Here is a 115,343-nt window from a genome sequence, read left to right as displayed (position 1 = left end):
GTCGGTGCCGTCGTAGCGGAGCTGGGCGCGGCGGGTGACCTCGATGCGGTCCTCGGGGATGTCCTCCGCGAGGAGTTCGGCGCGGGCCGCGGCCTCCAGGTCGTCCGCCGTCTTGGTGACGCCGGGCATGGAAGCGGGCTCAAGGGGTGCTTCGACGGACTGTTCCCGCATGGCGGTGGTGTCGGCGAGTCCGATGCCGAGCGCGGAGAGGACGCCGGCCATGGGGGGTACGAGGACGGTTCGGATGCCGAGCAGGTCGGCCACCATGCACGCGTGCTGCCCGCCGGCGCCGCCGAAGGTGGTCAGGGCGTAGCGGGTGACGTCGTGGCCCTTCTGGACGGAGATCCGCTTGACCGCGTTGGCGATGTTGGCGACGGCGATCTGCAGGTAGCCCTCGGCGACCTGTTCGGGGGTGCGGTCGTCGCCGGTCCGGTCGCGGATCTCGTGCGTGAGGGCGGTGAAGCGGTCACGGACGAGTGGTGCGTCGAGGGGCTGGTCGCCGTCGGGACCGAACACATGAGGGAAGTGGTCGGGTTGGATACGCCCGAGCATGACGTTGGCGTCGGTGACGGCGAGGGGGCCGCCCGCGCGGTAGCAGGCGGGCCCCGGGTCCGCGCCCGCCGAGTCCGGCCCTACGCGGTAGCGGGAGCCGTCGAAGTGGAGGATCGAGCCGCCCCCTGCCGCGACGGTGTGGATGTCCAGCATGGGCGCGCGCAGCCGGACACCCGCGATCTGAGTGGTGAAGACGCGTTCGTACTCGCCGGCGAAGTGGGAGACGTCGGTGGAGGTGCCGCCCATGTCGAAGCCGATGACGCGGTCGAAGCCGGCGAGCTGCGACATCCGGGCCATGCCGACGATGCCGCCCGCGGGCCCGGACAGGATCGCGTCCTTGCCGCGGAACTGCCCGGCTTCGGCGAGCCCTCCGTTGGACTGCATGAACATCAGCCGCACGCCTTCGAGCTGGTCGGCGACGCGCTGCACGTAACGGCGCAGCACCGGCGACAGGTAGGCGTCGACGACGGCGGTGTCCCCGCGCGGGACGAGTTTCATCAGTGGGCTGACCTCGCTGGACAGCGAGATCTGCGGGAAGCCGATGCCGGCGGCCAGCTCGCCGACGGCCTGCTCGTGGGCGGGGTGAAGATGGCTGTGCATGCAGACCACGGCGACGGCGCGGATTCCGTCGTCGTAGGCCTGACGGAGCGGCTCGGCCAGGGCGTCCAGGTCGGGTGGGGTGAGGACGGTGCCGTCGGGGGCGATGCGCTCTTCGACCTCGATGACCCGCTCGTAGAGGAGCTCGGGGAGTTCGACGCGTCGGGCGAAGATGCGGGGGCGGTTCTGGTAGGCGATGCGCAGGGCGTCACGGAACCCTCGCGTGATGATCAGCAGGGTGCGTTCGCCCTTGCGTTCCAGGAGGGCGTTGGTGGCGACCGTGGTCCCCATGCGCACCGCTTCGATGGGGTCCTCGGAGCCGGACAGGAGTGCGCGCACGCCCGCGACGGCCGCGTCGGAGATGGGGGTCCCCTCGCTCGTGCGCAGCCGAGAGTGGGACAGGGCCGGGTTGTCGGACAGCAGCTTGTGGATCAGCAGCCGTCCGTCCGGGCGCCGCGCGACGATGTCGGTGAAGGTGCCGCCCCGGTCGACCCAGAACTGCCATCCTGTCACGTCTCCACCTCGCTTCCGCGCTGCTCACAGCGCCCGGAGGCCGTTGATCACGTCGCGCAGAATACTCTCGTCCGGCAGCTCGGCCGGGGGTACGGGCCGTGTCACATGGACCAGCTCCGCGTCGGTCAGGTCCCCGACAAGGACTCGTACCACTCCGATGGGCAGGTCGAGTTCGGCTGCGAGTTCGGCGACCGACTGTGGGGCGTCACGGCACAGATCGACGATGTCCACGTGTTCCGGGGACAGGGTCGGGTCCGCTTCCGGGTCGTCCACATGGGGTTCCGTGACCACCACCGCGATCAGATCGAGGCGGTGCTGGGCCGCATGGCTGGTGCGGCCCCGCGTCATGGCGTAGGGGCGGACGACCGGTCCTGCTTCGTCGTCGAACCAGTGGCTTCTTGCCTCACCGTCTGCGCTCATGCCATCCCACTACCCGCCCGAGGGCAGATCGGTGCGCGGAGCGGCGCCCAGATGCGCGCCGACCCGCTTCACGAGGAGCGTCATCTCGTAGGCGACCTGGCCGACGTCCGAGTCGGCGTCCGACAGGACGGCGAGGCAGCTGCCGTCGCCGGCGGCCGTGACGAACAGGAAGGCGTCGTCCAGTTCGACGACCGTCTGACGGACGCTGCCCGCGTCGAAGTGTCGGCCCACGCCCTTGGCGAGGCTGTGGAACCCGGAGGCGACGGCGGCCAGGTGCTCGCCGTCCTCCCGGGTGAGGTCCTTCGAGACGCCCGTCGCAAGGCCGTCGCTGGACAGCACGACGGCCTTACGGATGCTCGCGACGCGGTCCACGAGGTCGTCGAGGAGCCAGTTGAGCTCCCCGGACTTTCCGTGCTCGGTCTGGCCGGTCGCCTTCGGTGCGGTCATCGACCGTCCCCCTTAGTCGTTCCTTGTGGTGCTGTGCCGCGTTGGGCGTCGTCGCCCGCGGCGTTCTCCTGGCGGCCGCGCTGCCAGCCGCGCTGGAGCGAGGCCATACGGCTGCGGACCTCGTCGGCGTCCCGTTCGACGGGCACTGTTCGGTCCACGGTACGGCCGCCGGGGTCCTGCCTCAGCTGCGGCGCCAGGTTGGCCTGGCGGACGCGGCGTGGCAGGGCGCCGGTGCCGGACGCCTCGGAGCCGGGCTCGTCGGGGCGCGGGCGCCGGGAGGTCTCGTCCGGGTCGAGGGCAGGGACCCGGGGCTCGGCGCGATCGCCGAGGTGGGGAAGTGGAGGCTGGGCGCCGTCGCTGAGGCGGCCAAGCGGGGGCTCGCCCTCGCCGACGCGGCCGAGCGCGGGGGCGGAGCCGTCGTCCGGCTGGCCGAGCGGAGGCTCGGAGCTGTCGCCGACGCGGCCGAGCGGAGGCTTGGAGCCGTCGCTGAGGCGGCCAAGCGGGGGCTCGGCGCCCTCGCCGACGCGGCCGAGCGGAGGCTCGAAGCCATTGCCGACGCGGCCAAGCGGAGGCTCGGCGCCCTCGCTGTGGCGGGACCCGGCAAGCGGGGCGTGCTGGCCGGTGTCATCGGGCAAGGAGCCGGGCTGCCCCTCGGCGTCCCTTTCCTTGGAGACGTCGCCCAAGGCCCTGCCCGGGTGCTCCGAAGGCTCGTTCCCGTCGCGGTTCGTGGGCTCGCTCGGGTCGTTGAGGCGGCCTGGGCCAGGTGTTCGGCCGAGTGCGGAGCTGCCGCGGCGGCGGGTCGGGAGAGGGGGCGTGCGGTCCCGGTCCGGGCGGCGCGAGGCGGGGCCGGTCGAGTTCTCCTCGTCGGTGTCCGCTCGCCGGGACCGCTGGTCGGTGACCGGGCGGCCGTGCGAGCTGACCAGTTTGGGTGTGCGGCGTTGGGGCAGCGGCACTGGGGGGTTGACATGATCGTCCGTTTCGGAACGAGCAGGTCCGGCGCCGCGGGCGTCGGCCCGGGTGGTCGTGTCCTCGTCGGCGCGGGTAAGGGCGCGGCGCGGGCGGAACAGCCCGCCCCGTTCGCTCGCCTCCTCGTCGAGTGCGCCGGGGAATTCGTCGATGGCGTCGAGGTCGACGGGGCCCTCCAGTTCGACCGGCCCGTCCAACAACCCGGCGGGCAGGCCGGGCAGTTGCACCGGCACGTGGGAGAGCGCGGTTCGGCGGCTCTCCTCGAGCTCAGCCTCCTTGGACGGGCGCGGGCGGTCCAGGCGGAAGCCGACGCCGTTGGTGTCGGGCACCTCGTCCGTCAGCAGCGAGTCGGGAACGAAGACGACGGCGGTGGTGCCGCCGTACGGGGACGGCTGCAGCGAGACCCGTACGTTCTGCCGCTGGGCGAGCCGGCTGACCACGAACAGCCCGAGTCGGTCGGTGTCGGAGAGCTCGAACTCCGGCGTCTCGGCGAGCCGGAGGTTGGCGTCCAGCAGGGCTTCGGCGGCCATGCCGAGGCCGCGGTCGTGGATCTCCAGGGTGAAGCCGTTGGCCACCCGCTCGCCGAGCACCTGGACGGCCGTGTGCGGCGGAGAGAACACGGTGGCGTTCTCCAGGAGTTCGGCCACGAGATGGGTGAGGTCCGCGACCGCCGGACCGGTGACGGCGGTCCGGGGCAGGCGGCGGACCTCGATGCGTTCGTAGTCCTCGACCTCGGCGACGGCGGCCCGGACGATGTCCATCAGCTGGATGGGCTTCCGCCACTGCCGGGAGGGCGCGGCGCCGGAGAGGATCACCAGGCCCTCGGCGTGCCGTCGCATACGCGTGGTGAGGTGGTCGAGGCGGAAGAGGTCGGCGAGTTCCTCGGTGTCCTCGGTCCTGCGCTCCATGGTGTCAAGCAGCGTGAGTTGTTTGTGGAGCAGGACCTGGCTGCGGCGAGCGAGGTTCACGAAGACCTCGGACACGCCGGCACGGAGTTCGGCCTGCTTGACGGCTGCTTCGACGGCGGCACGCTGCAAGGTGTTGAGGGCCTGGCCGACCTCGCCGATCTCGTTCCTGTCGAACTCCAGGCGCGGGACCTCGGTCTCCACGTCGACCTGCTCGCCCACGGAAAGGCGGCGCATCACGCTGGGCAGCCGGACGCCGGAGGCCTCGTGGGCCTCCAGGCGCAGTTGCCGCAGGTCGCGGACGAGCCCGCGGCCGATGCGTATGGAGACGACGAGCGAGAGCAGGACAGCGATCAGACCGAGGACACCGGCCACGACGGCCTTGACGATGATGCCGGTGGCAATCGGGCGAACGCGGTCCTGATAGCGGTCCGCCGCCTCGTCGTCGAGGGTGCCGAGTTCGTCGAGCACGTTGCCGGCTGTGGTGTCCCAAGTCTGCGCGGAGACTCCGCCGGCGTCACCCGAGGCTGCGGACACGGCGGATTCCTCGGCCACGCGCAGCGGAGCGGTGGCGGCGTTCTTCCAGAAGCGCTCGTACCGCTCACGTTCCGAACTGGGCAGCAGCGGCAGGTTGGTGTCGTACAGGACGTTCCGCTGGGCCACGAGATCGGAGATGTCACGGATCTCGGCGCGGGAGAGCTCGCCGACGACCAGGGCGGAGCCGAGGAGGGCGTCCTCGCGGGAGAGGAGTTCGCGGGCACGGACCACGTTGACGAGGGCGCGGTACTGGGTGTCCATCTCCACGTTGTCGACGACGTGGAAGTCACCGAGGAGGACGAAGCAGGGGTCGACCAGGCGGTTGTAGAGATCGAGCGCCTGGGAGCGGTTGACGGTGCCGTCCTCCACACTCTGGCGCAGGGATTCGATGCCGTCGAACGCGTCGAGAACGGCGATCAGCCGTTCGCCCGAGGTCTCGCCGAGGGCGTCGCGCACTTCCGGACTGTCGGCGTTCCTACGGACCTTGGCGATGGCCTCGTCCGTGGCGGCGCGGCTGCGGCCGAGAGCGGCGAGGCCGTCGGAGGCACGGGGGTCGGCGAGATGGACCAGGGTCTGGCGGCGTTCCTGCTGAAGGACCCGGACGACGTCCTCGGTGGGGTAGCCGATCTTCTCGACGACGGACGACGCGCTGAACAACTGGGCTGCCTCGCGTCCCGTGAGTGCCGTGGCGAAGGCCCAGATCGCGGTCAGGGACAGCAACGGCACGAGAAGCAGCGCCACGATCTTCCGGCGGATGGACTTCCCGCGAAAGCGCATGGCCTCCCCCAGCTCGACCCCCCACCGGCAGGGGGTACACATGTGCGTCAACAAACGGCGCGAGCCTACTACCGACGCACCCGTAACTCGAAGGGTGTTCCGGAAGGAGTGCTTCCATACGCGTTGTGATCATGGGGAGTTGTCCGGTCATTGCGGGAGATTGCCGCCTTGAATCTGGCGGCACCCGTGAAGCCGGATCCGGTCAGCAAGTCTGGGTGTTTGGCCGGAATTTTTCGCCCGGTGGGAATCTTCGGGGCGCACCGTTCGTCCTTCTCTACAGGAAATGGGGGCGGAATCGGCCACAGGAGCCGCATCCTGCACCCGGGCGGCGTAAAACAGCGCAAGCCGGGCAGCCAATGGGGAGTCGGTCTTCGGACTGGGGCGATCGGTCTGCTGGCGGTGGGGAGTGACACAGTGATGGGCACGGCGGAGCGGCATGAGGCGCCCGGCACAGGTGTGGTCGCACACATGACGGCGCGGCGGGGCGCCGAGGCGCCGGATCGCGACATTCGGGTGGGCGGACTGACGGTGCCGGACGGGGACCTGACGACGGAGGCGAGCGAAGGGGAAACTGGGGCCCGAGGGGCGCAGGCTTACGAGGGCGCCTCGCGGTCCCCTGAGCCAGAGGCATCCCAAGAGCGACCGCATTATCGGCCGTTGTGGGTCGAGGAGCCCGCGAAGCGGCGTCGGCTGCCGGATCCGGTGCGGACGGCCGCGGTGCGGGCGGTGCTCATCATGGCCGTGACGTTGATACAGGCGATGGTGGCGTTCCTGTGCACCCTTGCCGGGTCCTGGCTCGCGTTCCCCATGGTGCTCAGCAGTATCGCCAGCACCGTGGTGGCCACCTGGAGTGTGCTCGACGTGTGGGTGACACGTCAGGTGTGGAGCCAGCGCAATGGTGTGGTGTCGACACCGAGCAGCACGGCCCGGGCGCTGCGCCGCGAACGCCGCCAGGCCCGACGACAGGCCCGTGCCGCCGAGCGGGCGCAGGAGCGGATACGTCGGCGGGGCGGGGCGGGGCAGTTGTCGCATCCCTGAGGCGGTCGGGTGGTCGGACGGTTGGGGTGGGCCCGGTTGGGCGAGTGAGCCGGCTCGGGCCGGCTGGGCAGGCGGCGGCACGGGCGTGCGCTCCAGGGGCCTTCCGAAGCGGGGCGCGGAGCCAAGGACCCCTGGCAGGGCCTACGCTCCAGAGCGTTCCGAAGCGGGGTGGGAGCCCACGAACACCCCCGGCGGGCCTACGCTCACGGCTTCGAAGCGGGGCGAGCCCACGAACCCCCGGCCCGCTTACGCTCCAGAGCTTCGAAGCGGGGCGCGGGCCCAAGGACCCTGCGGGGCCTACGCTCCAGAGCGTCCCGGAGCGGGGCGAGCCCACGAACCCCCGGCGGGCCTACGCTCACGGCTTCGAAGCGGGGCGCGGGCCCAAGAGACTCCAGTCGGCCTGCGTTCCAGAGCCTTGCGAGGTGGTGCACCACCCCACCCACTAGCTCCCGCCCGGGCGCCTTCTGAGACAGGGCATGCACCCAAGCAAACTCCCTGCGGCGTGCGTCCAAGAGCTTTCCGAAACGAGGGTTTGCGCCTGCGAGTCTCTGCGGAGCACACGCTCAAGAGCTCTGTGAGGGAGCTCGCACGTTCCCCACCCCGCGCGCGAGTTCGCGTCGTACGCGCAGGAACGGCCGTGGACGGTCCACCGCGAGTACGGCGGTAGTACACCCCTCCCGCTCGTACAGCGCGAGGAAGCCGCCGCCGTCCGGTGCGGTGGCGTCGCCCTCGACGATGCGGACCGTGTCGCCGTCCTGGCGGCGGCCGGCGAACTGGATGCGTGCGCCGTACTGGTCGGACCAGAAGTACGGCACGGAGCACACGGTCTCGACTGTGCGTCCGGCGAGCAGGTTGGCCACGGCGACGCGGGGTTGCTCGGTCGCGGAGGTCCAGTGTTCCGCACGGGAGCCACCGACCCGGGCGACGTCGCCGACGGCGACCACCTGCGGCAGTGATGTCACGCAGCCGTCGTCGCACAGGACGCCGTCGTGCAGGGCGAGCGTCGAGCCTGTCAGCCAGCCGGTGTTGGGGGTGGCGCCGATGCCGATGATCACGATGTCGGCGGGAAGCGTGCGACCGTCGGTGAGAGCCACGCCGGTGACGGTGCCGCTGCCGCGCGGCCCGGCCGATCCGGCGACCGCGCTACTGCCAGGCGGTCCGGCCGCTCCGGTGACGGCACCCCAACCATGCGACCCAGCCACGCCGGTGACGACGCCCTCACCATACGGCTCGGCTACTCCAGTCACGGCGCCCGCACCAAGCGCCCCTGCTACTCCGGTCACGGCGCCCGCAGCACCACACGCCCCTGCCACTCCGGTCATGGCGCCCGCAGCACCACACGCCCCTGCCACTCCGGTCACGGCGCCCTCACCAAGCGCCCCTGTCACTGCCATGACGGCGCCCGTACCGCGCAGCGCAGCCACTCCCGTCCCGGTGATCAGCTCCACTCCACCCCGCCGGTGGAGTTCGGCGCAGACGGCGGCCATCTCGGGGCCGAGTTGGGGCAGGAGCGGGAGCGGGGCGGCCTCGATGACGGTGACGCGGTGACCGAGGGCGGCGCACGAGGACGCTGTCTCGGCGCCGATGAATCCGGCGCCGATGACGACGACGCGGCGGGGGCCACGGGTGAGTTCCTCGCGCAGGGCGCGGGCGTCGTCGAGGGTGCGGAGGGTGTGGATGCCTGTGAGGTGGTCGCCGGGAAGGCGGCGGGCCGAGGCGCCGGTGGCGATGACGAGGCCGTCGGTGGGGACGGCGCGGCCGTCGTCCAGTAGGACGGTGCGGGTGCGGGGATCGAGGCCGCGGGCGCGGATGCCGAGGAGCCACTCGGCCTGGAGGTCGGCGGTTTCCTCGGGGTCGGTGAGGGCGAGTTGGGTCTCGTCGGTGCGGCCGGTGAGGAAGTCCTTCGACAGGGGCGGGCGGTCGTACGGACGGTGGGCTTCGTCGCCGACGATCACCAGCCGGCCCTCGAAGCCTTGGGCGCGCAGCTCGCGGGCGGCGTACAGACCGGAGAGCGAGGCGCCGACGATGGTCACGGTCCTCATGCGGCGCGGGTCCTTTCTGGGGCGGGGGTTGGATGGAGCAGAGACACGCCAGAGCGGAACAGCGAAACAGGCGAAGGGAGGGCGAATGCACCGGAGCCACGCAGCCAGCGGGACTGACAGTGCCGGCGACTTGCGTGGAGTACGCCGCCGGGCGAGGGCAATTACAGGCCCCGGGCCCCCTCAGCCCCCTCACGTCACGCGGCACTACCCTCCTCCGCCGCCAGGTGGACGTGGATGATCCCGTCGTCCACGGTCACCCGATGGGTCCGCACGGCGCGGCGAGCGGGCAGGCAGGTCGGTCGGCCCGTGCGCAGGTCGAATGACGCCGCGTGGAGTGGGCATTCGATCAGGCAGCCTTCCAGCCACCCCTCGGAGAGGGAGGCGTCCTGGTGGGTGCAGGTGTCGTCGATGGCGTACAGCTCGCCGTCCTCGGTGTGGAACACCCCGACGGGCGGAGTGGTCTCGACGCGGACGGACTCGCCCTCGGGGAGGTCTTCAAGGCGGCAGACGGGAATCACGGGCCCCCCTCTCAGTCCTGGACACTCGGTCCGGACGTGTGTGGTCCAGGCGTAACGGATGGATCGGACAGGGCAGCCCGATCAGGGAGTGCGGATCTTCGTTGGTCCGGCAGAACTGCGGCGTGCACTGCCTAGCAAGGGAGTTCGAGAGACTTCACGAGCACGGAGCACGGAGCACGGAGCACGGAGCACGGAGCAGCGCCGACCCAACGCCGGGACCAGCGTCAGTCCGCAGCCGGACCAGCAGCGGCCTAAGGCTCGGACCAGCGACAGCCCACGCTCGGACCCGCGACGACCCACGCTCGGACCCGCGACAGCCCGAACTCGGACCCGCGACAGCCCGAACTCGGACCCGCGACGACCCAAGACCGGCCCCCCGTCGGTTCGGACAGTTCGGCCCCCTTCCGGGTGCCCGACGCTTCGGTAACATGATGTTTCGTATGGCGCACGAGTCGGCGCTATGCGCAACAGAATCCGGGCGGGGCGACCGTCGCGTCAAGGGTTTCCCGCAGATGCGGCCCAAACAGGGCCGTCAGGTGGTGAGAGTTGAGCTATGGCCCGCACGCAGAAGCAGTCCGACCACGGCGAGGAGACCGTCGACAAGAGCGCGAGGCAGGGCGGCAGGGGCGCGGCCAGCGCCGTGCAGTCGGTGGACCGTGCGGTGAGCGTGCTGGAGATCCTCGCCCGGCACGGTGAGGCGGGCGTCACCGAGATCGCCGACGAGCTGGACGTGCACAAGTCCACGGCGTTCCGGCTGCTCGGCGTCCTGGAGAACCGCGGCCTGGTGGCCCAGGCGAAGGACCGCGGCAAGTACTACCTGGGCGCCGGCGTACTACGCCTGGCGGGGGCGGCGGCGGTGCGGCTGGACATCTCGCAGGAGGGCGTCCCGGTCTGCCGGGAACTCGCCGACGAGCTCGGCGAGACGGTGAACATCGCGGTCCTCGACGACGACGCGGCCGTCAACATCATGCAGGCCCGCGGCACCGCGTCCGTCACCGCGCAGAACTGGCTCGGCCGGCGCACCCCCCTGCACGCGACCTCCAGCGGCAAGGTGCTGCTGGCGCACATGCCGCCCACGCTGCGCGAAGGTCTGCTCGCGCGGTCGCTGCCCCGGTTCACCGAGCGCACCATCACCGGCGCGACCATGTTGCGCGGCGAGTTGGAGGCCGTGATCGAGCAGGGGTACGGCGTGACCATCGAGGAGCTGGAGCTGGGGCTCGCCGCCGTGGCCGCGCCGATCCGGGCGCACGACGGCAAGGTGCTCGCCGCGATCAGTGTCTCCGGGCCGGTGTACCGGCTGAACAGCGACCGGCTGCCCGAGCTGACCAAGCGCACGGTGGCGGCGGGCGCCGAGCTGTCCCGGCGTATGGGATACGGCTTCTGACCGAGGGTCGGGCAGACTCCCGACGCAGCACGAACCGCAGTGCGGGACCGGGAACTTCCTGGTCCCGCACTGCTGTGTGTCCAGCACGTTTCGGCCCCTGCGGCTGCTTTTGCCGAGGGTTAACCCGCGCCCCTTGACGGCCCCGTGACGGCGTTCTCACTATGTTCCCTATCGCGCAACCCATCTTGTATTGCGCAACAGCAGAGGAGCTAGGTCGTGCCACATGAGGTCCGTGCCGTAGTTGCTGTCAAGAAGGGCGCACCCGTCGAGGTGCGGACGATCGTCGTGCCCGATCCGGGGCCCGGAGAGGTCCTTGTGGCCGTGCAGGCCTGCGGGGTCTGTCACACGGATCTGCACTACCGGGAGGGCGCGATCACGGACGACTTCCCGTTTCTGCTGGGCCATGAGGCGGCCGGCACGATCGAGGCGGTCGGCGAGGGTGTCACCGACCTCCGCCCGGGCGACTATGTGGTGCTGGCGTGGCGGGCTCCGTGCGGTTCCTGTCGTTCCTGTCGGCGGGGCCGGCCCTGGTACTGCTTCGACTCCCGCAACGCCACCCGGCCGATGACGCTGCTGGACGGCACCCCGCTGAGCAACGCGCTCGGCATCGGCGCGTTCGCCGAGAAGACGCTGGTCGCGGCCGGTCAGGCGGTGAGGATCGACCCGGCCGCCCGTCCCGAGGCCGCGGGTCTCATCGGCTGCGGTGTGATGGCGGGGTACGGTGCCGCGGTCAACACCGGGAACGTCGGCCGGGGCGACTCGGTCGCCGTCATCGGCTGCGGCGGCGTCGGCAACGCGGCCATCGCGGGCGCCTGCCTCAACGGCGCCATGAAGGTGATCGCCGTCGACATCGACGACAAGAAGCTGGACCAGGCCGAGAAGTTCGGTGCCACGCACACCGTCAACTCCCGAGGCACGGACCCGGTGGCGGCGGTCCGCGAGCTCACCGACGGTTTCGGCGTCGACATCGCCATCGACGCGGTCGGTCACCCGGAGACCTTCAAACAGGCCTTCTACATGCGCGACCACGCGGGCCTGCTGGTCCAGGTCGGCGTCCCGGCACCGGAGATGAAGGTCGAACTGCCGCTGATCGACGTGTTCTCACGGGGCGGCGCGATCAAGTCCTCCTGGTACGGCGACTGTCTGCCGAGCCGCGACTTCCCGTTCCTGATCGACCAGTACCTGTACGGGCTGCTCGACCTCAACGCCTTCGTGACCGAGACGGTCGCGCTGGACCAGGTGGAGGAGGCGTTCGCCAAGATGCACCGGGGCGAAGTGCTGCGTTCGGTGGTGGTGCTGTGAGCGCCCACCGGACCGTAGGAGCAGAACGCGTCGTCGCCTCCGGCGCGAACAGCGAGCTTTCCGACGGCCACACCCTCACGCCCGAAATTCGCCCGCAGCAGCCGCGCGTGGTCATCGTCGGTGGCGGCATCGTCGGCTGCTCGCTCGCCGACGAGCTCACCGCCCTCGGCTGGTCCGACGTCACCGTCCTGGAGCAGGGCCCGCTGCCCGCACCCGGCGGATCCACCTCCCACGCGCCCGGCCTGGTCTTCCAGACCAACCCGTCCAAGACGCTCACGGAGTTCGCGCGGTACACGGTCGAGAAGTTCTCCGCCCTCGAAGCGGACGGCCTCTCCTGCTTCGACCAGGTCGGTGGTCTGGAACTCGCCACGACACCCGAGCGCCTGGCCGACCTGCACCGCAAGGCCGGCTGGGCCGCGGCCTGGGGTGTCCGCGGCGAGGTGGTGAGCGCTGCCCGCTGCAAGGAACTCTGGCCGCTGATCGACGAGTCGATCGTCCTCGGCGGTTTCCACACACTCGACGACGGACTGGCCCGCGCGGTGCTCGCCGCCCGGGTCCAGATGGAGCGGGCCACCGGGCGGGGCGCCCGGTTCCTGGACCGCCACACGGTCACCGGAATCGAAAGCCAGGACGGCCACGTCACCGCAGTCGTCACCGACCGGGGCTCTTTCCCCGCCGACCACGTCGTCTCGGCGGCCGGATTCTGGGGTCCGGTCGTCGGCCGGATGGCCGGTGTCGACGTCCCCCTGCAACCCCTCGCACACCAGTACGTCAGGACGATGCCGCTCCCCGAGCTCGGCGCCGCCACGACGGAGGCCTCGAAGCCCATCCTCCGCTTCCAGGACCGCGACCTCTACTTCCGTGAACACGCCGACCGCCTCGGCATCGGTTCCTACGCCCACCGACCACTGCCGGTCGACCCGTTCACGATCCCGCCGTACGACGAGGCCCGGGCCCGGGGCATGGACATGCCGTCCTCGTATCCGTTCACGCCGGACGACTGGGCCGCGAGCTGGGACGACTGCCGTCGGCTGATGCCCGCGCTCCGCGACACCGCCATCGACATCGACCTCGGCACGGCTTTCAACGGCGTCTTCTCCTTCACCCCGGACGGCATGCCGCTGCTCGGCGAGTCGCGCACCGTCAGGGGCTTCTGGCTGGCGGAGGCGGTCTGGGTGACCCATTCCGCGGGGGTCGCCAAGGCCGTCGCCGAGTGGATGGTGAACGGGCGTCCGGCCATCGACGTGCACGAATGCGACGTCACGCGTTTCGAGGAAGCGCAGCGTTCACCGTCGTATGTCCGTGAACGCGGTTCACAGCAGTTCGTCGAGGTGTACGACGTCATCCACCCCCTCCAGCCCCTGGAGCACCCCCGCCCCCTCCGCGTCAGCCCCTTCCACACCCGCCAGCAGCAACTCGGCGCCTACTTCCTCGAAGGCGGCGGCTGGGAACGCCCCCACTGGTACGAGGCCAACGCGCCCCTCGCCGACGCCCCCCTCGCCAACTCCTCTCTCTCCGACGGCATCGAGCCCCCCTCCCGCGACGCCTGGTCCGCCCGCCACTGGTCCCCCATCGCGGCGGCCGAGGCGAAGGCGACCCGCGAGCGAGTCGCCCTCTACGACATGACACCCCTGCGCCGCCTCAAGGTCGAGGGCCCCGGCGCCCTGGACTTCCTCGACCGCATGACCACCAACAACCTCCGCAAGAAACCCGGCGCGGTCACCTACACCCTCCTCCTCGACGACACCGGCGGCATCCGCTCCGACCTCACCGTCGCCCGACTCGCCCCCGACCGCTTCCAGGTCGGCGCCAACTCCCCCGCCGACCTCGACTGGCTCCTGCGCCACGCCCCCACGAACGTGCACATCGAGGACATCACCTCCGGCACCTGCTGCATCGGCGTCTGGGGCCCCCTCGCCCGCGACCTCGTCCAGCCCCTCACTCCCGACGACTTCTCACACGAGGCCTTCGGCTATTTCCGCGCCCGGCAGACGTACATCGGCCATGTCCCTGTCACGGCCATGCGCCTGTCGTACGTCGGTGAGCTCGGTTGGGAGTTGTACACCACCGCCGACCTGGGCCTGCGCCTCTGGGACACCCTGTGGCAGGCCGGGCAGCACCTCGGCGTCGTCGCGGCCGGCCGCTCCGCCTTCAACTCCCTGCGGCTCGAAAAGGGTTACCGGGCCTGGGGCGTCGACATGACCGACGAGCACAACCCCTTCGAGGCGGGCCTCGGCTTCGCGGTGCGCATGGACAAGCAGCACTTCACCGGCAAGGCGGCACTTGAAGCGGCCCAGTCACCGCAACAGGCCCGGTCACCGCAACAGGCCCAGTCACCGCAACAGGCCCAGTCACCGCAACAGGCCCGGTCACCGCAACAGGCCCAGTCACCGCAACAGGCCCGGTCGGCGGCGTCACCGCCCCGCCGCCTCACCCCCCTCCTCCTCGACGACCCGGCCTCCGTGGTCCTCGGCAAGGAGCCCGTATATGTCGACGGCTCCCCCGCCGGTTACGTGACCAGCGCGTCGTACGGCTACACCCTCGGCCGCTGCATCGCCTACGCCTGGCTGCCCGCGGCCCTCACCACCGGGACCGCCGTACACATCGACTACTTCGGCGGGAAAGTCGCGGCGACCGTCGCCGACGAGCCGCTCTTCGACCCGAAGATGACCCGCATCCGCCGTTAGGAGAGCCGTATGTCCCCCACGTACGACGTGATCGTCATCGGTCTCGGCGGTATGGGCAGCGCCGCCGCCCACCACCTCTCGGCGCGCGGCGCGCGCGTCCTCGGCCTGGAGAAGTTCGGCCCCGTCCACAACCGGGGCTCCAGCCACGGCGGTTCCCGGATCACCCGGCAGTCGTACTTCGAGGATCCGGCCTACGTCCCACTGCTGCTGCGCGCCTACGAGCTGTACGACGAGTTGGAGCGGGCCACCGGACGTCGGATCGCGATCCTCAGCGGCGGCGTGATGGTCGGCCGCCCCGACTCGCGGACCGTCTCCGGCTCGCTCCGCTCGGCCCGGCAGTGGGGTTTGCCGCACGAGGTGCTGGACGCACGGGAGATCCGCCGCCGGTTCCCGACCCTCACGCCCCGGGACGACGAAGTCGCCCTCTACGAGCGGAAGGCGGGCCTGCTGCGTCCGGAGAACACCGTCGCCGCACACCTGCAGCTGGCCGGCCGCCAGGGCGCCGAGCTGCACTTCGACGAGCCGATGACCCGCTGGGAGCCGTACCGGGACGGGGTTCGGGTGCACACCGCGGAGAACACGTACACGGCCGGGCAGTTGGTGATCTGCCCGGGCGCGTGGGCGCCGCGGCTGCTCACCGACGTCGGGGTGCCGTTCACGATCGAGCGGCAGGTCATGTACTGGTTCGAGCCGAAGGGCGGTATCGGGCCCTTCCTCCCGGAGCGTCACCCCATCTACATCTGGGAGGACACCGAGGGCGTCCAGGTGTACGGCTTCCCGGCCATCGACGGCCCCGGCCTCGGCGCCAAGGTCGCCTTCTTCCGCAAGGGCGAGGTCACCACCGCCGAGACCATCGACCGGACGGTGTACGACCACGAGGTCCAGGCCATGGCGGACCACATGGCGGACCGCATCCCGGAGCTGCCGGGCACCTTCCTCAAGGCCGCCACCTGCATGTACTCGAACACTCCGGACGAGCACTTCGTCATCGCCCGCCACCCGGCGCACCCCGGGTCGGTCACCGTGGCCTGCGGTTTCTCCGGGCACGGCTTCAAGTTCGTGCCCGTGGTCGGGGAGATCCTCGCCGATCTGGCCCTGACCGGCACGACCGGCCACCCCATCGGCCTGTTCGACCCCGCCCGCCTCGCCGCCGCGCCCGCCTGAGGAGCCCCGCCGTGTCGACGACCCCGCTCTCCCCGAGTCTGATCGCCACCCTCCCCGGTGCCTACTACACCGACCCGGGGATCTTCCGGCAGGAACAGGAACTCCTCTTCGAGTCGATGTGGTTCTGCGCGGTCCGCAGCGCCGACCTCGCCGCCCCCGGCGCCTTCCGCACCGTCCAGGTCGGCCGCGAGAACGTCCTCGTCACCCGCACCCGCAAGGGCGAACTGCGCGCCTTCCTCAACGTCTGCCGCCACCGAGGCGCCCGGCTCTGCCTGGAACAGGAGGGCCTGATCCGGCGCAACCTCCAGTGCCGTACCACGCGTGGACGTACGACCTCGACGGCACGTTGATCGCTGCACCCAACTTGATCAAGATGCCTGACATTGATCGTGTCGCGTACGGGTTGATCAAGGTCCAGCTGCGCGAGTGGCTCGGCTACGTCTGGGTGTGCCTGGCCGACGAACCGCCCTCCTTCGAGGAGACGGTGATGGGCGCGGCCGTCGAACGGCTGGGCGACGCGGCCGCGATCGAGCACTACGGCACGGAGAACCTCGCCCTCGGCAAACGCATCTCCTACGACGTGAAGGCGAACTGGAAGCTGATCGTCGAGAACTTCATGGAGTGCTACCACTGCGCCACGATCCACCCCGAACTGACCGACGTCCTGCCGGAGTTCGCGGACGGCTACGCGGCCCAGTACTACGTGGGACACGGCGCGGAGTTCGGGGAGGAGATCCGCGGCTTCACGGTGGACGGCAGCGAGGGCTTCCGCCCCCTCCCCGACCTCACCGAGGATCAGGACCGCCGCTACTACGCGATCACCGTCAAGCCGACGGTCTTCGTCAACCTCGTACCGGACCACGTCATCCTGCACCGGATGTTCCCGCTCGCCCACGACCGCACGGTCGTCGAGTGCGACTGGCTGTACTCGCCGGAGGTGGTGGCGTCGGGCGCGGACGTGTCGAAGTCGGTGGAGCTGTTCCACCGTGTGAACGTGCAGGACTTCGACGCCTGTGAAAGGACTCAGCCGGCCATGGGGTCCCGCGCGTACCGAAAGGGCGGTGTGCTGGTTCCCAACGAGCACCACATCGGCCTCTTCCACGCGTGGCTGACCGAGAAGCTGGGAGGCGGGCATGCGGGATCTGCTCATTGACGGCGAGTGGCGCGGTGCCCTCGACGGAGGCACCCGCGAGATCCGCTGCCCGGCCGACGGCTCGCTGGTCGGGGTGGTGGACGAGGCGGGCGGCAAGGACACCGCCGAGGCCGTCGCCGCGGCCCGCCGCGCCTTCGACGCCGGCCCCTGGCCGCACACGGCCCCGCAGGAACGCGGTGACCTGCTGCTGCGCGTCGCCGACCTCCTCGTACGGGACCGGGCAGCGCTCGCCCGCGCCGAGTCGCTGGACACGGGGAAACGGCTGGTCGAGAGCGAGTACGACATCGATGACGTCGTTGGCTGCTTCCGCTACTACGGGCGGCTGGTCGCCACCGAGACCGGGCGGGTCGTCGACACCGGCCGCGCGGGCGTCGACAGCCGGGTGGTGTACGAGCCGGTCGGCGTCTGCGCGCTGATCACCCCCTGGAACTACCCGCTCCTCCAGACCTCCTGGAAGGTCGCCCCCGCCCTGGCCGCCGGCAACACCTTCGTCCTCAAGCCCAGCGAGCTCACCCCGCACACCGCGATCCACCTCGTGCGGCTACTCGCGGAGGCGGGGCTGCCGGCCGGGGTGGCCAACCTGGTCCTCGGCGCCGGTCCACAGGCGGGCGCCCCGCTCGCCGACCACCCGGACGTGGACCTCGTCTCCTTCACCGGCGGTCTGGAGACCGGCCGGCGGCTGATGGCGGCCGCCGCCAGGACGGTGAAGAAGGTCGCCCTGGAACTCGGCGGCAAAAACCCCAACATCATCTTCGCCGAAGCCGACTTCGACACCGCCGTCGACATGGCCCTGACCTCCGTGTTCCTGCACTCCGGTCAGGTGTGTTCGGCGGGCGCGCGGCTGCTGGTGGAGGACGCGCTGCACGACCGGTTCGTCGACGAGGTCGTACGGCGGGCGAACGGGATCCGGCTCGGGGGACCGTTCGACGAGCGGACACAGAGCGGGCCGCTGATCTCGGCGGCCCACCGTGCCAAGGTCGAGGCGTACGTCGCTCAAGGGCTGGCGGAGGGCGCGGTGCTGCGCTGCGGCGGGAAACGCCCCTCGGGACCAGGCCTCGACGACGGCTTCTACTACCTGCCGACCGTGCTGGACGAGTGCACCGCCGCCATGTCCGTGGTCCAGGAGGAGTCCTTCGGCCCGGTCCTCACCGTTGAACGCTTCACCGGTGAGGACGAGGCGGTGCGCCTCGCCAACGACACGATCTACGGGCTGGCGGGCGCCGTGTGGACCAGCGACGAGGCCCGGGCCGCGCGGGTCGCGGCGCGGCTGCGCCTGGGCACGGTGTGGATCAACGACTACCACCCGTACGTCCCGCAGGCCGAGTGGGGCGGCGTCAAGCAGTCCGGGACCGGGCGCGAGCTCGGGCCGTCCGGGCTCGCCGAGTACCGCGAGACGAAGCACATCTGGCGCAACACCGCGCCGTCGCCCCAGGGCTGATTCGCGACATAGTCCTGCAAAACCACCCCGCCGACCAGGAGTCCGCCGATGGCGACAACGCAGCAACCATCCGGCCCGCACCAGGACGACGTCGAGCTCGCCGAGTTCGGCTACCGCCCCGAACTCAAACGCACCCTCGGCAACTTCCACACCTTCGCCGCCGGGATCAGCTACATCTCGATCCTGACCGGCACCTTCCAACTGTTCTACTTCGGCTACGGCAGCGGCGGCCCGGCCTACTGGTGGTCGTGGCCGCTGGTCTTCGCCGGGCAGTTCATGGTGGCCCTGTGCTTCGCGGAGCTGGCGGCCCGCTATCCGGTCGCGGGCTCGGTCTACAACTGGTCGAAGAGGATAGGCAATCCGCATCTGGGCTGGCTCGCGGGCTGGATGATGCTGGTCGCCTCGATCGTGTCGATCGCCGCCGTGGCCCTGGCATACCAGCTGACGCTTCCGCAGATCTCCTCGTTCTTCCAGTTCGTCGGGGACGGCACCGGCACCTACGACGTGGCGACCAACGCGGTGATCCTGGCCGCGGTGCTGATCCTGTTCACCACCGTGGTGAACGCCTTCGGCGTCAAGCTGATGGCCCGGATCAACACGGCGGGCGTGTTCATCGAGCTGATCGCCACCGTCGTACTGATCGCGCTGCTCGCGGCGAACATCACGCGCGGCCCCCAGGTCGTCACGGACACCGCCGGGACCGGGGCGGGCCACTCGGCCGGGTACCTGGGGGCGTTCCTGGTGGCCTCGCTGGCGTCGGCGTACGTCATGTACGGCTTCGACACGGCCGCCTCGCTCGGCGAGGAGTCGCTGGACCCGTCCCGGAACGCGCCGCGCGCCATCATCCGCGCGATCGTCGCGTCCTTCGTGCTCGGCGGGCTCGTGCTGCTCCTGGCGCTGATGAGCGTCTCGGCCCTGAACGGGGAGAAGCTGTCGACTCAGGGCCTGCAGTACATCGTGCTCGACGTGCTCGGTCCGACGGCCGGCAAGGCGATGCTGTGGTGCGTGCTGATCGCGGTGACCGTGTGCGCGCTGGCCGTGCACACGGCGGCGATCCGGCTGGCGTTCGCCATGGCCCGGGACAACAACCTGCCGGCGTCCGCCCTGCTGGCCCGGGTCAGCCCGCGCTTCCAGACACCGGTACTGCCCGCCGTGATCATCGGGGTCCTGGCGCTGGCGATCCTCGTGGTCAACATCCGCCAGCCGCAGATCTTCACCGTCGTCACCAGCATCGGCATCATCATGATCTACCTGGCCTATCTCGGCGTCACCGTGCCCATGCTGGTGGCCCGGCTGCGCGGCAGGTGGCAGCCGGCCGAGGGCAGGTTCTCGCTGGGCCGCTGGGGGCTGCCCGTGAACATCGCCGCGGTGCTGTGGGGCGCCGCCATGACCATCAACCTGATCTGGCCACGGGCCTCGGTCTACAACGCGACGGCCCCCTTCCACTGGTACCTGCGGTGGGGTGCCGTGCTGTTCGTCGCGATCATCGCGGGCGGCGGGTTCGCCTACTACTGGTTCGTGCAGCGGCACCGGACGGGCGTCCTGGCCGAACACCGTCTTCAGACCCAGCCGACCGCTCCGCTCGCCGCTCCCGCCGCCGACTGAAGGAGGCCAACAGCTCATGCGCTTCGACGAGTTCGACTATGTGGTGGTCGGCGGCGGCACCGCGGGCAACGTCGTCGCGACCCGGCACTCCGAGGATCCGTCGGTCACCGTGTGCGTGCTGGAGGCCGGACCGAGCGACGTCGGCGACGACGACGTACTGAGACTGGAACGCTGGATGGGCCTGCTGGAGTCCGGCTACGACTGGGACTACCCCGTGGAACCGCAGGCCCGCGGCAACAGCTTTCTGCGCCACGCCCGGGCCAAGGTCCTCGGCGGCTGCTCCTCGCACAACTCCTGCATCGCCTTCTGGGCACCGGCCGAGGACCTCGACGACTGGGCCGCCCAGGGCTGTACGGGGTGGAGCGCGGCCGACCTGTTCCCGCTGTTCCGGCGGCTGGAGAACAACGACGCGCACGGCGACCACCACGGCCGCTCCGGCCCGGTGAGGCTGCGCACGCTCAAGGGCGGCGACCCGTGCGGCACCGCTCTGCTGAAGGCCTGCGAGCAGGCGGGCATCCCGACGGTCCCCTTCAACACGGGACGGACGGTGATCCGGGGCGCCAACTGGTTCCAGATCAACGCCGACGAGAACAACGTCCGCCAGTCGTCCTCCGTGGCGTATCTGCACCCGGTCCTGGGCAAGCGGCCCAACCTGGAGGTACGGACCGGCGTGCGCGCCAAGCGGCTGGTGCTGGACGGGCGGCGGTGTGTGGGCGCCGAGTACCTGGACCCCGACCTCGCGCACACGCGGACGGTACGGGCCCGGCGCGAGGTGATCGTGTCGTGCGGGGCGATCGACTCGCCCAAGCTGCTGATGCTGTCCGGCATCGGGCCCGCCGCGCATCTGCGCGAGGTCGGCGTCGAGGTCGTGGTGGACGCCCCGGGCGTGGGCGAGAACCTCCAGGACCACCCCGAGGGCGTCATCATGTGGGAGGCGCGGCAGCCGATGCCCACGACGTCCAGTCAGTGGTGGGAGGCGGGCATCTTCTACGACACCGAACCGGGCCTGGACCGGCCGGATCTGATGTTCCACTACGGGTCGGTGCCGTTCGACATGAACACGGTTCGATGGGGATATCCGACGGCGGAGAACGCCTTCTGTCTCACCCCGAACGTCACGCGCGCGAAGTCGCGGGGCACGGTACGGCTGCGCACGCGGGACCACCGGGACAAGCCCAAGGTGGATCCGCGGTACTTCACGCACGAGCACGACGTGCGCGTGATGACGTACGGGCTGCGGCTGGCGCGGAGGATCGTCGAACAACCCGCGTTGAGCGGCTGGGCGGGCGCCGAACTCGCGCCCGGGCCGGACGCCAGGACGGATGACGAGCTGCTCGACTACATCCACAAGACGCACAACACCGTCTACCACCCGTCCTGCACGGTGCGGATGGGCGCCGACGACGACCCGTCGGCCCCGCTCGACGCGCGGCTGCGGGTCAAGGGGGTCGAGGGGCTGCGGGTGGCGGACGGGTCGGTGATGCCGGATCTGGTGACCGTCAATCCGTGCATCACGACGATGGTGATCGGCGAGAAGTGCGCGCAGCTGTTGAGCCCCCGCCGCTTCAGGGCGTTGCCGGGGCCGGGCGTTTGAACATTCTCGTCGCCGTGATCTCGCTGTGCACCGACTCTCCCGCCTGGGGCTGCTGCGGCAGCCCCGGACGGAGATGTTCCTCCACGCTGATGTACTTCAGGCCCGCCCGCAGGTCGGCGTCGTTGCGCAGGCGGATGACCAGGGGGAACTCGGCCAGAGCGGTCGTGTCGAACAGGCCCGTGGTGTACAGGAGCTGCACACCCAGCGCGTCCGACACCGCCCGCTGGAGTTCCAGCAGATACGTCGCGTTGGCGCGGCCGATGGGGTTGTCGAGGAAGAGGGTGCCGGCGTGCCGGTGCTTGGCGCGGCCCCGGTCGTTGGAGCGCAGGGCGGCCATCGTGCAGTACAGGGCGATGGCCGCGGTGAGCAGCTGGCCGCCGGAGAACACGTCGCCCATCTGCCCGACGGGCACGCGCTCGGCGCGCAGCACGGCGTCCGGCTTGAGGATCTCGACTGCGACGCCCTTGGGCTGCAGGGCGGCGGCCACGCCTCGCAGCAGCAGGGACATGCCGTCGCGGCGCAGGTCGGAGTTCTTCTTGACGGCGGCCCGGGTCGCCTCGTCGATGACCTCGCCGAGCCGTTCGGTGAGGGTGGCCTGGTCGGGTTCCTCGAAGCGGATCCGCAGGAACTCCTGACCGGACCACTCGCCGAGCCCTTCCGGCAGACGGGAGAGCCGCTGGGCGGACCTGAGCGTGGCCAGCGCCGACTCGACCAACCCGCGCAGTCGGTCCACGATCGAGTCCCGGTTGCGCTCCAGCTGCGCCAACTCGTCGGTGAGGACGCGCAATCGGGGCGCGAAGGCGTCGGCCCACTTCTGCGCGTGCTCGGGCAGCGCGGACGCGGGCAGCTCACGGATCTGCTGGCGGGCGGGGGTGCGGACCTGCTCGTAGCGGGTGGAGTTGGCATGCCGTACGAGGATGTCGCTCGCCTCGCGCACGGCGGCCTCGGCGGCGGACAGGTCGGCGGCGCAGCCGCGCAGCGACCGGCGGGCCTCGGCGGCGGAGTGCCGGGCGTCCTCCGGGCTGCCCGGGTACGGCTCCGGCGCCTCCTGCTCGTCCTCCCCGGCGTGCTCGCGCAGCAGGTCCCGCAGCAGTGCGGCGATCTCGTCGAAGCCGCCGGCCGCGTCCTCGGCGGCGCGGTGCGCGTCGAGCAGCTCGGTGTGTGCCTCGCGGGCCTGGGTCAACGCCTCGGAGCGGGAGGCGAGTTCGGCGGTCGCCGTGCGCAGCAGCGCCTGCGCGTGCTCGGCGTCGCGCGGCTGGAGCTCCTCGGGCAGCTCGGTGTGCGCGTCGCCGTCCTCGGGCGCGTGCCGCTCGGCCTCGCCGCGCAGCCGGCCGAGCTGCTCGCTCGCGCTGGACATCCGGGTCTCCAACAGCTGCACCAGCTCCTCCGCGCGGGCGGCGGCGGCCTGCCGGGACGGGCCGTCGGACCCGTCGGGGGACTGCAGCAGCTGCTCCGCGCGCGTACGGACCTTGTTGCTCAGCCGGTCCAGCTCCGCGCGCGCCGCGCTCTCGTCGCTCTCCGCCCGCGCCTGCTCGGCCCGCAGATCGGCGCCGACGCCGACCTTCTCGTACACCTGGGATGCCGCCCGGTACGCCTCCCGCAGGGCGGGCAGCGACGCCTTGGGCGCGTCCGCGTCGTCTTCGGGTACGTCGTCGGGGGCGCCGGCGATCTCGGAGCGCTCGGCGCGCAGCGCACGCGCGGTGCGGCGGGCGTCGTCGGCGGCGCGCTGGGCGGCGCGCCGGTCCTCGTCGGCGGCGCGGGCCCGCTCCAGGCAGGCCTGGGCGCGGGCCTCGGACTCGGTGGCCTCGTCGGCGAGTTCACGCAGGCGGACCTGCCAGCCGGACCGCTCCCGCAGCCGGAACGCGAGCCCGGCGAGGGCGTCGGCGGAGCGGCGGGCCTTCTGCGCGGCCTCCTGCCGCTCCTCGCGCGCCTGCGCGGCCTCCGCGGCTGCCTCCTCGGCCTCGGCCCGGACGGTCCGCGCCTCGGCCAGCTCGGCCTCGGCCTCCTCGGCGAACGCGCGAGTCTCCCGCGCGGTGCGCGCCAGCTCCACCAGCCGCCCGGCCGGACAGCCCGTACGCCACGAGGCGAGCCGCGCGGCCAGCTCGCGGTCCTTGCCGAGCCGGGCCGCGAGCCTGCGGATCTCCTCGTCCCGCTCGGTCGCCCGCGCGCGCAACGCCTGCCGTTCCTCGTCGGCGGCGTGCTCGTCGTGCATGGCGGGGTTCGGCGGTACGAGGAAGACGTCGCCGTCGCTCTCGGCGTCCGGGGCGGGGGTGGGTGCGAGCAGGGCGGCGGCCGTACCGACCGCGACGGCGGAGCGGGGCAGCAGCGCGGCGTCGCTGAGCGCCTCCCGGGCGCGTGCGTGCGAGGCCGGGTCGGTGATGATCACACCGTCCACGAGTTCGGGCCGGGCGGCCAGTACGCGCGCGTGGTCGGCGGGGTCGACGGCCTGCGCGAGGTAGCGCCAGCCGGGCAGGGCGGGGATGCCGTGCTCGCCGAGGAACTCCACGGTGGCCAGCACGTCCGGGCCAGGCGGCAGCAGGCCTCCGTCGCCGAGCGCGCCCAGGATGCGGGCGTCGTCGGCGGCGACGGTCCGCAGCTCGAACAGCTGGCGCTCGGCCGAGGAGACGGCGCCGTCGAGCAGCTCGCGCAACTCGTCTGCGAAGCGGTCGAGGTCCTCGGGGGTGAGGGGGCTCTCGGTGCGGGGGCGCGCGGCCCGCGCGCGGGTGTCGGCCGCGCCGGTGGCGTGGTCTGCGGCGCGCTCTTGCCCGGCCTGGCCGTCGGCGGGGGCCGCCGTGTTCTCCGGGCCCCGACGCCCCGCTGTGCCGTCGTCCGCAGCGTCGACGCCCGTGCGGGGCGCCGGCACACCGGCGCCTGCCATGCCACCGGGACCGGTGCCGACGCCGGAGCCGGTGCCCATGCCGGAGCCAGAGCCGGAGCCAGAGCCGACCCCGGAGCCGGAGCTGACGCCCGAGCCGGTGCCCATGCCGGAGCCAGAGCCGACCCCGAAGCCCGAGCCGACGCCCATGCCGGAGCCAGAGCCGACCCCGAAGCCCGAGCCGGTGCCCATGCCGGAGCCAGAGCCGACCCCGAAGCCCGAGCCGACGCCCGAGCCGGTGCCGGTTCCGACGCCAGAGCCAGAGCCGACGCCCATGGCGGAGCCGGTGCCGACGCCAGAGCCGGTGCCCATGCCCGAGCCGGTGGGCAGGCTGAGCAGTTCCGCCAGGCGCTCCTCCGCCGCCAGTGCCTCGGCCGTCCGCCGCTCGCCGTCGTACGCCCGCTCCGCCGCGGTCGCCGCGTCCGCCGCGCGGGCGGCCGTCAGCTCGGCCCGGGACTCGGCGGACGCCGCCTCGCGCGCGTGCTCGCTTGCCCGGCGGGACGCCTCCCGGGCCGTGTCCCAGGCGGCCACCGCCGACTTCTCCGCGTCGCTCGCCGCGAGGGCGGCACGGGCCGGGTCGGCGTCGGGCGCGCTGTCGTCGAGCCAGCCCGCGCGCACCGCCTCGGCGGTCTCCTGCTCGACCTCGGTGAGGCGCTGCCGCAGGTGCCCGGCCTCGCTGCGGGCCCGCTGCGCCTCCGTGGCGGCGGTGGTGGAGTCCCGGTACGCGCAGTCGCTGACCTCCTGGAGTGCGGCGGACCGCTCCTCCCCCTCGTTCGCGAGCGCCTCGGCGCTCTCCGCCGCCGCGTGCAGGGCTCGTACGAGATCCACGGCGGCCCTGGTCCGGGCCGCGAGCGCGGGAGCCGCGTCCCGTTCGGCCTCCTGGATCGCGGCGGCCACGCGCGCGACCCGGTCGGCGGCGGCGCGGTGGCGGAGCACCGCCTCGGCGGCCTGCCAGGCCGAGTGCAGGGTGCGCGCGTCGGCGAGCTCACGCTTCTGCGCGGCCGCCGACTTCTCGGCCGCGGCGAGCGCCAACGAGGCGTGCCGGTAGGCGAGTTCCGCGGTGATCAGGGCGCTGCGCTCCCGGGCCGACTCGGCGTGGGTCACGGCGTAGGCGGCGGCCGTGACCCGCTGCGCGAGGTCGGCGGCCCGCACCCGCTCCTGGGCGCCCCGCGCGGACAGCCGCCGGGCCAGCGTGCGCGTCCGCCGCTCGGCCCCGGCGTGGATGTCACGCGCGCGTGCACGGGCCTCGGCGGCCTCCACGATCCGCCCGAGCAGGTCGACCGACCCGGCGGTGAAGTCCCGCTCGGCGATCAGCTCGGCGCGCCTGCCCAGCTTGTTGCCGAAGCCGCTGACGAGATCGGCGAGCCCGTCGGTGTCCCGCGTGTCGGTGACGGCGCGCAGCAGCAGGTCGGTGAAGTCGGAGTCCTTCTTGACCGCGAAGAGACCGGCTGCCTCACCCTCGTCGGCGTTCATCTCCCGCTGATAGCGGAAGAGTTCGGGGTCGAGGCCGAGGTCGCCGAGGTGCTCGGTCCACCGTTCGTGGATCTCCTCCCAGTGCACTTCGAGGTGCGGGTACGCCTTGCCCGCCTCGGTCAGCGCGTCCCGGAACCCCTTCATGGTGCGCCGCCGCCCCTGCGCCCCCGACTGGCCCTCCACGGGCGGCCGTACGACGGTGGACTCGGCGACGGGCAGGTTGTCCAGGGTCAGCCCGGGGCCGGGCCGGAAGGAGTACCAGGCCTCGGCGAACTTCCGTGGGTCGTTGGAGACCTGACGTCCGCGCCACTCGCTCACCTTGCCGACGACGACACACTCGCCGGTCAGGACGTGCTGCCATTCCAGCGCGACGTGCCCGCAGTCGTCCGCGAGCAGGAACTTGCGCAGCACACCGGAGCTGGCGCCGCCCAGCGTGTTCCGGTGTCCCGGCAGCATCACCGAGAAGATCAGCTTGAGCAGTACGGACTTGCCGCCGCCGTTCTCCAGGAAGAGCACCCCGGCGGGCGCGGGCCGGCGCGGCGGGCCGACCGGCTCCTCCTCGAAGAACTCCGCCTGCGTCGGCGCGGGGTCGGGCACGGGCTCGCCCACACCGCGCAGGTCAAGCACGGTGTCGGCGTAGCGCGCACCGGCGGGCCCGATGGAGTAGAGGCGGACCCGGGACAGCTCGTACATGGCGGACTCTCGTAAGTCTTGGGCAGATCGGGGACGTTCAGGCGGAGGACAGGGAAGCTCAGGCGGAGTGGAACGGCAGTCCGGCGTCGGCCACCAGCTCCAGGTCGTCGCCGTCCTCCGGGGGCAGCAGCGTCGGCGTGCCGTCGGTCACCGGGACGACCCCCAGCTCCAGCAGTTCGGCCATGGCCGCGCTGCCGGCCATGTCACGGACCTGGAGCTGGTAGCGGGCGGTCGTGCGATAGGTGCCGCCGTTGTCGTCGCCCGTGCGCTGCAGGAACCCTGAGTCGGTGAGGAAGGCCACGGCCTTGCCGACGATGCCGGTCGTGGACCCGGCGAGTCGGCGCGCGTCCTTCGTGGCACCGGTGGCGCTGCGTCTCACCCAGATCCGCCAGGCGGCCTCCAGCCCGGGCGCGTCGGTCGCGGGGTCGGTGTTCTCCCCCTGCTCGGCGGCCCGCTCCTCCAGCCGCCGGCAGGCCTGCCGGACGAAGGCGTCGACGCCGTTGACCGTCACACGGCCGATGTACCCGTCGTCGGCGAGGTCCTCGGGGCGCGGGAACGCCATGGCGGCGACGGCGAGATGGGCGAGCCCGTGCAGGAACCGGTCGCCGGAGTCGGCGGCCGTTCGCCGCGCGTAGTCGCCCATCCGCACGGCGAACACGGAGTCCTCGGCGGCGGTCACCGCCATCCCCGCGCGCGGGGACACCTCCAGTACGACCAGGCCCAGCCCGGCGGCCACGGCGTCCGCGAGCCGCGCGAACGCCGGGTCCTCCCGGTACCGCCGCAGCAGGTCGGCGTACTCCTGGTCGCGCGCGGGGAGCAGCTTCGGCTGCAACCCGAACGCGACGAGCCGGGCCGCGTCGGCGGCGTCTGCGGGGGTGACGGCCGCACTGCCCGGCGTCCCGGCGCCCTCCGGCTCAACGTGCTCGCTCACGACTGCAACTCCTCCGAGATCATCACGCGGCCTCCGTCCGGTCCGCTGTCATCCCCGCCGCGTCCAGCAGGGCCGTGCCGACGATCAGGTCGGCCCCGCCGAACTCGGGATCGTCCAGCTCCGTCCCGTCGTCCACGGAGAACAACAACTTCTCCTCCCCCTGCCGATAGGCCGTCCCCACCGGCGGACTGGCCGCGTGGACCGCCATCAACGCCACCAGGTACGGCAGGTCGGGGTCGATCCGGCGGGCCTGGGCCAGCAGCCCCGACAGCCGTCTCGGTGCGTCCGCCGGCAGGTCCAGCAGCGCGTTCGCCGCGGCCAACTGCTCCTCGCTGAAGCGGCTGTCGTCCGGCGTGGCGATCAGGTCCGGCTCGGGCATCTCCGCCCCGAGGTGCTCGCGCTCCACCGGCGGAGTCAGCAGTATGTCGACCAGGTCCCCGACCCGGACGGACACCGGCGTGCGCAGTCCGGTCCCCCGGGCGAAGAAGGCGTCCGTGACGCGGATCGCCTGCTCCAGCGGCAGCGGAAGCACCGGCGCGACCAGATGCCCGTACAGGTCTGTCCCGGCCGTGGTCATCGGCGTCGCGAAGGCCTGCCGGTCCTGCTCGGCCCGGAACAGCGGTCCGGCTTCCAGCAGTCGCGACTGCAACTGTGTGTGCCGGCGGATGCAGTCCTTGACGATGTCGACCAGTTCGGCGGCCCGCCGCTTGTGCTCGGGGTCCTCGGACTCGTCCCGGGCCTTGCGGATGTTGGTGAGGATGGCGTTCTCGTGCCGGTACCGGTCGGCGACGTGGTCGAGCGCCTCGGCGATCATGTCGGGCACGGTGCTGAGCCAGTCCACCGCGCGGACGTTGCGCCGGGTCGCCTCCAGTGCCCGGCGGAGCGTCTCCGAGTACTGCACGGTCCGGTAGCGCGCCTGCTCGGCCGCCAGTTGGGCGTCCGCGAGCCGGCCGCGGTTGATCAGCACCTCCAGCTTGACCTCGGCCGCGATCTGGGCGCTGGTGACATCGGTGTCGAGGGCGCCGACGAGGACGTTCACCGCCTCGTCGGTCGTCCGGAGGTAGACGCTGCCGCCGGGGCCGGGCACCTCCTCGATCAGCTTGAAGTCGTAGTCCCGCCGGACATATGCGCCATCCGGGGCGAATGTGCCGTAAACCGCTCGGAATCCGCGGTCCACGCTCCCGACGTTGATGAGGTTCTCCAGCACCCAGCGCGCGACGCGCTCGTGCTCGGCGGCCGGTCGCCGCGGCGCCTGCGCCGCGATGCGCGGGACGAGCCGGGCCACTACCTGGTCGTGGTCGGCGCCGGTGTCGAAGTCCATGTTCAGCGTGACCAGGTCGATCGCGGCCAGGGCGACCTCGGCCATGCCGTACACCGAGTACTCGCCCGCGAGGTTGGCCTTGCGCGCGTCGAGGTCGTGCAGCGGCGCCGTGCAGGCGAGCGCGCGCAGCCGCCGCGCCAGTCCCTCGTCGGCGGCCGGGCCCGGGGCAGGGCGCGGCCCCGCGCTGAACTGGGGCGGAACACTGTCCGTCGATGCAGGCGAAGTCACGGTGCACAGATTAGGTCCTCGGTCTGACAACGACCCAAACGACGCAGATGCCGCCCCACGTCACGACGGTCGCACCGAGCCCGAGGAAGCCCTACGCGTCGTCGCCCACCCGCCGCCGGTAGACCTCCACGACACGCTTCAGGGAGTCGTCGAGGTACACCTCCAGCAGCCGCTCCGCCTCGCCCCTGTCGCCCGCCTCAAGGGCTTGGAGGATCTGGCGGTTGCGTGTGAGATACGGCTCGTGCAGCCGGTGCGGGTCGTCCACGACGTGGAAGGCGAGCCGAAGTTCGGCGAAGACGCTGCGCATCAGCTCGTCGGTGCGTTCACTGCCGGCAAGGGCGACGAGCTCGCGATGGAAGTGGATGTTGGCTGTGCCCAGGCCCTTCCAGTCCTGCTCGACGGCCGCCCGCTGCCCTTCCGTCACGGCCGACGCGAGCGCGTCGAGCGCGTACGGCGGCTCGCCGAGCCCTCGCACGACGGCGCACTCGACCAGGCGGCGGGTGCGGTAGATGTCCTCGACGTCCTCCACGGCCAGAACCCGGACGAAGACACCCCGGTTCAGCTCGTGCACCAGCAGGCGTTCATGAGTGAGCAGCCGGAACGCCTCGCGCAACGTGTTGCGGGAAACGCCGAGCGCCCCGCCGATGCTGTCCTCCGACAGCCGCGTCCCGGGCGGGAAGTACCCCTCGGCGATCCGGCTCCTGAGGATGTCCGAGACCCGCTCGGCGGTGCTGGTGCGCCCCAGGAGGGCCCGGTCGTCCGCCAGTCCCGTCAGCTGCTCTGCCATGCCCGGAATTCAATCGCAGATACAAGAACGAAACAACATGAGTATTGAGGGATCGTTCAACGATCCTCTACCTTGCTACGAACGGCGCCGCCCCCCTCACCGCGGCGCCGCCCAGCTTCCGCACGGCACGGCTCAGTCCGCAGCACCCTCCGTCCTCCCACTGCGAGGTGCACATGAGCACGACCCCTCCACCGCAGGCCCTGACCACCGACGCCCGCCCGGGAAATGGTGAACAAGCCGACGGCGACGGCGCGTTCGGCTGGCTGCGCGCCCTCGGCCCGCGCGGCCGCCGCGCCTTCGCGGGCGCGTTCGGCGGCTATGCGCTGGACTCGTACGACTACTTCACGCTCCCGCTGAGCATGGTCGCGCTGGCCGCGTACTTCGGCCTGGACAGCGGCCAGACCGGCCTGTTCACCACCGTCACGCTCGTCGTGTCCGCGATCGGCGGCGCCCTCGCGGGCGTGCTGGCGGACCGGATCGGCCGGGTGAAGGCGCTGATGATCACGGTCATCACGTACGCCGTCTTCACCGTGGCCTGCGGTTTCGCACCAAACTACGAGACACTTCTGGTCTTCCGGGCCCTTCAGGGCCTGGGCTTCGGCGGCGAGTGGGCGGTCGGCGCGATCCTGGTCGCCGAGTACGCGAGCGCCAAGCACCGGGGCCGCACCCTCGGGGTGATCCAGAGTTCGTGGGCCGTCGGCTGGGCCCTCGCCGCGATCGTGTACACGCTGGTGTTCTCGTTCCTCGACGAGGGCCTGGCCTGGCGGGTGATGTTCTGGACCGGCGCGCTGCCCGCGCTGCTGGTCATCTGGATGCGGCGCCGCGTGCACGACGCTCCCGAAGCGGCCGCGGCACGGGAGAAGAGCTCCCAAAAGGGTTCATTCGCCGCCATCTTCAAGCGGGGCACCGCCGAGGCGCCGGGCCTGCTGCGCACCACGCTCTTCGCCGTGCTGCTCTCGACCGGCGTCCAGGGCGGCTACTACACGCTGGCGACCTGGGTGCCGACGTACCTGAAGACGGAGCGTGGACTGTCCGTCGTCGGCACCGGCGGCTATCTGACCTTCCTGATCTCCGGCGCCTTCATCGGCTACCTGACGGGCGGTTACCTCACCGACCGGCTGGGCCGGCGGCGCAACATCTGGCTGTTCGCCCTGCTGTCGGCGGTCTGCATCCTGGCGTACGCCAACATTCCCAGCGGCGCCAACACCCTCGTGCTCGTGCTGGGTTTCCCGCTCGGCTTCTGCATGTCGGCCATCTTCAGCGGCTTCGGGTCGTTCCTGAGCGAGCTGTACCCGACCGCCGTGCGCGGTACGGGGCAGGGCTTCACCTACAACACCGGTCGTGCCGTCGGCGCGGTCTTCCCGACCACCGTCGGCTTCCTGGCGGACAGTTGGGGTGTGGGCGGCGCGCTGGTCTTCGGCGCCATCGGCTACGGTCTCGCCGCGCTGGCGCTGCTGGGCCTGCCGGAGACCCGGGGGAAGGAGCTGGTGTGAACCGCATCGACGACCATCCCCTGACCCTCGTCGACGAGCACGCGCACGCGTGGACCCCGTCAGCGGCCCGGTCCCGTTTCCGCGCGGGACTGACCGGCCCCACGGCCGGGGTCGCGGCGGGCCACACCCAGGTGAACCTGATCGCGGTGCCCGCCGACTGGGCCTACGACATGCTGCTGTTCTGCCAGCGCAACCCCAAGCCCTGCCCGGTGCTCGACGTGACGGACGCCGGTTCCTGGACCACCGTGCTCGCGCCCGGCGCCGACCTGCGCACCGATCTGCCGCGCTACCGGGTGTGGCGGGACGGCGAGTTGGTGGACGAGCCGACGGATGTGCTCGGGCACTGGCGGGACGACCTGGTGTCGTTCCTGATCGGCTGCAGCTTCACCTTCGAGTGGGCGCTGGCCGACGCGGGTGTACCGCTGCGCCATGTCGAGCAGGGACGGAACGTGCCGATGTACGTCACGAGCCGTCAGTGCCGTCCGGCGGGGCGACTGCACGGGCCGATGGTGGTGTCCATGCGCCCGGTGCCGCCGGCGCGTCTGGCGGCGGCGATCCGGGAGAGCAGTCTGCTCCCGGCGGTGCACGGCAGCCCGGTGCACTGCGGTGACCCGTCCGCGCTCGGCATCGACGACCTCGCCCGGCCCGACTTCGGCGATCCGGTTTCCGCCGAACCGGACGACATCCCGGTGTTCTGGGCCTGCGGAGTGACCCCGCAGGCGGCGGTGATGGCCTCCCGCCCGCCGTTCGCCCTCACCCACGCACCGGGCCAGATGTTCCTCACCGACGCCCGCGACGAGCAGTACCGCGTGGCCTGAGCAGCGAAGGGGACCCATGACCGCGATCGATCTGAACGCCGACCTCGGCGAGGGCTTCGGCCGCTGGCAGCTGACCGACGACGAGCAACTGCTGTCCGTCGTCACCAGCGCCAACGTGGCCTGCGGCTTCCACGCCGGGGACGCGGCCACCATGCGGCGGGTGTGCGAGCTGGCTGCCGCGCGCGGGGTGACGATCGGCGCGCAGGTCTCCTACCGCGACCTGGCCGGTTTCGGGCGGCGCGCGATGGACGTGCCGCCCGCCGAACTGGCGGCCGAGGTGGCCTACCAGATCGGTGCCCTGGAGGTGTTCGCGCGCGCGGCCGGGGCCCGGGTGGCGTACGTCAAGCCGCACGGCGCCCTCTACAACCGCGTGGTGCACGACGAGGAGCAGGCCGGTGCGGTCGTCGACGGTGTGCTCCTCGCCGACGGCGCGCTGCCCGTGCTGGGGCTGCCCGGCTCACGGCTGCTTGCACTGGCCGCCGAAGCGGGGCTCCCGGCCGTCCCGGAGGCGTTCGCCGACCGCGCGTACAGCGACGAGGGCACCCTGGTGCCGCGCGGGCGGGAGGGCGCCGTCGTGACCGATCCCGAGGCCGTCGTGGAACGGTCCGTGAGCCTGGCCCGATCCGGGACAGTCGTGTCCCACACCGGGGCCCGGATCGACGTACGCGCGCGTTCCCTCTGTCTGCACGGGGACACGCCCGGCGCGGTGGAGCTGGCCCGGCGGGTGCGGCGGCGGCTCGAGGTGGCCGGTGTCCGGGTGGAGGCCTTCGCATGAGGGTGCTGCCGGTCGGCGACAGCGCCCTGCTCGTTGAGGTGTCCTCCGGCGACGAGGCTCAGGCGCTGCACGCGGAGTTGCTGCGCCGCCGCGCCGAGGGGTCGATCGCGGTCCGCGAGATCGTGCCCGCGGCCCGAACCGTCCTCCTCGACGGCCTGACCGACCCGGTCCGTCTGGCATCCGAACTGACCGCCACCGATGTGCCACCCGCTCCCCCGCGCGCGGGTGAGGTCGTCGAACTCCCCGTGCGCTACGACGGCCCCGACCTGGCGGACGTCGCCGCCCTGTGGGGCGTGACCGAGCAGGAGGTGGCCCGCGTCCACGCGGGCACCGAGTTCCGCGTCGCCTTCTGCGGGTTCGCCCCCGGCTTCGGCTACCTCACCGGCCTGCCGCCGCGCTACGACGTCCCCCGCAGGGCCACACCGCGCACCGCCGTCCCGGCCGGCTCGGTGGCGCTGGCCGGCCCGTACACCGGCGTGTACCCGCACACGTCGCCCGGCGGCTGGCAGCTGATCGGCACCACGGACGCCGTGCTGTGGGACCACACGCGCGCGCCCGCCGCCCTGCTGTCGCCGGGCACACGCGTGCGGTTCGTTCCGGTGGACGCCGACCCCCGGGACCCGGCAGGCACCGACCCCCAGGACCCGGCGGGCACCGACCTCCAGGACCCGGCGGGCACCGCTCCCCGGGACCCGGCGGGCACCGCTCCCCGGGACCTGGTGGACGCCGATCGCCAGGACCTGGCAGGCGTCGATCCCCAGGACCCGGCAGGCACCGACCCTCGGGGCCCGGCAGGCACCGACCCCCAGGACCTGGCAGGCGTCGATCCCCAGGACCCGGCAGGCACCGACCCCCAGGACCCGGTGGACGCCGATCCCCGCCGCCCGGTGGGGCGCTCATGACGGACCGTGCGCTCGCCGTCGTCCGGGCCGGGGCGCTGACCACCGTGCAGGACCGGGGCCGCCCCGGGCACGCCCATCTCGGCGTGCCACGCTCCGGGGCGCTCGACGCTCCTGCGGCGGCACTCGTCAACCGGCTGGTCGGCAATCAGCCCGAAGCGGCCGTGCTGGAGACCACTCTCAACGGCTGCGCGGTGCGGCCCCGTTCCACGGTCACCGCGGCCGTCGCGGGCGCGCCCTGCCGGGTCACGGTCGACGGCCGCCCGGTCGCCTGGGGCGCGCCGGTGCGGGTGCCCGCGGGGGCGGTCCTGGACGTCGGCGCGGCGGTCCGCGGGGCGCGGAGCTATGTGGCCGTCTCCGGCGGCATCGCCGTGGAGCCGGTGCTCGGCAGCCGCTCCACCGACCTGCTGTCGGGGCTCGGCCCGGCGCCGCTCACGGACGGCGCGGTGCTCCCCTTGGGGCGAGTCGTCGGCCCCCACGCGCGCGTGGACGTCGCCCCGCAGCCGGCGCCGCCGGCCGAGCTGGTGCTGCGGGTGACGCTCGGGCCCCGCGACGACTGGTTCACGCGGGAGGCCGTACGGACGTTCACGTCCCGCACGTACCGCGTGTCCGCCGCGAGCAACCGCATCGGGCTGCGCACCGAAGGACCCGCCCTGGAGCGGGCCCGCCCGGGCGAACTCCCCAGCGAGGGCGTGGTCCTGGGCGCGGTCCAGGTCCCGCCCGACGGCCGGCCGGTCGTCTTCCTCGCCGACCATCCGACCACCGGCGGCTACCCGGTCCTCGCGGTCGTCCGGGAGACCGACCTTCCGGCGGCCGCACAGGCGGTGCCGGGGACACCGGTCCGTTTCGTGGCGGTACGTCGTCGTTGACGCACCGTGGTGTCCCCGTCGAGCACGTCAGCCCTACGCCGCCTCCGGCTCCGGCTGCGGCTCGGCCAGTGAACGCTGCTCCACCACCGAACACTGCTCCGCCACTGACCGCTGCTCCGCCACTGACCGCTGCTCAGCCACCGACCGCTGGCCCGGCATCGACAGCCCCTCCGGCAGAACGAGCCTGCCCGCCTCCGGGCGCTGCCCGGGCTTCGGCTCCGGCACCGACAGCGCCGCCAGCGCCATCGACACGGCGCTCGCAGCCCGCAGGTCGAGCCGGGCGCTGGTGCCGCGCGCGCGGTGCCGTATCTCCACGGCGGCGAGGCGCATCAGCTGGGGCAGCAGGTCGTTGCACCGGCGCACCACCCAGGCGGTGCCCGCGGTGGCCAGCCACAGCAGGCTCGCCGACCTGGTGGGGGGCGGGAACTCGGGCTCGGCGACGGGCGCTGTGCCCGTGGCGATCCCGGCGTCCGTCAGCAGCTCGTGGAACCGGATCGCCAACTGCCGGTGCCCCCGCTCCCCGGGGTGCAGCCGGTCCGAGCTCCACATGGCCCGGTCGTCGACCCAGTCACCCTCGGCGGCGTGCAGGTGCACGGCCCCGTACCGCTCGGAGAGCGCGTGGACCACGGTGTTCACCGCGCGCTGCCGCCGGGCCAGCGGGTTGGCCAGCACGCCCGGCAGCCCGAGCATCGAGCCCGGGTCGGGCAGGCAGGCGGTGAGCACGGCCGTGCCCTGCCGGGTGAAGGCCGCGTACACCCTGTCGAGGCGTTCGGCGATGTGGTGGATGTCGAACGTGCGGCGCAGCGTGTCGTTGACGCCGACCAGGACGGACGCGACGTCCGGTCGCAGGGCCAGCGCGGCGGGCAGCTGGGTCTCCAGCACATCGCGGGTCTGGGCCCCGCTGACCGCGAGGTTGGTGAACGCGGCGGGCGGTTCGGACAGGCCGCCGGCGAGCAGCGCGGCCCAGCCGCGCCACCCATTCCCCACGGGATCGCCCACCCCCTCGGTGAGCGAATCCCCGAGGGCCACGTATCGGACGGCTCTCATGCCGCGCCCTCCGCACGGACGAAGGGGCGCTTGGGAACCGCCGCGTCGTGCGCGGTGAGGAAGGCGTCCACCGCCGTACCCCAGCCGAAGCACTCCGCACGCGCGCGTGCGGCCTCCCGGCGCTCGCGCTCGGGACGGTCGAGGAGCATCTCCACGGCGTCCGCGAAGGCGTCCCCGTTGTCCGCGGCGGTGGCCCCGGCGGATCCGATCACCTCCGGCAGCGCGGAGGAGGCGCTCGCGACGACGGGCGTGCCGCAGGCCATGGCCTCCAGCGCGGCGAGCCCGAACGTCTCGGCCGGCCCGGGGGCCAGGCACACGTCGGCGGTGGCCTGGAGCGCGCCGAGCAGGCTGCGGTCGGCGACATGCCCGAGGAAGGTCACCGGCAGGTCGCGCTCCTGCGCCCGCTTCTCCAGGCCCGCGCGCAGCGGCCCGTTTCCGGCGACGACGAGCACCGCGCGCACGCCGCGCTGGCGCAGCGACTCCAGGGCGTCCAGGGCGGTGCCGGGCCGCTTCTCCACGGACAGCCGGGAGCACATCACGAGTAGCTTCTCGTCCGCCCGCGCGTGGGTGTCGCGCAGTGCCGCGTCGCGCAGGGTGGGGCGCCGGTTCATCAGGTCGACGCCCAGGGGCGCCCGTACGACGTTGCGGGCGCCGATCCGGACGAACTCCCGCTCGGCGAACTCGGTGGTGCACAGGACCTTGGAGTAGGTGTGGGCCGTGCGGACGTTGAGGGCGTCGGCGGCGCGCCGGGAGAGGTTCTCCGACAGGCCCCAGGTGCGCAGCACGCCGTCGGCGGTCTCGTGGGAGACCATCACGGCGGGCACCCGGTGGCGCCGCGCCCACTTGCCCGTCCACCTCAGGGTCGTACGGTCGGAGACCTCCAGGCGGTCCGGGCCCAGCTCCTCCAGGAGGGCGGCGACGCGGCGCTTGTCGATGAGCACGCGGTAGCCGCCGGTGCCGGGCAGCACCGGTCCGGGCAGGGTGATCACCCGGCCCTGCTCGGTGTCCCGGTCGCTGTACTTCTCGCCCGGCACGATCAGGACGGGGTCGTGGCCCGCGACCTTGAAACCCTTGCCCAACTCGCGCAGCGCGGTGCGCAGGCCGCCGGATGCGGGGGCGACGAAGTTCGCGAGCCGGACGATGCGCAGGGAGGTGTTCATGCCGCCACCGCCGGCTTGCGCGCGTCGAGGACGGCCTCGTAGTGCGCGATGAGCTGGTCGCCGACGGCGGCCCAGGTGCGGCCCTCCACGGTGGCGCGGGCGGTGGCCCCGAAGGCGGTGCGCAGCGCGGGGTCGGCGGCCAGGGCCGCGACGGCGTCCCGGACGGCGTCCGCGTCGCGCGGCGGCACGAGGAACCCGGTGCGGCCGTGGTCGACCAGGTCCATGGGACCGCCGGCGGCGGGCGCGACCACGGGGACTCCGCTGGCCATGGCCTCCTGCACGGTCTGGCAGAAGGTCTCGAAGGGGCCGGTGTGCGCGAAGACGTCCAGCGAGGCGAAGATCCGGGCGAGTTCGTCGCCGGTGCGGCGGCCCAGGAAGACCGCGCCTGGCAGCGCCTCGACCAGGCCGGGCTGGCTCGGCCCGTCGCCGACGACCACCACGCGCACGCCGGGCATGGCGCAGACGCCGGAGAGCAGCTCGACGTGCTTCTCGGGCGCGAGCCGCCCGACATAGCCGACGATCAGCTCGCCGTTCGGGGCGAGTTCCCGGCGCAGCGCGTCGTCCCGCAGCTCGGGGCGGAAGCGCACGGTGTCGACACCGCGCTGCCACAGGTGCACCCGGGGCACGCCGTGTGCCTCCAGGTCACCCTGGGAGGCGCTGGACGGGGCCAGGGTGCGGTCGGCGGCGGCGTGCACGGAGCGGATACGCCGCCAGGCCGCGGCCTCACCGGCGCCGACGTAGGTGCGGGCGTATCCGGCCAGGTCGGTCTGGTACACGGCGATGGCCGGGATGCCGAGCCGGGCGGCGGCGGCCATGCCGCGGACGCCGAGGATGAAGGGGCTGGCCAGGTGCACGATGTCGGGCTGGTGCGAGAGCAGCGCGGCGGCGAGGCGCCGACTGGGCAGGGCGACACGGACCTGGGGATAGCCCGGGAGCGGGAGGGACGGGATGTGGACGACGGGGCACGGCGCGAGGGCGCCCGCCTTGTTGCCCGGAGCGGGAGCCGGTGCGACGACGAGGGGCGCGTGACCGCGATCGACGAGGTGTCGGGCGGTCTGGAGCGCGCAGTGGGCCACGCCGTTCACATCGGGGGGAAAGGATTCGGTCACGATGACGACACGCATAGGGCTGTTGTCGCCACGCTGGACGTGGCCGCGTCAACGTCGATCTTTCCGAACGGGGAACGATCCATGAGCGTTGCGCTGCGCACCCGGGTATGTCGGTCCACGGCCATGCACCTCTGACCCCGGAGTCACCCAATGTTCACCCAACGGGTACTCCGGCCCCCTGTCACCCGGCGGGTGGGTGAGGGTGGCGTTCACATGGCGTCGGGCCCGATCCGGCTGCGTACCGCCGTCTGGACCTCCGCCTCCTCGGCGGGGTCGGAGGCGAGCCGGCGCAGTTGCTCGACGACGCGGGCGTCGCCGGTCTCGGCGTGCCGGGCGGCGAGCTCCCGAGTGGTCTCCTCGCAGTCCCAGAGGCACTCGACGGCGAACCCGGAGGGGAACGAGGGATCGGTGGCGGCGAGGGCACGGGCTGCCCTGCCGCGCAGATGGGACGAGGCGGTCTCGCGGTAGACGTGGCGCAAAACCGGTGCGGCGCAGCCGATGCCGAGCCGTCCGGCGCCGTCGACGAGGGTCCACAGGGTCGCCGCGTCGGGTCCTTCGCCCCGCACGACCTCTCGGAGCGCGCCGAGCACCAGGTCGCTGTCCTTGGCGCCGCCCCGGCAGGCCAGCATGCGCCCCGCGGCGGCGCCCAGCGGATCGGGGCGGCGGGCCCAGCCGCGCGCCCGCTCCACGGCTGCCACACTGCGCATCCGTTCGAAGGCGTCGACGGCGGCCTCCACGACCGGCGCCGGGCCGGTGACGACGGCCGCCTCGATCAGGTCGAGGGCGGCGGGATCGTTGCTGTCGGCGAGATAGCGCAGCGCGGTGCAGCGGGCGCCCTCGGTGCCGTCCTGGGCGGCCTGGACGATTTCGGGCCGGTCCTCGGGACCTGCGACGGCGATGAGACAACGGGCGGCGGGGACATGCAGCGCCGCACCGCGTTCGACGCCCTGCTGGGCCCACTCGAACACGGCCTGCACGCTCCACCCCGGACGGGGCCCGGTTGGTCGCATCTGCCGCTGCCAGCGGTCGAAGCAGCCGGCCTCCTGGGCGGCACGCACGCGCGTGCCGATCGATTGGCGCGGGTCCTCGGCCCACAGCCGCCAGGGCCTCGGTTCGAAGGCGTCCCGCACGGCGGCGGCCAGCTCGGCCTCGCCCTCGGCGTCGGCCGGGAAACGGGCCAGCACGGGCGCGGCCAGGGCGCGCAGCCCGGCGTCGTCGTCGCGGAGGGCGAGTTCGTCCAGGGCCCAGGCCCAGTTGGAGCCGTGGGCGGCGTACCTGCGCAGCAGTTCGAGCGCGTCGCGCCTGCCGTAGGAGGCGAGGTGGCCGAGGACGGCGAGGGCGAGCCCGGTGCGGGACTCGTCGGTGTCGACGAGGTCCTCGGGGTCGAAGAGGTGCGCCTCGATCGCGTCCAGCTCGCCGTTCAGGTCGAGGTAGAGGCGGGCGTAGTACAGGGAGCGGTTCTCCACCTGCCAGTCGTGGCGGGGGTCGCGCAGCACACAGTGGTTCAGGGCCGCGAGCGCCTCGGGGCGGGGGGCGGTGAGCGCGTGCAGCGTACCGTCGCCGCGGCCCCGCTGAAGCAGGCCGAGCAGCGTACCGCTGGGCGCTATGACCGGATCGAACATGGGAAACAGCCTCACATCAAGCGTCGACGCAACCGGGAAACGTGCTCTACCTGGCCGCGTGACAACACGTCGGGGCGCCCGCCGTCTTCTGCTTGCTGTAGACCATCTTCCTCTGCCTCTCGTCGGTGGCCCATGCGGGCCGCATCACGGCCCGCGCGGTGCGGCAACACCTGCCCAGCCATCGCGTCCGTGAATCACGACGTCATGATGACCCGGCACTTCTCGATGCCGCGACCGAAATTTCCGGCGGCCTCTTACCGCCTCCCCCGTTTTCCGTGTCGTACCTGACCAGCAAGCCGTTTCTACCTGATCAGGGCATTCGGATCAGTGTGCGCCGAACAGTTCCAGCAGTTCCGTTTTGCCGAACATCCGAGCGGTGTCGACGGCCGACGGGGTGCCCGCGGCCGGGTCGGCGCCGCCTTCCAGCAGGGCCTTGATCACTTCTTCCTCACCCTTGAAGACCGCCCCTGCGAGGGGCGTCTGACCTCGGTCGTTGACCCGGTCCGCCGCGGCACCCCGGGCGAGCAGCGCCCGCACCGTCTCGGCGTGCCCGTGATAGGCGGCGAGCATCACGAGGGAGTCGCCGCGGTCGTTGGTGAGGTTGGCCGGAACGCCCGCGTCCACGTACGCCACGAGCGCCTCGGTCTGCCCCTGCCGGGCCAGATCGAAGATCTTGGTCGCGAGCTCCACGACCTCGGGGTCAGGGGCTTCAGTCATCGGCCGGACCGCCTCTCACTACACACGAGTACGAACTACACCTAACCGCACTGCTGGGCCCTATGGGTGAATCGCCAGCGTACTGGCTGCGCGGGGACATGACGGGCCACAGCCGAGGCAAAGATCACCAATGCGGCCGCCGGGCGCAAGCTCCGCGCGCCCCGAGACATCCGCGACTCAGCCGTCCGGACGAAATCCACCGGATTTCACCCAGTTGCACCTTTTATCGTATGGATACATCCTGTGAGCCTGGAAGTACTCATGGTGACTGTCCCCCTCGACACCAGGAGACCTCATGATTCTGTCCATCTCAGGCGTCGTCCTGCTCGGCATCGTCGTCCTCATCTTCTGCCGCAAGGACGGACTCAAGTCGTCCCACGCGCTGATCGCGGCCCTGTTCGGCTTCTACCTGGCGAGCACGGCCGTCGCCCCGAGCATCAAGGCCGGCGGCGAGAGCCTGGCGAGCCTGCTGGGCGGTCTGAAGTTCTGACGCCGCAGCCGCCCGGACCCACCACCCCGCCCACCCGCACCTTCAGGAGACACCCGTGGCCCGGCGCCCCCTCCCCCGCATTCTGAGCAACGGCGGCGCACAGCTCGCCCGGAGCCGGGATCTGGCCCGGACGGCGGCCGACAGCGCCACCGACGTCCTCCAACCGCTGATCACGATCATGCGAGGCCTGCGCCGACTGGCGGCGGCCGGGCGGCGCAGGTGGGCGGACACCCCCAAGGACAAGCGTGGTCCACTGCTGTTCCTGGTGGCCTCGGTGCTCCTCGTCGTGGCGCTCGCGCCGTACGGACCGCTGCTCGCCGTCATCGCGCTGATGGCGGCGGCGGCCTGGCAGGGCCGCGACCGCACCCCGCCGACCCCCGAGGGCCCCGACGAGACCCAGACGCAGCGCCTGCAGTCGCTGTACGAGGCGCTGGTCCCGTTCTTCTCCACCACCGAGGACCCGGCACCGCTGTACACCCACGGCGGGGAGTGGGAGAAGGCCTTCCCGGAGTACGAGTTCGACGCCACGGGCCGGTTCGCGCACCTGGTGATCCGGTACCCGGCGTACTTCCCGGACGGCGAGCCGGAGGCACGCGCGCGTGTCGAGCATCTGCTGACGGCCAAGGCGGGCCGTGGCCGCGAGTACCACTTCGCGTGGGACGAGGAGGGCAACCAGCTCACGGTCACGGTCCTCGCGGCACTGCCCACCGACATCGCCGCCCAGCGCTTCGTGACGGCACCCGGTGAGACGGTCCTGGGCTTCACCGACGCGAGCGCGGTCCAGCGCACGCTGCCGGTCACCCACGGCGAGCAGGAGCGCGACGTACCGCCCGTCGTGTGGCGCACGGGCGTCCGCTCCACCGAGCCGCACCTGCTGGCCGTCGGCCAGCCGGGCAGCGGGACGTCGACCCTGCTGCGCTCGGTGGCGCTCCAGGCCCTGCAGTACGGCGACGTCCTCATCGTCGAGGGCGGCGGCACCGGCGAGTACGCCTGTTTGACCGGGCGGGACGGTGTCCTTGCCGTCGAGTGCGCGCTGGCCGGGGCGCTGGCGAGCCTGGAGTGGGCCGCGACCGAGACGGAGCGCCGGCTGATCGCCGTCAACCGCGCCCGGCAGGCGGGTCATCCGCCGCCGGAGGACACCCAGCGGCCGCTGTGGATCCTGCTGGACCGCCCGACAGCGCTGGCCCACGTGGCCGCCGCCGACGGCCACAAGGACCCTCAGTCCCTCCTCCAGGTACCGCTCCGGCACGGCCGCGCGGCGAACGTGACGGTGGTGGTGGCCGAACAGTTCGACAGCCTGGACGTCCTGAGCGACCCCGTACGCCAGCACACCCGCGCGCGGGTGGTCCTCGGCCCGGCCACGGGCGAACAGCTCACGACGATCCTCGGCGCACCCCCGCACACCACGCCGGTCGCGCACGTCCCACCCGGCCGCGGCTACGCCCGCCTGGGCACCGGCCCGGTCCTGCGCCTCCAGGTCCCGGCGACCCCGGACCCGTACGACGAAGCCACCAGCGACGCCCACCGCCAGGCGGTACTCGATCTGCTCCCGCCCCGCACGACCCCGGCGGACGCGGACCCGGACCGGGTCCCGGCGGCAGCCGAACCGGAGCCGGTCCCGGCGGAGGCAGCGGTGGCGGAGAGTTCCTGAAGCGGCGGCGAGGCTCCTGAGACGGCAGCGAGAGCCCCTGAAGCGGCGGCGAGGCTCCCGGAGGCGGCAGCGATAGCCCCTGAAGAGAGCTCCCGTAGCGATAGCGGGAGCTCGCGCCCGGAGTCGCCGCTACGCCACGAACGTCCGCGGCGCCTCCGCCCCCACCGTCCCCCCGCTCCTCACCAACCGCGCCGCCGCGGCCAGCCGTACCGCGGCCTCCTCCGCCACCGCGCCCCCCACGGTGAACGGCAGCCGCACGTACCCCTCGAAGGCGCCGTCGACACCGAAGCGCGGGCCGGACGGGACCCGCACCCCCACCCGCTCCCCCGCCTCCGCGAGCCGCGAGCCCGACAGTCCCCCGGTCCGCACCCACAGCGTGAGCCCGCCGCGCGGTACCTCGAACTCCCAGTCCGGCAGCTCCCGGCGCACCGCGGCGACCAGCGCGTCCCGGTTGTCCCGCGCCTGCCCGCGCCGCAGGTCCACGGCCTGCTCCCAGCCCCCGGTGCCGAACAGCCAGTGCACGGCGAGCTGCTCCAGCACCGGCGTGCCCAGGTCGGCGTACGCGCGCGCGGCGACCAGGCTGCGGATGACGTCCGGCGCGGCCCGCACCCAGCCGATGCGCATCCCGGCCCAGAAGGCCTTGCTGGCGGAACCGACGGTGATGACGGTGGACCCGGCCGGGTCGAAGGCGGACACCGGACGCGGCATCTCCACATCCGGGTCCAGCCACAGCTCGTTCATCGTCTCGTCGGCGACGATCACGGTCCCCGCCGACCGGGCCGCCTCGACCAGCCGCCGGCGCTGGTCGTCGTCGGCGAGCGCGCCGGTCGGGTTGTGGAAGTCGGCGACGACGTAGGCGATGCGCGGCGCGGCGTCCCGCAGCACCTGCCGCCAGCGGTCCATGTCCCACCCGGCGAGCCCGTCGGCCATCGCCACGGGCACCAGCCGGGCGCCCGCCTCCCGCATCAACTGCAGGATGTTGGCGTACGACGGCGACTCGACGGCGATGCGCTCGCCACGGCCCGCGAAGAGGTGACAGATGGCGTCGATGGCGCCCATCGCACCGGTCGTCACCATGATCTGTTCCGGCATGGTGGGGATCCCGCGCGCGGTGTAGCGCTCGGCGAGCATCGAGCGCAGGGCGGGCAGTCCGGCCGGGTAGTCGCCGTGCGTGTGCGCGTACGGCGCCAGCTCCTCCAGGGCGCCCTGGACCGCGCGGGTGAGCCAGGGCTCGGGCGCGGGCAGCGCCGCGCAACCGAGGTCGATCATCGAGCCGAGTGCCTCGGGCGGCAGCGGCTCCAGCCCGCGCGCGGGGAGCGGGTTTCCGGCCGGTACGGCGGTCCAACTGCCCGCGCCGCGCCGGGACTCCAGGAATCCCTCGGTGCGCAGCGCCTCGTACGCGGCCGCGACCGTCGTACGGCTGACGGACAGGGCGAGCGCGAGCTCCCGCTCGGCGGGCAGCCGCGCGGCCACCGGCACCCGCCCTTCGAGGACCAGCAGCCGGATGCCGTCGGCGAGCGCGCGATAGGCGGGCGGGCGGCGCGAACCCGGGCCCGCCGGGCGGTCCTGCTGCGACTTGAGCTGCCGGGCCAGCTGTGCCGCACCCACCGCCGAGGTCCACTGCCCCATTTCGATCAGTCCACCTTCCCCGAATTGGCCATGGAGGGCTTTGCTTCCCAAGCCACAGAGTGTCATGCATCAGGCCACTACCACCACCAGGGGGGCACGTCTTGTCCATGCAGGGGCATCTCATACGCCGGTTGATCCAGCTCTACGCCGGCCTCTCGCTGTACGGCGCGAGCTCGGCGCTCCTGGTGAAGTCGGGACTCGGCCTGGAGCCCTGGAACGTGCTGCACCAGGGACTGGCCGAGCGCACGGGCCTGAGCATCGGCACGGTGCTGATCATCGTGGGGGCGGCCGTGCTCCTGCTGTGGATCCCGCTGCGCCAGCGCCCCGGCCTCGGGACGGTCTCCAACGTCATCGTGATCGGCGTCGTGATGGACGGCGCGCTGGCGGTGCTGCCCGAGGCGCACACCCTGCCCGTGCAGGTCCCGCTGATGCTGGCGGGCGTCGTTCTCAACGGCGTCGCCACCGGCCTCTACATCGCCGCGCGGTTCGGTCCCGGTCCGCGCGACGGGCTGATGACGGGGCTGCACCGGCGCACCGGCCGCTCGATCCGGCTGATCCGGACCGCCGTCGAGGTCGCGGTCGTCGTGACCGGCTTCCTGCTGGGCGGCACCATCGGCGTCGGCACCCTGCTGTACGCGGTGTCGATCGGCCCGCTCGCCCAGCTGTTCCTGCGGGTGTTCGCCGTCCCCACGGCATCCGGCGTCAGTACCGTCGTTGCCACCGGTCAACCCCGGCGCGCGATACTGCGTCCGTGAGCACGCGCATACGCCATCCGTATCTGGACCACCCCGGCCCGATCGCCTTCGCCCACCGAGGCGGTGCGGCGGACGGTCTGGAGAACACCGTGCTGCAGTTCCGGCGCGCGGTGGAGATGGGCTACCGATACATCGAGACGGACGTCCACGCCACGCGGGACGGACGGATCGTCGCCTTCCACGACGCGACCCTGGACCGGGTGACCGACGGGGCGGGCCGGATCGCCGACCTGCCCTGGGACGACGTACGGCACGCGCGCGTGGCGGGCATCGAGCCGGTGCCGCTCTTCGAGGAGCTCCTCGAGACCTTCCCCGACGTGCGCTGGAACGTCGATCTGAAGGCCGAGCCGGCCCTCCACCCCTTCCTGGAGCTGATCGAACGCACCGACACCTGGGACCGGATCTGCGTCGGCTCCTTCTCCGAGGCCCGGGTCATCCGCGCCCAGCGCCTGGCGGGGCCTCGCCTGGCGACGTCGTACGGCACACGGGGCGTGCTCAACCTGCGGCTGCGCTCCTGGGGCGTGCCGGCCGCGCTGCGCCGCTCCGCGGTCGCCGCGCAGGTGCCCGAGACGCAGTCCGGCATCCAGGTGGTGGACCGGCGCTTCGTGCGGGCCGCCCACGCGCGCGGGTTGCAGGTGCATGTGTGGACGATCAACGAGGCGGAGAAGATGCACCGGCTCCTGGACCTGGGCGTCGATGGCATCATGACCGATCACATCGACACGCTGCGCAAGGTCATGGAGGACCGGGGCGTCTGGGTCTGACGCCCCGGGCAGCGCCCCGCGCACGGCACTTCACGGGGAAGCGAGGGCACGGGTGGGCACCGAGACCGTGCGGACACCGGCGGACGACGACGCGGCCGGGCGGCGGCGCGAGCAGCGCGGCTGGTACTTCTACGACTGGGCGTGCTCCGTCTACTCGACGAGCGTGCTCACGGTGTTCCTGGGCCCCTACCTGACGTCGGTGGCCGAGTCGGCGGCGGACGCGGACGGCTTCGTCCATCCCCTGGGGATCCCGGTCCGCGCCGGTTCCTTCTTCGCGTACTCGGTGTCCCTGTCGGTGATCGTGGCCGTGCTGGTGATGCCCCTGGTGGGCGCCGCCGCCGACCGCACCGGACGCAAGAAGCCCCTCCTGGGCGCCGCCGCCTATCTCGGGGCCGCGGCCACGGCGGGCATGTTCCTGCTGGACGGCGACCGCTATCTGCTCGGCGGCGTCCTGCTGGTCGTCGCGAACGCCGCGCAGTCCGTGGCGATGATGCTCTACAACTCATACCTGCCGCAGATCGCCCCGCCCGAGGAGCGCGACGCGGTCTCCTCGCGCGGGTGGGCCTTCGGCTACACGGCGGGCGCGCTGGTCCTGGTGGCCAACCTGGTCCTCTACCTCGCCCACGACACCTTCGGCGTCTCGGAGAGCATGGCCGTGCGCATCTGCCTGGCCTCGGCCGGCCTGTGGTGGGGCGCGTTCGCACTGATTCCGCTACGACGTCTGCGCGACCGCCGCTCCCCCGCGCGCGGGACGACGGTCACCGGTTGGCGGCAGCTCGCGGCGACGGTCCGCGACATGCGCCGCCACCCGCTCACGCTGGCCTTCCTGCTGGCCTATCTCGTCTACAACGACGGCATCCAGACGGTGATCACCCAGGCGTCGGTCTACGGCTCGAAGGAGCTGGGCCTGGGCCAGTCCACGCTCATCGGCGCGGTGCTGCTCGTGCAGGTTCTCGCGGTGTTCGGCGCGCTGGCGCTGGGCCGGCTGGCCCGGCGGTACGGCGCCAAGCGCACGATCCTCGGCTCGCTGGTCGCCTGGACGGTCATCCTGGCCGCCGGGTACTTCCTGCCCGCCGGGGCGCCGGTGTGGTTCTTCGTGCTGGCGGCCGGGATCGGGCTCGTCCTCGGCGGCAGCCAGGCCCTGTCCCGCTCGCTGTTCTCCCACCTGGTCCCGCCCGGCAAGGAGGCCGAGTACTTCTCGGCGTACGAGCTGAGCGACCGCGGGATGAGCTGGCTGGGCCCGCTGCTGTTCGGGCTCACCTACCAGCTGACCGGGAGCTACCGGGACGCGATCATCTCGCTGGTGGCGTTCTTCGTGCTCGGGTTCGTGCTGCTGGCGCGGGTTCCGGTGCGGCGTGCCATCGCGGATGCGGGGAACCCGGTTCCGGAACGGATTTAGCACTCACGGCGAAAGGGCTGTAGTGTACGCGTTTGGCCTGCCAGGCGTACCGTTACTGCGCGTCAAAGATGCCGAAACGCTGGGTGACATCTGCTGTCAGATGTGACAAACCGGGCGCTGGTGGGTACAACATGGGCGGCTACGACGGCGACGCACGACCCGGAACGGGACTCCGAACGGGAATCTTTACCGCCGACCGGACGTTGACCGGATGACGACGACAGCGACACCTGTCCTGTGGGCGACAAGCCCGGGAGGCACGATTCATGAGTGAGCGAGCTCTTCGCGGCACGCGCCTCGTGGTGACCAGCTACGAGACGGACCGCGGCATCGACCTGGCCCCGCGCCAGGCCGTGGAGTACGCATGCGAGAAGGGGCACCGGTTCGAGATGCCCTTCTCGGTCGAGGCGGAGATCCCGCCGGAGTGGGAGTGCAAGGTCTGCGGGGCCCAGGCACTCCTGGTGGATGGCGACGGCCCGGAGGAGAAGAAGGCCAAGCCGGCGCGTACGCATTGGGACATGCTGATGGAGCGGCGCACACGTGAGGAGCTCGAAGAGGTCCTCGAAGAGCGTCTCGCCGTTCTGCGCTCCGGCGCGATGAACATCGCGGTGCACCCCCGAGACAGCCGCAAGTCCGCCTAGTTCCGACAGGGCTTGGGGCGGGGGTTTCACAGCGCACGCAACATGACCGCGGGCGCCGTACGTGAGTGTGACGTACGGCGCCCGCGGTCGTTTCGGTGTGTCGTGGACGCTGGGTGGGGTGTGCGGCAGGTGGCCGAGGTCATCGGTCCGCCGGGGCGCTCAGCGGTTCAGCCTGTCCCGGCAGCTCGGCCAGGCCCGGCGCATCGGCCAGGCCCGGCGCATCAAGCCGGGCTCAGCGGTTCAGCGGCGGGCGCGGCTCCTGTGGGGCGTCGCCCGGCTCCTCCCTGATGACCTCACCCTGCACGACCTTGCCGTCGGGGCGGTGAATGCGGGCCTGCTGAAAGGCGTCGCCGAGGCTACCGGGGGTGGCGCGGCGGAGCCCCCGGTCCACCGTGCGCTCCGCGTAGCGGCCGACGGCCTTCTGCACCGGCGGGAGCAGCAGGAGCAGGCCGGCCGCGTCCGAGATCAGGCCGGGCAGCATCAGGAGCAGGCCGCCCAGCATCATCAGGCCGCTGCCCCCACCGCTGGACGGCGCCACGCCGCGCTGCAGCGCCTCGTTCAGGTTCTGGAAGGCGCGTCGGCCCGCGCGCTTGATGACCACCGCGCCGAGCACGAACCCGGCGATCAGCAGCAGGAACACCGTCAGCCCGCCTGCCGCGCCCGCGACCACGGTCAGCAGCCAGATCTCCAGCACCAGCCACGCGGCGATACCCAGCGGCAGAAAAGTACGCAGCCGCGACCGCCGGGGCCGCGAGGAGGAGGGAGGGGTCGAGGCGCCAGTCATCATGCCCCCAGTGTGCCTGCCAACCGCTCAGCACGACATAAGAGCGCCGGTCAAGCACGCCGGGCGGCGTGCCAGCCACCGAGAACGTCCGGCGGCCAGCGGCCAGCGAGCAGCAAACAGCGACCAGCGACCAGCGACCAGCGACCAGCGACCAGCGACCAGCGACCAGCGAGCCGATGGTGCCCTGTGTTCTCGTGCGCCTGCGCGGGACTACGGCCGCGAAGGGCCGCCCTTGCCCAAGATCTTGCCCACCCTCTCGCCCACGCCCCACGACGTGACCCGCCACAGGGCCTCGACCAGGATGTCGCGGCTCATCTTGGAGTCGCCGAGTTCGCGTTCGACGAAGGTGATGGGGACCTCGACGACGTGGTAGCCGGCCTTGATGGCGCGGCGGGCGAGGTCGACCTGGAAGCAGTAGCCCTGGGAGGCGACCTCTTCGAGGCCGAGGCCCTCCAGGGTCTCCCGGCGGAAGGCGCGGTAGCCGCCGGTCACGTCATGGATCGGGACGTCCAGCAGCACGCGCGAGTAGAGGCTGCCGCCGCGGGAGATGAACTCGCGCGACTTGGGCCAGTTCACGACCCGGCCACCGGGCACCCAGCGGGAGCCGAGTACCAGGTCGGCGCCCTTGAGCGCGGTCAGCAGCCGGGGCAGCTCCTCGGGCTGGTGAGACCCGTCGGCATCCATCTCGATCAGTACGCCGAAGTCGTGTTCCATCCCCCACCGGAAGCCCGCGAGATAGGCCGCCCCGAGCCCCTCCTTGCCCTTGCGGTGCAGCACATGGACCTGCTCGTCACCGGCGGCCAGCTCGTCGGCGAGCTTGCCGGTGCCGTCGGGGCTGTTGTCGTCGGCCACGAGCACGTGGGCCTCGGGAACCGCCTTCCGCACCCGGCCGACGATGGCCTGGATGTTCTCCGCCTCGTTGTAGGTCGGAATGATCACCAAGGCCGTGCCGAGCGGGCCGAAGCGCCTCCCCTGGGCCTCTGCCGCGCGGGTCCCCTCGCCGTCGTTCACTGCTGCCCCTTCGTGTCCGTACGCAGAGGTCCACCATAGTGGCCGCCGCCTGCGCCGACGCGATAGGACGTTCGGATAGTGGTGTCGATTCCGGAAACGCGGGGTAAGGATCAGCGTTTGACCCTCTGCGGATGGGGGCCCGGCGCCCTTCGGGCCGACCTGGGACCCGCTGGCTGCGGATCGACCTGAAGCCGTTGTCTACTGAGCGCCCGGGCCCCATCCGGGTCACACCGTGCCGACCTGGCCGAACGTTCCCCCGCCGTGGCGCGGTCGCTGTGCCTGGCTCCCAGTGACGGTGCCCCGGTGCGGTACACCGTCCCTGACCCAGCGGCGCCGCGACGAGTGTGCGAGCGTTGCCCGGTCGGGCGTCCCGTGGTGGACTCGGCCGAACCTACCGGCCCCGGGCAGCCGCCTGTCAACAGCCGTGTCACCTGCGGATCTTCCGGCCGAGCGCAGGTCGGCCCGGTGGATACGCAGGTTGTGAGACACCGTTTCGGACGTCGATCTCTGTCGCGCCACCCCGGGAGATCACTCGCTCGGCCGCACGAACACGGTCCGGCCGCCCACGACGGTGCGCAGGCAGACGGGCAGGTCGGAGCCGGGGGTCAGGTCGGGCAGGCCGGGGGTGCCGGAGCGCGGGTCGGTCGACCAGCGCGCGACCCGGTCGTCGGGCGCCTGCACGACGAGCTCGCCGGTGCGCCACACGGCGTAGTCCGCGGGCGCGCCCGGCACGAGGACGCCCGCGTCGTCCCGTCCGACGGCCCGCCAGCCGCCCCGTGTGTGCGCGGTGAAGGCGGCGCGTACGGAGACCCGGTGCTCGGGCGTGCGGTGGAAGGCGGCGGCCCGGACGGTGCCCCACGGGTCGAGGGGCGTGACCGGGCTGTCGGAGCCGAGCGCGAGCGGGACACCCGCGCGCAGCAGTGCCGCGAAGGGGTTGAGCAGGCGCGCGCGTTCGGTGCCGAGGCGCTGGGCGTACATGCCGTCCTCCCCGCCCCACAGCGCGTCGAAGGCCGGCTGGACGGACGCGGTGAGGCCGAGCTCGGCGAAGGCCGCGATGGTGTCGGGCGTGAGCATCTCGGCGTGTTCGACGCGGTGACGGGCGGCGCGGACGCGGGCGAGGCCGACCTTCTCGGCGGCGGCGCGCACGCCCTCGACGACGGTGCTCACGGCGGCGTCACCGATCGCGTGGAAGCCCGCCTGGAGGCCCGCCTCGGTGCAGGCGGCGACGTGCGCCGCCACGGCGTCGGCGTCCAGGTAGGCGGTGCCGGTGTGGCCCGCGTCGGCGTACGGCTCGTGCAGGCAGGCGGTGTGCGAGCCGAGGGCGCCGTCGACGAACAGGTCCCCGGCGGCGCCGATCGCGCCGAGCTCGCGTGCCTTGTCGACATCGCGCTCGGCCCAGTAGCCGACGACGCGCGGGCCGGGCTCCTCGGCGGCGAGCCGCAGCAGGCCGGTGAAGTCGTCCTCGCAGGAGATGTCCGGCCCGGCGCACTCGTGGACCGAGCCGATGCCGAGCGAGGCGGCGTGCGCGAGAGCGGCACGCTGGGCCTCGGTGCGCTGCCGCGGCGTGACGGCGGCGAACGCGGCGGCGCGTACGGCGTGATGGGCGTCGCGCGTGAGGGGGGAGTCGTCCTGCCGCTCCAGGGCGGGCAGGAGGTCGAGCAGGGCCGTGCTGACGACCGCCGAGTGGACGTCGATGCGGCTGAGGTACAGGGGACGGTTGCCGACGGCCTCGTCCAGTTCGGCACGTGTCGGGGGGCGGCCGCCGGGCCAGCGTGCGGCGTCCCAGCCGTGGCCGAGCAGGACCCGGTCGTCGGGGCGGGCGGCCGCGAACTCCCGGACGCGGGCCAGCGCCTCGTCCAGGGAGCCGGCGCCGGACAGGTCGAGGCCGGTCAGGGCCAGGCCGGTGGAGGTGGTGTGCACGTGCGCGTCGGTGAACGCCGGGGTGACCAGGGCCCCGTCCAGGTCGACCACCTCGTCCACGCCGTCCACGAAGGCGTCGGCCGCGCCCTCGGAGCCGACCCAGGCGACCTGGCCGCGCTCGACGACCATCGCGGTCGCGAACGGGTCGGCGGGGCTGTGGACCTCTCCGCGGCGGAGCAGGACGGTCTTGGTCGGGGCGGTGCGTTCACTCATGAGGGACAGTCTCGCGCCTCCCGCGGGCCCCGGTGCACGCAGGTGCCCCGGATGCGACGGGCCGGGGCTGGAACGCGGGTGGCCTCAGATCCTGGGCGGCCGAGCCTCGTACGGCGTGGACAGCACCACCGTCGTCCGCGTCGACACCCCCGCGAGCGACCGCAGCCGCGCCAGCAGTTCCTCCAGCTCGTGCGGCGTGGCGACGCGCACCTTGAGGATGTAGTTCTCGTCGCCCGCGACACTGTGGCAGGCCTCGATCTCGGGGACGTCGGCGAGGCGTTCCGCGATGTCGTCGGGGGCACTGGGATCGAACGGTTTCACCGAGATGAAGGCGGTCATCGGCAGCCCCACCGCCTCCGGGTCGACGACCGCGGCGTACCCGCGGATGACGCCGCGCTGCTCCAGCCGGCGCACCCGCTGGTGCACGGCCGACGTGGACAGCCCCGTGGCCTTGCCCAGGTCGGTGTAGCTCATCCGCCCGTCTTTGACGAGCAGCTGCACGATCTGTCGGTCCAGCTCCTCCATGGCGCAAGAACCTACAGTGCGCCTGACCTCCCGGGATACCTGAGCGGCGCAGGTCATGCCCGCTTCGTGATGTCCCCGAGAGCAGGCTGTGAGCCACCCGGGGGACGGACGCGCCGCGCGTGGCACCTGCGAGCGGCATGTGACCAACGCCACAGGCCTCGAACAGTCTCCGTAATGAAGTCGTGATTACCCCCCAGAGCGGTTGGGAAGTGCTTGCTGTGGTCGAGGCCGCAGCGCCTTCACGGCCCAGCCCGAGGGGGAGAATCCCATGCAGAGTCTTAAGCGCCCTGGTCGTACCGCACCCAAGCGGCAGCAGCCGGTCGTCGAGCCCGAGCCGGAGGGTGTCGAACCCGACGCCTTCGACGCCGAGGAAGTCGACGAACTCGACGCGTACGACACCTTCGAGATGTACCGGGTGATCTGCCCGGACTGCGCACAGCCCATCGCCCTGCTCGCGGACGAGGAGTTCCTCCCGGAGCACGCGCTGTGCGCCTCACCGTGGAACCCGTTCGGACTCACGGTCTGTGCCGGTACGGGCCGCCGGGCCGTCGACGCGCGCCCCGCGGACGAGTCCTTCGAGCCCCAGGAGCAGGACACCGCCCTGCTGTTGACGCTCCCTCAGGGGCTGGACTGGCGGATGCAGCCCTTCTCGCACGTGGGCGGCCCGGGCTCGCGCCCCATGAGGGTCCCCGTCATGCGGCGTCACGCCGCCTGAGCGAGTTCGCTCCAGCGCCTCAACCCCAGTAACTGCCCTGCACCATGGCACGCAGGCTGCCGTGGTGCAGGATCAGTGTGTCCGGGTCGGCCGGGGCGGCGACTTCACCGAAGTACACCTGACGGTAGGCGACGCGCAGCATCACGATCGCGTGCCGCAGGGCGGCGTACAGCGTGTAGAAGTCCATGTCCTGCGGTGTGTGGCCGGTGAGTTGGGCGTAGCGTGCCTCGATCCGGTCGCGGCGCAGGAACTCCGGCAGCCCGCGCTGTCCCGAGGCGACCGTGAGGTCGTGGAAGAAGCGGTGCAGGTAGACGGTCCAGCCGAGGTCCACCTCGCGCGGGGCGACGGCCGCCATCTCCCAGTCGAGGACGGCGACGGGCTGGAAATCCTCGTAGAGGACGTTCCCGATCCGGGCGTCACCCCAGTTGAGCACGGGTGTGCCCGGATCGCGCGGCCACAGCTCCGTCAACCGGTCGAAGGCGGCCTCGATCAGCGGTGAGCGGGCGAGTCCGTCAACCACCCATTCGTAGTAGGCGCGTTGGGCCGCGACATGGCGGCGCAGCGCGTCACCCGTACCGGGGAGGTCGAGGAACTCGGCCTCGGGCAGCGGCACTTGGTCGTGCAGCCGGGCCAGCAGTCCGATCGTGGCGGCCTCCAGTCGCGCGCGTTCGGCGTCGCTCGCGGCGTGCAGCCAGTTGCCCTCGTAGGTGTACGGCATCACGTCCGGCGGCACGCGGCCCGCGACGCGCTCCATCACGAAGAAGGGCGCGCCCAGCGGGCCGGGGTCCTGCTCCAGCCACAGCACGCGCGGCACAGGCACGTCCGTGCGCTCGGCCACCAGGCGCAGGGTGCGGTACTGGCGGGCCATGTCGTAGACCGGGAACACGGTGTACGCCGCCGGATCCGCCGCGAGCCGCAACGCGCAGGCACGCAGGGGAGGTTCGGGGTGCTCGATGTCGAAGAGCAGGGTCTCGCTGGACATGCCGTTCGACGCGGGGACGGTGACGCCGACCGCCTTGGCGCCGGGCAGCCGGGCATCCAGCCAGGCCGTGAGGCGGCGCGCGAGGTCCTCGGGGTCACGGGTGGTGGTACGGGGGCGCGGTGCCATGGGGTCCTCCCGTCCTGAGCTACGGCGCGGCGTCACGGGCTCCTCCCGTCCTGGACTACGGCGCGCGTCACGGGCTCCTCCCGTCCTGGACTACGGCGCGAGGCCATTGGGTCCCTCCCTTCCTGGACTGCGGCACGGTGCGCCACGGGCCCTCCCGTACAGGACCACAGCGCGGTGCGCCACGGGCCCTCCCGTCCCGCACTACGGCGCGACCGAGTCGAACCCCGTGAACCCGCTCGGGTCGTGCCGCCCGAACGAGCCGTGCTCGAAGATGCCGTACCCGGTCTCGCCGTCCAGCCGGAAGCGGGCCGCGTGGTCGGTGACGCCGTACGCGGCGAGGGGGTGCGCGGCCGGATCGGCGAGGTCGTAGGTGCGACGGTCGGTCCAGTCACGACCGTGCCAGGTGCCGTGCTGCCAGTCGCCGGCCGGCGGATAGCCTGCGCCCACGGCGAGCGGTGACGACGTCAGGATCTCCACGTCCAGCTCCAGCGGCTTGCGGGGGTCGCCGAGGTGGATCAGGGCGCGTTCGGGGTGCCGGGTGCCGGGGCGGTACGTGATCTCCGGTTGGGGCCAGCCGAGTTGGCGGTCGCGGCGGCCCGGGTGTACGACGGTCGCGTCGTTCAGCGTGCGGTAGCCGTCGGCGTCCTCCTGCACGATCACCATCAGGAACCGGTCGTCGAAACGCACCGGGCACCACACCCAGTGGAACCCCTCGGTCGGGTACTCCTCGGCGAACCGCCCGCCGTCCTCACCGGGAATCGGCCGCACCCCCCAGCTGCGGTCGCGGGTGCCGGTCCACTCGCCGGCCTTGAGGCGGATCTCCCGGCCGCCGACCCGGATCCAGCCGACGCACCGGCCCGCCTGCACGAACCGTCTCCCCTCCAGCGTGAGCCGACTGCCGCGCCGCTGCTGGTGGTGCGGCTCCCACAGCGCCGGGAAGTCCGCCAACCAGTGGATCTCGTACGACAGTCCGTCCGGGTCGGCCGGATCGGCGGCGCAGCTCAGCACGTACTCGCGCAGCGGGTGCTCGACGTGGGTGCGCAGCGGGCCGACCGCCAGGCGCATCCGGTCGTCGCCGAGGGCGTCGGACGCGCGGACGGCGTGCAGGGTGTCGCCCGAGCGAAAGGTGGCGTACGCGTCGATCACGCCGGCGTTGGGGTAGACGCCGAGTCCGGTGATCAGCAGGGCGCGGCCCTGGTGGTCGAGGACGTGGAAGATGCTGCGGTCGTAGGCGTTCCGGTCCCCCGTCGCGACGTGCTTCATCGACAGGGGCACCTGGTGGACCGGGTAGTCGTCGAGCGGCACCGGACGGTCGTCGGCCACGGCAAACCTCCCTGGACACGGTGCAGTTGACGGTACGTCAGGCTCGCGTCGACGACCAGACACGGAACAGGACCCGTCCGAGGCGCCGAACCAGGACGGGCTACGAACTCACGCTCGACCCCATGGGTGGGTGACCTGTCCGCATACCGTCGCGTTGCCCAGGTATGACCCCCACTTCCTCCACGACCGGGCGTCAGTACTTCGCATCAGCTCCCCGGTACGCAGAATCGCTTCCGCGGACCCAGCGCCCCACGCACGCCCCAGCGCCGTCCCCGTCCCCGCAGCCGCTCCCCGACCCGCCCATCTACCGCGACCTGATGCGCACCTGGGCGCACCGCGGCCGCACTCTGCCGGGGCGCCACGACCCGGAGTGGATCCGGCTGGTGGCGCCCCTGGTCAGGCGGGGTCAGTTCAGCGCGTCTCCGGACCCGCGAGGTGACGGGCGATGACCATCCGCTGGATCTGGTTGGTGCCCTCGACGATCTGGAGGACCTTGGCCTCGCGCATGTAGCGCTCGGCCGGGAAGTCGGCGGTGTAGCCGTAGCCGCCGAGGATCTGGACGGCGTCCGTGGTGACCTTCATGGCGGCGTCGGTGCAGTGCAGCTTGGCCATCGCCGCCTGCCGGGCGAAGGGCCGCCCGGCGTCGCGCAGCCGTGCCGCCGCGAGGTACAGCGCGCGGCCCGCCTCGATCTGCGTCGCCATGTCGGCGAGCATGAAGCGCAGCCCCTGGAAGTCGGCGATCGGCCGGCCGAACTGCCTGCGCTGGGTGGCGTACGCGACCGCCTCGTCGAGCGCCGCCTGGGCCAGGCCGATCGCACAGGCCGCGATGCCCAGTCGCCCGGAGTCCAGCGCGGACAGGGCGATCGCGAAGCCCTGGCCCTCCTCGCCGAGGCGCCGGGCGTCGGGGACGCGTACGCCGTCGAGGTGGATCTGGGCGGTGGGCGAGCCCTTCATGCCCATCTTCTTCTCCGGCGCCGCGGCGCTCAGCCCCTCGGCGTCGCCGGGCACCAGGAACGCGGTGATGCCGCGCGGGCCCTCCTCGCCGGTGCGGGCCATGACGGTGTAGAAGTCGGCGACGCCGCCGTGCGTGATCCAGGCCTTGGTGCCGGTGATCACCCAGTCGTCGCCGTCCCGGACCGCCTTGGTGCGCAGGGAGGCCGCGTCGGAGCCGGACGCCGGTTCGGACAGGCAGTACGCACCGAGCAGGCCGCCGGCGAGGATCGCGGGCAGGTGTTCGACCTGCTGTTCCTTGGTGCCGTAGGCGGCGAGGGCGTAGGAGGCGAGGGTGTGCACGCTGACGCCGAGGCCGACGGTCAGCCGGGCCATGGCGAGCTCTTCGAGGACCTGGAGGTAGACCTCGTACGGCTGGTCGCCGCCGCCGTACTCGGAGTCGTAGGGCAGGCCGAGCAGCCCCGACCGGGAGAGCAGGGTGAAGACGTCGCGTGGGAAGCGTCCGGCGTCCTCCTCCTCGGCCGCCTGCGGGGCGATCTCGCCGTGCGCGATGTCGCGGACAAGCGAGATCAGGTCCCGGGCCTCGTCCGTGGGCAGTAGTCGGTCCACCGGCTGCGGGGCGCGGTCGGGCATGGCGACGCTCTCCTCCCTTTCGGGCGCGGCGGCGGACGTGCGCCGTGGGTGGGCGACGCCGCCGGGGTCTCACTGATGCGGCCGATGCTCGTGCTCCCGGGTCACGAAAGCTGCTGACCAGCGGCTGCGCGCTGTGAGTATGCCCGATCGGAGGCACCGAGTCACCGGTTAACGACCGCTCACTTCAAGAATTCCCCATCTCCGGAAATTGGTCCGCACCATTGACCCAACTGGTCTAGTCCTCCTACTGTGTCGGACCACCAGCGCGTCATCGCGTTCATGCCAATCGGCAGTCCGCCTCTCCCCCACGAGGAGACACCCGATGCACCTTCGCCTCAGTCCCCGCGTCCGGTTCCGGGCGCTCGTCGCCGCGGCCTGTTCCGCAGCCCTCGGCGCCGGCCTCCTCACCGGCGTCGGCACCGCCACGGCCGCCCCGACCGGGGAGAAGGCAGCCGGCACCAAGGTCGTCGGCTACTTCACCGAATGGGGCACCTACGACCGCAAGTACCTGGTCAAGAACATCGAGACCTCCGGCTCCGGTGCCAAGCTCACTCACATCAACTACGCCTTCGGCAACGTTGTCGGCGGCAAGTGCGCGATGGGCGACGCCTACGCGGCCACCGACCGCGCCTACACCGCCGCCGAGTCGGTGGACGGCGTCGCGGACACCTGGGACCAGCCGCTGCGTGGCAACTTCAACCAGCTGCGCAAGCTGAAGAAGAAGCACCCGAACCTCAAGATCCTCTGGTCGTTCGGCGGCTGGACCTGGTCGAAGGGCTTCGGCGAGGCGGCGCGGAACCCGGCCGCGTTCGCCCAGTCCTGCTACGACCTGGTCGAGAACTCCAAGTGGGCGGACGTCTTCGACGGCATCGACATCGACTGGGAGTACCCGAACGCCTGCGGCGAGAGCTGCGACACCAGCGGCCGGGCGGCGTACAAGAACCTGATGCAGGCGGTGCGCGCGAAGTTCGGCAGCGGCAACCTGGTCACCGCGGCGATCCCGGCCGACGCCACCCCCGGCGGCAAGATCGACGCGGCGGACTACGCGGGCGCGGCGCAGTACGTCGACTGGTACAACCCGATGACGTACGACTTCTTCGGCGCCTGGGACGCGGCCGGCCCCACGGCCCCGCACTCGCCGCTGACCTCCTACTCCGGCATCCCCAAGGCGCAGTTCCACACCTCGGCGACCATCGCCAAGCTCAAGGGCCTCGGCATCCCCGCCTCCAAGCTGCTGCTCGGCATCGGCTTCTACGGCCGCGGCTGGACCGGCGTCACCCAGTCGGCACCCGGCGGCACGGCGACCGGACCGGCGGACGGGACGTGGGAGGACGGCATCGACGACTACAAGGTGCTGAAGACCAAGTGCCCGGCGAACGGCACGGTGGGCGGCACCGCGTACGCCAAGTGCGGGAACAACTGGTGGAGTTACGACACCCCCGCGACCATCGCGACCAAGATGACGTACAAGAACCAGCAGGGTCTGGGCGGCACGTTCTTCTGGGAGCTGAGCGGGGACACCGCGAACGGTGAGCTGATCAAGGCGATCAAGTAGCGGCGACGGGCGGAGGTTCACCGGACCTCCGCCCCCTTGCTCACCCGTCCCGGCGGGCGGGCTCCGGCGCCGGGTACGCGGGGTCCAGGTCCTCGATCGCCCGCAGGGCGCCGCCCAGTGTCTTGACCAGCAGTTCGCGCATGGTGTCGCGGGTGAGTTCGGGGCGGTCGATCCAGTCGAGGGTCGTGCCCTCGACGCCGCACACCCAGCCGAGCAGGCCCATGCGCGCCAGCGGGGCGATCTCCCGTCGGCCGTACGCCCCTTCGGCGATGGTCCCGACGATCACCTCGCGCACCTCGTCCCGGATGGCCTGCACCTCGGTGTCGAAGCCGACGCCGCCGCTGACGATCGTGCGGTACGCGGCGTGGTTGTGCTCGGCGTAGCGCAGATAGCCGTCGATCGTGCGGTGCACCCGGTCCACGGGGGCGAGCTCCAGGCCGCCGGCCGCGAAGGTGACCAGGTCGGTGACCGAGTCCTGGACGATGGCCAGGTAGTAGCCGCGCTTGGACCGGAAGTAGTAGTAGATCAGCCCCTTGGCGACATGGGCCTGGCGGGCGATGTCGTCCATCGAGAGCGCGTCGTAGGACGTGTCGGCGAACAACCTCCGCCCGATGGCGAGGAGTTCGGCGCGGCGCGCCGCCGAACGTTCGGTGCCGCGCGCCCGGGGACGGGCGGCGTCGCGCTGGTGACTGATATTCAATTTCGACCCTGGTTCCAACGGGCGGCGGGACCTTCGCAGTATGGCAGGTCGCCCCACCCGTCAGGTCACATCAGTCCCAGCTGCGTCAGCAGCATCGCGAGCACCACGACGAGGGTCCAGCCCATGATGTGTTCGACGATCTTCGGGCCGTCGTCCTTGGGGCCGCCGGTACGGACACGGGTGGCGGTGGCTGACTGTGCGGTCATGGTCTCTCGCTGGTGTGTCGTGCGTGCAGTGGACTCCCCCCACCGTTCAGTGGGCGCACCCACCGATCTGTCCACCTTGCCACCGGCAGCGGCTTTTGTGGCGGAGACGTTGGTCACAGCGAACGGCCCCCGACGCGGAGCCGGGGGCCGTCGCGGGCCGGTTCAGCGCACCCCCACCGCCGCGAGCGCCAGCCGTTGACGGGTGGTCGGCTGCGCGGGGAAGTACAGGTAGCAGACACCGCCGGTGCCGGAGACGACGTTGCCGGAGGCGTTGTACCGCTTGGTCCTGAGCCAGATGTTCTCCCACTCACGCCGGTCGTAGACCCGCCGCACGGCCTGGTTGCTCGGCGACGCCGGGTCGTTGGCGATCACGTCGCCGTCGGCGGTGAAGCCGATCACGGTCATCAGGTGGCCGGCGGTGCCGTAGCCCGCGCCCGTCAGCTCCTTCGCCAGGAAGGACTGGGACGTTATGGCCGGGACACCGGCCGCGATCAGCGTCTCCAGATCGGTGAGCGAGGAGAGCCGGGTGACCACCCCCTGAAGGTCCCGGAAGGTCGCCGCGTAGGCGGCGTTGAAGGGCCAGTTGCCGCAGCCGGCGTACTGGTAGTCGTACGTGTACCGGGCCGCGTGGCACACCTGCGGGTCGGCGTAGTCCGGATCGACCCAGGACAGCTGCTCCCCGGTGAGCCGGCCGCCCCAGTACTCGATGATCATCTGCGAGGAGGTGGGGCTGCACCAGGCCTCGCCGCCGTTGTCGTACTCGGGATACTGCCCCTTGTGAATGTCCTGTGAGTACCTCGGCACGATCAGTTCCTTGGCGAGCCGGGGCGTGGAGGCCGGGACCGTGAAGCGGTCCGGGACGTCGGAGCCCATCGCGCCGAGCCGCCAGACCGTGGGGGTGAGCCGGGTACCGGGCTTGCGGTAGAGGGTCAGACGCAGCCGGTACGAGGTGAGACGCAGGCCCGATCCCGGGTCGTCGACGGCGAGGGTGTCCGTCCAGATCGTGCTCCTGCCGTCGGTCTGGTCGTCCACCGAGGTGCGCCTGATGTCCCGGTCGCCGGCCGCCCAGCGGCCCATGACGTACCAGGGCGTGTCCGTACCGTCGGAGTAGGTGCCGCGCAGGTCGACCTGGATCCAGGTGCCGGCGGGGGTGTGCGCGTTCCAGGAGGCGATGACCTCCGTCGCGGGGACGGCGAGCTTGTGGACCGGGGTGGTCCAGGTCGCGTACTCCCAGGTGGAGGTCCTGCCGGTGTGCGGGTCGGGGTAGGTGGTGGTGCCGAGCGGGGTGACGATCGCCACGCCGGGGCGGGTGCCGGGGACGGCACCGGTGCCTTGGGCGGTGCCACCGCGCCAGTCGGTGTACGTCGTCCAGAAGCGGTTGTCGACCGGGCGGGCCGGCGCCTTGGCGGGGTCGGCCGGCACCGGGTCCTCGGCGGGGGCGGACGGGGCGGCCGCCGCCGGGCTCGCGCTGCCCGCGACGGCGGCGGCGACCGCGGCGGCCAGGAGGGCTCTGCGGGACGGCTGTTCGTCTCTGCTCATGGGCGGATGACTCCCAGGGTCCGAGTCGGGACGGGGTCCGGTGCACGGATGTGTGCGCCAACTATGGCCGCAGGAGGCCGCCACTGCCAGCACCTCGGGGCGTGCCATGCCCGCCAATATTGGTCGGGACCACTGGCATGAGCTGGGAGATGATGAGGGCGTGTCGCACTCGTACCGCCTCGCCCCGCCCACCGCGCTGTCCGGACTCGCCCGCCGACTGCGCGCCCTGCCCCCGTCCTGCGGCCCGGTCCGCCTGATCGGCGTCGACGGGCACGCGGGCTCCGGAAAGACCACGTTCGCCGGGCAGTTGGCGAACGCGCTGGGCGGCGCGCCGGTGCTGCACCTCGACGACATCGCCAGCCATGACGAGCTGTTCGCATGGACCGACCGCCTGCTCGACCAGGTGATCGAACCCCTCGGCCGGGGAGAGACCGCCCACTACGCCCCCTACGACTGGCGGGCCCGCCACTTCGGCCCGCCCCGCCCGCTGCCGCCGGCGCCGGTGATCCTCGTCGAGGGCGTCGGCGCCGGCCGCCGCGCCCTGCGCCCCCATCTGGCGCATCTGCTGTGGCTGGAACTGCCGCACGAGGACGCCTGGGCGCGGGGGCAGTTGCGGGACGGGGAGGAACAGCGGGAGTTCTGGGCCGGATGGGTCACCGCGGAGCGACGGCATTTCGCCGAGGATCCCTCGCGGCCCTTCGCCGACCTGTTGGTGCATCCGTTGCACACGGGGTACGAGGTGCTGTCGGGACCGGCGGGGTCGACTGGTCCGGACCAGGATGTGACGCACGGTGACGGGCCATCCGCAATGTGCTGAACTTGTGAAGACCCTTGCGGCCGAACTTGGCCGACCGCTTCAACTCGGCTTGACCGGGGGGCCGTACAGGACTTACGTTCTCAATGTGCGGCCAATCGAGGTCGCCGACAGACGCGAAGCCCCCGGTTGTTCCCCCGTGATCGGGGGCTTCGTTCTGTCCTCTTCACTTCCGCCGGGCGCTCCGAGGCGCGCTCCGCTCACCCTCGGTCACCAAGCGCACCGCGCCCCATCTGCTCCCACCTCGCCAAACGCCCCCTGTCGCACCCTTCGACGGGCACCGACCCGCGGGTACGATGCCCTCGGTGCGACCTGTGGACGGCTGCTCCGCGCACCGTTGCAACTCCGGTCCGCGGCACAGCGGTTCGACCAAAGTCGGCCGACGGGCGACGGCCCGGCGGCGAACCAGCGGGGGCACGGTTTGTGGGGGGACGTGATGGACTTCGGCACGCAGGGCCCCGAGGCCCCGGCCGACCTGGCCTGGCTACGCGGCGTGGACGCCTACACCATGGGCGCGTATCCGCAGGCGGAGGAGGAGTTCCGCGCCGCCGTGCGGCTGGACCCGGGCATGGCCGACGGCTGGCTCGGGCTGCACGCGCTGCGGGTGGACACGACGACCGCGCTCTTAAGGATGTTCCGGCACCGGGACCGCTTCGGCGAGCAGCGCGCCCGGCACCGGCGCACGCTCAACTCCTGGTACTGGCTGGGCTGGTGGGTGCAGCCCGTGCTGGAGAGCCCCCGCGACCTGCTGCTCGCGCACGCCTCGCACTGGCTGGACGGCCGCCACGTCCCGGAGCTGGATCGCGCCCTCGCGGGCCTGCCGCCGATCGACACCGACCCACAGGTGCGCTTCCTGCACGCCTGCCGCGCCTACCTGGTCAAGGACTGGGAGCAGTTGGTACGGCACACCGACCCGCTGCTCGACGATCCCCTGCTCGGTATCGAGGCCGGCCTCTTCGGCGGGATGGCCCGGGTCCGGCTGGAGATGTACGGGCAGGCCGAGCCGCTGCTGTCGGCGGCCCTGATGCGCTGCCGCAGCGAGCAGCCGCAACGCAAGGAGCTGCGCTACTGGCTCGCCCGCGCCCACGAGGGCACCGGCCGCTCCGCCGCCGCACTCCCCCTGTACCGGGCGGTGCACCGCGTCGACCCCGCCTTCATGGACACCTCCGCGCGACTCGCGGCGATCGCCGAGGGCGACGGATACGACGACGCCGCCGACCTCGCCTCGATCGCGCTCACCGGCGCCGGGCAGGACAGCGTCGACGGCCCCGACGCGCTCGACCCGCTGTTCGGCACCGAGGGCCGGGACCTGAGACTCTCCGACCCCGCGCCACCGCCCACCGGTCCGCCGCCGTCGGTCACCGATCCGGCGGTACGGGAGAAGACCGTGATCCCCTCCCAGCCGCTGCCGGCCGGTCCGACCGACCCGGCGTTACTCGAGGAGGCGCTCGCCGAGCTTGAGCGCATGGTGGGACTGGAACCGGTGAAACGCCAGGTCAAGGCCCTGTCCGCACAGTTGAACATGGCCAGGCTGCGGGCCGGTCAGGGCCTGCCGGTGCAGCCGCCCAAGCGGCACTTCGTCTTCTCCGGCCCGTCCGGCACCGGCAAGACCACGGTCGCCCGCATCCTGGGCCGGGTCTTCTACGCCCTCGGGCTGCTCGGCGGCGACCACCTCGTGGAGGCACAGCGGGCAGACCTGGTCGGCGAGTATCTCGGGCAGACCGCGGTGAAGGCCAACGAACTGATCGACTCCGCGCTCGGTGGCGTCCTCTTCGTCGACGAGGCCTACTCGCTGTCCAACTCCGGCTACGGCAAGGGCGACGCGTACGGCGACGAGGCACTTCAGGTGCTGCTGAAGCGGGCCGAGGACAACCGGGACCACCTGGTGGTGATCCTGGCCGGCTACCCGGAGGGCATGGACCGCCTGCTCGCCGCCAACCCCGGGCTGTCCTCCCGCTTCACGACCCGCGTGGATTTCCCCTCGTACCGCCCCCTCGAACTCACCGCGATCGGCGAGGTACTGGCCGCCGAGAACGGCGACCGGTGGGACGAGGAGTCGCTGGACGAGCTGCGGTCGATCGCGGGGCACGTGGTCGACCAGGGGTGGATCGACGAGCTGGGCAACGGGCGGTTCCTGCGCACGCTGTACGAGAAGAGCTGTGCGTACCGGGATCTGCGGTTGTCGGCCTACCCGGGGGCACTGTCGCGGGAGGATCTGTCGACGCTGCGGTTGCCCGATCTGATGCAGGCGTACGGCGAGGTGCTGTCGGGGCGGGGGCCGCAGGACCCGTCGGCCATGTGACGGATCCCCGGCCCCGGCTTCAGCCCGCGGCGCGTGGCTCGGGCCCCACGCCCCCGGATGCTCAGGCCCCGCGACCCCGGATTCCGGCTTCAGCCCGCGGCGGGCGGCTCAGCCCGTCAGTACCTCCTCGCCCGAGCGGGGCCCGGACACCGCCGGGGCGGTTGGCGACTCCCGGTGTGCCGGATCCCGTACCTCACCGACCAGCAGCTCCAGTACGTCCTCCAGCGCGACCAGCCCCAGCACCCGCCCTGAGCCGTCCGCCACCTGCGCCAGGTGGGTCGCGGCGCGGCGCATGACGGTGAGCGCGTCGTCCAGGGGCAGTTCGGACCTCAGCGTCGTCATGGGCCGCCACAGATGCTGCGGAACGGCCCGTTCCGACTCCTCCAGGTCGAGTACGTCCTTCACGTGCAGGTAGCCCATGAAGGCCCCGTTCTTCGTGGAAACCGGGAAGCGGGAGTACCCGGTGCGGGCGGTCAGCTCGATGATCCGGCCGGGCGTCACCGAGGGGCTGACGGTGATCAGCGACTCGCGCCTGAGAAGCACGTCGGTGACGGGGCGGGAGCCCAGCTCCAGCGCGTCCTCCAGGCGTTCGGCCGCCTCGGGGTCGAGCAGACCGGCCTGACCGGCGTCCTCCACGAGCCGGTTGAGCTGCTCGCTGGTGAACACCGCCTCGACCGCATCCTTGGGCTCGACCCGGAACAGCCGCAGCACGCCCTGGGCGCAGGTGCCGAGGGCGACCGTGATCGGCCGGCACAGGCGGGCGAAGGCGACCAGGCCGGGGCTCAGCCACAGCGCGGCCTTCTCCGGCGCCGCCATCGCCAGGTTCTTCGGGACCATCTCGCCGATGACGAGGTGGAAGAAGACGACCGTGGCGAGGGCGATGACATAGCCGAGCGGGTGGACCAGCCCGTGCGGCAGGTGGATCCACTCGAAGAACGGCTCCAGCAGATGGGCCACCGTCGGCTCGGCGACCGCGCCCAGGGTCAGTGAGCAGATCGTGATGCCGAACTGGGCCGCCGCCATCATCTGCGGCAGCCGCTCCAGGCCGTACAGCACCTGACGGGCCCGGGTCGTGCCGAGTGGTTCGATCTGGCTGCGGCGGACCGACACCAGCGCGAACTCGGCGCCGACGAAGAAGCCGTTGGCGAGCACGAGCAGCGCCGCGAACAGGAGTTGGAGCACGCTCATCGCACGGCCTCCATGACAGGGGCCATGCGTACGATGCGGACCCGCTCGGCGCGGTAGTGCCCGACCTGGCGCACGGCCAGCCGCCAGCCGGGCAGTTCCGTGCGGTCACCGACGGCCGGGATCCGGCCGAGCAGGTCGGCGACCAGGCCGGCGACCGTCTCGTACGGGCCCTCGGGCACGTCGAGGCCTATGCGCCGCAGGGTGTCGATGCGGCAGCTGCCGTCGGCGTCCCAGGCCGGGCGGCCGTCCTCCGCCGGGGCGGAGGCCAGTTCGGGCAGGTCGTGACCGTCGTGCTCGTCACGGACCTCGCCGACGATCTCCTCGACGATGTCCTCCAGTGTGACGACCCCGGCCGTGCCGCCGTACTCGTCGACGACGACGGCGATCGGCTGCTCGCTGCGCAACCGGGTGAGCAGCGGCCGTACCGGCAGCGTCTCGGGGACCAGCAGCGGCGGCTTGGCGATCCGGCCGACGGGCGTGCGCAGCCTCTCCGGCGCCGGGACGGCGAGCGCGTCCTTGAGGTGGACCATGCCGACGATCTCGTCGATCCGCTCGCGGTAGACGGGGAAGCGGGACAGGCCGGTGGCGCGAGTCAGGTTGACCACGTCCTCGGCGGTCGCCGAGGACTGCAGCGCGCTCACCTTCACGCGCGGGGTCATGACGTGCTGCGCGGTCAGCTCGCCGAGGGAGAGGGTGCGGACGAACAGGTCCGCCGTGTCCTGCTCCAGCGCGCCGGCGCGTGCGGAGTGCCGGGCCAGGGAGACCAGTTCGTCGGGGGTGCGGGCGGAGGCCAGCTCCTCGGTGGGCTCGACGCCCAGCATGCGGACCAGCCGGTTGGCGACGGCGTTGAGACCGGCGATCACCGGCCTGAACACGCGTGCGAACAGATGTTGCGGGCCGGCGACGAAGCGCGCGACCTGCATGGGGCGGGAGACAGCCCAGTTCTTGGGGACGAGCTCACCGACCACCATCTGCACGGCCGAGGCCAGCAGCATGCCGAGGGCCACGGCCACCCCGGACACCGCGCCGTCGGGGATGCCGACGGCCGTGAGGGGGCCGTCCAGCAGCCGGGCGAGGGCCGGTTCGGCGAGCATGCCGACGACCAGGGAGGTGATGGTAATGCCGAGCTGGGTGCCGGAGAGCTGGAACGACAGCTCCTTCAGAGACTCGACGACCCGGCCGGCCCGTCGGTCGCCCTCGGCGGCGGCCTTCTCGGCGTCCGGGCGGTCGACCGTCACCAGGCCGAACTCGGCCGCGACGAAGAAGCCGTTGGCGAGGATGAGCAGGAAAGCGGCTGCGAGCAGCAGCAGCAGGGGGATGGTCATGATGCCGCCGCCTCCGCGCAATGTCGGCAGGGGGCGGCGCAGGTACTACAGGACGATCCGTCCATCGCCGGAGAGGGTCACTCCTCGGGTCGCAGGAACCCCTGTGCGCCGTCCGGCACAACAGGGGCGGAGGCGTCACACAAACGCCTCCGCCAACAGATTAATCAAGACACCGGCCGGTACGGCAGGGTGAAAGGCCCCGAGTCAGCTGTGATGTCCGCCGGCGCGCGCCTCGACCAGCGCCCGCAGGGTGCGCGCGTCGGCGATGGCCTGCGCCTTGGCGATACCGGGCTGGATGCCGATCGCGGGCAGGCTGGTGCCGTCGCTGAGGTCCAGGAACACCCACGGGTCGCCGACCCGCAGGTGCACCTGCACGATCTGCGCCCACTCCAGCCGGCGCCTGCTGGCGAAGTTCACGACGGTGACGCCGGTCTCGTCGGCGACGACTTTCGGGCGGGCCAGCACCAGCGCCACGGCCGACAGCATGGCCGCCGTGAAGACGAAGCTGATCCGCTCACCGGGGCTGAGCCGGTCCAGCGACATCGCGATCGTCGACACGACGACGAAGACGGCGACGCCCGCGGAGAGCAGGACGGCACGGGTGCGGCCCGGCCGGAAGGTGACGGGCAGCGGGGGCAGGTCCGACATCGGTGCGGGGTCCTCAGAGGCGGCAGGCGTGGATGGCGGTGGTCAGGATGGCCCGGGCACCGATGTCGTACAGGTCGTCCATGATCCGCTGGGCGTCCTTGGCGGGCACCATGGCACGGACGGCGACCCAGCCCTCGTTGTGCAGGGGCGAGATGGTCGGCGACTCCAGGCCGGGGGTGAGCGCGACGGCCTTCTCCAGCTGCTCGACGCGGCAGTCGTAGTCCATCATCACGTACGTCCGGGCCACCAGGACGCCCTGGAGCCGGCGCAGGAACTGCTGCACCTTGGTCTCCTCGCCGTCCGCGCCGGTACGGCGGATGACGACGGCCTCGGACTTCATGATCGGCTCGCCGACGACCTCCAGGCCCGCGTTGCGCAGGCTGGTGCCGGTCTCGACGACGTCGGCGATGACCTGGGCGACGCCGAGCTGGATGGCGGTCTCGACGGCGCCGTCGAGGTGGACGACGGAGGCGTCGATGCCGTTGTCGGCGAGGTGCTTGGCGACGATGCCCTCGTAGGAGGTGGCGACCGTCTTGCCGTTCAGGTCCGCCAGGTCGCTGATGCTGCCGGGCTTGGTGGCGTAGCGGAAGGTGGAGCGGGCGAAGCCGAGCGGCAGGATCTCCTCGGCGTTGGCGCCGGAGTCGATCAGCAGGTCGCGGCCGGTGATGCCGATGTCGAGCTGGCCCGAGGCGACGTAGATCGCGATGTCGCGGGGGCGGAGGTAGAAGAACTCGACGTCGTTCGCCGGGTCGACGATCCGCAGTTCCTTGGACTCGCGGCGCTGCTGGTAGCCGGCCTCATGCAGCATGTCCGCCGCAGGGCCGGAGAGGGAACCCTTGTTGGGGACGGCGATGCGCAGCATGAGGTCGGCTTCCTTTGTTCGGAGGGGGTGTCACTCAGAGGTTTTCAGAGGTGGGAGTAGACGTCGTCGAGGGAGATCCCGCGGGCGACCATCATCACCTGGACGTGGTACAGCAGCTGCGAGATCTCCTCTGCGGCCGCCTCCTTGCCCTCGTACTCGGCGGCCATCCAGACCTCGGCGGCCTCCTCGACGACCTTCTTGCCGATGGCGTGGACGCCCTTCTCGACCAGCTCTGCGGTGCGGGAAGTGGCGGGGTTGCCGTGGGCGGCCTTGTGCTGGAGCTCGGTGAAGAGCTCCTCGAACGTCTTCTTGGACATGGTGCCGCCCACTTTACGCGGTGTGTCGGCCCGCCTAACGCCACGGTTCAGATACTGAGCGGAGCGTGGCCGCCGTCGCGACCGCCGCGGTCACCGCTTCGTGCCCCTTGTCCTCGCTGGAGCCGTCCAGGCCGGCCCGGTCCAGGGCCTGCTCCTCGTTGTCGCACGTGAGCACGCCGAAGCCGACGGGGACGCCGGTCTCGACGGAGACCTGGGTGAGGCCCTGGGTGACGCCCTGGCACACGTAGTCGAAGTGGGGGGTGCCGCCGCGGATGACCACGCCCAGGGCGACGATCGCGTCGTAGCCGCGGCCCGCGAGGACCTTGGCGACGACCGGCAGCTCCCAGCTGCCGGGGACCCGCAGGAGGGTCGGCTCGTCGATGCCCAGGTCGTGCAGGGCGCGCAGGGCGCCGTCGACCAGACCGTCCATCACCTTCTCGTGCCACTGCGCCGCGATGACGGCGACCCGCAGGTCACCGACGTTGCGTACGGACAGTTCCGGTGCGCCCTTGCCGCTCACGTTTCTCCTCGGTGCTCTCTCTTGCTTACTGGTTGCCGCAGGTGGCCGCGGACGCGGCCGCAGAGGCTGTCACGGCGGGCGTGTCCAGCCAGGGCAGGTCGTGACCCATCCGGTCCCGCTTGGTGCGCAGGTAGCGGAGGTTGTGCTCGCCGGCCTGTACGGGCATCGGCTCGCGCTCGGTGACCTCGATTCCGTGCCGGACGAGCGCGTCGGTCTTCTCGGGGTTGTTGGTCATCAGGCGCACGCTGCGCACCCCGAGGTCCGTGAGGATCTGCGCGCCGGCCGCGTAGTCGCGGGCGTCGGCGGGCAGCCCCAGTTCCAGGTTGGCGTCGAGGGTGTCCCGGCCGCGCTCCTGGAGCTCGTACGCCCGGAGCTTGGACAGCAGGCCGATCCCGCGGCCCTCGTGTCCGCGCAGGTAGACCACCACGCCCCGACCCTCGGCGTGGATGCGCTCCAGGGAGGTCTGAAGCTGGGGGCCGCAGTCGCAGCGCAGGGAGTGGAAGACGTCGCCGGTGAGGCATTCGGAGTGGACGCGGACCAGGACGTCCTCGCCGTCGCCGATCTCGCCGTGCACCAGGGCGACGTGTTCGACGCCGTCGACGGTGGAGCGGTAGCCGTACGCCGTGAAGGTGCCGTGGGCCGTGGGGAGCCGGGTCTCGGCCTCGCGGCGGACGGTGGGCTCGGAGCTGCGGCGGTAGGCGATCAGGTCCTCGATGGAGATGATCGTCAGGCCGTGCTTGCGGGCGAACGGGATCAGTTCGGGCAGGCGCAGCATCTGGCCGTCCTCGCCGGCGATCTCGACGATGGCGCCGGCAGGGCGCAGGCCCGCGAGGCGGGCGAGGTCGACGGCGGCCTCGGTGTGGCCGTTGCGGGTGAGGACGCCGCCGGGCTTGGCGCGCAGCGGGAAGATGTGGCCGGGGCGGACGAAGTCGGTGGGCTCGGCGGTGCCGCCCGCCAGGAGCTGCAATGTGGTCGCCCGGTCGGAGGCCGAGATGCCGGTGGTCACACCGTGTGCGGCGGAGGCGTCCACGGAGACGGTGAACGCGGTCCTCATCGACTCGGTGTTCTCCTCGACCATCTGCGGCAGCCGCAGCCGGTCCAGTTCCTCGCCCTCCATGGGGGCGCAGATCAGGCCGCGGCACTCGCTCATCATGAAAGCGACGATCTCGGGGGTCGCCTTCTCGGCGGCGATGACGAGGTCGCCCTCGTTCTCGCGGTCCTCGTCGTCGACGACCACGACCGGGCGGCCGGCCGCGATGTCGGCGACGGCCTGCTCGATCGGGTCGAGGGTGAGGTCGAAGTCTTCGGTGTCGTAGAGGACGGTGGCCGCGGTCATGCCGGTGCTCCTTCCAGGACGGGCCGCGCGTCCCTGCGGGAGCGCAGCCACCAGTCGCGCAGGCCCCACAGGACGAGCGCGCCGTAGATGACGTAGACGAAGCCGGAGAAGGCGAAGCCGTTGGCGAAGTTCAGGGGTACGCCGACCAGGTCGACGAGCAGCCAGGCGAACCAGAACTCGACCATGCCGCGCGCCTGGGCGTACATGGCGACGACGGTGCCGACGAAGATGTACGCGTCCGGCCAGGGGTCCCAGGACAGGGTCGGGTACGCGGTGAACAGGCCGCCGACCGCGAGGGTGCCGAGCGCCGCCACGCCGAGCAGCACACCGCGCTCACGCCAGGTGGCGAACCGGACGGCGATCGAGCCGTCCTGCGCCTGCTGCCGGCCGCGGTTCCACTGCCAGAAGCCGTAGCCGGCGACGAGCATGACGACGATCTGCTTGCCCGCGCTGCCGGAGAGGTGGGCGGTGGCGAAGGCGGCGAAGAGGATCAGGCCGGAGACGAACTGGGCGGGCCAGGTCCAGATCGAGCGGCGCCAGCCGAGCGCCAGGGCGAACAGGCCGATCACGTTGCCGATCATGTCCGACCACTTGATGTGCTGGCCGAAGAGGGTGAAGGCCTCGGAGTTGAGCCAGTTCACCGGGTCGCCCCCTGACCGGCCAGGAGCCGCTCCACGTACTTGGCGATGACGTCGACTTCGAGGTTGACCGGGTCGCCGGGCTGCTTGAGGCCGAGGGTGGTCAGGGCGAGGGTGGTGGGGATCAGGCTGACGGTGAAGTAGTCGGCGCCGGCCTCGACGACGGTGAGGCTGATGCCGTCGACGGTGATGGAGCCCTTCTCCACGACATAGCGGGCGAGGTCGGCCGGGAGCGAGATCTTCACGATCTCCCAGTGCTCGGACGGGGTGCGCTCCAGGACGGTGCCCGTGCCGTCGACGTGGCCCTGCACGATGTGGCCGCCGAGGCGGGCGCCGACGGCGGTGGGCCGTTCGAGGTTGACACGGGAGCCGACGGCGAGGACGCCCAGGCTGGAGCGCTTGAGGGTCTCGGCCATGACGTCGGCGGTGAACTCGTCGCCCTCGTGGTCGACGACCGTGAGGCAGACGCCGTTGACGGCGATGGAGTCGCCGTGCTGTGCCCCCTCGGTGACGACGGGGCCGCGGAGTCGGAAGCGGGAGGCGTCGCCGAGGTTCTCGACGGCGGTGATCTCGCCCAGCTCTTCGACGATTCCGGTGAACACTTCCCGGGTCCTCCTGCCTCTTCGGGCACGGACTCCGGGGCTGTCGAGACGACAGAATGTACGAGCGAGACACCGGGGGCGACGCCGGACGGACTCGTCCCCACGGGGAACGACCACGGTCGGCGGCGCGCACGAATGCCCGCTCGCCGCGCACTGCCTCCCATCCGGACTTTAACCGTCGGTCCAGGAATTTCACCTGGTCAACCGGCCGCTGGAGGCGACCGGGTCGCGGACTGTAACCGCCGGTTCGGACTTTCACCGACCCCGGAGTGCGCTGCTACTGGTACAGGGCCAGTGTGCCACGACCGATCGACGTCCATACGGGCGGACGGTGTGGGGTGGCTCACAGGGTGCGTTGCTGGACTTCTCAGGCGGGCCGAACGGGCCCCAACTCCCCCTCGCGCACGCCCCTTTGAATTGGTCCATACCTATTGACGCACTGGTCTAGTCCTCTCTAGGGTCTGCGCAACTCCGTGGAGAGGAACCGACCGTGCTGTCCCCCTCACCTCACAGATCCAGATCCGCCCTGCTCACGGCCGCCGGCGCCGTCGCGGGCCTGGTCCTCGCCGGCCTCCCGGCCACCGTCTCGCACGCCGCCGACCAGGAGTCCTGCCGCCCCGACGGTCTCCACCGGACGCCCGGTGTGGACGTCCCGTACTGCTCGGTCTACGACTCGGCCGGCCGGGAGAAGATGGGCGCCGACCACCAGCGCCGGGTGATCGGCTACTTCACCGGCTGGCGCACCGGCAAGGACGGCACACCCGCGTATCTGGCCTCGGACATCCCGTGGGACAAGGTCACCCACATCAACTACGCCTTCGCGCACGTCGACGGCGGCAACAGGATCTCGGTGGGCACGGACGGCGCCACGAATCCGGCGACCGGTATGACGTGGCCGGGCGTCACGGGCGCGGAAATGGACCCGGCACTCCCCTACAAGGGCCACTTCAACCTGCTGAACAAATTCAAGAAACAGCATCCGGACGTCAAGACGCTGATTTCGGTGGGCGGTTGGGCCGAGACCGGCGGCTATTTCAACGACAACGGCACCCGTGTGAACTCCGGCGGCTTCTACTCGATGGCCACGAACGCCGACAGCTCGGTCAACCAGGCCGGCATCGACACCTTCGCGGATTCGGCGGTCGACTTCATCAGGAAGTACGGCTTCAACGGCGTCGACATCGACTACGAGTACCCGACGACCATGAAGGACGCGGGCAACCCACTCGACTGGTCGATCTCCAACACCCGCAGGGCCGGGCTGGTCAAGGGCTACGCCGCCCTGATGAAGACCCTGCGCGAGAAACTCGACCGCGCGGGCGCGGCGGACGGCCGGCACTATCTGCTGACGGTGGCGGCACCCTCCTCCGGATACCTGCTGCGCGGCATGGAGACCTTCCAGGTCCAGAAATACCTGGATTACGTCAACATCATGTCGTACGACCTGCACGGCGCCTGGAACGAGTACGTCGGCCCGAACGCCTCGCTCTTCGACGACGGCAGGGACGCCGAACTCGCGGCGGCGGGTGTGTACTCCACGTCCCAGTACGGCGGTATCGGCTATCTGAACACCGACTGGGCGTACCACTACTTCCGCGGCTCGATGCCGGCCGGGCGGATCAATATCGGCCTGCCCTATTACACCCGGGGCTTCAAGAACGTCACCGGCGGCACGGACGGCCTCTGGGGCAGAGCCCCGTCCACCGACTGCCCGGCCGGGTCCGGCCTGACCAAGTGCGGCGACGGCGCCATCGGCATCGACAACCTGTGGCACGACAAGGACACGAACGGCAAGGAGTCCCCGGCCGGCTCCAACCCGATGTGGCACGCCAAGAACCTGGAGAAGGGCGTCGTCGGGGACTACGTGACGAAGTACGGCTTCCCCGCCGACACCAGGCTGACCGGCAGCTACGCCCGCAGGTACGACGCGACGCTGGTCGCGCCATGGCTGTGGAACGCCGAGAAGAAGGTCTTCCTGTCCACCGAGGACGAGCAGTCGGTGGCCGCCAAGGCCGACTACGTCGTGGACCGGGGCATCGGCGGCACGATGGTGTGGGAGCTGGCCGGTGACTACGCGTGGAACGCGGCCAAGGGGCAGTACGAGCCGGGGTCGACGCTGACGACCCTGATGTACGACAGGTTCAAGTCGGCCTCGCCCTACGGCGCGACGCGGTCGACGATCGAGCTGCCGGCCGAGGCGCTGGACATCGACGTGGAGTTCGGGCAGTTCCCGCTCGGCGACTCCAACTACCCGATCAGCCCCAAGCTGAGGATCACCAACCGGACGCAGACGACGCTGCCCGGCGGTACGGAGTTCCGGTTCGACTACGCCACCTCGGCGCCCGGCAACGCCAAGGACCAGTCGGGGTGGGGGACTTCGGTGATCCGCAGTGACCACACCGGGTCGAACGTCGGCGGCCTCAAGGGCGACTACCACCGGGTCTCGCTGAAGCTGCCGAGCTGGCAGACGCTGGCGCCGGGCGCGTCGGCGGAGCTGGACTTCGTGTACTACCTGCCGGTGTCGACGCCGTCGAACTGGACGGTGACGTTCGGCGGGAAGACGTACGCGCTGGCCGGGGACCTGGCGCGCGGGACGACGGTGGTGGAGCCGGGGACGGCGACACCGACGCCCACGCCGTCCCCGACCGGCGGCACGGGGCAGTGCGCGGCTCCGGCCTGGAGCGCCGCGACGGAGTACGGCGGAGGCAGCACGGTGGCCCATCGCGGGCACTCGTGGAAGGCCAAGTGGTGGACGAAGGGCGAGGAGCCCGGCACCACCGGTGAGTGGGGGGTCTGGCAGGACCTCGGCGCCTGCTGACCCCCGGCCAGGACGGGCCCGGCGGCGGTGACGACGGCCCTTGCCCGCCGCCGGGCCTTCCCAGAGCCGCCCGCCCTGGCTTGGTTCGGGCAGCTGCGCGACGGTCTGATCACCGACCTGCGAGCCGTGCTGAACCTGGCCGAGCTGGAATTCGTACGACGTCAGCTCGGGCGTCCGTGAAACGCCGCCCCGGCGGTTGTCATATTCCCCAGGGGCTACTCGGTCCCAGCTGGCGAAGGGCGCTCCACCTGGGAGCGCACGGCGTGGCGAAGGGGCTGAACAGTATGACCACGATCCTGGTGACCGGCGGTACCGGAACCCTCGGCCGGCTCGTCACCGAGCGGCTGCGCGCGGACGGGCACGACGTGCGGGCGCTCAGCCGGCACGCCCAGCCGTACGCCGTCGACCTGCGCGAGGGCGGCACCGCACTGGACGCGGCCGTCGCGGGCGCGGACACGATCGTGCACTGCGCGACCACTCCGCGCGGCGGTGACGAGGAGGCGGCGGCCCATCTGATCGCGGCGGCGCGCCGGGCCGGGGCGGGCCATCTGATCTACATATCGATCGTCGGGGTCGACCGGGTGCCGTTGGGTTACTACGAGACGAAGCTCGCCGTGGAGCGGCTGATCGAGGAGTCGGGGCTGGGCTGGACCGTGCTGCGCACCACCCAGTTCCACGACCTGCTCCTCCGACTGTTCGACAGCCTGGCCAAACCGCCGGTCATGCTGCTGCCGGCCGGGGTGAAGGACCAGCCGATCGAGGTCGCCGAGGTCGCGGCGCGGCTCGCGGAGCTGGCGGCGGGCGGGCCCGCGGGGCGGGTCGAGGACATGGGCGGGCCCGAGGTGCGGACGCTCGACTCGCTGGCCCGCTCGTACCTCAAGGCCACGGGCCACCGACGGGCGATCGTGAACGTGCCGCTGTGGGGGCAGACGTACCGCGCTTTCCGGGGCGGCGGTCACCTCACGCCGCTGCGGGCCGTGGGGAAGGGAACGTTCGAGGAGTACCTGGCGGTGCGTGTCGGAGGCGTCCGGAGAGCGTGACCCCGGGGCGGGCCCCGCCGTCACCGTCCCCGGGGCCCAGGGGGTGCGAACAGCAGGGCTGCGCCGTCACCGTCCCCAGGGCCCAAGGGGTGCGAACAGCAGGGCTCCGCCGTCACCGTCCCCAGGGCCCAAGGGGTGCGAACAGCAGGGCTCCGCCGTCACCGTCCCCAGGGCCCAAGGGGTGCGAACAGCAGGGCTCCGCCGTCACCGTCCCCAGGGCCCAGGGGGTGCGAACAGCTCGTCCTGGGCCCGGTCCTGCGCGGTGAGCAGCGCCCCGCGGAGTACGGCACCGCCGCCCAGGACACTCGCCCGCACCTCCGTGACCAGCGGCGACATCCGCCGCACCCGCTCCTCCACCAGCCCCGCGAGGACCTCGCCCCCGGCCTGCCCTATCTCCCCGCCGAGCACCACGCACCCAGGGTCCAGGACGGCGGCAACGGAGGCGACGCCGATGGCAAGGCGGTCGGCGAGGGCGTCGAGGAAGCGGGCGGCAGACTCACCCGACTCCGCCGAATCCGCCGCTCCTCGCACCGACTCCGCCACACCACCGGCCGCCCCTCGCACCGACCCCGCCACACGATCCGTCGCCCCTCCCACCGACCCCGCCACACCACCGGTAGCCCCACCCACCGACCCCGCCACACCACCGGTAGCCCCACCCACCGACCCCGCCACACCACCGGTAGCCCCACCCACCGACCCCGCCACACCACCGGTAGCCCCACCCACCGACCCCGCCACACCACCGGTAGCCCCACCCACCGACCCCGCCACACCACCGGCCGCCCCACCCACCGACCCCGCCACACGATCCGTCGCCCCCCGCACCAACTCGGCGGCCCCCAAGCCACCCCCGTCGTCCGCCCCCACCCCGTACTCGCCCGCCAACCCCACGATCGCCCCCGCCGCCGCCAGCGAGTGAAAGCCCCCCGCGCAGTCCGTCGCCGACGGCAGCCCGCCCGTTCCCGGAACCGGCAGAAACCCGATCTCCCCGGTGCCCCCGGACGCCCCCCGCCGCAGCGCCCCGTCCAGCACCACCGCCGCCCCGGTCCCCTGCCCCAGCCACAGCAGCACGAACGTGTCCCGGTCCCGGGCCGCCCCCTCCCGCTGTTCCGCCAGCGCCGCGAGGTTGGTCTCGTTCTCGACGGTGACGCGCGCGTCGGGCAGACGTTCCTGCAGGACCGCGACCAGGCGCCGGTGCCAGGCGGGCAGGCCGGAGGAGTCGCGGAGTTCGCCGGTGGCGGGGTCGATCAGGCCGGGCGCGCCGATGCCGACCGTATGCAGCCTCCCCCACGCTCGAACGTCCTCGCGCGGGGGCGCCCCCATCGCCCCCGCCTCCTTCGCCGCCCGCTCCACCAGCGCGACCGCCTGCTCCACCGCGGGCCCGGTGCCCGTGTCGTCGCCGATCGGCACGGACGCCTCGGCGAGCACCCGGCCGAGCAGGTCGGACACGATCACGGAGACGCCCTCGGTGCGGACGTCGAGCGCGGCCAGATATGCCCGGTCGGCGACGATGCCGTACAGCTTGGCGTTGGGCCCGCGCCGCTGCTCGCCGGCCTCGCCGACCACCGCGATCAGGCCGGACACGGAGAGGCGTTCGACGAGATCGGCGACCGTGGGCCGGGACAGGCCGGTCAACTGTTTCAACTGCCCGGCCGTCAACGGCCCCTCCTGCTGCAACAGCCGCAGGGCGAGCCGGTCGTTGATGGCCCGGGCGGTACTCGGGGATGCGGGCATGCCGGGATCCTTCCAGATGAGGCCGTCGCGCCATGCCCTCTATCTATCAGGCAGGGTCCCTGATAATTTACCGGCCGGATCGCCGGACGCGGTCGGCGCCGGGACGCGACAAGGGGCGGGGAACATGAAAGACGTGGTCGACCAGCACCGAGAGGTGATACGTGCCCGGTATGCCGTGGCCGCCGTGTTCGCCGTGCACGGCGCGGTCACCGGCTCGTTCGCCACCCGCGTCCCCTGGATCCAGGACCACGCCTCGGTGAGCCCCGGCCAACTCGGCCTCGCGCTCGCCTTCCCCGCCCTCGGCGCGTCCGTCGCGATGCCGCTGGCGGGCCGGATCAGCCACCGCTTCGGCGCCCGTACGGCCCTGCGCGGACTGCTCGCCCTGTGGACGCTGGCGCTGGTCCTGCCGTCCCTCGCGCCCAATCTGCTCGCGCTGTGCCTCGCCCTGTTCGTCTTCGGCGCCACGGCCGGCATGGCGGACGTCGCGATGAACGCCCTCGGCGTGGAGGTCGAGAACCGTCTCGGCCGCTCGATCATGTCCGGTCTGCACGGCATGTGGAGCGCCGGCGCCCTCATCGGCTCGGCCGGCGGCACGCTCGCCGCGCACCTGGGCACGGACGCCCGGCTGCACCACGCGCTGGCGGCCGCGTGCCTCACCCTCCTGGGGCTGCTCGCCTGCACCTGGGTGCTGGACCTCCAGCCCACCGAGGACGAGGAACCCCCGCCCCGCTTCGCGCTGCCGCCGCGGTCGGCGCTGCTGATCGGCGCGGTCGGGTTCTGCGCGGTGTTCGCGGAAGGCGCGAGCCTGGACTGGTCGGCGGTCTACCTGGAGGACGAGCTGGGCACGTCGGCCGGTCTCGCGGCCGCCTGCACGACCGGCTTCACCCTCACCATGGCGCTCGCCCGGATCGCGGGCGACAAGGTGGTGGACCGCTACGGCTCGGTCCGCACGGTCCGCACCGGCGGTGTCCTCGCCGCCCTGGGCGGACTGCTGATCGTCCTGGCCGACCACCCGGCGGCGGCGATGGCGGGCTTCGCGCTGATGGGTCTGGGCATCGCCGTGGTCGTGCCGCTGTGCTTCGCCGCCGCGGGCCGCAGCGGCCCGAACCCGAGCCAGGCCATCGCGGGCGTCGCGACCATCACCTACACCTCCGGTCTGATCGCGCCGAGCGCGATCGGCACGCTGGCACAGGCCACGAGCCTGGTGGTGTCGTTCGCCCTGGTCACCTTCCTGTCCAGCGGGCTCGCGGTGTTCGCGGGCGTGCTGCGCTCCGGCGACCGCGACCGCCCGAAGGTGATGAGCGGCAGCCCACCGGTACGAAGCACCCGCGACCAGCCCTGACAATGGTCCGGCACTGCTGTTACGACGAAAGCGACACCTCACATGGATCTCGGCGTCCGCTGGAAACTGCACGGCGACGGACGCACCCCGGCACCCGGAGCGGTGGTCCGGCCCGACGAGCGGCTGTCCTGGCCGCGCACGGCCGGGCTCGGCGCCCAGCACGTGGTGGCGATGTTCGGGGCCTCCTTCGTGGCGCCGGTCCTGATGGGCCTGGACCCCAATCTCGCGATCATGATGTCGGGCGTCGCCACGGTCGTCTTCCTGCTCGCCACCCGCGGCCGGGTGCCCAGCTACCTCGGCTGCTCCCTGTCCTTCGTGGGCGTCGCGGCCGTGATCCGGGCCCAGGGCGGCAGCAGCGCCACGGTGACCGGCGCGGTCTTCGTGGTCGGCGTCGCGCTGTTCCTCGTGGGACTCGCCGTGCAGCGCTTCGGCGCGCGGATCATCCACGCGACGATGCCGCCGATCGTGACCGGCGCGGTGGTGATGCTGATCGGCTTCAACCTCGCCCCGGTCACGGCGTCCACCTACTGGCCGCAGGATCAGTGGACGGCCCTGCTGGTGATGCTGTTCACCGGCCTGGCCGTGGTCTGTCTGCGTGGTTTCTGGTCCCGGATCGCGATCTTCCTCGGCCTGGTCTTCGGTTACGGCATCTCCTGGGTCTTCGACCGGATCTTCGGCCGCATCCACTCGGTCAACGCGAGCGGCAGGCTCACCGACCACTGGCGCCTGGACCTCTCCTCAGTCGCCGACGCCGACTGGATCGGCCTGCCCACCTTCCACGGGCCGGCCTTCGAGTGGTCGGCGATCCTGGTCGCGCTGCCCGTCGTGATCGCGCTGGTCGCGGAGAACGCCGGGCACGTCAAGGCGGTCGGCGAGATGACCGGCGACCCGCTGGACGACAAACTCGGCACGGCGATCGCCGCCGACGGCGTCGGATCCATGCTGTCCACCGCCGTCGGCGGCCCGCCCAACACGACGTACTCCGAGAACATCGGCGTGATGGCCGCGACCCGCGTCTACTCCACGGCCGCCTACTGGGCCGCCGCCGGTTTCGCCCTGCTGTTCGGGCTGTGCCCGAAGTTCGGCGCGGTGGTGGCCGCGATCCCGGGCGGCGTGCTCGGCGGCATCACCGTCATCCTGTACGGCATGATCGGCCTGCTCGGCGCCCAGATCTGGATCAACGCCAAGGTGGACCTGCGCAACCCGCTCAACCTCGTACCGGCGGCCGCGGGCATCATCATCGGCGTCGGCAACGTGTCGCTGGAGTTCACCGACACCTTCTCGCTGAGCGGCATCGCCCTCGGCACGCTCGTCGTCATCACCGGCTACCACGCGCTGCGGGCGTTCGCCCCCGCCCACCTCAAGACCCAGCGGCCGCTCCTGGACGAGGGCACGTCCCGCTACGACGACGAGGCCAAGTCGTAGGCGTAGGAGGGCGAGAAGGTCCCCGGCGTCCCCTTGCACCCGTCCGACTCCCCCGGCAGCTTGACCCACAGGTAGGCGTCGATGCGCGCCTCGCCGGTGTGCAGGGTGGGCGCCCGGCCGATCTTCCGCCCGGCCGGGTCGCACCACGCCCCGTCCGCCGGTGCCCCGTTGCCGTTGCGGCTGGTGTCGATGACGGCGCCGAGGCCGTCCGGGCCGCCGAGCGCGGCCAGCACCTGCCGGTCGTAGGCGATCTCGTCGGCCGTGCGGTGGAAGTTGGAGACGTTGCTGAAGACGCCGTCGGAGGAGGCGGGCGAGGCCGCGCCCGCCTGCCTCAGCAGCGCCGCCTGCTTCTGAGCGGGGTTCCAGCCGGAGTGGCCGGCGTCGTAGTACACCCGCGCCTTCGGGTTGGCGGCCTTCAGGACGCGGCCCGCGCGGGCCAGTGAGGCGAAGCGGTCGGCGCGGTCGGCGGCGGGGAGACAGTCGGCCTGGGCGACGGAGTCGGGCTCCAGGATCACGATGACCTCGCCGGAGCCGAGCCCGGCCGCGAACCGCTCGATCCAGTCGTCGTAGGCCGCCAAATCGGGGGCGCCGCCCTGGGAGTGGCCGCCGCAGTCCCGGTCGGGGATCGCGTACGGCACGACGACCGGGACCCGCCCCTGGGCGGCCGCGCCGGCGGTGACGGCCGCGACCCGGGAGGTGATGGTGCCGGGCGTGAAGTCCGCGAACCACACCGAGGCCGGCTGGTCGGCGATCCGGGCGACGACCGCGCTCCGGGGATCGTCCGGGTTGGCGCGGACCCAGTCCAGGATCTGTGAGTCGGGATGGCGGTAGAGACGGGTCTGCACGGCGCCGGTCTGCCGCTCCCTGTCGGTACGGCTGGGCGAGGGCGTGGCGGTCGTCGGCGTGGGCGCGATCGTCGGCGTGGGCGCGACGGCAGATGGGGGTGACGGCGAGGGCCTCACCGCCGACGGTGACACCGACGGCACGACGGGCAGCCGGTCCAGACGCGCCGAGGCGGACACCGGCGACGGCCTGGCCTGGTCCGAGCCGTCCCCCTCGTCCAGCGCGGTCAGCATCCCGGTCACGGCGCCGACCGCGACGACCACGGAGGCCGCCGCCACCACGGCATTGCGCCGGGCGGCGCGCCTGCGCGCGGCCCGGCGGGCGGCCAGGCGTTGGGCACGTAAGCCAGACACAGTGCTGTTCCCCCCTCGTGCTCTCCCCCGCACTCCCCCACGCGCGGCGGCCGCGTTCCCCCGTTCTGGGGAAGCCTCGGGCTCGCCGGCACCCGGGCCAGCCTAGGGCTGGGACCCTGCCCCCATGACGCAGTTGGAAGAGTTCACCACTCCCGTCGACGCGGTCGTCTCCCGGATGCGCACGCTCGCCGCGACCCTGCCCCCACAGGACGGCGTCGCGGTCTTCAACCGTGTCTACCTCGCCGTCACCGAGGCCGTCGACCACCGCATCGACACCGGGGGTTTTCCCGACGCGCGGGCCGCGATCACGCTGGACGTGCGGTTCGCGGAGCGCTATCTGGCGGCCGTCGACGCGGTCGCGGCGGACCGGCGTCCACCCGCCTGCTGGCGGCCGCTGTTCCAGTCGCGCCGCCATCCCGGGGTACGGCCGCTGCAGTTCGCGCTCGCGGGCATCAACGCGCACATCGGGCACGATCTGGCGCTCGCCGTCGTGGACGCCTGTCGTACGTTGGACTGCGAACCGGCGGAGCTGGAGGACGAGTACGACCGCGTGGGCGACCTCCTCGTGACGCTGGAGGAGCGCATCCGCGAAGATCTGATGCCGGGTCCCGACCTGCTCCAGATCGCCGACCCGCTCACCCATCTGCTCGGCGCGTGGAGCCTGGAGCGCGCCCGGGACGCCACGTGGTCGGCGGCGCGGGCGCTGTGGGCGCTGCGCCGGCTCCCCGACCTGGCCGCGGAGTTCACCGAGCGCCTGGACGCGGCGGTGGGCTTCGCGGGGCGCATGATGCTCACGCCACTACCGAACTGATCCGGCCACTCCCGCGCCGCCACGCCTCCGCAAGCCCTGAACTCCTGTGTGAACGTTGTACGTTCGACATGAGCGAACCTCTTGCGAAGGAGCACAAGGTATGGCGATCCGGCTCGGCCTCAGCCTCCCCCAGATGCGGCAGTACGACCTCGGCAGGGACGTGCCCGACGTGGCCCGCGCTGCCGAGCAGGTCGGCTACGAGAGCCTGTGGGTGTTCGAGCGCGCCCTGTTCCCCGAGCCCGCCACACAGGGCCTGTACGGCGTCGAGGGCCTCCCCTGGCCCGACTTCTACCGGCATGTCGCCGACCCCCTGGTGACGCTCACGCTGGCCGCCGCGGCCACCGAGCGGGCCAGGCTGGGCAGCAGCGTGCTGGTGGCGCCGCTGCACGTGCCGTTCCAGCTCGCCAAGGCCCTCGCCTCGCTGGACGCGGCGAGCGGCGGCCGGGTGCTGGCCGGGTTCGGCACCGGCTGGTCCCTCGACGAGTACGCGGCAGCGTCGGTGCGGCCGTTCGAGGAGCGCGGGCAGGTGCTGGACGAGCTGATCGAGGTGTGCCGCGCGGTGTGGGGCCCGGACCCGGTCCGGTACGACGGACGCGTCACGAAGATCGAGTCGGCCGTGGTCGGCCCCAAGCCCGCCCGGCCGATCCCGATCCTGCTGGCCGCGAGTAGCCCGAAGGCCATGCGCCGGCTCGTCGACCACGCCGACGGCTGGCTGCCGGTCGGTATGGGCAGCGACCAGGTCGCCGCGCAGTTGCGCCAACTGCGGGATCTGGCGGCCGAGCGCGGGCGCGAGCGGCCGATCCAGACGGTGCTGCGGGTGAACGCCCAGTACTCGGCCAAGGCGTACGACGGCGCCGACCGCCAGCCCTTCCAGGGCAACGCCGACCAGATCGTCGAGGACCTCGTGCCGTACGCCGGGATCGACCTGGAGGAGATCATGATCGATCTCCAGATCACCCCGAGGGACGCCGAGGAGCTCAAGGACGCGGCCGCACAGGTCTACGAGAAGGCCCGCGCGGCCGGGGTGTGACGGCCGGTCAGTCCTCCGGGAGCTCCACCGGCGCGATCTCGTCGTAGACGTCGCCGGGGCCGGGGTTGGCCGGGTCGGTCTCCCCGCCGAGGTGGTGCATGACGCCCCAGACCGCGTTCAGCGCGGTCTGGACGGCGCCCTCGGCCCAGCCCGCCGTCCAGGAGATGTCGTCACCGGCGAGGAAGATGCCCCGCTTGTCCTCGGGCAGCCGGTCCTGCATGAAGTGCGTGAACAGACGCCGCTGATAGCGATAGTGCCCGGGCAGGTTGGCCTTGAACGCGCCCATGAAGTAGGGCTCGTTCTCCCAGGACACCGTCACCGGGTTGCCGATGATGTGCTTCCTGATGTCGACCTTCGGGTAGATCTCGCCGAGCGACTTCAGCATGACCTCCATCCGCTCGTTGGCGGACAGCGGCAGCCACTTCAGGCTGTCGTCGCACCAGGTGTACGACAGGCAGATCACGGCCGGCTTGTCGGGGCCGTCGTCGAGCAGGTAGGTCCCGCGGGTCATCCGGTCGGTGAGCGTCATCGACATGACGTCACGCCCGGTCTCCTCGTCCTTGTCCAGCCAGAACGGCCGGTCCACGGGCACGAAGAGCTTGGACGACTCCATGTAGTGGGTGCGCTCGATCGCCGTCCAGTGGTCGATCGGGAAGAGCGTGTCGTCGCACTGGATCTTGGACAGCAGCATCCAGGACTGGGCGGTGAAGATCGCCGCCCGGTAGGTGCGGATGTCGCCGTTCGCGTCCGTCACGGTGATCCCGTTGCCCGCGGTGCGGTTCAGGCGGGTCACCGCCGGGCGCGGCTCGCCGTTCTCGTGCAGCGTGGCCAGCGAGGTGCCGTAGGCCCAGTGCACGATCTTCTCCGGCTCGCGCTCCCACAGCCGCAGCGGCAGCTGCTGGGAGCCACCGACGATGCCGCGGTGGTGGTCGTCGGCCTCGGTGTAGACGACCCGCAGGATCTCCAGGATGGAGTTGGGGAAGTCGGTGTCCCAGCCGCCGGTGCCGAAGCCGACCTGGCCGAAGATCTCCCGGTGCCGGAACGACTTGAAGGCGTCGGAGTCGCAGAGGAAGCCGTAGAAGGTCTGGTTGTCGAGCTTCTGGACGAGCTGCGCCCAGATCTCCCGGATGCGCGGCACGTCCCGCTCGCGCATCGCCCGGTTCATGTCGGAGAAGTCGGCGCCCTCTTCCAGGCACTTGTTCCACGCCTCGGCCACGTCCCGGTAGACCTGCGGCAGGTCGTCGATGGTCTCGGCGTAGTGCGACTCGCCCTTCAGATCGACGACGGTCGACGGGGTCGCCTCGGCCAGCGGGTTCGGGAAGGGCCTCGTCTCCAGGCCGGCCAGGTCGATGTAGTGCTGCAGGGCCGTGGAGGAGGGCGGGAAGCGCATCGCGCCCATCTCGGCGGTCAGCGAGGGGTCGCAGCCCTCGAAGCCGACGGTGCGCAGGCGCCCGCCGATCCGGTCGGCCTCGTACACGACCGGCTTGAGGCCCATCTTCATCAGCTCGTACGCGGCCACGATGCCGGACAGACCGCCGCCGATGACCGCCACCTCGGTGCCGTGCTCGGTCGCCGGAAGCTGGCCGAGGCCCGCCGGGTGGGCGAGGAAGTCGTCGTACGCGTACGGGAAGTCCGGGCCGAACATGGTGATCGGCGGCTGCTGCTCGTCGGCGTGCTCGACGGCGTTGGGCACCGTGGACGTCATGGGGTACGGACTCCTTGCGCGAAACGGAAGATCAGGGGGGCGGGGGTTCAGACCAGGGACCCGTAGAGACCGGGGCGGCGGTCCTTCAGGTACGGGTTCGCCTCTCGGGAGGCGGCGAGGAAGGCGGGGTCCACATCGGCGAGGACGAGTTCCTCACCGCGCCCGGTGCGGGTGCGGGCGAACCCGTCCGGTCCGGCGAGCGTGGACAGCCCCACGAACTCGAACTCGCCCTCCTGGCCGACCCGGTTGACGTACGCCACGTACATCTGGTTCTCGAACGCCCGCACCGGCACCAGCGACTCGGCGACGAACTGGAACGGGTGCATCTGCGCGGTCGGCACCAGCAGCAGGTCGGTGCCGGCGAGGGCGTGGGCGCGGACGTTCTCCGGGAACTCCACGTCGTAGCAGATCATGATCCCGACCCGCAGCCCGTCCAGCTCGGCCTGGACGACCGGCTGCTCGCCCGGCGTGAAGTGGTCGCGCTCGAAGCAGCCGAAGAGGTGGGTCTTGCGGTAGTTGGCGAGCCGGGTGCCGTCGGCGGAGATCAGCTGGGCGGAGTTGAAGACGACGTCGGCGGAGCGCTCCGGGTAGCCGTACGCGACGGCCAGGCCGTGCCGGGTGGCGATCTCGGCGATCGCGTCGGCGGCGTCACCGTCGGCGGGCTCGGCGAGGCGGGCGATGTCGTCGCCGATCGCGTAGCCGGTCAGGAACATCTCCGGGGCGACCAGCAGCCCCGCACCGGAAGCAGCGGCACGGCCCGCGGCCTCGTCGAGGACCTTCAGGTTCTCGACCGTGGAGCCGGGCCGGCCGGAGCTCTGGAGCAGGGCGGTGCGCATGCGTGTTCCTCACCAGGACGGATGGGTGTGGGGGCCACGTAGACGGTACGGGCGGCGGACCGGGCCGGACAAGAAGGAGCCGTTGCGTGCCGGTGCGCCGATCGTTGCGTCGATTCCGGGCCGGGCGGCGATTCGTTGCGCGACCTGGGCCGCGGCTCCGGCCGGGTCCCGCCCCACGGAACCCCGTAGGGGCGCCGTTCAGATCTCGCGTCAGATCTCGCGAAGGCGTTCCACGATCTCCCGCAGCAGCTCCGGGTCGGCCGAGGGACCGTCGGGTGCGCGGCGCGGCGGGTCGATACGGACGAGGCCCGCATCGGCGAGGTCGCCCAGCAGAACGCGGACGACGGTCAGCGGGAGATCGGCGTCCGCGGCGAGTTCGACGACCGGTCGGGGCCCGCGCCGCACCAGGTCGAGCAGCGAAGCCCGGGCATGGTCGACCGCGGGTCGCTGATCGTCCGTCTCCACCACGCTGACCAGCGACATCATGTCGACGGCATGCTGCGGCGAGGGCCTGGTACGGCCCCGGGTCACGGTGTACGGGCGGACCAGTGAGCCGGTCTCGTCCTCGTACCAGTGGTCGTCGGTCACGGCCCGGCTCAGGCGCCCGCCGGGTCGGCGGCCGAGCGCACCGCGGCGTCCATGTGTCGGCCGACCCGGCGGACCAGCAGCGCCATCTCGTGGGCCAGCTGTCCCACGTCCGTCTGGGCCTCGCTCAGTACCGCGAGCCGGCTGCCGGCGCCGGCCGGGGTGACGAAGAGGTAGGCGTCGTCGAGCATCACCATCGTCTGCCGCACCTCCCCCGCGTCGAACCGCTCCCCCGCCGAGCGGGCCAGGGCGTGGAAGCCGGAGCTCACGGCCGCGAGGTGTTCGATGTCCGCCTCTCGCATGCCTTCGCTCGCGCTGAGCGGCAGTCCGTCGGCGGTGAGCAGGACGGCCTGGCGGACATGGCCGGTCCTCGCCACGAGGTCGTCGAGCAGCCAGCCGAGGTCGGTGCCTGGGGGGTCACCCGCGTCGGGCTCGCTGCCGGTGCGGGACTGCTGCTCGGGGGTCTGGTCAGGGCGCATCGTCGGCGTCCGTCCCTTCCTCGGTGTGGGTGCGCTGCGTGGAGGTGCCTTCCTGGGTTCCCGGCTCTGTCCTGGGCAGCCCCTTGCGTCCCCGGTGGAGCCCGCGCTGGAACGCGCCGAAGACGTCCCGCATCTCCTCGGCACTGACCTCACGCCGGGCGGGCGGCTCGGCGGCCGCCGGTGGATCACGGCGGAGCTCGGCGACCAGGGAGGCCTGGCGGACGCGGGTGGGGAGGGCGGGGGTCGGAGGGTCGGGCTCGGCGGCCGGGTCGGCACTGTCGGGTCCGGGGGCCGGGGCGGCATCGGCGCGTCCGGGGGCCGGGGCGGCATCGGCGCGTCCGGGGGCCGGGGCGGCATCGGCGCGTCCGGGGGCCGGGGCGGCATCGGCGCGTCCGGGGGCCGGGGCGGCATCGGCGCGTCCGGGGGCCGGGGCGGCATCGGCGCGTCCGGGGGCCGGGGCGGCATCGGCGGATCCGCCGCCCGGCTCGCTCACAGCGTCGCCCGCCCCCAGCCCGGCCCTCGGCCCGATCACAGCGTCGCCCGCCCCCAGCCCGGCCCTCGGCCCGATCACAGCGTCGCCCGCCCCCAGCCCGGCCCCCGGCCCGCCCTCGGTGCACTCCACCCCGGCGCGACCCACCCCCTCCCCCCAAGGCCGCGCAGGCGTCAGCACCGTCGCCCCTGATCCGGCAACCCGCCGCGCCTCTCCCGACCGTCGCCGCCGCTGCGGCAACGCCTCACCGCTCGCGTCAGCCGCCGCCTCCCCCTCCGGCCGCTCCGGATCCACCGCCGCCAGCACCGCGTCGGGCAGCAGCACCACGGCCGTCGTACCGCCGTACGGCGACCGGCACAGGGTGACCTCGATGCCGTGGCGGGCGGCGAGGCGGCCGACGACGTACAGGCCGAGCCGGTCGTGTGAGGCCGGGTCGAAGTCCTCGGCGCGGCGGATGGTGCGGTGGGCCTCCTCGATCCCGTCGGCGTCGAGTCCGAGACCCCGGTCGTCGATCTCCAGGACGAATCCGCCGCGGGCACGGCCGGCCCGCATCGTCACACGGGTGTGCGGCGGCGAGAACACGGTGGCGTTCTCGACCAGCTCGGCGATGAGATGGACGACGTCGGCGACGGCGTCGGCGGCCACGCCCACCCGTTCCATCGGCGGCACCTCGACGCGCGCGTAGTCCTCGATCTCGCCCACCGCGGCCACCACGACGTCGGCGATCGGCACCGGACGGCGCCAGCGGCGCCCGGGCACCGCACCGGAGAGGATGATCAGGCTCTCCGCATGGCGCCGCATCCTGGTGGTGAGGTGGTCGATCCGGAACAGCTCCTGAAGGACGTCCGGATCGTCCGTGCGCCGCTCCAGCGTGTCCACCAGCTTCAACTGCCGGTGCACCAGCGCCTGGTTGCGGCGGGCGATGTTCAGCAGCACCGCGAACAGCCCGCGCCGGAGCCGGGCCTGCTGCACGGCCGCCTCGACGGCGGCGAGCCGCGCCGCGTTGAAGGACCGCCCGACCTGCCCGATCTCGTCGGAGCCCGCCTCACCGTCGGCGAGCGGCGGCGCCTCGGCCACGGCGTCCACGTCCTCGCCGGCGCTCAACCGCTCCATCACGTCGGGCAGTTGACGCGTCGCGAGCAGGTCGGCGGCGTCGCGCAACGTCTCCAGGCGGCGGGAGATCCGACGGGCACCGCGCACCGCGAACCACAGCGAGAGCGCGACCGCCGCTAGCCCGACCACACCGACGACGACGGCCTTTGCCAGCTCGCGGTACGCGAACGCGCGCCCCCGGTCGGCGGAGTTGATCGCGGACTGGGTGGCCATCTCCATGTACCGCACGACGGCCCGGTCGACGGTGCTGCGCCAGGACCCGGCGGCGACGGCCTCGCCCGCGCCCGCCGCACCGGCGCGCAGCAGGGCGTCCTCGCCGCGGGTCAGCTCCCGGTACAGGTCCGAGCGCCGGAACTCCTCGTACAGCGACCGTGAGTCGGCGGGCAGATCGGGGACGTACGTCCGCTCGAAGACGCGCCGGTCCTCGATCGTCGCGACGAGCGTGTCGTACTGCTCGTCCGTGAGCGTCCCGGCCGCCCGCGCGCCCGCGACCAGCGCGTCCTCGCGCGAGACGAACTCCCGTACCCGCACCAGCTCGATGACGACCTGCGCCTCCCGGGCGAGCTGCCCGGCCTGCAGCGCGGTGAGGGTGGACTGCACGTCGAAGCCGGGTTCCACGAGGGTGCTGTACTCGGCCACGGCCCGGTCCCAGGTGATGTCCCGGGACAGCACGCGGTGGCGCAGCTCCTCCAGCCGGTCCGTCGATTCGGCGACCCCGTCGAGGATCTCCCGCTGCCGCTGCGAGAGCCGGTCGCGGTCGCCGTCCCGGAGGGCCTCGCGCATGGCGTTGACGGCCCGGTCGGTGCGCCGTTGCTGCTTGAGCAGGTCCACGGCGGCCTCGTCGCGGTGCCCGGTGCCGAGGTAGGCGGCGGACAGCCGGCGCTCGATCTGGATCTGGCCGACGGCCGTGTCCACGGGCGTGCCGAAGTCCTCGTACACGCCCTGGACCCGGACCAGCGCGCGCAGTTCCCCGGTGACCGACCACATGGCGAAGGTCCACAACAGGGCCAGGGCGAGCACGGGAGCCATGGCGAGCGCGACGATCCTCGAACGGACCGTGGTGGGACGGCCGATGCGCATGGTCTCCCCGGGGCTGCGGTGCGGTCGGGCGGGGGCAGCTACCCACTGGTGTTACCCGCGGGTAGAAAGTGCGGGCACAACCTACGGGAAGCCCCACCCGACCCGCAACGGTTACCCCGAGTACCCGAAGATCAGCGCACGGTCGGCAGCGCGAACCTGGTCACCACGGCCGCGTGGTCCGACGGCCAGTCGTTGCCGGCGACGTCCGGCCAGGGCGCCGGCGTGCCCGCCACGTACGTGCGCGAGTCCAGCACCCGCAGGCCGCGGTGGAGGACGTAGTCGATCCGGTCCTGCGGTTCGGGCCGCCCGCTGCCGTCCTCGTGCAGCACATGGATCGGCGACCAGGTGTGGCCCGGCGCGGCGACCGGATCCGGGTGCGCCTCGCGGTAGGAGTCGCGCAGGCCCGCCTCCTGCGCCGCGCGCGTCACCGGCCAGTCGACGTCCGGCCGGTCCAGGTGCGAGGGGCAGTTGAAGTCGCCGACCAGGACGACGGGTACGCCGTCGTCGCCCGCGTCGGCGATCCGGCGCAGCGTGTCGCACATCTGGGCCAGCCTGACCTCCTCGTGGGCGATCAGGTCGGCGGCGCCGAGCCCGTCGAAGGCCGCCTCGTAGGGCCCGTACGGCGTGTAGTGCAGGTGGGCCGTCCAGATGTCGACCTCGCGGCCCGGGGCGAGGCGGATACGGACGCCGGCGGCGCCGTAGAAGCCGACGTCGGGGTCGCCGTGGCGGGCGGTGATCGGGTGGCGGCTGATGATGCCGAGGTTCTCACCGGCCTGGTGGTGGTGCCAGCCGAGGGCGTCGGCTAGTTCCCGGGCGGCGGTGTGGGCGGTCTCCTGGAGGCCGACGACGTCCGCGCCCGTGTCGACGACGGCCTTGAGCTGCTTGGCGCGGTGGTCGTCGACGCCGGCGCCGCCGAGCCAGAGGTTCCAGCTCATCACGCTCAGTTCGAGGGGCATGACCATGGCGTTGAGTTCCTCGGTGGTCACGCCGACGAGGCTCGCTCGTACGGTCCGGCCGGGCGCCGCGTCGATCGGTGCGAGCGACGGTACGGCGAGCACCGCGCATCCGGCCGCCTCGGCGGAGGTGACGCCGGTCTGGGTGTCCTCGACGGCGACGCAGGCGGCGGGGTCGGCGCCGAGGGCGTGGCAGGCGGCGAGGTAGGGGTCGGGGGCCGGCTTGCTGCGGGCGGTGTCGTCGGCCGTGACGGCAACGGCGAACCGGTCGGCGCCGAGCACGTCGAGCACGGTGCGGGCGACGGCCCCCGGCGAGGCGGTGACCAGCGCGGTCGGTACGCCGTCCCGCGCGAGCGCGTCGAGCAGGTCGAGCGCGCCGGGGCGGGGCACGATGCCGGTGCGGACGCGTCCGGCGAACTCCCGGTGCAGCGCGGCGGCCAGGTCGGCGACGGGCCGTCCGGTGGCTTCGGCCAGCCACCCGGCGGTGTGCTCGACGGTCCGGCCCAGCACTTCGGGCCGGTCAGCGTCGGTCAACGGCCGTGCGGCGACGTGTTCCACCGCCTCCCACCACAGCCGCTCGGTGTCGACGAGCGTGCCGTCCATGTCGAACAGGACAGCCTGGAGGGGGAGGCGGGGGTGGGGGGTCACGTGGTTCTCTTTCGTGCGTCGGTACGGTGTTTCGGCTGGGCAGCAGCCGGCGCTGCAAGGGAGGCGTCAGTCGGCGGCACGCTCCGCCACCAGCACCGGCCGCTCCGGCAGCGACACGCCGACGGCCGCGCCGATGCCCAGCCCGGCGGCCTCGTGCGCGGGCAGGTCGGCCTTGACCTCGGTGCCGTCCGCGAGCAGCACGGTGACCCGTACGACGGCGCCCAGGAACGCGGTCGCGACGACCCGCGCCGTACCGTCCTCGTCGGCCCGCACCCGCACGGCCTCCGGCCGCACCAGCACGTCCACGTCACCGTCCGCGGGCCCGGCCCCGTCCACCGGCAGCCGCTGCCCGAGCACCTCGACGTCCTCGCCCTTGCGCGTCCCCGGGATCCGGCTCATCGTGCCCACGAACTCGGCGACGAAGGCGGTCGCCGGACGCCCGTACAGCTCGGCGGGCTCGGCGCACTGTTCGAGCCGCCCGGCCCGCATCACCGCGACCCGGTCGGCGACGGACAGCGCCTCCTCCTGGTCATGGGTGACGAACAGCGTGGTGATGCCCAGCTCCTGCTGCAGCCGTCGGATCTCCTCCCGGAGAGCGAGCCGCACCTTCGCGTCGAGCGCCGACAGCGGCTCGTCGAGCAGCAGCACCCGCGGCCGCAGCGCCAGCGCACGGGCCAGCGCGATCCGCTGCTGCTGCCCGCCCGACAGCTGGTGCGGGAACCGCTCCCCCTTGTCCGCCAGCCCGACCAGCTCCAGCAACTCGGCCGCCCGCGCCCGCCGTTCGCCGCCGCGCACCTTCCGCATCCGCAGGCCGAAGGCCACGTTGTCCAGCGCGTTGAGATGCGGGAAGAGGCTGTACGACTGGAAGACCATCCCGGCGTCGCGGCGATGGGCCGGAACCCGGGTGACGTCCTGGCCGTCGACCAGCACCGCGCCGGAGTCCGGGTGCTCGAACCCGGCGAGCATCCGCAGCGCGGTGGTCTTGCCGCAGCCCGACGGCCCGAGCAGCGCGAGGAACTCCCCCGGCCGGACTGTCAGATTCAGCCCGTCGAGCGCGACCGTCGGCCCGAACTCCCGGCGCAACTCCCGGAATTCGACGGTGGCGGCGCCCACAGCGGTCGCCTTCTCAAGGGTGGTGGTCATTGGTTCATCCCCGGGATGCGGTACGGGTGCGTCCGCCGGCACCGGCGAGCGCGAGGAGCAGGACCCATGTCACGAGCAGGCTGAGCACGGACACGGCGACGGACAGCTGGGCCTGGGAGCCGCTGACGTTCACGATCCACACGGCGAACGGCTGGAAGCCCAGCAGCTGCGCCACCGTGAACTCGCCGAGCACCAGGGCGAGCGTGAGGAAGGCGGCGTTCAGCAGCGCCCCGCGCAGATTCGGCAGCACGGCCTGCGCGAGCGCCTGCGGCCAGCCGGCCCCGCAGCTGCGCGCCGCCTCGACCAGCGTGGGTACGTCGACCGACCGCAGCCCGGCATCCAGCGTGCGGTACACGAACGGCAGGGCCATCACGACGTACGCCATGACCAGCACGAACGGGAAGTCGGGGTTCTGGATCGCCACGAACGTCTGGAACAGCGGCGTACGCGACAGATGCTCCGGCCCCCACTTCAGGACGGTCCCGATGCCGGCGACGAAGGCGATCGGCGGCACTACCAGCGGCAGCGAGCAGATCACCTCGACGACGGGCCGCAGCCGGGACGCGCCGAGCCTGAGCGCGACCATCGCGGGCACCATCAGCAGCAGGACGATCGCGATGGTGGCGGCGGCGAGGCCCAGCGAGAGCAGCAGGCTGGCGACGAAGCCGCCGGTGGAGAAGATCTGTGTGTACGCGTCGAAGGTGATCCCCCTGCCGGGCACGTCCACCGTGAAGACGACGGACGCGGCGAGCGGCACCAGGAAGTACAGCGCGGCGAGGCCGAGCACGACCCACCGGGACAGGTTCAGGCGAGCCATCGGGCACTCCGGCGTTGCAGGGGCAGGTAGACGGCCATGACGAGGCCGGCGACGAGAACCATGTCGAGGCTGAGCGCGAGCGCCACGTTCTCCTGGCCGACCAGCACGTTGCCGGAGATGGCGTCGGCGATCTGCAGGGTGACCAGCGGCACCGAGCTGCCGACCATGGCCGCGGCGGTGGCGTACGCCGCGAACGCGCTCCCGAACAGCAGCACAAGCCCGCCCAGCAGCGAGGGCAGCAGCACGGGCAGGGCCACATGCCGCCAGTACTGCACCGCCGTGGCCCCGTTGTTCTGGGCGGCCTCGCGCCACTGGGCGCGCAGTCCGTCGAGGGCGGGGGCGATGGTGAGGACCATCAGCGGGATCAGGAAGTACAGGTAGACGAGGACCAGTCCCCAGAAGCTGTACAGGTCCCAGCCCGTCGCGCTCAGGCCCAGGTGCCGGGTGAGCACACCGGCGTTGCCGAGCGTGGCGACGAAGGCGAACGCCAGCGGCACGCCACCGAAGTTGGCGAGCACGCCGGACGCCGTGAGCACCGTCTCGCGCAGCGCCCGCGAGCCGGAGCTGACGACCACGTGCGCGAGCGGCAGCCCGAACAGCGCGCCGAGCCCGGCGGAGACGGCGGACAGCTTGACGCTGCCGAGCAGGGCCGTGAGGTAGGCGCCCTGGAGGGAGTTGGTGAGGTTCTCGGTGGTGTACGAGGTCGCGCCGGTCGCCGGGTCCTTGACCGTGAAGGCGCCGTTCAGCATGGCGATCGCCGGGAGCCCGAAGGCGATCGCGACGAAGACGAGCAGCGGCAGGACGGCGAGCCATCCGGGGGCGCGGCGCCGCCGCTTCGGGGAAGCGACGGGCGCCACGTCCGCCCGCGTGAGCGTGGCGGTCATCCGGAGACGGCCTTCGCCCAGCCCTGGGCGAGCACGGTCTTGGCCTTGCTCTGCTGCTCCTCGGTCGGGAAGACCGGCGTGCCGGCGACCTCGGGCAGCTTGGCGGCGGCGGCCTTGTCGAGGGTGCCGGCCTTCTCCATGGCGGGCATCAGCGCCGGACGGGCGTAGCCCGCGAGCCACAGGTTCTGGCCCTCGGCGCTGTAGAGGTACTCCTGCCACAGCCGGGCGGCGGCCGGGTGCGGGGCGTCCTTGTTGATGGCCTGCGAGTAGTACTGCGAGAACTTGCCGTCGGCCGGGACCACGACCTTCCAGTCGACGCCCTTGGACTTGAACTCCTCGGCGTAGCCGGCGTTCAGGTAGTCCCAGTCGATGCTGATCGGCGTCTCGCCCTTCTCGACGGTGGCCGGCGTGGACTCGACGGGCGTGTAGTTGCCGTTCTTCTTCAGCTCGGCGAAGAAGTCGAGACCGGGCTGGATGTCGTCGAAGGACCCGCCGCCTGCGAGCGCGGCGGCGTAGACACCGCCGAAGGCCGAACCGGACTTGGTGGGGTTGCCGTTGAGCGCGACCTGCCCCTTGTACTGCGGCTTGAGCAGGTCCTTGAAGGTCGTCGGGCACTGCTTCACGCGCTTCGCGTCGCACCCGATGGACACATAGCCGCCGTAGTCGTTGTACCAGCGGGCCTGCGCGTCCTTCTGCGCCTCGGGGATGTCGTCGTAGGCCGCCACCTTGTACGGCGCGAGCAGCCCCTGCTGGGCGGCGCTCACCGCGAAGGAGGAGCCGAGGTCGAGGACGTCGGGGGCACGGTCCTGGCCCTTGCGGGACGTGACGGCGTTGATCTCGTCCTGGCTGGAGCCGTCGGGGTTCTCGACCTCGATCTTGATGCCGTACTTCTTCTGGAAGCCGTCGATGAGGGCGCCGTAGTTGGCCCAGTCGCGGGGCAGCGCGATGGCGTGCAGCGTGCCCTCCTTCTTGGCGGCGGCGACCAGCTTGTCCATGCCGCCGAAGTCGGCGGCGGAGGTGGCCGTGGCGGCGGACTTGCCGTCGGCGGTGGTGGAGGCGTTGTCGGGGGCGGCGCCGCAGGCGCTCAGGGCGAGCGCGGCGACGACGGCGAGGGAGCCGCCGAGAACGGCTGATCGCGGCAGGGACACGGACACGGGTCTCTCCAGAAAGGTGCGCACAAGGGTGGGGTGCTGCCGAACTTGTTTGAACAAGTTGGCCTCAGTACGCCCGGCCTCGATGACGCGACAGTGAACGCAAGTCGAACGAGAACACCCTGTCGCCTGCACATTGGCGGCTGACACGAATCACTTCGGCTATCGATTAGGCTGGTGACGCTGTGCACAGCTACCGACTCAGAGGGGCAGCATGACCGCGCGACACGAGGAGATCGCCGACGCACTGCGACGGGCGATCGACCGCGAGGAGTACACAGTCGGCAGCCGACTGCCCTCCGAGACGGAACTCGCCGCGCAGTACGGCGTCTCCCGCGGCACGGTCCGCCAGGCCGTCGCGAGCCTGACCGCCGAGGGTCTGATCGGCTCCCGGCAGGGGGCGCGCCGGGTCGTGCTGGCGAGCCGGCGCAGCCAGAGCTTCGGCGAGCTGCGGAGTTTCGCCCAGTGGGCGCGGGCCATGGGGCGGGAGGCGACGGGGCGGGTGGTCGAGCAGGCGTACAGGGCCGCCACCGTGGAGGACTCCGTACGGCTCCAACTCGCCGAGGGCACACCGGTGTTGCATGTGCTGCGGGTGCGGGGGCTGGACCGCGAGCCGGTCCTGCTGGAACGCACGGTGTACGCCGACTGGATCTCCCCGGCGGTGGAGGCCATCGAGCCGGAATGCCCGTCCGTCACCCAGCGCCTGTACGACGACACGGGGCTGGTCTTCGCGTACGGCGAGCACGTCATCGACGCCGTCGCCGCCGGCGCGCAGGATGCCGAGCTGCTTCAGGTTCGTCGTACGAGCCCGTTGTTGCGGGTGCGCCGGGTGACCACGACGCACGAAGGGCGTCCGGTGGAGTGGTCGGACGATCGCTATCGCTCGGACGCCGTGAGCTTCAGCGTGCACAACTCGATCGGGAACAATGCGTTGGCGAGGAAGACCGCGGAGTAGGGATCGGGGCGCGATGTCGCGTGCCGGCTTTCCGTCGTCCGTGGCTTGTCGCGCAGTTCCCCGCGCCCCTTGCGGCGACTTACGCCGGCGCGCCCGACGAGTAGCGTCTGAGCAGGGGTGACAGGACCAGGACCGACTTCGTGCGCTCCACGAACGGCTCCCCGGCAATGCGCTCGAGCACCCGCTCGAAGTGCCGCATGTCGGAGGCGAAGACCTGGGCGACCGCGTCCGCGTCGCCGGTGACGGTGGACGCGGCCACGACCTCCTGGTAGCGCTCCAGGCCCCGCTGGATGGTCTCCGGCGAGGTGTTGCGGCGGCAGTAGATCTCGACGAACCCCTCGGTCTCCCAGCCGAGCGCCGACGGGTCCACCCGGACGGTGAAGCCGGTGATGGCGCCGGTCGCGCGCAGCCGGTCCACGCGCCGCTTCACGGCCGGCGCGGACAGACCGACGAGCTGCCCGATGTCCGCGTAGGAGCGGCGGGCGTCCTCGGCGAGGGCGTGCACGATGCGTTCGTCGAGATCGTTCAGCACTGCGGGTGGGTCACTTCACTTCGGGTACGGCGAGACGGGAGCGGCGGTAGCCGTAGAGGAAGTAGAACACGAGACCGGCGGCCATCCAGAATCCGAAGACCACCCAGGTCACGGTGTCGAGGCTGAACATGTTGTACGCGCAGAAGGCGAAGCCCAGCACCGGCAGCACCGGCCCGAACGGCACCTTGAACGTGCGCTCCAGCTCCGGCCGCCGGTAGCGCAGGACGATCACCGCGATGTTGACCAGCGCGAAGGCGAACAGCGTGCCGATGCTGGTGGCGTCGACGAGCTTGCCGAGCGGGATCAGCGCGGCGAGCGCACCGCAGAACAGGGACACGATCACGGTGTTGAGGCGGGGCGCGCCGGTCTTGTGGTGGACCTTGCCGAGCGCCTTGGGCACCAGGCCGTCGCGGGACATCGCGAACAGGATGCGGGTCTGGCCGTAGAGCACGGTCAGGACGACGCTCGCGATGGAGATGACCGCGCCGAGGGCGAGCAGGGTGCCCCAGAAGCTCTGGCCGCTGACGTCGCTCATGATCGCGGCGAGAGAGGCGTCGGAGCCCTCGAACTTGGTCCAGTTCCAGGCGCCGACGGCGACGGCGGCGACGAGCACGTACAGCGCGGTCACGATGATCAGCGAGAGCATGATCGCGCGGGGCAGGTCCTTCTTGGGGTTCTTGGCCTCCTCACCGGCGGTGGAGGCGGCGTCGAAGCCGATGTAGGAGAAGAACAGCGTGGCACCGGCGGCGCTGACACCGGCCATGCCGAGCGGCATGAAGTCGGCGTAGTTGCCGGACTTGAAGCCCATGAAGCCGACCGCGCAGAACAGCACCAGCGCGGCGATCTTCACCGCGACCATGATCGTGTTGGCGCGGGCGGACTCGCGGACGCCGCCGAGCAGGAACACCATCGCCAGCAGGACGACGATCAGCGCGGGCAGGTTGATGATGCCGCCCTCACCCGGCGCCGAGGACAGCGCGGAGGGGATGGTGACGCCGATCGTCCCGTTAAGCAGCTCGTTGAGGTACTCGCCCCAGCCGACCGCGACAGCGGCCACCGACACGCCGTACTCCAGGACCAGGCACCAGCCGCAGACCCAGGCGACGAGTTCACCCATCGTTGCGTATGCGTATGAGTACGAGGACCCCGCGACCGGGATGCTGCCCGCCAGTTCGGCGTACGACAGGGCCGAGAACAGGGCCGTCAGACCCGCGATGACGAACGCCAGGGTGACCGCGGGACCGGCCTCGGGGACGGCGTCGCCGAGGACGACGAAGATGCCGGTGCCCAGCGTGGCACCGATGCTGATCATGGTGAGCTGCCACAGGCCGAGGGAGCGGCGGAGCGACCCTCCCTCACCCTGGCCACCCTCCGCGACCAGGCGTTCCACGGGCTTGCGGCGCATCAGGCGCGCGCCGACCCCAAGGGACGAGGGATCGGTGTGGCTGCTGTGCTGCGGGGGTGCGCCTTGGTCGAGCACGCGCTGGCTCCTTTGTTGCTGCCGGTCAGGGGGACGGGGACCGGCGGCACCCCCGTGCAGACACGGGAACCCACCGAGCGGGGTCCCCGCCACGCCACGTACGAGGCGACAGCCTATGGGTAGGAGCGTTGCCGTTGTAATGCAGCAACCTTGCGTATGCCCGCAAGATCATTGCGTTCCTGGACGGCGGGCGGATGTTCGTTGCACGGTGACTGTCGACTGTTGCGTATCGGACATCCGGGGTTCACCCGGACAACGCCTCGGGCGGTCACGACGACGGCCCCCGTCGGTCCTCACCAGGAGGTCCGACGGGGGCCGTACGAAGGGGAGTCGATCAGTTCCAGCTGGCGTGCAGCGGCTTACCCTCCGCGTAGCCGGCGGCGCTCTGGATGCCGACGACGGCCTTCTCGGCGAACTCCTCCAGGGAGGCGGCGCCGGCGTAGGTGCAGGAGGAGCGGACGCCCGCGATGATCGAGTCGATCAGGTCCTCGACGCCGGGGCGGGCCGGGTCGAGGAACATGCGGGAGGTGGAGATGCCCTCCTCGAACAGGCCCTTGCGGGCGCGGTCGTAGGCCGACTCCTCCGAGGTGCGGTTGGCCACCGCCCGCGCGGACGCCATGCCGAACGACTCCTTGTACGCACGCCCGCTCGCGTCGTGCTGGAGGTCGCCCGGCGACTCGTACGTCCCGGCGAACCACGAGCCGACCATCACGTTGGACGCACCGGCGGCCAGCGCCATCGCCACGTCACGCGGGTGCCGGACACCACCGTCGGCCCACACGTGCTTGCCGTACTTCTTCGCCTCGGCGGCGCACTCCAGCACGGCCGAGAACTGCGGCCGGCCCACGCCGGTCATCATCCGGGTGGTGCACATGGCGCCCGGGCCCACACCGACCTTGACGATGTCGGCGCCCGCCTCGATCAGGTCGCGCACGCCCTGAGCCGAGACGATGTTGCCTGCCACGATCGGCACCCGCGGGTCGAGGGCGCGCACCTGCTTGACGGCGCTGATCATCGACTCCTGGTGGCCGTGCGCGGTGTCGATGACGAGCGTGTCCACGCCCGCGTCGAGCAGCTGCTTGGCCTTGCCCGCCACATCGCCGTTGATGCCGACGGCGGCCGCTATGCGCAGCCTGCCCTGCGCGTCGACGGCCGGCGTGTACAGCGTGGCGCGCAGCGCGCCCTTGCGGGTGAGGATGCCGACCAGCTTGCCGTCGGCGTCGACGGCGGGGGCGTAGCGCCGGTTGTGGTGGTCGAGGGTGTTGAACGCCTCGCGGGGGTCCATGTTCGCGTCGAGCAGGAGCAGCTCGTCCTTGGACATGACCACTTCGAGCTGGGTGAAGCGGTCCACGCCGGTGAGGTCCCGGTCGGTGACGACACCGATCGGGCGGTGCTCCTCGTCGACGACGACACCGGCGTTGTGCGCCCGCTTGGGCAGCAGGGAGAGCGCGTCGGCGACGGTCTGGTGCGGGGCCAGCACGATCGGTGTGTCGAGGACCAGGTGGCGGCTCTTCACCCAGGAGACGACCTCGGTGACGACGTCGATCGGGATGTCCTGCGGGATGACCACGAGGCCACCGCGCCGGGCCACGGTCTCGGCCATCCGGCGGCCGGCGATGGCGGTCATGTTGGCGACGACGAGCGGAATGGTGGTGCCCGTGCCGTCCGGGGAGCTGAGGTCCACGCCCTGACGGGAGCCGACCGCGCTGCGGCTCGGCACCATGAACACGTCGTCGTACGTCAGGTCGTACGAGGGCTGGATGTCATTGAGGAAACGCACGTGCTGCACATCCCAGTCGTTCAGAGGTGGCCCCCGGACAGGTCAGCCAGGGGAGAAGAGCACGTACTTCATTGTCCCATGTCGGCCGGAATGCCATGCCCGGTGACTTCATCCAGGCAGGTCAGGGGGTCCTTAGGAGGATCCTCCAAGAGCGAGCGCCACGGTCAGCCCCGGCGCCGCGTCCGCGGCCTGCGCGAACACCTGCTGGGCGGTCTCCCACTCCTCGGGCCGCGCCTTCGCGTACGGCCGCCAGTTCCGTACGACGACCAGCAGCCCGTTCTGGACGGCGTCCCCGGGCCAGACGCCCTGGTCGGAGAGGCTGTCGGCCAGCGCGTCCCAGTTGCGGCCGAACCAGTCGGGCAGCTGAAGCGCCCGGGCGCAGCGGTCCATCAGGCCCGCCTTGTCGGTGATCCCGTCGAGGTCGAGGGTGACCACGTGATCCGTCATGTCGGCACCGATCGTCGTCGTGGCGGGAGAGACCGCGGCAGCGTACCGCCCCGGCCCTCCCGTGTGACCTTCCGTCAGGGCCCGTCCGGATCGGCCCGGTTCAGCGCCGGCCGCGGTGTCGGTCCGGCCGCCATCAGGTAGTCGGCCGCGGAGGTGTCCGTGACCAGGCTGGTGACGAGCCCCGACCGCAGCACCGCGTCGATCGCGGCCGCCTTGCGCTGCCCGCCCGCGATCGCGACGACCTCGGGGATACGGCGGAGCTGGTCGGCCTTGACCGTGATGCACCGCTCCCCCAGGTCCCGTCCGACCCGGCGGCCGTCGGCGTCGAAGAGGTGCGCGGACGTCTCGGCGGCGACACCGAGGGACGAGTAGTGCGCCCGCTCCTCGTCGCTGAGCATGTCGTACACCGTGGAGATGCCCGGCTCCCAGGAGCCGATGGAGACACAGGCGACCGTGACCTTGTCGAAGTACTCGAAGGCCCGGGCGATCCCCGTCTGGTGGCGCAGCGCGGCCGCGGTGGCGGCGTCCGGCAGCAGCATCGGCGCGTAGATGGGGTGGGCGTCGCCGCCGGAGACCTGCGCCGCCCGGCGCACGGCCTCGACGGAGCCGCGCTCGGCGGTCCCGGCGTCGTACACGCCCGTCAGCTGCACCACCGTGCAGGGCGGCAGCTTGTCGAGGGCGGCGGCCATGTGGATGGTGGACCGACCCCAGGCCAGCCCGAGCACATCGCCCTCGTTGACCAGCTCGCCGAGCAGGTCGGCGGCCACCTCGCCCAGGTTCTCGGGATCCGGGGTCTCCTCGGCCTCGGCCGGGGACTCGACCACGACGGCGTGCCTGAGGCCGTAGCGGGCGCGCAGCGCGTCCGAGCGCTCGGCGTCCAGTTCGGCCGGCACACGGATCTCGATGCGTACGAGATCCCGTTCGAGGGCGGTCTCCAGGACCCGGGCCACCTTGAAGCGGCTGACGCCGAACTCCTCGGCGATCTGGATCTTGGACTTGCCCTCGAGGTAGAAGCGGCGGGCCATGGCCGCCGCCTGCACCAGCTCAGCGGGTCCCATCCGCATGGCTGACCGGCCCGCCGACATACCCGACACGGCGCTCTCCTCACTGCTGTTCACACTCTGGATTCGCCGTTCATCCTTGCAGATACGGCGCGCTTGATCAGCCCTGCTGGGCGCCCGACGGGCGCCGTTCACGTAACCGTGGCTCAGTGGTCGCACGCCCATGCCGCGTGCTTTGTCGCGGCCTCCGCCTTGGCGCGCAGGGCACGCACCGCGGCGGCCGGGTCGTCGGCCCCGTACACGGCGGAACCGGCCACGAAGACATCGGCGCCCGCCTCCGCGCAGCGCTCGATCGTCGCGTCCGAGACACCGCCGTCGACCTGGAGCCACAGCTCCAGACCGTGCTTGCTGATCAGCTCCCGGGTGCGGCGGATCTTGGGCAGCATGATGTCCAGAAACGCCTGCCCGCCGAAGCCCGGCTCGACCGTCATGATCAGCAACATGTCGAGTTCGGGGAACAGATCCTCGTACGGCTCGATGGGCGTCGCCGGCTTCAGCGCCATGGACGCCCGGGCGCCCTTGGCCCGGATCTCCCGGGCCAGACGTACCGGCGCGGCGGCCGCTTCGACGTGGAAGGTGACCGAGGAGGCACCCGCCTCGACGTACTGCGGGGCCCACCGATCGGGGGCCTCGATCATCAGATGGCAGTCCAGCGGGGTGTCCGTCGCGCGGGCCAGGGACTCCACGACCGGCACGCCGAGCGTGAGGTTCGGGACGAAATGGTTGTCCATGACGTCGACGTGGAGCCAGTCGGCCCCTTCGACCGCCCGCGCCTCGTCGGCGAGACGGGCGAAGTCGGCGGACAGGATGCTGGGGTTGATCTGCGCGGCCATGACCCAAGCGTATGCGCTGTGCTGTGCTTGGGGGGTTGGGGGTTGCGAGGGCGGATCGGGAGCGAGCCTCAGCCGGTCCGCCGGATGATCGCCAGGTACATCGCGTCCGTGCCGTGCAGATGCGGCCACAACTGCACATCGGGCCCGTCGCCGAGGTCCGGCACGCCCGGCAGCAGCGGCCGGGCGTCGATCAGCTCGGCCTCCGGGAACTGCTTGAGCACATCGGCCACCACGGCCCGCGTCTCGGCGAGGTGCGGCGAGCAGGTGGCGTACCCGACGACACCGCCGACCCGCACGGACTCCAGTGCGGTGCGCAGCAGCCCGCGCTGCAGCGGGGCGAACCCGTCGAGGTCCTCGGGGCGGCGCCGCCAGCGGGCCTCGGGCCGTCGGCGCAGCGCGCCGAGCCCGGTGCAGGGCACGTCCATCAGCACCCGGTCGAAGGAGCCGGGCCGCCACGGCGGCCGGGTCCCGTCGGCGGCGATGACCTGGTACGGCCCGGGGTTGCCGTGCAGCGCCTTGGCCACCAGCCCCGCCCGGTGCGGCTGCTTCTCCGAGGCGAGCAGCGCGGCGCCCCGCTCGGCGGCGAGCGCACCCAGCAGCGCCGCCTTGCCGCCGGGCCCGGCACACCCGTCCAGCCACTTCGCGTCGGGCCCGTCGAGCGGCGCGTTCGCGAGGGCCAGCGCGACCAGCTGACTGCCCTCGTCCTGCACGCCGGCCCGGCCCTCCCGTACGGCCTCGATGGCCCCGGGCTCCCCGCCCTCGGTGAGCCGTACGGCATACGGCGACCAGCGCCCCGGCACGGCGGCGTCCTCGCGCAGCAGCTCGTCGGTCGTGGCCCGGCCCGGGCGCGCGACCAGCGTGACCTCGGGCCGCTCGTTGTCGGCCGCCAGCAGCTCCTCGACTCCGGCCCGGCCACCGCCGAGCGAGTCCCACAGCGCGGAGACGACCCAGCGCGGATGCGAGTGCACGACGGCGAGATGGTCCTCGGGATCCTCGTCGTAGGGCGGCGCGACCCGCTCCAGCCACCCGTCGAGGTCGTGCTGCGCGACCTTGCGCAGCACGGCGTTCACGAACTTGGCCCGCCCGTCCCCGAGCACGACCCGGGCCAGCTCCACGGTGGCGGAAACGGCGGCGTGCGACGGGATCCGCGTGCCGAGCAACTGGTGCGCGCCGAGGCTCAGTACGTCCAGGACCGGCGGATCGACCTCCCGCAGCGGCCGGTCCACGCACTCCGCGAGCACGGCGTCGTACGTCCCCTGCCGCCGCAGCGTCCCGTACACCAGCTCGGTCGCCAGCGCCGCGTCCCGCCCGTCGAAGTCCCCGCTCTCGCGCGCCTTGCGCAGCAGCGGCGGCAGGACGAGATTGGCGTACGCGTCCCTCTCGTCGACGGCCCGCAGCGCCTCGAAGGCAAGGATGCGGACGGGGTCCTTCTTGGGCCGACGATAGGGCTTGCCGGGTTTGCGGGGCCGACGGGAGGTGTCGCTCACGTAAAGGTGCTCCGGATTTCTGTATACGGTGTGCACCCAGCGTACGTCGAACGGCCTGCGCCGACGGCTCAGCCCCCGAGCACCTCACCGTCCGCGATCCGCACCCCACGCGCCCAGTCCGCCGCCCGCATCGGCTTCTTGCCCTGGGCCTGCACCCACAGCAACTCGACGGCGTGCGAGCCGGTGCCGACGTAGACGTTGTTCTTGCCGACGGACAGCTGCCCCGAGGCGAGGTCCGTCCGGTCGGGCACGAGCGCGACCTGCACGAGCTTGAGCCGCTCGCCCCGGAAGACGGTCCAGGCGCCGGGCGCGGGCGTGCAGCCGCGCACCACCCGGTCGACGCGCAGGGCGGGGGTGGCCCAGTCGACCCGGGCGTCCTCGACGGTGATCTTCGGCGCGACGGTCACGCCGTCGGCGGGCTGCGGTACGGCCTTCAGGGTGCCGTCCGCGATGCCGTCCATGGTCGCGGCGAGCAGCCCGGCGCCGGCGAAGGCGAGCCGGGTCAGCAGGTCGCCGCTGGTGTCGGTGGGGCGGATCGTCTCGGTCACGGTGCCGTAGACGGGCCCCGAGTCGAGCCCCTCCTCGATGAGGAACGTGGACGCGCCCGTGATCTCGTCGCCCGCCATGAGGGCGTGCTGCACGGGAGCGGCGCCGCGCCAGGCGGGCAGCAGCGAGAAGTGCAGGTTGACCCAGCCGTGGCTGGGGATGTCGAGGGCGACACGGGGCAGCAGCGCCCCGTACGCCACGACGGGACAGCAGTCCGGCCCGATCTGACGCAGCCGCTCCAGGAACTCCGGCTCCCGCGGCCTGACCGGCTTCAGCACCTCGATGCCGGCCTCCTCCGCCCGCTCCGCCACGGGGGACGCGACCAGCCGACGCCCACGCCCGGCCGGCGCGTCCGGCCGCGTGACAACGGCGACCACCTCGTGCCGCCCGGAGTCGAGCAGGGCGTCCAGAGCGGGAACAGCGACCTCGGGGGTACCGGCGAAGACAAGCTTCATATGCGGACACGGGCCTCTCGGCTGGGGTTGGTCAGGGCAACGCACAATTCTAGAAGCCGGGAAAGCCGCCGACGACGATCAACCCCCACGGGAGAGGCCAACCTCTTGCCGGCGCAACCCGGCATCAACGGCGCACGCATATGCCCATACGCCCCCACAGCGTGACCCCCGGAGCGAATCCGCGTTGGTCAAGAAAGAGTTGACCAACGGGCCGCCCCAGCGGCCCGATCCTTTCTCTTCAACGCCGGTTCGAGAGGCTTGTTCATGGCCGACCACGCAACCCACGACGCCCAGGCTCGGGCCAGCCTGCACTTGCTGGTGCGGGACATCGAGCGGGTCCGCCGGCAGGTGGACGCACTCCGCACGCTCACGGCCCAGTTGGGCAACGTCTACCGCCCGCGCCGCTCCGGCCCGTCCACGGGCTTCGTCGTCTACGGACGCGCCCCCGCCCCGACGGTCCGTCTCGCCCAGGAACTGCGGGACAGTGTCGAGACCCTGGTCACGGCCGCGGTGGACTTCGACCGTTCACTCGGGTTCTCGTGGGACGCGGTGGGCTCCGCCCTCGGAGTCACCAAGCAGGCGGTGCACCGCCGCTACGGCTCCCGCCGTGCCACCGCCCAGGCGGCCGCCGAGGCCGAGCGGACCACGGAGCCGTCGGGCACCCGCACGGTGAACGTCGGCACCGGTATCTCCACGGTTCCGACGGTCCCCGCGGCCCGCTCCATGCCGACCCAGCCGACGGCGGGCAGCCCGTCACTGCGCGACGAGGTCAGGCCGACCGCCTTCCCCGGCCCACGCAACGGCTGAACTCGCGACGGCTGGCCCCGCAACGCCTGACCTCGCGACGGCTGCCCCACTCCGGCTGCCGGACCCGCCCTCCCGGCCACGCCCGGGAGGGCAGCCGTATCCGCACCGTATTCACGCAACCGCATCCGCCCGGGACGCACCACCTCCAGCGGGCCGCCGTCCTCAGCGATGACCACGCAACCCCATCCACCCAGAACCCACCACCCCCAGCCAGGCCACCCACCTCAGCAATGACCACGCAACCGCATCCGCCCAGGACCCGCCCCCGCCTAACGGGGCTCAGCCGATGTCAGGCGGATCGATCCGCACCCGCACCGCCGCCCCACTCCCCCGAGCCATCCGCGCCGCCTGAACGGCCTTCAGCGCGGCCGCCAGCGCGGCCCCCCGCCCCGGCGGCACCCGGACCAGCGCCCGCACCCACTGCTCCCCGGCGGGCGGCGCCCCCGGCCGTCGCGAGCGCCCCGCCGCGACCGGCGTGACGGGCAGCGGAACAGGCCCCAACACCTCGGCCTCCGACGGCAGTTCCACCATCCCCAGAAACTCGGCGACCGCCTCCGCCGTCCCCGATACGGCCGCCATCCGCGACACCGGCGGAAACCCCAGCTCGGCCCGCTCGGCCAGCTCCCGCACCGCATGCCCCACGGGATCCCACCGCACCAGCGCCTGCACCGGCCGCAACGTCGGCTCGGCGACGACGACCACGGCCCCGCCGTCACCCTGCGGCCGCACGAGCGCCGAGGCCCCGATCCAGCGCCGCAGCGCGTCCTCACCGGCCCGCAGATCGGGCCGCCCGAGCATGGCCCACCCGTCGAGCAGCAGCGCCGCCGCATACCCGCCCTCGGCGACGGGCTCGGCTCCCGGCGTACTGACCACCAGCGCAGGCGCCGCCGGCACCGTGTCCAGCACATGCTCCCGCCCGGACGTCCGCACCGGCACCGCAGGAAAGGCCCGCCCCAGCTCCTCGGCGGTCCGCCGCGCCCCCACGACCTGCGCCCGCAACCGGAACGCCCCGCACTCCGGGCAGTGCCACGCGTCCTCCTCCCGCCCGCACCACCCGCAGCGCAGCGCATCGGAGTCCCGCGCCTCCAACGGACCCGCGCAGTGCCGGCACCGCGCGGGCGTCCGGCACTGCGCACAGGCCATCCGGGGCACGTACCCGCGCCGCGGCACCTGCACCAGCACCGGCCCGAGCCGCAGCCCGTCCCGGACCACCTGCCAGGCGAGGGTCGGCAGCCGGGCGGCCCGCGCGGCCTCGTCCCGCGCCAGATCCTGATCCCCCACGGTCCGTATCAGCGGCGCGGCGGCCCGCACCTGCTCCCGCACGGCGACCAACGGCCGCGCCCATCCGCTCTCCACGAGCTGCGCGGCCTCCACCGTGCAGCTCCAACTGCCCAGCAGAAAACCGCACTTGTCCTGGGCGGCGCGCAACAGCAGCACGTCCCTCGCATGGGGCTGCGGCGCGTGCTGCTCGCTGTGGCTGTCGTCCCCGTCGTCCCAGATGGCGACCAGCCCGAGGTCCTGAACCGGCGCGAACATGGCGGCCCGCGTCCCCACCACGGCCCGCACCGACCCGCGCCGCACGGCGAGCCACTCCCGGTACCGCTTCTCCGGACCCGCGTCGGCCGTCAACAGCGCGTGCCGCCCCTCACCCAGGAGAGCCGTCAACTCGGCGTCCACCCGAGAGGCGGTCCGGCCATCCGGTACGACAACCAGCGCGCCGCGTCCCGAGGCCAGTGTCGCGGCGACGGCGCGGGCCAGCTCGGCACTCCACTCGGGCCCGGGCAGGGCGTTCCAAACGGCCCGTGGAGCTCCCCCGGAGGCCAGCGCCTCCAGGAAGGCGGTCCCCCGCTCGTAACGCGCCCAGGACCCCGTCTCGGGCGCCGGGGGCGGCGGCTGCGGGGCGGGCGACGGTCGCTGCTCGGCGCGGGCGCTGCGCGGCGGCACGGCGAGCTGCAGCACATCGGCGAGGCTCCCGGCGTACCGGTCGGCCACGGCCCGGGCCAGTCCCAGCAGTTCCTCGCTCAGTACCGGCTCCGGGGACACCACCTGCGCCAGCGCCGCCAGCGGCCCCGAGTAGTCCGACTCGGCCCGCCGCTCGACGAGGAACCCGTCGATCAGGCCGCCGCCCTCACGGCGTCCTTCCCGCACCCGATGCCGTCCGGCCCCGAACCGCACCCGGACCCGCACCCCGGGCTGCGCCTCGGCGTCGAGCTCCTCGGGCACGGCGTAGTCGAAGTACCGGTCGAGATGGAGCACGCCCTTGTCCACGAGGACCCGCGCGACGGGCAGCTCCTTGGCCAGCGCCGCCCCCCGCCACGTACGCGGCTTGGCCCGGGGCGCCTTGGCCCTGCGGACGCTCTCCCGAATGAACGCGAGCTGCTCCGGCGGCGCACCCTCCGCGCCGCCGTCCCCCCGGCTGTTCTCGCTGCTCACGCTTGCATTCTTACCAAACACCACTGACAACCGACGCCGGCCCGAGATCACCTCGGCCGCGGCGCATACGCCGTGAGGCCCGGCCCCCGAAGGGAACCGGGCCTCACATCAGGCATCAGGCGATGGGGACCTACAGCCCCGCGGCCGCGCGCAGCGCGTCCACGCGGTCCGTGCGCTCCCAGGTGAAGTCGGGAAGCTCACGGCCGAAGTGACCGTACGCCGCGGTCTGGGCGTAGATCGGCCGGAGCAGGTCGAGGTCGCGGATGATGGCGGCCGGGCGGAGGTCGAATACCTCGTCGATGGCCTTCTCGATCTTCTCGTGGTCGATCTTGGCGGTGCCGAAGGTCTCGACGAACAGACCGACCGGCTCGGCCTTGCCGATGGCGTACGCCACCTGGACCTCGCAGCGGGACGCCAGGCCCGCGGCGACGACGTTCTTGGCGACCCAGCGCATCGCGTACGCCGCCGAGCGGTCGACCTTGGACGGGTCCTTGCCCGAGAAGGCGCCGCCACCGTGGCGGGCCATGCCGCCGTACGTGTCGATGATGATCTTGCGGCCGGTCAGGCCGGCGTCGCCCATCGGGCCGCCGATCTCGAAGCGGCCGGTCGGGTTCACCAGCAGGCGGTAGCCCTCGGTGTCGAGCTTGATGCCCTCGTCCAGGAGCGCCTTGAGCTCCGGCTCGACCACGAACTCGCGGATGTCCGGCGCCAGCAGGGACTCCAGGTCGATGTCGCTGGCGTGCTGCGAGGAGACGACGACCGTGTCGAGGCGGACGGCCTTGTCGCCGTCGTACTCGATGGTGACCTGCGTCTTGCCGTCCGGGCGCAGGTAGGGGATCGTGCCGTTCTTGCGCACGTCCGACAGGCGCTTGGACAGACGGTGCGCCAGGAAGATCGGCAGCGGCATCAGCGTCGGCGTCTCGTCCGAGGCGTAGCCGAACATCAGGCCCTGGTCACCGGCGCCCTGCTTGTCGAGCTCGTCGTCGTCGCCCTCGACCCGGCTCTCGTACGCCGTGTCCACACCCTGCGCGATGTCCGGGGACTGCGCGCCGATCGAGACCGAGACACCACAGGAGGCGCCGTCGAAGCCCTTCTTCGAAGAGTCGTAGCCGATCTCCAGGATCTTGTCCCGGACCAGCTGCGGGATCGGCGCGTAGGCCTTGGTCGTGACCTCTCCGGCCACGTGCACCAAACCGGTCGTGATCAGGGTCTCGACGGCGACCCGGGAGGTCGGGTCCTCGCGCAGAAGCGCGTCGAGAATGGTGTCGCTGATCTGGTCAGCGATCTTGTCGGGGTGACCCTCGGTCACGGACTCCGAGGTGAACAGGCGACGGGACACAACGCTCCCTGGGGTTGCAGCGGCTGCTGGCTGATCATTGGTGGACGGGACGGGGGCTGCGCCCGACGACGTCCGACAACAGTTTATCGGTCGCTCTCCGCCACGAAGTCACCGTCTCGCCTCTCGGGAGCCCTGTGACCTGCGGCACGGGCATTCTGCCCAATGTGCGGCGACCTTGGCCAGGGGCGCCACACCGCGAATGTACAGGTCCGGGGGCAGCGCGCGGACCTTGTGGCAATCACCCCAGACGGGCCGCCACGAGGTCCCAGACCGTGTCGGCCAGCGCTTCCTTGGGGCCGTACGGCACGGGCGTTTCGCTGCCGTCGGCGCCGAGCACCACCGCTTCGTTCTGCTCTGAGCCGAAGGTCTTGCGCTCGCCGACCTCGTTCACCACGAGCAGATCACAGCCCTTGCGCTCCAGTTTCTTGCGGCCGTTGGCGAGGACGTCGTCCGTCTCTGCGGCGAAGCCGACGATCACCTGTCCGGGGCGGGCGCGGTCGGTCGAGATCTCCGCGAGGATGTCCGGATTCCGGACGAGCACGACGGGCTCGGGGTCCTGACCGTCCTGCTTCTTGATCTTTCCGGCCGCGTATGTCGCCGGGCGGAAGTCGGCGACCGCCGCCGCCATCACGACCGCGTCGGCGTCCGCGGCCGCCTTCAGCACCGCCTCACGCAGCTGCACCGCCGTGCCGACCTGGACGACGTCCACACCGGCCGGGTCGGGCAGCCCGGTGGTGTTCGCGGCGACCAGCGTGACGCGGGCGCCCCGCGCCGCGGCCGTGCGCGCGAGGGCGTAGCCCTGCTTGCCGGAGGAGCGGTTGCCGAGGAAGCGGACGGGGTCGAGCGGCTCGCGGGTGCCGCCGGCGCTGACGACGACGTGGCGGCCGCTGAGGTCCGGCTCGGTGGCACCGCGGACCAGCACGCGGCGGCAGACCTCGAAGATCTCGGCGGGCTCGGGCAGCCGGCCCTTGCCGGTGTCGACGCCGGTGAGGCGGCCGACGGCGGGCTCGATGACGACCGCGCCCCGGCGGCGCAGCGTCGCCACGTTCTCCTGGGTGGCCGGGTGCTCCCACATCTCGGTGTGCATGGCGGGGGCGAAGACGACCGGGCAGCGGGCGGTGAGCAGGGTGTTGGTCAGCAGGTCGTCGGCGAGGCCGTGGGCGGCCTTGGCGAGCATGTCGGCGGTGGCCGGAGCGACGACCACCAGGTCGGCCTGCTGGCCGATGCGGACGTGCGGGACCTCGTGGACGTCGTCCCAGACCTCCGTGGAGACGGGATGGCCGGACAGCGCGGACCAAGTCGCGGCGCCGACGAAGTGCAGCGCGGAGGCGGTGGGGACGACGCGTACGTCGTGGCCCGACTCCGTCAGCCGTCGCAGCAGCTCACAGGCCTTGTACGCGGCGATGCCACCGCTCACCCCCAGAACGACCTTGGGCTTGTCCACCGTCTCTCCCCGGACTCGACTTGTACGGCGTACGCGTCTATGACACACCACAGGCCCGACAGTCGCGCTGCCGGGCCTGTGGAAAAACCTACTGCGATCTGCAGATATGACTTACTGCGCCGGGCCCTCGACGGCCTCGGACGTCAGCAGACCCGCGTTGATCTCGCGCAGGGCGATCGAGAGAGGCTTCTCGTGGACGTGGGTGTCGACAAGCGGACCGACGTACTCGAGCAGACCCTCGCCGAGCTGCGAGTAGTACGCGTTGATCTGGCGGGCCCGCTTGGCCGCGTAGATCACGAGGCTGTACTTCGAGTCGGTCGCCTCGAGGAGCTCGTCGATCGGCGGGTTGATGATGCCCTCGGGCGCGGAGATGGAAGAGGACACGCTCTACCTTCCGATGGATGGGAAAGATTCAGTGTGAATGATCGGTGACGATCACACAACGTCCATCAAGGCTAGCAGCTCACGAGCCACGTCCTTGACGGAGGTGTTGACCAGGGTCTCGTCGAACTCCGGCTCCGCCGCCAGTTCGACCTTCGCCGCGGCAAGCCGCCGCTCGATCACCTCGGGCGGCTCGGTGCCCCGGCCGGTGAGTCTGCGCACCAGCTCCTCCCAGGAGGGCGGAGCGAGGAACACCAGCTGGGCTTCGGGCATGGACTCCCGCACCTGCCGGGCACCCTGAAGGTCGATCTCCAGCAGGACGGGCTCACCCTTCTCCAGCCGCTCCAGCACGGCCGCACGCGGCGTGCCGTAGCGGTTGCCGGCGAACTCGGCCCACTCCAGCAGTTCGCCGTTGGCGATCAGCTTGTCCATCTCGTCGTCGGTGACGAAGAAGTAGTGGACTCCGTGCCGCTCGCCGGGGCGCGGCTTGCGGGTCGTCGCCGACACCGAGAGCCAGACCTCGGGGTGTTCCTTGCGCATATGGGCGACGACCGTGCTCTTGCCGACCCCGGAGGGTCCGGAGAGCACGGTCAGCCGCGGACGTTCACTCATGCAGCGATTATTCCAGCTGTACCGGAGTGCCCGGGACCAGTCCCGGGGTCCTCCGAAGGTCAGGAACCGGTGCTGCCGAACTCACGCTCGAGGGAGGCGATCTGGTTGGAACCGAGACCACGCACGCGGCGGCTCTCGGAGATGCCGAGTCGCTCCATGATCTGCTTGGCGCGGACCTTGCCCACGCCCGGCAGGGACTCAAGGAGGGCGGAGACCTTCATCTTGCCGATGACGTCGTTCTCCTGGCCCTGCTTGATGACCTCGTGAAGGGAGGCGCCGGAGTGCTTGAGTCGATTCTTGACCTCGGCCCGCTCCCGGCGAGCCGCGGCGGCCTTTTCGAGCGCGGCTGCGCGCTGTTCGGGGGTAAGGGGCGGAAGAGCCACGCCTACGTCACCTCGGATGTCGAACTGTCGGATACGGACCGGTGAGGAACCTAGTCGCCCCACACCTGGGGAGCCACGAGCAACACGCTCGCCCGCTCTCCCCCACTGCCTTGAGGGCGTGGGAGGCGCCCCCACACGTCGGAGACTAGCGGTCAAGTCCGCCAGAGTCAGCGAGAACAGCGGAAAAGTCCTGGTCAGCCTCTGTCAGGACAGGATATTTCAGACATACTGCCCTGGATTTGAGGATGTATCCAGCCTCAAGTCGGATCCAAAGCCCTGGTCGGGACCTCAGCCCGCCGCCACGGCGGCCCGGATCTCCTCCGCGAAGCGGTCCGCGGCGGTACGCAGAGCGACCACGTCGTTACCGTGCCGCAGCACACCCCGGCTGACGTTCGGCACGACATTGCGCACGGCGGCCCCGAAAACCCCGGGAAGGTCGGCCGGAGTGGCACCCTGGGCACCGATTCCGGGGGCGAGCAGGGGACCGTTGATGTCGAGGTCGTACGACGACAGGTCACCGAGCGTGGCGCCGACGACCGCGCCGAAGGAGCCCATCGGCGCCTCCCCCGCGTTCTCGGCGGCCAGGTGGGCCAGCATGGTGGCGCCGACGGTGCGGCCGTCGGCGCGCACGGCGTGCTGGACCTCCGCGCCCTCGGGGTTGGAGGTCAGCGCCAGCACGAACAGACCCGCGCCGTTCTCGCGCGCCAGCTCCACGGCGGGCCTGAGCGACCCGTAGCCGAGGTACGGCGAGACGGTCAGCGCGTCGGAGAACAGCGGGGCGCCCTTGTGCAGGAAGGACTCGGCGTACGCGGCCATGGTGGAGCCGATGTCGCCGCGCTTGGCGTCCATGACGACCAGCGCGCCGGCCGCCCGCGCTTCCTGGACCGCCTTCTCCAGCACGGCCACGCCCCGCGAGCCGAAGCGCTCGAAGAACGCGCTCTGCGGCTTGAGGACGGCGACCCGGTCGGCCATCGCCTCGACGACCGTGCGGCTGAACCGCTCCAGCCCTGCCACGTCGTCGTTCAGGCCCCAGTCGGCGAGCAGGGAGGCGTGCGGGTCGATGCCGACGCAGAGCGGGCCGCGCTCGTCCAGTGCACGGCGCAGCCGTGCGCCAAAGGGTTCCAGGCTCATGTGGCCTTCCTCACATCGGCGCCGACGGCGTCGGCGAGCGTGGCGTACGGGCTGGTGCGCAGGCGCGCGGCGAGGCCCTTGTGGATCGCGCGGGCCCAGAAGGGACCCTCGTAGATGAAGGCGCTGTAGCCCTGCACCAGCGTGGCGCCGGCCAGGATGCGCTGCCAGGCGTCCTCGGCGTTCTCGATGCCGCCGACGCCGACGAGGGTGATCCGGTCGCCCACGCGCGCGTACAGCCGGCGCAGCACCTCCAGGGAGCGGGCCTTCAGCGGGGCGCCGGAGAGACCGCCGACCTCCTTGACCAGCGAGGGTTCGGATTTCAAACCGAGTCCCGCGCGCGCGATGGTGGTGTTCGTGGCGATGATCCCGTCCAGGCCCAGCTCCACGGCGAGATCGGCGACGGCGTCGATGTCCTCGTCGGCCAGGTCGGGCGCGATCTTCACCAGGAGCGGGACGCGCCGGGAGGTGACCATCCGGTCGGCGGCGTCGCGGACGGCGGTCAGCAGGGGCCGCAGATGCTCGACGGCCTGGAGGTTGCGCAGCCCGGGCGTGTTGGGCGAGGAGACGTTCACGACCAGGTAGTCGGCGTACGGCGCCAGCCGCTCGGCCGACTTCACGTAGTCCAGGACGGCCTCGGCCTCGGGGACCACCTTGGTCTTGCCGATGTTGACGCCCACGACGGTCCGGAAGACCGGCTCGCGCGAGGCCAGGCGGGCGGCGACGGCCAGCGAGCCGTCGTTGTTGAAGCCCATGCGGTTGATCAGCGCCCGGTCCGCCACCAGCCGGAACAGCCGTTTCCTGGGGTTGCCGGGCTGCGGCTCCCCCGTCACCGTGCCGATCTCGACGTGGTTGAAGCCGAGCATCGACATGCCGTCGATGGCGACGGCGTTCTTGTCGAAGCCGGCGGCGAGCCCGAAGGGGCCGTGCATGCGCAGCCCGAGGGTCTCGGTGCGCAGCTCCTTGTAGCGGGGGGCCAGCACGGCCGCGACGAAGGTGCGCAGGACGGGAAGGCGGACGGCAAGGCGGATCCAGCGGAAGGCGAGGTGGTGGGCCTGCTCCGCGTCCATGCGCTTGAAGACGAGACGGAAAAAAATCTTGTACATGTGTCCTCACGAAGAGGGGGACACCGTCTCCGGTGTCCCCCTCGGGGCTGCTAGTCGCGGGCCGCGGACATGACTTCCGCGTGTTCCTGGAGCGATCGGACACCCACGTCACCGTGGTTGAGGGCGTCGATGCCCTGGACGGCTGCGGCGAGCGCCTGGACCGTCGTCAGGCACGGCACGCCGCGCGCCACGGCCGCCGTACGGATGTCGTAGCCGTCGAGGCGGCCGCCGGTGCCGTAGGGGGTGTTGACGATGAGGTCGACCTCGCCGTCGTGGATGAGCTGGACGATGGTCCGCTCACCGTTCGGGCCGGTGCCCTCGGACTGCTTGCGCACCACGGTGGCGTGGATGCCGTTGCGCTTCAGCACCTCGGCGGTGCCGGAGGTGGCCAGCAGCTCGAAGCCGTGGGCGACCAGCTCGCGCGCCGGGAAGATCATCGAGCGCTTGTCGCGGTTGGCGACCGAGATGAAGGCGCGGCCCTTGGTCGGCAGCGGGCCGTAGGCGCCGGCCTGCGACTTGGCGTACGCCGTGCCGAAGACCGAGTCGATGCCCATGACCTCGCCGGTGGAGCGCATCTCCGGGCCGAGCACGGTGTCGACGCCGCGGCCGTGGATGTCGCGGAACCGCGACCACGGCATGACGGCCTCCTTGACGGAGATCGGCGCGTCCAGCGGCAGCTCGCCGCCGTCGCCGTGCTGGGGCAGCAGGCCCTCCGCGCGCAGCTCGGCGACGGTCGCGCCCAGGGAGATCCGGGCGGCGGCCTTGGCCAGCGGCACGGCGGTCGCCTTGGAGGTGAAGGGCACCGTGCGCGAGGCGCGCGGGTTGGCCTCCAGGACGTAGAGGATGTCGCCCGCCATCGCGAACTGGATGTTGATCAGGCCGCGCACGCCGACGCCCTTGGCGATGGCCTCGGTGGAGGCGCGCAGCCGCTTGATGTCGAAGCCGCCGAGGGTGATCGGGGGCAGGGCGCACGCCGAGTCGCCGGAGTGGATGCCGGCCTCCTCGATGTGCTCCATGACGCCACCGAGGTAGAGCTCCGCACCGTCGTACAGCGCGTCGACGTCGATCTCGATCGCGTCGTCGAGGAACCGGTCGACCAGCACCGGCCGGGACGGGCTGATCTCGGTGGACTCGGCGATGTAGGCCGACAGCCGGGCCTCGTCGTAGACGATCTCCATGCCGCGGCCGCCCAGGACGTACGACGGGCGGACGAGGACCGGGTAGCCGATCTCGTCGGCGATGGCCTTGGCCTCGGTGAAGGTGGTGGCCGTGCCGTGCTTGGGGGCCGGCAGGCCGGCCTCCTGCAGGACCTGGCCGAAGGCACCGCGGTC

The 115,343-nt window shown here is 72.0% G+C and carries 94 protein-coding genes, 3 pseudogenes and 1 riboswitch (2 of these 98 cut by a window edge); of the genes and pseudogenes, 33 read left to right on the top strand and 64 right to left on the bottom strand.

What is annotated here, in order from left to right; translation table 11 throughout:
* The 4 genes in view from I2W78_RS34540 to I2W78_RS34525 are tightly spaced (at most 24 nt apart) and all read right to left on the bottom strand, a layout consistent with a single transcriptional unit that may run on beyond the window.
* Positions 1 to 1,662 carry the start of a hydantoinase B/oxoprolinase family protein gene (locus I2W78_RS34540; RefSeq protein WP_196464175.1) on the bottom strand. It extends 2,022 nt beyond the left edge of the window, so 1,662 of the gene's 3,684 nt are visible here — the first part of the coding sequence; the start codon lies at positions 1,660 to 1,662; its stop codon lies beyond the left edge, outside the window.
* A 24-nt stretch (positions 1,663 to 1,686) separates the two neighbouring features.
* Positions 1,687 to 2,082: a DUF742 domain-containing protein gene (locus tag I2W78_RS34535; protein ID WP_196464174.1), complete on the bottom strand. Its 396-nt coding sequence runs from the start codon at positions 2,080 to 2,082 to the stop codon at positions 1,687 to 1,689.
* A 9-nt stretch (positions 2,083 to 2,091) separates the two neighbouring features.
* Complete coding sequence (locus I2W78_RS34530) at positions 2,092 to 2,529, bottom strand: roadblock/LC7 domain-containing protein (RefSeq protein WP_196464173.1); 438 nt, start codon at positions 2,527 to 2,529, stop codon at positions 2,092 to 2,094.
* Complete coding sequence (locus I2W78_RS34525) at positions 2,526 to 5,714, bottom strand: sensor histidine kinase (protein WP_196464172.1); 3,189 nt, start codon at positions 5,712 to 5,714, stop codon at positions 2,526 to 2,528. The genes I2W78_RS34530 and I2W78_RS34525 overlap by 4 nt, the downstream gene beginning before the upstream one ends.
* 417 nt (positions 5,715 to 6,131) lie before the next feature.
* Here I2W78_RS34525 and I2W78_RS34520 point away from each other — a divergent pair, with 417 nt between their 5' ends.
* Complete coding sequence (locus I2W78_RS34520; protein WP_196464171.1) at positions 6,132 to 6,752, top strand: hypothetical protein; 621 nt, start codon at positions 6,132 to 6,134, stop codon at positions 6,750 to 6,752.
* A 563-nt stretch (positions 6,753 to 7,315) separates the two neighbouring features.
* Here I2W78_RS34520 and I2W78_RS34515 read toward each other — a convergent pair.
* Positions 7,316 to 8,794, bottom strand: coding sequence for an NAD(P)/FAD-dependent oxidoreductase (locus I2W78_RS34515; protein WP_196464170.1), 1,479 nt, complete (start codon positions 8,792 to 8,794; stop codon positions 7,316 to 7,318).
* 194 nt (positions 8,795 to 8,988) lie between these two features.
* Positions 8,989 to 9,312 (bottom strand): bifunctional 3-phenylpropionate/cinnamic acid dioxygenase ferredoxin subunit, encoded by a 324-nt coding sequence (locus I2W78_RS34510; protein WP_196464169.1) that lies wholly within the window; start codon positions 9,310 to 9,312, stop codon positions 8,989 to 8,991.
* A 553-nt stretch (positions 9,313 to 9,865) separates the two neighbouring features.
* Between I2W78_RS34510 and I2W78_RS34505 the strand changes: the two genes are divergently transcribed.
* The 8 genes and pseudogenes from I2W78_RS34505 (at position 9,866) to I2W78_RS34465 (ending at position 21,639) form a co-directional block, all read left to right on the top strand.
* Entirely contained in the window at positions 9,866 to 10,696 is an 831-nt protein-coding gene (locus tag I2W78_RS34505; RefSeq protein ID WP_230885683.1) for an IclR family transcriptional regulator, read from the top strand.
* A 216-nt stretch (positions 10,697 to 10,912) separates the two neighbouring features.
* Entirely contained in the window at positions 10,913 to 11,998 is a 1,086-nt protein-coding gene (locus I2W78_RS34500) for an S-(hydroxymethyl)mycothiol dehydrogenase (protein ID WP_196464168.1), read from the top strand.
* A gap of 86 nt (positions 11,999 to 12,084) precedes the next feature.
* Positions 12,085 to 14,685: a GcvT family protein gene (locus tag I2W78_RS34495; RefSeq protein ID WP_307783997.1), complete on the top strand. Its 2,601-nt coding sequence runs from the start codon at positions 12,085 to 12,087 to the stop codon at positions 14,683 to 14,685.
* A gap of 9 nt (positions 14,686 to 14,694) precedes the next feature.
* Positions 14,695 to 15,849: an N-methyl-L-tryptophan oxidase gene (gene solA, locus I2W78_RS34485; protein WP_196464167.1), complete on the top strand. Its 1,155-nt coding sequence runs from the start codon at positions 14,695 to 14,697 to the stop codon at positions 15,847 to 15,849.
* Positions 15,850 to 15,860: 11 nt separating this feature from the next.
* Positions 15,861 to 17,002 (top strand): annotated as a pseudogene (locus tag I2W78_RS34480) (aromatic ring-hydroxylating oxygenase subunit alpha).
* Positions 16,983 to 18,440: an aldehyde dehydrogenase family protein gene (locus I2W78_RS34475; RefSeq protein ID WP_196464166.1), complete on the top strand. Its 1,458-nt coding sequence runs from the start codon at positions 16,983 to 16,985 to the stop codon at positions 18,438 to 18,440. Before I2W78_RS34480 ends, I2W78_RS34475 begins: the two are co-directional and overlap by 20 nt.
* 48 nt (positions 18,441 to 18,488) lie before the next feature.
* Positions 18,489 to 20,045 (top strand): APC family permease, encoded by a 1,557-nt coding sequence (locus I2W78_RS34470; RefSeq protein WP_196464165.1) that lies wholly within the window; start codon positions 18,489 to 18,491, stop codon positions 20,043 to 20,045.
* 16 nt (positions 20,046 to 20,061) lie between these two features.
* Entirely contained in the window at positions 20,062 to 21,639 is a 1,578-nt protein-coding gene (locus I2W78_RS34465; protein WP_196464164.1) for a GMC family oxidoreductase, read from the top strand.
* Here I2W78_RS34465 and I2W78_RS34460 read toward each other — a convergent pair.
* From I2W78_RS34460 to I2W78_RS34445, 4 genes are all read right to left on the bottom strand, one after another.
* Positions 21,611 to 26,680, bottom strand: coding sequence for a hypothetical protein (locus I2W78_RS34460; protein ID WP_196464163.1), 5,070 nt, complete (start codon positions 26,678 to 26,680; stop codon positions 21,611 to 21,613). The genes I2W78_RS34465 and I2W78_RS34460 overlap by 29 nt on opposite strands.
* 58 nt (positions 26,681 to 26,738) lie before the next feature.
* Entirely contained in the window at positions 26,739 to 27,611 is an 873-nt protein-coding gene (locus tag I2W78_RS34455; protein WP_196464162.1) for a hypothetical protein, read from the bottom strand.
* Between the two features lie 22 nt (positions 27,612 to 27,633).
* The gene (locus I2W78_RS34450) at positions 27,634 to 29,160 is read right to left on the bottom strand and encodes a hypothetical protein (RefSeq protein ID WP_196464161.1); all 1,527 of its coding nucleotides are present in this window, start codon (positions 29,158 to 29,160) and stop codon (positions 27,634 to 27,636) included.
* 91 nt (positions 29,161 to 29,251) lie between these two features.
* On the bottom strand, positions 29,252 to 29,947 hold the full coding sequence (locus I2W78_RS34445; RefSeq protein ID WP_196464160.1) for a GntR family transcriptional regulator: 696 nt from the start codon (positions 29,945 to 29,947) through the stop codon (positions 29,252 to 29,254).
* 173 nt (positions 29,948 to 30,120) lie between these two features.
* On the opposite strand from I2W78_RS34445, the gene I2W78_RS34440 reads away from it, so the two are divergent.
* The 5 genes and pseudogenes from I2W78_RS34440 to I2W78_RS34420 all read left to right on the top strand — a co-directional run bounded on the left by I2W78_RS34440 (position 30,121) and on the right by I2W78_RS34420 (position 34,801).
* Positions 30,121 to 31,440, top strand: a complete 1,320-nt coding sequence (locus I2W78_RS34440; protein ID WP_196464159.1) for an MFS transporter — start codon at positions 30,121 to 30,123, stop codon at positions 31,438 to 31,440.
* Positions 31,437 to 32,258: a putative hydro-lyase gene (locus tag I2W78_RS34435; protein ID WP_196464158.1), complete on the top strand. Its 822-nt coding sequence runs from the start codon at positions 31,437 to 31,439 to the stop codon at positions 32,256 to 32,258. Before I2W78_RS34440 ends, I2W78_RS34435 begins: the two co-directional genes overlap by 4 nt.
* Positions 32,259 to 32,274: 16 nt before the next feature.
* The gene (locus tag I2W78_RS34430) at positions 32,275 to 33,033 is read left to right on the top strand and encodes a LamB/YcsF family protein (RefSeq protein WP_196464157.1); all 759 of its coding nucleotides are present in this window, start codon (positions 32,275 to 32,277) and stop codon (positions 33,031 to 33,033) included.
* A pseudogene (locus I2W78_RS34425) lies at positions 33,030 to 33,635 on the top strand (5-oxoprolinase subunit B family protein); the annotation flags it as partial. The gene I2W78_RS34430 and the pseudogene I2W78_RS34425, both read left to right, overlap by 4 nt.
* Positions 33,636 to 33,931: 296 nt before the next feature.
* Positions 33,932 to 34,801 (top strand): 5-oxoprolinase subunit C family protein, encoded by an 870-nt coding sequence (locus I2W78_RS34420; RefSeq protein ID WP_196464156.1) that lies wholly within the window; start codon positions 33,932 to 33,934, stop codon positions 34,799 to 34,801.
* Between the two features lie 207 nt (positions 34,802 to 35,008).
* Here the strand turns inward: I2W78_RS34420 and I2W78_RS34415 are convergent.
* The 5 genes and pseudogenes from I2W78_RS34415 to I2W78_RS34395 all read right to left on the bottom strand — a co-directional run.
* Positions 35,009 to 35,848: pseudogene (locus tag I2W78_RS34415) on the bottom strand (SGNH/GDSL hydrolase family protein); the annotation flags it as partial.
* Positions 35,845 to 37,008 (bottom strand): glycosyltransferase, encoded by a 1,164-nt coding sequence (locus tag I2W78_RS34410; RefSeq protein WP_196464154.1) that lies wholly within the window; start codon positions 37,006 to 37,008, stop codon positions 35,845 to 35,847. The gene I2W78_RS34410 and the pseudogene I2W78_RS34415, both read right to left, overlap by 4 nt.
* On the bottom strand, positions 37,005 to 38,132 hold the full coding sequence (locus I2W78_RS34405) for a glycosyltransferase family 4 protein (RefSeq protein WP_196464153.1): 1,128 nt from the start codon (positions 38,130 to 38,132) through the stop codon (positions 37,005 to 37,007). The genes I2W78_RS34410 and I2W78_RS34405 overlap by 4 nt, the downstream gene beginning before the upstream one ends.
* A 194-nt stretch (positions 38,133 to 38,326) precedes the next feature.
* A complete protein-coding gene (locus tag I2W78_RS34400) occupies positions 38,327 to 39,739 on the bottom strand; it encodes a HEAT repeat domain-containing protein (protein ID WP_196464152.1) in 1,413 nt (470 codons plus the stop codon).
* 324 nt (positions 39,740 to 40,063) lie between these two features.
* On the bottom strand, positions 40,064 to 40,456 hold the full coding sequence (locus I2W78_RS34395) for an ankyrin repeat domain-containing protein (RefSeq protein WP_196464151.1): 393 nt from the start codon (positions 40,454 to 40,456) through the stop codon (positions 40,064 to 40,066).
* Between the two features lie 295 nt (positions 40,457 to 40,751).
* Here I2W78_RS34395 and I2W78_RS34390 point away from each other — a divergent pair, with 295 nt between their 5' ends.
* The gene (locus tag I2W78_RS34390) at positions 40,752 to 40,946 is read left to right on the top strand and encodes a hypothetical protein (protein ID WP_196464150.1); all 195 of its coding nucleotides are present in this window, start codon (positions 40,752 to 40,754) and stop codon (positions 40,944 to 40,946) included.
* Between the two features lie 55 nt (positions 40,947 to 41,001).
* Entirely contained in the window at positions 41,002 to 42,597 is a 1,596-nt protein-coding gene (locus I2W78_RS34385; RefSeq protein WP_196464149.1) for a hypothetical protein, read from the top strand.
* A 129-nt stretch (positions 42,598 to 42,726) separates the two neighbouring features.
* Here the strand turns inward: I2W78_RS34385 and I2W78_RS34380 are convergent, their stop codons facing one another.
* Positions 42,727 to 44,226: an SCO1417 family MocR-like transcription factor gene (locus I2W78_RS34380; RefSeq protein WP_196464148.1), complete on the bottom strand. Its 1,500-nt coding sequence runs from the start codon at positions 44,224 to 44,226 to the stop codon at positions 42,727 to 42,729.
* Between the two features lie 107 nt (positions 44,227 to 44,333).
* Here I2W78_RS34380 and yczE point away from each other — a divergent pair, with 107 nt between their 5' ends.
* From yczE to I2W78_RS34360, 4 genes are all read left to right on the top strand, one after another.
* Complete coding sequence (gene yczE, locus I2W78_RS34375) at positions 44,334 to 44,981, top strand: membrane protein YczE (protein WP_196464147.1); 648 nt, start codon at positions 44,334 to 44,336, stop codon at positions 44,979 to 44,981.
* Positions 44,978 to 45,745, top strand: a complete 768-nt coding sequence (locus I2W78_RS34370) for a glycerophosphodiester phosphodiesterase (RefSeq protein WP_196464146.1) — start codon at positions 44,978 to 44,980, stop codon at positions 45,743 to 45,745. Before yczE ends, I2W78_RS34370 begins: the two co-directional genes overlap by 4 nt.
* A 52-nt stretch (positions 45,746 to 45,797) precedes the next feature.
* On the top strand, positions 45,798 to 47,144 hold the full coding sequence (locus I2W78_RS34365; protein WP_196464145.1) for an MFS transporter: 1,347 nt from the start codon (positions 45,798 to 45,800) through the stop codon (positions 47,142 to 47,144).
* A 266-nt stretch (positions 47,145 to 47,410) separates the two neighbouring features.
* Positions 47,411 to 47,785: an RNA polymerase-binding protein RbpA gene (locus tag I2W78_RS34360; RefSeq protein ID WP_003977404.1), complete on the top strand. Its 375-nt coding sequence runs from the start codon at positions 47,411 to 47,413 to the stop codon at positions 47,783 to 47,785.
* 232 nt (positions 47,786 to 48,017) lie between these two features.
* Here the strand turns inward: I2W78_RS34360 and fxsA are convergent, their stop codons facing one another.
* The 4 genes from fxsA to I2W78_RS34340 form a co-directional block, all read right to left on the bottom strand.
* Positions 48,018 to 48,572, bottom strand: a complete 555-nt coding sequence (fxsA, locus tag I2W78_RS34355; protein WP_196464144.1) for an FxsA family membrane protein — start codon at positions 48,570 to 48,572, stop codon at positions 48,018 to 48,020.
* A 207-nt stretch (positions 48,573 to 48,779) separates the two neighbouring features.
* Positions 48,780 to 49,580: a polyprenol monophosphomannose synthase gene (locus tag I2W78_RS34350; protein ID WP_196464143.1), complete on the bottom strand. Its 801-nt coding sequence runs from the start codon at positions 49,578 to 49,580 to the stop codon at positions 48,780 to 48,782.
* Positions 49,581 to 50,108: 528 nt separating this feature from the next.
* Entirely contained in the window at positions 50,109 to 51,713 is a 1,605-nt protein-coding gene (locus I2W78_RS34345) for an amidohydrolase (RefSeq protein WP_196464142.1), read from the bottom strand.
* An 84-nt stretch (positions 51,714 to 51,797) separates the two neighbouring features.
* Entirely contained in the window at positions 51,798 to 52,238 is a 441-nt protein-coding gene (locus I2W78_RS34340; protein WP_030943199.1) for an Lrp/AsnC family transcriptional regulator, read from the bottom strand.
* 268 nt (positions 52,239 to 52,506) lie between these two features.
* Here I2W78_RS34340 and I2W78_RS34335 point away from each other — a divergent pair, with 268 nt between their 5' ends.
* A complete protein-coding gene (locus tag I2W78_RS34335) occupies positions 52,507 to 52,953 on the top strand; it encodes a hypothetical protein (protein ID WP_196464141.1) in 447 nt (148 codons plus the stop codon).
* A gap of 19 nt (positions 52,954 to 52,972) precedes the next feature.
* Here the strand turns inward: I2W78_RS34335 and I2W78_RS34330 are convergent, their stop codons facing one another.
* From I2W78_RS34330 to I2W78_RS34320, 3 genes are all read right to left on the bottom strand, one after another.
* A complete protein-coding gene (locus I2W78_RS34330) occupies positions 52,973 to 54,061 on the bottom strand; it encodes a phosphotransferase family protein (protein WP_196464140.1) in 1,089 nt (362 codons plus the stop codon).
* Positions 54,062 to 54,262: 201 nt separating this feature from the next.
* Positions 54,263 to 55,384: a hypothetical protein gene (locus I2W78_RS34325; RefSeq protein ID WP_196464139.1), complete on the bottom strand. Its 1,122-nt coding sequence runs from the start codon at positions 55,382 to 55,384 to the stop codon at positions 54,263 to 54,265.
* A 411-nt stretch (positions 55,385 to 55,795) separates the two neighbouring features.
* Positions 55,796 to 56,968: an acyl-CoA dehydrogenase family protein gene (locus I2W78_RS34320; protein ID WP_196464138.1), complete on the bottom strand. Its 1,173-nt coding sequence runs from the start codon at positions 56,966 to 56,968 to the stop codon at positions 55,796 to 55,798.
* 322 nt (positions 56,969 to 57,290) lie between these two features.
* Between I2W78_RS34320 and I2W78_RS34315 the strand changes: the two genes are divergently transcribed.
* On the top strand, positions 57,291 to 58,523 hold the full coding sequence (locus tag I2W78_RS34315) for a glycoside hydrolase family 18 protein (protein ID WP_196464137.1): 1,233 nt from the start codon (positions 57,291 to 57,293) through the stop codon (positions 58,521 to 58,523).
* A 40-nt stretch (positions 58,524 to 58,563) separates the two neighbouring features.
* Here the strand turns inward: I2W78_RS34315 and I2W78_RS34310 are convergent, their stop codons facing one another.
* From I2W78_RS34310 to I2W78_RS34300, 3 genes are all read right to left on the bottom strand, one after another.
* Positions 58,564 to 59,223 carry a TetR/AcrR family transcriptional regulator gene (locus I2W78_RS34310; protein ID WP_196464136.1) on the bottom strand — a complete coding sequence of 220 codons (660 nt, stop codon included), beginning with the start codon at positions 59,221 to 59,223 and terminating at the stop codon, positions 58,564 to 58,566.
* A 65-nt stretch (positions 59,224 to 59,288) separates the two neighbouring features.
* Entirely contained in the window at positions 59,289 to 59,429 is a 141-nt protein-coding gene (locus tag I2W78_RS34305) for an SCO1431 family membrane protein (protein WP_196464135.1), read from the bottom strand.
* Between the two features lie 162 nt (positions 59,430 to 59,591).
* The gene (locus tag I2W78_RS34300) at positions 59,592 to 60,968 is read right to left on the bottom strand and encodes a peptidase C39 family protein (protein ID WP_196464134.1); all 1,377 of its coding nucleotides are present in this window, start codon (positions 60,966 to 60,968) and stop codon (positions 59,592 to 59,594) included.
* Positions 60,969 to 61,128: 160 nt separating this feature from the next.
* On the opposite strand from I2W78_RS34300, the gene I2W78_RS34295 reads away from it, so the two are divergent.
* Together I2W78_RS34295 and I2W78_RS34290 are read left to right on the top strand one after the other, a co-directional pair.
* A complete protein-coding gene (locus tag I2W78_RS34295; protein WP_196464133.1) occupies positions 61,129 to 61,785 on the top strand; it encodes a uridine kinase family protein in 657 nt (218 codons plus the stop codon).
* Positions 61,786 to 62,218: 433 nt separating this feature from the next.
* Positions 62,219 to 64,084: an AAA family ATPase gene (locus I2W78_RS34290; RefSeq protein ID WP_196464132.1), complete on the top strand. Its 1,866-nt coding sequence runs from the start codon at positions 62,219 to 62,221 to the stop codon at positions 64,082 to 64,084.
* Positions 64,085 to 64,192: 108 nt separating this feature from the next.
* Here I2W78_RS34290 and I2W78_RS34285 read toward each other — a convergent pair whose 3' ends face one another.
* From I2W78_RS34285 to I2W78_RS34245, 9 genes are all read right to left on the bottom strand, one after another.
* Positions 64,193 to 65,272 (bottom strand): hemolysin family protein, encoded by a 1,080-nt coding sequence (locus tag I2W78_RS34285; protein WP_196464131.1) that lies wholly within the window; start codon positions 65,270 to 65,272, stop codon positions 64,193 to 64,195.
* Entirely contained in the window at positions 65,269 to 66,597 is a 1,329-nt protein-coding gene (locus I2W78_RS34280; protein WP_196464130.1) for a hemolysin family protein, read from the bottom strand. The genes I2W78_RS34285 and I2W78_RS34280 overlap by 4 nt, the downstream gene beginning before the upstream one ends.
* A 204-nt stretch (positions 66,598 to 66,801) precedes the next feature.
* Complete coding sequence (locus I2W78_RS34275; RefSeq protein WP_196464129.1) at positions 66,802 to 67,245, bottom strand: PH domain-containing protein; 444 nt, start codon at positions 67,243 to 67,245, stop codon at positions 66,802 to 66,804.
* A 13-nt stretch (positions 67,246 to 67,258) separates the two neighbouring features.
* Positions 67,259 to 68,107, bottom strand: coding sequence for an ATP phosphoribosyltransferase (gene hisG / locus I2W78_RS34270; RefSeq protein WP_196464128.1), 849 nt, complete (start codon positions 68,105 to 68,107; stop codon positions 67,259 to 67,261).
* A 44-nt stretch (positions 68,108 to 68,151) separates the two neighbouring features.
* Positions 68,152 to 68,424, bottom strand: a complete 273-nt coding sequence (locus tag I2W78_RS34265) for a phosphoribosyl-ATP diphosphatase (RefSeq protein ID WP_196464127.1) — start codon at positions 68,422 to 68,424, stop codon at positions 68,152 to 68,154.
* A gap of 34 nt (positions 68,425 to 68,458) precedes the next feature.
* Positions 68,459 to 68,944, bottom strand: a complete 486-nt coding sequence (gene ribH, locus I2W78_RS34260; RefSeq protein ID WP_196464126.1) for a 6,7-dimethyl-8-ribityllumazine synthase — start codon at positions 68,942 to 68,944, stop codon at positions 68,459 to 68,461.
* 25 nt (positions 68,945 to 68,969) lie between these two features.
* Entirely contained in the window at positions 68,970 to 70,280 is a 1,311-nt protein-coding gene (locus tag I2W78_RS34255) for a bifunctional 3,4-dihydroxy-2-butanone-4-phosphate synthase/GTP cyclohydrolase II (protein ID WP_196464125.1), read from the bottom strand.
* Positions 70,277 to 70,921 carry a nicotinamide mononucleotide transporter family protein gene (locus tag I2W78_RS34250; protein ID WP_196464124.1) on the bottom strand — a complete coding sequence of 215 codons (645 nt, stop codon included), beginning with the start codon at positions 70,919 to 70,921 and terminating at the stop codon, positions 70,277 to 70,279. Before I2W78_RS34250 ends, I2W78_RS34255 begins: the two co-directional genes overlap by 4 nt.
* A complete protein-coding gene (locus tag I2W78_RS34245) occupies positions 70,918 to 71,520 on the bottom strand; it encodes a riboflavin synthase (RefSeq protein ID WP_196464123.1) in 603 nt (200 codons plus the stop codon). Before I2W78_RS34245 ends, I2W78_RS34250 begins: the two co-directional genes overlap by 4 nt.
* A gap of 146 nt (positions 71,521 to 71,666) precedes the next feature.
* Positions 71,667 to 71,797, bottom strand: a riboswitch (FMN riboswitch).
* Positions 71,798 to 72,010: 213 nt separating this feature from the next.
* On the opposite strand from I2W78_RS34245, the gene I2W78_RS34240 reads away from it, so the two are divergent.
* The 3 genes from I2W78_RS34240 to I2W78_RS34230 all read left to right on the top strand — a co-directional run bounded on the left by I2W78_RS34240 (position 72,011) and on the right by I2W78_RS34230 (position 75,378).
* Entirely contained in the window at positions 72,011 to 74,338 is a 2,328-nt protein-coding gene (locus I2W78_RS34240; protein ID WP_196464122.1) for a chitinase C-terminal domain-containing protein, read from the top strand.
* A gap of 27 nt (positions 74,339 to 74,365) precedes the next feature.
* Positions 74,366 to 74,518, top strand: coding sequence for a hypothetical protein (locus I2W78_RS34235; RefSeq protein ID WP_196464121.1), 153 nt, complete (start codon positions 74,366 to 74,368; stop codon positions 74,516 to 74,518).
* Positions 74,519 to 74,622: 104 nt separating this feature from the next.
* Positions 74,623 to 75,378 (top strand): SDR family oxidoreductase, encoded by a 756-nt coding sequence (locus I2W78_RS34230; RefSeq protein ID WP_196464120.1) that lies wholly within the window; start codon positions 74,623 to 74,625, stop codon positions 75,376 to 75,378.
* A gap of 204 nt (positions 75,379 to 75,582) precedes the next feature.
* Here I2W78_RS34230 and I2W78_RS34225 read toward each other — a convergent pair whose 3' ends face one another.
* The gene (locus I2W78_RS34225) at positions 75,583 to 77,115 is read right to left on the bottom strand and encodes an ROK family transcriptional regulator (protein ID WP_196464119.1); all 1,533 of its coding nucleotides are present in this window, start codon (positions 77,113 to 77,115) and stop codon (positions 75,583 to 75,585) included.
* Positions 77,116 to 77,239: 124 nt separating this feature from the next.
* On the opposite strand from I2W78_RS34225, the gene I2W78_RS34220 reads away from it, so the two are divergent.
* Together I2W78_RS34220 and I2W78_RS34215 are read left to right on the top strand one after the other, a co-directional pair.
* On the top strand, positions 77,240 to 78,457 hold the full coding sequence (locus I2W78_RS34220; RefSeq protein ID WP_196464118.1) for an MFS transporter: 1,218 nt from the start codon (positions 77,240 to 77,242) through the stop codon (positions 78,455 to 78,457).
* A gap of 42 nt (positions 78,458 to 78,499) precedes the next feature.
* Complete coding sequence (locus I2W78_RS34215) at positions 78,500 to 79,882, top strand: uracil-xanthine permease family protein (protein WP_196464117.1); 1,383 nt, start codon at positions 78,500 to 78,502, stop codon at positions 79,880 to 79,882.
* On the opposite strand, the gene I2W78_RS34210 is transcribed toward I2W78_RS34215, so the two are convergent.
* Complete coding sequence (locus I2W78_RS34210) at positions 79,858 to 81,006, bottom strand: glycoside hydrolase family 6 protein (RefSeq protein ID WP_196464818.1); 1,149 nt, start codon at positions 81,004 to 81,006, stop codon at positions 79,858 to 79,860. The genes I2W78_RS34215 and I2W78_RS34210 overlap by 25 nt on opposite strands.
* Before the next feature lie 196 nt (positions 81,007 to 81,202).
* Here I2W78_RS34210 and I2W78_RS34205 point away from each other — a divergent pair, with 196 nt between their 5' ends.
* Together I2W78_RS34205 and I2W78_RS34200 are read left to right on the top strand one after the other, a co-directional pair.
* On the top strand, positions 81,203 to 81,889 hold the full coding sequence (locus tag I2W78_RS34205) for a DUF5995 family protein (protein ID WP_196464116.1): 687 nt from the start codon (positions 81,203 to 81,205) through the stop codon (positions 81,887 to 81,889).
* A gap of 100 nt (positions 81,890 to 81,989) precedes the next feature.
* Entirely contained in the window at positions 81,990 to 82,919 is a 930-nt protein-coding gene (locus I2W78_RS34200) for an LLM class F420-dependent oxidoreductase (RefSeq protein WP_196464115.1), read from the top strand.
* Between the two features lie 7 nt (positions 82,920 to 82,926).
* On the opposite strand, the gene I2W78_RS34195 is transcribed toward I2W78_RS34200, so the two are convergent.
* The 10 genes from I2W78_RS34195 to I2W78_RS34150 form a co-directional block, all read right to left on the bottom strand.
* The gene (locus I2W78_RS34195; protein WP_196464114.1) at positions 82,927 to 84,624 is read right to left on the bottom strand and encodes a flavin monoamine oxidase family protein; all 1,698 of its coding nucleotides are present in this window, start codon (positions 84,622 to 84,624) and stop codon (positions 82,927 to 82,929) included.
* 47 nt (positions 84,625 to 84,671) lie between these two features.
* Entirely contained in the window at positions 84,672 to 85,460 is a 789-nt protein-coding gene (locus I2W78_RS34190; protein ID WP_196464113.1) for a carbon-nitrogen hydrolase family protein, read from the bottom strand.
* 210 nt (positions 85,461 to 85,670) lie between these two features.
* Positions 85,671 to 86,048: a DUF742 domain-containing protein gene (locus I2W78_RS34185; protein ID WP_196464112.1), complete on the bottom strand. Its 378-nt coding sequence runs from the start codon at positions 86,046 to 86,048 to the stop codon at positions 85,671 to 85,673.
* An 8-nt stretch (positions 86,049 to 86,056) separates the two neighbouring features.
* Positions 86,057 to 86,524 (bottom strand): roadblock/LC7 domain-containing protein, encoded by a 468-nt coding sequence (locus I2W78_RS34180; RefSeq protein ID WP_196464111.1) that lies wholly within the window; start codon positions 86,522 to 86,524, stop codon positions 86,057 to 86,059.
* A complete protein-coding gene (locus tag I2W78_RS34175; RefSeq protein WP_230885681.1) occupies positions 86,514 to 89,207 on the bottom strand; it encodes a sensor histidine kinase in 2,694 nt (897 codons plus the stop codon). Before I2W78_RS34175 ends, I2W78_RS34180 begins: the two co-directional genes overlap by 11 nt.
* Positions 89,208 to 89,338: 131 nt before the next feature.
* Positions 89,339 to 90,808, bottom strand: coding sequence for an HAD-IA family hydrolase (locus I2W78_RS34170; protein ID WP_196464110.1), 1,470 nt, complete (start codon positions 90,806 to 90,808; stop codon positions 89,339 to 89,341).
* A 66-nt stretch (positions 90,809 to 90,874) separates the two neighbouring features.
* Complete coding sequence (locus I2W78_RS34165; protein ID WP_196464109.1) at positions 90,875 to 91,951, bottom strand: ABC transporter ATP-binding protein; 1,077 nt, start codon at positions 91,949 to 91,951, stop codon at positions 90,875 to 90,877.
* A gap of 4 nt (positions 91,952 to 91,955) precedes the next feature.
* Positions 91,956 to 92,768, bottom strand: a complete 813-nt coding sequence (locus tag I2W78_RS34160; RefSeq protein ID WP_196464108.1) for an ABC transporter permease — start codon at positions 92,766 to 92,768, stop codon at positions 91,956 to 91,958.
* Entirely contained in the window at positions 92,756 to 93,652 is an 897-nt protein-coding gene (locus I2W78_RS34155; protein WP_196464107.1) for an ABC transporter permease, read from the bottom strand. The genes I2W78_RS34160 and I2W78_RS34155 overlap by 13 nt, the downstream gene beginning before the upstream one ends.
* The gene (locus I2W78_RS34150) at positions 93,649 to 94,806 is read right to left on the bottom strand and encodes an ABC transporter substrate-binding protein (protein ID WP_196464106.1); all 1,158 of its coding nucleotides are present in this window, start codon (positions 94,804 to 94,806) and stop codon (positions 93,649 to 93,651) included. The genes I2W78_RS34155 and I2W78_RS34150 overlap by 4 nt, the downstream gene beginning before the upstream one ends.
* A 211-nt stretch (positions 94,807 to 95,017) precedes the next feature.
* Between I2W78_RS34150 and I2W78_RS34145 the strand changes: the two genes are divergently transcribed.
* Positions 95,018 to 95,758, top strand: a complete 741-nt coding sequence (locus I2W78_RS34145) for a GntR family transcriptional regulator (RefSeq protein ID WP_196464105.1) — start codon at positions 95,018 to 95,020, stop codon at positions 95,756 to 95,758.
* 79 nt (positions 95,759 to 95,837) lie between these two features.
* On the opposite strand, the gene I2W78_RS34140 is transcribed toward I2W78_RS34145, so the two are convergent.
* The 8 genes from I2W78_RS34140 to fmt all read right to left on the bottom strand — a co-directional run bounded on the left by I2W78_RS34140 (position 95,838) and on the right by fmt (position 104,379).
* Complete coding sequence (locus I2W78_RS34140; RefSeq protein ID WP_196464104.1) at positions 95,838 to 96,290, bottom strand: Lrp/AsnC family transcriptional regulator; 453 nt, start codon at positions 96,288 to 96,290, stop codon at positions 95,838 to 95,840.
* A 10-nt stretch (positions 96,291 to 96,300) separates the two neighbouring features.
* On the bottom strand, positions 96,301 to 97,770 hold the full coding sequence (locus I2W78_RS34135; RefSeq protein ID WP_196464103.1) for an amino acid permease: 1,470 nt from the start codon (positions 97,768 to 97,770) through the stop codon (positions 96,301 to 96,303).
* A gap of 334 nt (positions 97,771 to 98,104) precedes the next feature.
* Positions 98,105 to 99,550, bottom strand: a complete 1,446-nt coding sequence (locus I2W78_RS34130; protein WP_196464102.1) for a GuaB1 family IMP dehydrogenase-related protein — start codon at positions 99,548 to 99,550, stop codon at positions 98,105 to 98,107.
* Positions 99,551 to 99,682: 132 nt separating this feature from the next.
* The gene (locus I2W78_RS34125) at positions 99,683 to 99,997 is read right to left on the bottom strand and encodes a barstar family protein (protein ID WP_196464101.1); all 315 of its coding nucleotides are present in this window, start codon (positions 99,995 to 99,997) and stop codon (positions 99,683 to 99,685) included.
* 74 nt (positions 99,998 to 100,071) lie between these two features.
* Entirely contained in the window at positions 100,072 to 101,115 is a 1,044-nt protein-coding gene (locus I2W78_RS34120; protein WP_196464100.1) for a sugar-binding transcriptional regulator, read from the bottom strand.
* 89 nt (positions 101,116 to 101,204) lie between these two features.
* Positions 101,205 to 101,891 (bottom strand): ribulose-phosphate 3-epimerase, encoded by a 687-nt coding sequence (gene rpe / locus I2W78_RS34115; RefSeq protein ID WP_196464099.1) that lies wholly within the window; start codon positions 101,889 to 101,891, stop codon positions 101,205 to 101,207.
* Between the two features lie 68 nt (positions 101,892 to 101,959).
* A complete protein-coding gene (locus tag I2W78_RS34110) occupies positions 101,960 to 103,378 on the bottom strand; it encodes an RsmB/NOP family class I SAM-dependent RNA methyltransferase (RefSeq protein ID WP_196464098.1) in 1,419 nt (472 codons plus the stop codon).
* A 68-nt stretch (positions 103,379 to 103,446) separates the two neighbouring features.
* Complete coding sequence (gene fmt / locus I2W78_RS34105; RefSeq protein ID WP_196464097.1) at positions 103,447 to 104,379, bottom strand: methionyl-tRNA formyltransferase; 933 nt, start codon at positions 104,377 to 104,379, stop codon at positions 103,447 to 103,449.
* 264 nt (positions 104,380 to 104,643) lie between these two features.
* On the opposite strand from fmt, the gene I2W78_RS34100 reads away from it, so the two are divergent.
* Positions 104,644 to 105,186 (top strand): hypothetical protein, encoded by a 543-nt coding sequence (locus tag I2W78_RS34100; RefSeq protein WP_196464096.1) that lies wholly within the window; start codon positions 104,644 to 104,646, stop codon positions 105,184 to 105,186.
* Positions 105,187 to 105,465: 279 nt separating this feature from the next.
* On the opposite strand, the gene I2W78_RS34095 is transcribed toward I2W78_RS34100, so the two are convergent.
* The 9 genes from I2W78_RS34095 to carB all read right to left on the bottom strand — a co-directional run.
* Complete coding sequence (locus tag I2W78_RS34095) at positions 105,466 to 107,619, bottom strand: primosomal protein N' (RefSeq protein WP_196464095.1); 2,154 nt, start codon at positions 107,617 to 107,619, stop codon at positions 105,466 to 105,468.
* Positions 107,620 to 107,749: 130 nt separating this feature from the next.
* On the bottom strand, positions 107,750 to 108,958 hold the full coding sequence (metK, locus tag I2W78_RS34090) for a methionine adenosyltransferase (RefSeq protein ID WP_196464094.1): 1,209 nt from the start codon (positions 108,956 to 108,958) through the stop codon (positions 107,750 to 107,752).
* A 238-nt stretch (positions 108,959 to 109,196) separates the two neighbouring features.
* Positions 109,197 to 110,402 carry a bifunctional phosphopantothenoylcysteine decarboxylase/phosphopantothenate--cysteine ligase CoaBC gene (coaBC, locus tag I2W78_RS34085; protein ID WP_196464093.1) on the bottom strand — a complete coding sequence of 402 codons (1,206 nt, stop codon included), beginning with the start codon at positions 110,400 to 110,402 and terminating at the stop codon, positions 109,197 to 109,199.
* 111 nt (positions 110,403 to 110,513) lie between these two features.
* Positions 110,514 to 110,786 carry a DNA-directed RNA polymerase subunit omega gene (rpoZ, locus tag I2W78_RS34080; protein WP_003988945.1) on the bottom strand — a complete coding sequence of 91 codons (273 nt, stop codon included), beginning with the start codon at positions 110,784 to 110,786 and terminating at the stop codon, positions 110,514 to 110,516.
* A 51-nt stretch (positions 110,787 to 110,837) separates the two neighbouring features.
* Positions 110,838 to 111,395 carry a guanylate kinase gene (gene gmk, locus I2W78_RS34075; RefSeq protein ID WP_196464092.1) on the bottom strand — a complete coding sequence of 186 codons (558 nt, stop codon included), beginning with the start codon at positions 111,393 to 111,395 and terminating at the stop codon, positions 110,838 to 110,840.
* Between the two features lie 59 nt (positions 111,396 to 111,454).
* Positions 111,455 to 111,778, bottom strand: a complete 324-nt coding sequence (locus I2W78_RS34070) for an integration host factor (RefSeq protein WP_003977346.1) — start codon at positions 111,776 to 111,778, stop codon at positions 111,455 to 111,457.
* Positions 111,779 to 112,066: 288 nt separating this feature from the next.
* Entirely contained in the window at positions 112,067 to 112,909 is an 843-nt protein-coding gene (gene pyrF, locus I2W78_RS34065) for an orotidine-5'-phosphate decarboxylase (protein WP_196464091.1), read from the bottom strand.
* Positions 112,906 to 114,012, bottom strand: coding sequence for a quinone-dependent dihydroorotate dehydrogenase (locus I2W78_RS34060; protein WP_196464090.1), 1,107 nt, complete (start codon positions 114,010 to 114,012; stop codon positions 112,906 to 112,908). The genes pyrF and I2W78_RS34060 overlap by 4 nt, the downstream gene beginning before the upstream one ends.
* A 50-nt stretch (positions 114,013 to 114,062) precedes the next feature.
* Positions 114,063 to 115,343: the 3' end of a carbamoyl-phosphate synthase large subunit gene (gene carB, locus I2W78_RS34055; protein ID WP_196464089.1), read on the bottom strand. 2,028 nt of this gene lie beyond the right edge of the window; 1,281 of the gene's 3,309 nt are visible here — the last part of the coding sequence; the start codon falls outside the window, past its right edge — the gene reads right to left on this strand; its stop codon occupies positions 114,063 to 114,065.

It is taken from the genome of Streptomyces spinoverrucosus (genome assembly GCF_015712165.1).
GTDB classification, from domain to species: Bacteria; Actinomycetota; Actinomycetes; order Streptomycetales; family Streptomycetaceae; genus Streptomyces; species Streptomyces spinoverrucosus_A.
This window is presented reverse-complemented; position numbering and strand designations above follow the sequence as displayed.

Bases quoted from the DNA above. Each gene is read 5' to 3' on its own strand.
- I2W78_RS34535 (WP_196464174.1), bottom strand. From the start codon at position 2,082: ATGAGCGCAGACGGTGAGGCAAGAAGCCACTGGTTCGACGACGAAGCA.
- I2W78_RS34530 (WP_196464173.1), bottom strand. From the start codon at position 2,529: ATGACCGCACCGAAGGCGACCGGCCAGACCGAGCACGGAAAGTCCGGG.
- I2W78_RS34525 (WP_196464172.1), bottom strand. From the start codon at position 5,714: ATGCGCTTTCGCGGGAAGTCCATCCGCCGGAAGATCGTGGCGCTGCTT.
- I2W78_RS34520 (WP_196464171.1), top strand. From the start codon at position 6,132: ATGGGCACGGCGGAGCGGCATGAGGCGCCCGGCACAGGTGTGGTCGCA.
- I2W78_RS34515 (WP_196464170.1), bottom strand. From the start codon at position 8,794: ATGAGGACCGTGACCATCGTCGGCGCCTCGCTCTCCGGTCTGTACGCC.
- I2W78_RS34505 (WP_230885683.1), top strand. From the start codon at position 9,866: ATGGCCCGCACGCAGAAGCAGTCCGACCACGGCGAGGAGACCGTCGAC.
- solA (WP_196464167.1), top strand. From the start codon at position 14,695: ATGTCCCCCACGTACGACGTGATCGTCATCGGTCTCGGCGGTATGGGC.
- I2W78_RS34475 (WP_196464166.1), top strand. From the start codon at position 16,983: ATGCGGGATCTGCTCATTGACGGCGAGTGGCGCGGTGCCCTCGACGGA.
- I2W78_RS34470 (WP_196464165.1), top strand. From the start codon at position 18,489: ATGGCGACAACGCAGCAACCATCCGGCCCGCACCAGGACGACGTCGAG.
- I2W78_RS34465 (WP_196464164.1), top strand. From the start codon at position 20,062: ATGCGCTTCGACGAGTTCGACTATGTGGTGGTCGGCGGCGGCACCGCG.
- I2W78_RS34460 (WP_196464163.1), bottom strand. From the start codon at position 26,680: ATGTACGAGCTGTCCCGGGTCCGCCTCTACTCCATCGGGCCCGCCGGT.
- I2W78_RS34445 (WP_196464160.1), bottom strand. From the start codon at position 29,947: ATGGCAGAGCAGCTGACGGGACTGGCGGACGACCGGGCCCTCCTGGGG.
- I2W78_RS34440 (WP_196464159.1), top strand. From the start codon at position 30,121: ATGAGCACGACCCCTCCACCGCAGGCCCTGACCACCGACGCCCGCCCG.
- I2W78_RS34430 (WP_196464157.1), top strand. From the start codon at position 32,275: ATGACCGCGATCGATCTGAACGCCGACCTCGGCGAGGGCTTCGGCCGC.
- I2W78_RS34420 (WP_196464156.1), top strand. From the start codon at position 33,932: ATGACGGACCGTGCGCTCGCCGTCGTCCGGGCCGGGGCGCTGACCACC.
- I2W78_RS34410 (WP_196464154.1), bottom strand. From the start codon at position 37,008: ATGAACACCTCCCTGCGCATCGTCCGGCTCGCGAACTTCGTCGCCCCC.
- I2W78_RS34405 (WP_196464153.1), bottom strand. From the start codon at position 38,132: ATGCGTGTCGTCATCGTGACCGAATCCTTTCCCCCCGATGTGAACGGC.
- I2W78_RS34400 (WP_196464152.1), bottom strand. From the start codon at position 39,739: ATGTTCGATCCGGTCATAGCGCCCAGCGGTACGCTGCTCGGCCTGCTT.
- I2W78_RS34395 (WP_196464151.1), bottom strand. From the start codon at position 40,456: ATGACTGAAGCCCCTGACCCCGAGGTCGTGGAGCTCGCGACCAAGATC.
- I2W78_RS34390 (WP_196464150.1), top strand. From the start codon at position 40,752: ATGATTCTGTCCATCTCAGGCGTCGTCCTGCTCGGCATCGTCGTCCTC.
- I2W78_RS34380 (WP_196464148.1), bottom strand. From the start codon at position 44,226: ATGGGGCAGTGGACCTCGGCGGTGGGTGCGGCACAGCTGGCCCGGCAG.
- yczE (WP_196464147.1), top strand. From the start codon at position 44,334: ATGCAGGGGCATCTCATACGCCGGTTGATCCAGCTCTACGCCGGCCTC.
- I2W78_RS34360 (WP_003977404.1), top strand. From the start codon at position 47,411: ATGAGTGAGCGAGCTCTTCGCGGCACGCGCCTCGTGGTGACCAGCTAC.
- fxsA (WP_196464144.1), bottom strand. From the start codon at position 48,572: ATGATGACTGGCGCCTCGACCCCTCCCTCCTCCTCGCGGCCCCGGCGG.
- I2W78_RS34345 (WP_196464142.1), bottom strand. From the start codon at position 51,713: ATGAGTGAACGCACCGCCCCGACCAAGACCGTCCTGCTCCGCCGCGGA.
- I2W78_RS34340 (WP_030943199.1), bottom strand. From the start codon at position 52,238: ATGGAGGAGCTGGACCGACAGATCGTGCAGCTGCTCGTCAAAGACGGG.
- I2W78_RS34335 (WP_196464141.1), top strand. From the start codon at position 52,507: ATGCAGAGTCTTAAGCGCCCTGGTCGTACCGCACCCAAGCGGCAGCAG.
- I2W78_RS34330 (WP_196464140.1), bottom strand. From the start codon at position 54,061: ATGGCACCGCGCCCCCGTACCACCACCCGTGACCCCGAGGACCTCGCG.
- I2W78_RS34320 (WP_196464138.1), bottom strand. From the start codon at position 56,968: ATGCCCGACCGCGCCCCGCAGCCGGTGGACCGACTACTGCCCACGGAC.
- I2W78_RS34315 (WP_196464137.1), top strand. From the start codon at position 57,291: ATGCACCTTCGCCTCAGTCCCCGCGTCCGGTTCCGGGCGCTCGTCGCC.
- I2W78_RS34305 (WP_196464135.1), bottom strand. From the start codon at position 59,429: ATGACCGCACAGTCAGCCACCGCCACCCGTGTCCGTACCGGCGGCCCC.
- I2W78_RS34300 (WP_196464134.1), bottom strand. From the start codon at position 60,968: ATGAGCAGAGACGAACAGCCGTCCCGCAGAGCCCTCCTGGCCGCCGCG.
- I2W78_RS34290 (WP_196464132.1), top strand. From the start codon at position 62,219: ATGGACTTCGGCACGCAGGGCCCCGAGGCCCCGGCCGACCTGGCCTGG.
- I2W78_RS34285 (WP_196464131.1), bottom strand. From the start codon at position 65,272: ATGAGCGTGCTCCAACTCCTGTTCGCGGCGCTGCTCGTGCTCGCCAAC.
- I2W78_RS34280 (WP_196464130.1), bottom strand. From the start codon at position 66,597: ATGACCATCCCCCTGCTGCTGCTGCTCGCAGCCGCTTTCCTGCTCATC.
- I2W78_RS34275 (WP_196464129.1), bottom strand. From the start codon at position 67,245: ATGTCGGACCTGCCCCCGCTGCCCGTCACCTTCCGGCCGGGCCGCACC.
- hisG (WP_196464128.1), bottom strand. From the start codon at position 68,107: ATGCTGCGCATCGCCGTCCCCAACAAGGGTTCCCTCTCCGGCCCTGCG.
- I2W78_RS34265 (WP_196464127.1), bottom strand. From the start codon at position 68,424: ATGTCCAAGAAGACGTTCGAGGAGCTCTTCACCGAGCTCCAGCACAAG.
- I2W78_RS34255 (WP_196464125.1), bottom strand. From the start codon at position 70,280: ATGACCGCGGCCACCGTCCTCTACGACACCGAAGACTTCGACCTCACC.
- I2W78_RS34230 (WP_196464120.1), top strand. From the start codon at position 74,623: ATGACCACGATCCTGGTGACCGGCGGTACCGGAACCCTCGGCCGGCTC.
- I2W78_RS34225 (WP_196464119.1), bottom strand. From the start codon at position 77,115: ATGCCCGCATCCCCGAGTACCGCCCGGGCCATCAACGACCGGCTCGCC.
- I2W78_RS34220 (WP_196464118.1), top strand. From the start codon at position 77,240: ATGAAAGACGTGGTCGACCAGCACCGAGAGGTGATACGTGCCCGGTAT.
- I2W78_RS34215 (WP_196464117.1), top strand. From the start codon at position 78,500: ATGGATCTCGGCGTCCGCTGGAAACTGCACGGCGACGGACGCACCCCG.
- I2W78_RS34205 (WP_196464116.1), top strand. From the start codon at position 81,203: ATGACGCAGTTGGAAGAGTTCACCACTCCCGTCGACGCGGTCGTCTCC.
- I2W78_RS34200 (WP_196464115.1), top strand. From the start codon at position 81,990: ATGGCGATCCGGCTCGGCCTCAGCCTCCCCCAGATGCGGCAGTACGAC.
- I2W78_RS34195 (WP_196464114.1), bottom strand. From the start codon at position 84,624: ATGACGTCCACGGTGCCCAACGCCGTCGAGCACGCCGACGAGCAGCAG.
- I2W78_RS34190 (WP_196464113.1), bottom strand. From the start codon at position 85,460: ATGCGCACCGCCCTGCTCCAGAGCTCCGGCCGGCCCGGCTCCACGGTC.
- I2W78_RS34180 (WP_196464111.1), bottom strand. From the start codon at position 86,524: ATGCGCCCTGACCAGACCCCCGAGCAGCAGTCCCGCACCGGCAGCGAG.
- I2W78_RS34175 (WP_230885681.1), bottom strand. From the start codon at position 89,207: ATGCGCATCGGCCGTCCCACCACGGTCCGTTCGAGGATCGTCGCGCTC.
- I2W78_RS34165 (WP_196464109.1), bottom strand. From the start codon at position 91,951: ATGACCACCACCCTTGAGAAGGCGACCGCTGTGGGCGCCGCCACCGTC.
- I2W78_RS34160 (WP_196464108.1), bottom strand. From the start codon at position 92,768: ATGGCTCGCCTGAACCTGTCCCGGTGGGTCGTGCTCGGCCTCGCCGCG.
- I2W78_RS34155 (WP_196464107.1), bottom strand. From the start codon at position 93,652: ATGACCGCCACGCTCACGCGGGCGGACGTGGCGCCCGTCGCTTCCCCG.
- I2W78_RS34145 (WP_196464105.1), top strand. From the start codon at position 95,018: ATGACCGCGCGACACGAGGAGATCGCCGACGCACTGCGACGGGCGATC.
- I2W78_RS34125 (WP_196464101.1), bottom strand. From the start codon at position 99,997: ATGACGGATCACGTGGTCACCCTCGACCTCGACGGGATCACCGACAAG.
- rpe (WP_196464099.1), bottom strand. From the start codon at position 101,891: ATGGCCGCGCAGATCAACCCCAGCATCCTGTCCGCCGACTTCGCCCGT.
- fmt (WP_196464097.1), bottom strand. From the start codon at position 104,379: ATGAAGCTTGTCTTCGCCGGTACCCCCGAGGTCGCTGTTCCCGCTCTG.
- I2W78_RS34100 (WP_196464096.1), top strand. From the start codon at position 104,644: ATGGCCGACCACGCAACCCACGACGCCCAGGCTCGGGCCAGCCTGCAC.
- gmk (WP_196464092.1), bottom strand. From the start codon at position 111,395: ATGAGTGAACGTCCGCGGCTGACCGTGCTCTCCGGACCCTCCGGGGTC.
- pyrF (WP_196464091.1), bottom strand. From the start codon at position 112,909: ATGAGCCTGGAACCCTTTGGCGCACGGCTGCGCCGTGCACTGGACGAG.
- I2W78_RS34060 (WP_196464090.1), bottom strand. From the start codon at position 114,012: ATGTACAAGATTTTTTTCCGTCTCGTCTTCAAGCGCATGGACGCGGAG.